This window comes from Rugamonas violacea (assembly GCF_016461825.1).
Taxonomy (GTDB): Bacteria; Pseudomonadota; Gammaproteobacteria; order Burkholderiales; family Burkholderiaceae_D; genus Rugamonas.
Genome location: NZ_JAEMNU010000079.1, coordinates 1 through 112,876 on the forward strand (window position 1 = coordinate 1; position 112,876 = coordinate 112,876).

A 112,876-nucleotide genomic window follows, 5' to 3' on the forward strand; every position below is an offset into this window, starting at 1 on the left:
CTGCGCAAGCAAGGCCACAGCATGCTCGACGTGCTGTACCGTGCATTTATTGGCGATCCGATCATGCCTGCTGCATAGCGGCTGAACAGTTACGAAAAAACGTCATTCCGCATCGGCGGACCGCCGCGCAGGCGGGAATCCATGCTGCGCTGGACAGGATGCGGCGTATGGGTTCCCGCGTACGCGGGAACGACGAGTTTTAGAGGTGCCTTAAGGGCACTTCGAAAAACCACCAAATTGTCGTTCCCGCGTAGGCGGGAACCCATGCTGCGCCAATGGATATGCGGGGTATAGATTCCCGCCTGTGCGGCGGTCCGCCGATGCGGAATGACGGTTTTTCGAGGTGCCCTTAAGTTAAGCAGCACCGCGCGGCCCGATCCCGATTTGTCAGGCGATGATGTCCCCGCTGAGCTTTGCGTGCAGCATGCGCATCAACGCGTCGATGGAGATTGAACGCTGGCTCGACGTCAACATACCAAGATGAATGTCCAGCGCCGCTTCCAGCCGGCTGAAGATCTGTTCCCAGTCGCGGGTATCCAATGCCACCTCATCGAGCGCCACGATATCCTTGGGCTCCTCGCCGGTGACATTACAAATCGTGTGGATGATGAGTTGGCGCAGGAAGTTGGGCGTCATGACAGTGCTCGCTTTGGGAATAATATGCCGGCGGCAGAGCGATGCGGCACGCGCGAGACACTCGCCTGCCCCCTCGCCTCGTCAACGATCCGGCGAGCGATTCTCAAGGCATTGGCTTGGATCGTCAGGGTGGGATTTAGCCCGCCGGGATAAGGCATGTAACTACCGTCCACGACGTGGACGTTGTCCAGCGAATGCAGTTTGCCATCCCGATCCACCACCGAGGTCTGCGGGTCTTCGCCCGCGCGGCAGGTGCCATGCAGATGCGTGCTGCCCATGGTGAAGTTCGAGGCTTCGTGTTGAATATCGCGCGCGCCAGCGGCCTTCAGCCAGTCGGCTGAACGTTCCACCATGTAGCTCAGGCGCGCCAGATCCCGTGGGTCGGTGGTGTAATCGAGCATAATCTGCGGCAAGCCCCAACCGTCCGTGCGGCTGGACAGGCGGACCCGATTGCCAAGCGACGGATGATCCGCAAGAATAGTTTCGACGCGTAGCACCAGACCGTCGACCTGCAAGGGCGGCCAGTCGTCGTGCTTGGCTTCGTAGATCAGTCCGCCGACACCGGTCGGACAGCGCTCATCCAGATAGTGGTCGAGCACGCACACCGTCGAGAACGGCCCGCGATAACCAATTGGGTGGGCCTCGATTTGTTGCCGGTCCGCTTTCACCAGGCCCTGCGAATATTCGCTCAGCTTCATGCACAGCCCCCGGCCGACCAGATCATGCTCATTGCCCAGGCCATGTGGCGCAAAGGGCGTGACCGAGCGCAGCAGCAAGGCGGCCGTCTGCACCGCATTGCAGGCCAGCACGAAGCGCTGCCCCCGGATGGAGCGCACCTTGCCGGTCGCGGCATCCATACATTGCACCGCCTGCACACCATTGCGCGTTTCCTGCGTCAGCGCCACGGCCTTCACGCCAGTCAGTAGCAACAAGTTGGGGGCATCGGCCAACGGACCCAGCATGGCGTTCACCACATCGCGCTTGGCGCCGCGCGTGCACTGCGCCGAGATGCATAGCGAGCAGCAGTCGCACAGGCCGCGATCGACCGCCAACGGGGTTGGGCGGGGCGACAAACCCAGCCGGCGCGCACCTTCCCAAAGATGTTCCGCCGGCAGGCTCAAGGACTTCGGTGCCGGTCCCGCGCACGTGAAGCCCGAATAGTCGATGGACAGCCTTGACTCCATCTCCTGGTAAAAGGGCGCGAGGTCGGCGGCATTGATGGGCCATTTCACCGACAGGCCGTCGACCCGAATGCGCTCGCTGGGATCGAAGTCGAAGTCGGTGTAGCGGAACGACGCGGCGCCATAGAACACGGTGCCGCCGCCGAGATTGCGCGTGCTCCACGGCCATCCCCGCTCGCTCCATCCCTGCGCATCATTGCCGGCCAAGGCGGGAACGGCGGCGGCATCGACGGCGGCGTTCTCCGCACCGGCCTTGAGCCGGGCCCCCTCCTCCAACAACAGCGTGCGAAGCCCGGCACGAACGAAGGTTTCCGCCGCAACGGCACCACTGGCGCCGCTGCCAATGACGACCACGTCGAATGCGTCCTCGAACAGGATTTCCGATTGCAGTCCGTGCACGTGCGAGCTACCCAGGGCGCGCTGCTCAACGAATGGCGCAAATGAAGAGGAAGAAATCATGCTGTTGGATCGTCCTTTGGCGTTGTTGCATGGAGGAGCAAAGAGCTGAGGTGCCTATGCATGATGGCATCAAAAACAATGTGCTGAAAATAAAACAAGCTCACTTGACAAATCTTATGAAAACTCGCGCGGCCCATTGGCGACGTGCCGGATGGTGGCAAGCGGCCCCATCCTGCATGGCGCCGGCCCGCCCGCGACCGAGCCCACTTCAATCAAATTCGGCTTCCCGCAAGAAGGACTTCCGGTCCTCGTTTTGCTCCGCCTTCAGCATCCACTCAGCGCCCATGAGTTTGCCGGCTTGCCCCCGTCCCAGCACCGTCAATGGATCCTCGAATCCGTTGACGTAGCCCAAGGCGAATGCGCCGCACTGGTAGCCCATCAGGCGCAGCAATTCGTCCGGCAGGGTGCGGGCGATCTCCGGCGGGCAGGAAAGAAACTGGTTCTCCTCCTGCCGCAGCCAGCCGAGCGCGTAGGTCAAGTTGAGCGCCGAGCGGACTCGGTCGGAGCGATTGTCGCCGCCGCCATGGTAGACCTTGCCGTCATACACCAGCACCGAGCCCTTTTCCATCTCTGCGGGAAAACTGGCGGCGATCTCGAATTCAACGCTGCGCCCTGCCCGGTGGCTGCCGGGCACGACGCGCGTGGCGCCCATCTCCTCGGTGTAATCGGTCATGGCCCACAAGGTGTTGCACTGCACGTGATAGTCGAGGGGGAAGGGGAACATGTCCCAGGCCACCTCGTCCTGATGCAGCGTCTGTGCCTTGGCGCCGGGATGAATCGACACGACTTGCGTGCAATGGATCTGAAAGGTCGTGGCGTGGGACAGAAGGCGGCGGCTTGTCTCCAGAATGGTCGGGTTGAGGATCAGCTCGCGCGCGCCCGGCGAGCGGGCGATCAAGCCGCCGGTGCGTTTGGTCCGTCTGCCGAGAATGCCGTCCGGCCCGAAGGGGGTGAGCGCCGTGTAGGGTTCGAGTTCGTCGGCGATGCGATCCATGCAGGCGCCGGGCACGAGCTTGTCGATGATGGCGTAGCCGTGCTGGCGCAGGCAGTGCTCCACTTCCGATGCGGAAGCGGTGTTGGCAAGATGAATTAGCGACATGCTGGGTTCCTTTGTGGCCGGCTGTTTTTTTGGTAGTCCCCTTGCCGGCGCCGCGCGACCGAGGACGACCCGGCGGCGCTCACGCCTTGGCCGGTTTGGTGGAGTTCATTTGCGCCGACCGGTAAAGCTCCAAGGTTCGGGCGACCATCGCCGATGGGGTGTAGCGCTGTTCGATATAGGCCCGCAGCCGAGCCGGATCGGTGATCTCCGCATGCAGGCCGGCCAGCACCTCCTTGACCCGTGCGATCATGGCGGCCGTGTCTTCCGGTGCGATGAGTAGATCCGGCGTGACCCCGCCCAGAATTTCCTGCAGACCGCCAACGGCAAAGGCCACCACCGGCACGCCGGTGGCCAAGGCCTCGATGCTGGCGCCGCCGAACTCCTCATACAGCGACGGCATCACGATCAGACGGCAGGCCGCCATCGCCAGCGGCACCTCATGATTGGGGATGAAACCGGTAACCGTCACCCAGTCTTGCAGCCCCGCCCTGTCGACGGCGTCGCGCAAACGATCGCCTTGCGTTCCATCGCCGACGATCAACAGCTCGCAGCCTTCTTCGCGAAGGGCGGCGGCGAGAGGGATGAGATGCGGCCATCCCTTTTCCTTCGCGATCCGGCCGACAAAGCCCACCGTTCGTCGCCGCAGACCATGGCGTTGGCGGAATTGGGCCACCTCCTGAAGCGGCGGCGGCGCGAACTGTGTGGTGTCGACCACATCGGGAACGATCTCGACGCGGCGGGCACTCTGCGCCAGCACCGTGGCGGTTCGTTGGGTCAAGGCCATCACCGCGAAGGCCGCGCCGACGGCTCGCTGCTCCAGCCACCGGGCCAGCCGGTGTTGCAGCATGTCGAGCCAGGAATGCGGGGTGTAGACCGCGAGACGGGAGCAGTGCACCGTCAGTATCAATGGCCGTCGCAGCAGGCGAGGCGCGAGCCAGGCCACCAGTAGCGCGGGAATTTGCCCGTCGAGGTGGGCATGGAGGACATCGAAGTCCTGCCGGCGCGCTCGCCGAAGCAGAGCATACAGCGTGGCGACGGCCCACGACTGGGTCAGGCCGACCAGGCCGCTGAACTCGGAGCGGATGCGCGGCATGGGCAGCATCATCAGCTCCACCCACAGAAACGGTTGCAACTGACGTCGCTTGGGCAGCCCGGGGAAACCAATTGTCATCACATGTTGATGAATCCCGGCTTGCGCCAGCCAGACCGCCTGCCGCCAGGTCTGCACCTGCATGCCGCCGACCGAATCGTAGGCACTTGGCCATGCTTCGGCGTCCGGGTGATGGAAAAAGGGTGTCAGCTTGAGGATTTTCATACGCATCAAGCTTTCGCCAACGGCTGGGGGCGTTCCTGCGCAAGCGTCGACCAGGAGTCGACCGTCGTCCAGTCAATGCCTCGTTCCAGTTCGAACCGGTAAGCCGGCCCATGCGTCGAGATGTGTGCCTGGATGGCCCGCTCCGTGGCGACGCTATGGCCCCACGGTATCGTGTCCATGCCCTGCAGCAGACGCCCCAACACGGCCGGATCGATGCGCTCACCGCAGTGAGCGACCAGCAGGTGTTTCGCGCGCCGGAAGCGAACCCCGGTGTCGGCCAATTGCTGGGCCAGGGGCACCGCGCCACAAGCCGCCAGCGCGATTTCGGGCGCGTGCCGCACGATCAGCGCCGGCACGCCGGACAGCGCCGAGCCGCCCGCGGCCGCGACCCGCCGCAGTTCATCCGCCAAGTCCGCGCGCTTGAACAGGCAAGCCGCGATCAGGTCGTGACCGACATGAAAGACCTCGCGCCGGGCGAGTCCGGCAAGCGCCTCGCTTGGCCACCTGGCGGCCAGGAAGAGACTGGCCTGGCGCAGATACTCGTAGCGAGCGGGCCAGCGGCCGGCGTCGCCGGCGCAACCGTCCAGCCAGTGCGCGTAACTGTCGATCAGCGCCCAGCAGCGTTCGAAACCGCCGCGCAGACAGCGCAGAATCAGGCCACGCACCACGCCGCTCTGCGCGATCGCGCTGACCGCCGAGGACAGCGGCGCGGTGTGCAAGGCGACGTATTGCGAGGTATCCTCAAGCACTGCCCGATAGTCGACCAGCGTCGTGATCGCCGACTCCCAAGCCGCGCCGTGCAGGCGCTCGGCAAAGCCGTCGACGGCGTCGTTGTCGACGTACGAGAAATCGTACGAGGCGTCGAAGAGGAAGCGCGTGGCGACCACAAAGCGCCTGAGATCCTCATGCCGCCAGACGCCTGAAGCCGGCACGCCGAGGCGGATGAACAAAGTCCAGGTGCCCAGCACCTGCTCGCGCCGCACCGTCAACGTCGGGAACAGCCAGCTGCGCAACCGCTCCAGGAACACCTCGAACGCCAGGATTCGCGCGATCTCGTCGCTCGGGCAATCGGGCGGCTCGGTCCATTCCACCGTGATCTGCTGGGGCGTGAACACATAGCTGGCCTTGTGCGTTCCCATCGGGATCTGGATCTCCAGCAGCTCCCGTTCGAAACGCAGAACCTTGGTCGCACGACTGCTGAACGTCGAGCAGAAGTGTTCGAGCGCCCGCACCCGTTGCGGCAGCCGCCGCGTGTCCAGTCGCAGCCCCGCCAGGGACCACTGGTGCAGCAGATTGTGCAGAACGTGCGGGTTCTCGTAGCGCGGCGCGGCCTCGCCGGCAGCCAGGATGGCGTCAAACTCGAACCGCCAGTTGCGATCCTGTATTTCGAACGACGCGGGAAGCGCTTCATCGTGCCACTGCCGCAGCCAGCTCTGAAAGCGCCGGAGCACCACCGCATCACGCTCGGACAGCGTCCCAACGCTCAGGAAGGCGAGCCATTTTTGCATCACCACGAGGTAGCGTTGGTAGCCTGCCGTATCGCCCTGCTCCACGGTACGGGCCAGCAGTCCCTTCAACGAGGCGTCATAGGTCTCGATCAGCGATCCCCTGATCTGCTCGGCGACGCTCTCCAGATCGACCTCGCGCAGCACCCCGCGCAGGCTGGAATAGGCGGTATTGAGCTGCTGTGAAATCTGCGCCACCGCGTCGCCGCCCGACACAATGCCCCGGAACGATGCCGCCGCCTTCAGGAACGCCTCGACCGGCGCGAGCACCGGGGGATGATCCAGCACCTGCCGGGCCAGCAGGACCATACTGTGGATCGGCAATCCCAATGAACGGATGGACGCCATCGACCTGGCCGACAAACCGCCTTTGAAGGCGAGCGCCAGCGCCGCCAGGTAGGCAAGCTTCTCGTCCGTCACATACACCGGCAGCCGGGCGCATTCCGCGCTGACCAGCGCCACGCTATCCAGGATGAGCAAGGCGTTGTCGTGCTGCCGCGCGGTCAATTGCCCGGCGGCCGAATCGAGCAAGCTGCCCAGCGTCTCCGGCGGGACCCAGGACGCCGCCGCTTCGCATTCCAGCAAGGCCATCACGATCCGCAAATCGGCGCTATCGACGAGCGGGCCGGTGCCGGACGACAGCGCGGACAGCGCCGGCAGCGCGCGCCACGGCTGGTCCCGCGACAGCTCGACGGCGCGGGCATAGGCCTGGGCGAATTCGCTCAGCGCGGACAGCCCGCCGGCATAGCCCGCATGGCGCGAGCGCCCGATCTGCGCCAGCAGCGACGGCGACTCCACCACGCCGTCGGCGCGCTGCAGCCACAACGCCGCGCTCGGCTGTTCGCTGCGCGCCAGCAGGCGTTCCTTGACCTCCCTGGCCAATGCCAGACGGCGCAGCCCGGACAAGGCCGCGCTGCATTGCCGCGCCAGTTCGCCACCGGCCGTCAGCACCTCGTCCGTGAAGACGAGGGCACAGTCGTCGGGCAACACCAGCTCCCTGCGCACCTCGCTGCGGATCGATCGCAGCATCGTCAAGTCGCCCAGCAGGCAGGTGCCGCGATCGAACACAACGCAGTTCGCGCCGCTCGGCACGCGCCGCGTGTCGATTCTGACGCAGCTGACCTTCTGCTGCCGAAACATGATGCCCGCATGTTCCTCGGCGCTGCCTTCGTCCACCATCACCACCGCCACGTCGGCCTGCTCCCGCGCATCCAGGGCGAGATACTGACGCCAGGCGCTCATCAGGTCCGGCGCCACCAGCCCACGGCCGAAGGCTGTCGCGCCCAGCATCAATAGGCCGGCTTCCACCACGTCGTAGTGGCGGGCCAGCTCGTCGTAGCATTCGTCGGTCAGCGCGGCCCGCTCGCGGAAGGCGGTGTCGGCATGCGCCGGCCGCGCCTGCAGCAGACGCATGCGGCGCACCGCCGTCTCGCGCAAATGTCGCCCGCGCCAGAGCCTGAGGTCGGTGGCGGCGGGACGCAAGGCCAGGGTGGTCGCCCGTGCGCCGGTGTTCTGCGCGCTGGCAAAGCCGAAGCCGAGCGTATGGGCGACGTTCATCAACTGCCGGTTTCGCGGCATGATGGTGGTGACGGAAACGAAGCCCAGCGCCGTCTCCAGGCCCCATTCGCAATCGATCGCCGCGAAGTCGAAAATCTCCATCAGCTCGGCACATACCGCCTCCATGCGGTCGAGCACCGCCGCTTCCAGATACGGCGAGTGGGCGGGCCCGACGTCATCGGCCACATCGATCTTCAGCAGCGGCTGCACAAAGCAGGCGATGGCGTCGACATCAAGGCATCGGCCCGCAAGCGCCTGTTGACGCCGGGCATGCTCGGTCGATCCGCTCAGCGCCACGGTGGCAACGCATTGCATCAGCTCTTCCGGCCTCAGGCAGATCAGGCTGTCGTAGCCGCCGGCATTGACGTGCTCCGTCATGTCCTCGATACCCGCACTGCGCACGATCCAGGGCGCCGGCCCGCAGACTTGCGCCACCCTCTGCGGCAGGCCAGGAAACGCCTGCTCCAATGAGGCGATGTAGGCCGCCAGCGCCGCCGCCCCCTGCGCCTGGCCAGCCGCCGCCGCGACCGCTAGCGCAGCGATCGGGAAGATGGGCAAGACCAGATCGCCCAATGCTTCGATCTCGCGGATGCGCAGAAGCCGCTCAAGCTTGGGTTGGTAGTACTGTTCTTCGACTGTAGTCATAGTATGGGTTCGCAAACTCTGATGATTCGGTTCGGGGCCGTCAATGGACGGCGCACTCCGGCTCGGGATTGCCCAGGAAGCCACCGCTCTGGTGGGCCCACAAGCGCGCATACAGGCCGCCTTGCGCCAGCAGCGTCTTGTGGTCGCCTTGTTCGACCACCCGGCCTTCGTCGAGCACGATCAGCCGGTCCATCGCCGCGATGGTGGACAGCCGGTGCGCGATCGCGATCACCGTCTTGCCTTCCATCAGCCGGTAGAGGCTTTGCTGGATGACGCTTTCGACTTCGGAGTCGAGCGCGCTGGTGGCCTCGTCGAGCAGCAGGATCGGCGCGTCCTTCAACATCACCCGCGCAATCGCGATACGCTGGCGCTGTCCGCCCGAAAGCTTGACGCCGCGCTCGCCCACATGTGCCTGGTAACCATGGCGGCCACCGGCGTCGCTCAGAGTGTGGATGAAATCGTGCGCCTCGGCGCGCCGGGCGGCCGCCTCGATCTGCGCCGGCGTGGCGTCGGGCCGGCCGTAGGCCAGGTTGTCGGCCACCGAGCGGTGCAGCAGCGAAATGTCCTGCGTGACCATGCCGATATGGCTGCGCAGCGAATCCTGCGTGACGTAAGCGATGTCCTGCCCGTCGATCAGAATGCGGCCCCGCTCCAGGTCATGAAAGCGCAGCAGCAAGTTCACCAGCGTCGACTTGCCGGCGCCCGAGCGGCCGACCAGGCCGATCTTCTCGCCGGGCTTGATGGTCAGGCCCAGGTCGTCGATCACCCGGCGTCCCGCATCGGCGTAGCGGAAGCTCACATGCTCGAAGCGCACCTCGCCACGCGGCACGTCGAGCGCGGCGGCGTTGGGCGCGTCAAGCACGATGCGCGGGCTGGACAAGGTCTTCATGCCGTCCTGCACCGTGCCGACGTTCTCGAACAGGCTGGTCATCTCCCACATGATCCAGTGCGACATGCCCTGCAGCCGCAAGGCCATCGCGGTGCCCGCGGCGACGGCGCCGACGCCGACCACGCCCTGCGACCACAGCCATAACGCGGTCCCCGTCATACCGATCGTCAGTCCCATGCTCAGCAGGTGATTGACGATCTCGAAGGCGCTCACCAGCCGCATCTCGCTGTAGCCGGTGTGCATGAACTCGCGCATCGCCTCGCGCGCGAAGCCGGCCTCGGACTGCGTGTGCGAGAACAGCTTGACGGTGGCGATGTTGGTGTAGGCGTCAGTCACGCGGCCGGTCATCAGCGCGCGCGCGTCGGCCTGCACCTTGCCGAGCTTGCCCAGGCGCGGCACGAAATACAGCAGCGCCGCGATGTAGAGGCCGAGCCAGATGACGAAGGGCCAGACCAGTTGCGCGTCGAGCACGCCCACCATGATGATCATGGTGGCCACGTAGACGCCCATGGCGACCAGCACATCGGCCAGGACGAAAATGGTTTCGCGCACCGCCAGCGCGGTTTGCATCACCTTGGCCGTGATGCGGCCGGCGAACTCGTCCTGGTAGAAGGCCATGCTCTGCCCCAGCATCAGCCGGTGGAAGTTCCAGCGCAGCCGCATCGGCAGGTTCACCGTGAGCGTCTGGTGCTTGACGACGGTCTGCAACGCCACCACCACGGTGCTGATGACCATGAAGGCGGCCAGCCACAGCAGGGTGTCGCCGCGCTCGGCCCACAGGCGCGACGGCACTTGGGTGCCGAGCCAGTCGACGATGCGCCCGAGCATGGCAAACAGCAGCGCCTCGAACGCCGACATGATCGTGGTCAGCAGCGCCATGGTGGCGATCTTGCCGCGCACGCCCTGTGTGCAGGCCCACAGGAAGGCGAAAAATCCTGCGGGCGGCGGCGGCGGCTCGGCGATGGGAAACGGATAAAGTAGTTTTTCGAAAAATCCGAACACGGTATTAGCCTCTCAGAGAGTGCGCGGCTGTTGCCACAAGCGCATCCAGATTGCGGAAACGGACGAGACATGCAAAAACCATGCAGTGGACGGGCAGCTTCCGCGTCCGCTCAAGCACAACGCAAGTCGCTCGACTTGGCCACCTTCGCGAAGGCGGCGGCCACATGCTCCATCGCGGCCGTATTTGCCAACAGCATGCGATGCGGCAGTGCGATGCAGGAGCGGGAGAATGCTTGCGCCACGGGCAAGTGGAAACGGGACGGATCGATCTCCTCGGTGTATCCCCGGCCCAGCTTGAAGCGCTTGCGCGAGGCCGGTTGGTACAGCCGATTCTGGTTCAGCGCGCTGTACATCGTCTTGCACGGCAAGCCGATCTCGGCGGCCAGCGCGGCGGCGAACCGCTCGACGCCCTGCGTCTCGACGATCAACTGCGGCAGGCGGACCACGTAGGTGTAATGCGCCCGCGCCGTGGTGCCGGCGGCGCTCGCTTGCGGCGAGAAACCGAGGGAAAGCAGCAGACCATCCAACACAGCGGCATTGCGACGGCGCAGCGCCAGTTGCTCGTCGAGCATCTCCAATTGGGCCACCAGGATGGCCGCGTGAAACTCCGAGAGACAGTAGTTGTTGCCCATGATTTCCGCCGTCTCGACCAGCGCCATCTCGTCGAGCCCCGGCGGCTGCGCGGACAGTGTGCGGCCGTCGGCGCGCAGATGCGCCAGGCGGCGCGCCAGGCGCGCGTCGTCGGTGATCACCGAACCGCCCTCCCCGCTCGTCAGCAACTTGCTATGCTGCATGGAGAAGGCCGCCGCGCTGCCGAAGCGGCCGACATGCCGATCCGCATAGCGGGCGCCGTGCGCCTGGGCGCAATCTTCGATCAGCGGGATCGCGTGCGCATGGGCGATCGCCACCAGGCGATCCAGGTCGGCCACCGCCGATCCCAGATGCACCACGGTGATGGCCCGCGTGCGCGGCGTAATGGCGCGTTCGAGCGCCGCCGGATCCAGGCAGCCGGTGTCCGGCTCGACGTCGGTCAAGACGGGGATGGCATTGATCCCCAGCACCGCCGAGGCCGAAGCGACCCAGCTCACCCCCGGTACGATCACCTCGTCGTGCGCGCCGACCTCGCAGGCCTCCAGCGCCATGCTCAAGGCGGCGCTGCCGGTCGAGGACGGCACACAAAACCCGGCGCCGGTGTACGCCGCGAAGGCCTGGCCGAAGCGCTCTTCCCACGACGCCTGCCCACGGTACTGGCCGCTGATGGACCAGCGATGGCTGTTCAGCACCTCGTCGAGGTTGCGCCGCGTGCTTTCGGTGCTCTGCGGCCAATTCGGCCAATTTCCTTCAAACACAGCGGTCCCGCCGTGAATTGCCAGCTTGTCCAACATGGATACCTCCATTCATCATGGTTGATGCGGTCTGCGGTGGGGATTCAATTGACGCGGCACCACAGGCGCTCCGCGTAGCGCGCGCCGCCCTTGCCGACCCGGCCGGCATGCAGCAGCATCTCGGCAATGGTCGCCTCGCTCGTCTGGGAACGGTAGCCCCACATGTCCGCGCACTTGCCTTCCAAAACGATCTCGATGTCGGCCGTCACCTTGGGCACCAGGCCTTGCGCGCTCAGTTGCCTGTCGAGCTCGGCCAACGGCAGGCCGGCGCTGTAGGGCAGGTCCTCGTAGTAGAGAACTTCGACCCGTTCCAGCGCGTCGGCGGCGAGCCGCACGATTTGATGATCGACATGTCCGCCCAGGCCGCACGGCGCCAGCACGATATGCGGCAGCAGACGCGCCACGGCGTCGCCGATCAGCTTCACGATGTCGGCGGTGCGCGGGTCATCGGCGGCGGCGGCGGCGCTCAGTTCCGTCGCTTCGTCGTAGCCCATCAAGAAGCTGTCCGGACAGGGCAACAGGGCGTAATCGATGCGCCGCCGCGCGCAGTAAGCCCGATCCTCCTGCTCCCGCACGGCCGATACCGCATCCGCCGACTCGGCACAGAGCGCCTGTGGCAGCGCCCAGCCACTGCGGCCGAAAACCGTCATCAGCAGAATGTCCGCCTGCGTGGCCAGGCGCGCCACGATGCCGCCGATCGAATAGGCGACATCGTCGGCGTGCGGCGACAGCAGCAGGATCCGGCGGCCCTTCAACGCTTCCAGGGAGGGCGGGTTCATCGCTCTTCCTCGATCCATTGCATGGCCTGGGCGGCGGCAACGATGTCGCTGGCCCCGTCCATCATGCAGAAGGCGGCCTGGAAGCGTCGCCGCGGGCTGACCGGCGCCAGCTCGCCCACCGCCGCCTGGCGCCTGGTGGCCGCCAGCGCGGTCTCGAAACGCTGCAGCAATTCGTCCAGCACATCGGCGGTGGCCAGCGAGACCGCCTGATTGTCGCCTTCGTATAGCAGCAGACCGGCCGCCGCGCAATTCGCGTACACGACTTGGTCCATGGCCTCCGTTGCGGCCACAATCTGCAGCATCGGGCCGTCACCATAGATCTCGATCGGCAGCTCGCTCTGCCGCACGCGCTGGCGCATCCCGGCGGCCAGCGCGGCGCCGCATTGAACCAGCCGCTGGTAACCGTCGTGCCGCGCCATGTAGTCCAACGTGGCCAACGCGGCGACGATCGGGACCGTGTCGAAGTAGGCGGTGTAGGTGAATTCCTGCGCCGAGGCCATCACGTCGGAGCGGCCGACCAGGCACGACAGCCGGTGGCCGTTCGCCAGTCCCTTGGCGAAGGTGTACAGATCGGCATGGAAGCCGACCGCCTGGCGGAATGGCGACGCCGGCATCGAGCGATAGCCTTGTTTGACATCATCGCAGCACAGCAGGACGCCCTCGCGCACGGCGATCTGCGCCAGCCGGCACAGTGTCTCCGCCCGCAGGTGGACATAGTCCGGCGACAGGATCACCAGGGCCACCTGGCCACGGTGGCGCTTGAGCAGTTGTTCGAGCAGTTCCGGCACGAAGTAAAAATCCACCACGCCGCTGGCATTCGGCGCCAGCAGCTCGTCGGCGCCGACCCAATAGTCGCCCCAGCCGTGATAGCCGGCGCTGGCGACCAGATGCCGGCCGGTGAACAGCCGCGCGACCTGGACGGCGGCCCGGCAGGCCTCCGTGCCGGTGCTGAACAAGGCCATGCTGGCGTCGTCCATGCCGACGTCGTCGATGATCCGCTGGCTCAGTTCCTCGTGCTGATTGCTCCAGCAGGTGGCCGATGCCTGGCCGCTCTGCAGATGATGCGTGATCGCCGCATTCACCGCCGGGTGGTGGTGCCCGAGGGTGACGCAGCCCTTGCCGTTCATCAAGTCGATGTATTGCTTGCCGTCCGAGAGGGTCACCTTGGCGCCACTGGAACTGAGGGCGCGCAGCCGGGGCTGTGCGGTGTAGATGTTAGTGACGATGCGATGCGGTTTGTCCATGTCATTTCCATGAAGAGGGTGTGTCGAGCCCAGCCAATTCCAAGCTTGTCTTGATTAACTGCTGGAAGTCCTGGCACAGGGCGCCGCGGCCGGCGTCGCTGAGCGTTCTCACGCTTCGCACCCTGGCTTCGGCGATCATCAGCGCCGCCAACGATAAGCTTTCCTGGACGCTCGAATAGGCCAGGTTGCACAGCGAGGCGAGATGCCGGGCATCGGCCAGCGCCAGGCGGTTCTCCAAGGCGAAAGCGGCCAGCTCCAACTCGGGAAAGCTGACGTCGCCCCAATTCGCTTCCTGTTGAAAGCGGTGCAGCCGCCCTTGCCGGTCGACCTGCCAATGCCAGTCGCCACAGGAATAGCGCAGCGATGAACGAATCGCCTTGCCCGTCCGCCCGGGCCACGGCGCCGGCTGCGCCAGCAAGGCGTTCAATGGCTCCGGCACCTGTAGCAGGGGATTGCCGCCGCATCGTTCCCGCATGAGCTCGACGATGGCCGTCCAGCGGGAGCCGAGCGCCATCAGCATCGGGCTGTAGGGCGCGTGCGCGACGACTTGCCGTGCCTGCGCGGTCAGGCAATTCGCCGCCTGCACCAGCAAGTCGCCCCGCGCCGATGGGCTGGCGGCGTGAAACTGCTCGCGGAACGGCCGTGCGGCGCCGATATCGAGCGTGACCGCATAGCCATCGACGAACCAGGCCGGCGGCGCACCGTCCATCTGCCGCACCCGCTGGAACTCGGCCCGACCGAACACCCCCGCACCGACGAAACGCAGGTGCAACAAGACCTTGCCGTCAGCGCCGCAGATCTCCAGCGGCGTCTTGCGCGGGTTCACCAACGAGCGGCGGCCGTTCAGAACCCCTGGGGCATTCCACGGCAGCCAGGCGCGCCCCAAGCCGTAGCGCGCCTCGCCTTGCGGGCAGCGCAATTGCAATCGCAGTTGGGCCGGGAGCGCGGGCAGGCCAGGCGTGTCCCGCAGTCGGGCGATGAATCCAGGATGCTCCGCCGGCAGCAGGCATTGCCACAGCCGTGGCGGGCGACCGTCGCGCACGATCACGGCAGGCGGGTTTGCCGGCCCCGGCCGCGCCGCCGCACCGCGCCAGAGCTTGCCGACGCTGGAGAAGTACAGCTCGACGCCGGGCGCGCGCAACAGTGCCGCCACCCCGTCCATCGTCGCGCCGCTATCCGGCTGGTCGTCCACCACCACCACCACCGGCATGCGGCGGCGGCCGAGCCAGGCCTGGGCGGTCGGCAAGCCGTCCACGGCCGCGCCGCCGACCTGCGGGCGCACCGTGCACCAATGCACATCGGCGACACCCAGTCCGCCCAGCACGGCCTTCCAGAGCGGCGCGAGATAACTCCCGCCGGTGCGGATGCCGACGATCAGGACGGGCCGCTCAAGCCCCACCTGCCCGCTCAAGCGCCGGCCGTCGCCGGCAATCAATTCAAGATCCGCCAGGTCGTAACCGCAGCACTCGGGCATCGGCAGGTGCAGTAGCTTGCCGAGGGCATCGGGCCCTGCGTCCCCGCGCAGCGCGACATGGACCGACGCGGGCTCATCTGCGGGCTCATCTGCAAGCGCGGGCGTTGCCGCCGCCTTCCCCAGCAGCGCCTGTGCGGCGTGATCGGCCTCGCCTTCGGCGCGGCGCAACTGCCGCTGGATTTCCTCGCTCGTCGTCAGCATGAGCGCGCCCTCCGATGTGCCGACCGCCAGCAGGTCGGCCCAGAATTGCACGGCGGCGCAGGCCACCAGATAGCGGTCCATGGGACCCTGGCCGGCGGCGCGCAAGCGGCCCAGCACCTGTCCGACATCGATGTGTATCAATCCCGCCAGGCCGGCGCGTGCCAGGTGGGGCATGAGAAGGTCGTTCATGCTTGCCCGCCACGGCTGGGCCGTTCGCTGAACGTCCGAGGCGACTGGCAGCGATCCGGCGGGCGCGCAAGGGGCTGCGCCGTGGCGCGCCGCGAGGCGAGGAGCGCGGCTGTCACAGCCCCTCCTCCTCTAATGCGACATTGACGACCTCCGTCAAGCAGTCCTCAATACAGGACTGAATCAGCGAGGCGTCGACCAGCACCAAAGGCCGCTCGGCCGGTCCGGCCGGAACGCCCAGCCCCTGCAGCAAGATCATGGCCACTTGGTCGGGGCGAGCGGACAGGTAGCCGCGCTTGTTGTCGGTGCGCAGCAGTGCCATCACCGCCGCGATGGTGACCCCGGCCGGCAAGCGTATCGTCAGTCCGTTGCGCTTCAGCAGCCGATGGTGCAGCTGCAAATCGGCCTCGCTCAGCAGCCCGAGCCGGCTGGCCACCTCCGCCGCCACGACCATGCCGAGGCCGACCGCTTCTCCATGCGGCACGCGGCCGTGCGCCGCCAGCTCGATGGCGTGACCGACCGTGTGGCCGTACTCGAACACCAGCGCCTGCTTGCGCTCGTATTTGTCGAGCAACATGACCTTCTGTTTGGCCAGCAGTCCCGCTTCGACAATCAGCATGAACTCCGCATTGGTATAGCTCGCGTTCGACTTCAAGCCACTTTCAAGCATGGCGATGTTCTCGGTCGCCACGGTCAAGGCGTTCTTGATGATCTCGCACATGCCGGAGCGGATTTGCGCCGCCGGCAAGGTCTGCAAAAAGTGCAGATCGATCAGTACCGCCGTCGGCTTGTGAAAACAACCCAGCAGGTTTTTACCCTGGGACAAATTCACCGCCTGCTTGAGCGAGGCCACCGAATCGGCCGCGGCGATCAAGGTGGTCGGCACATGCACCAGGCGCAGGCCGCGAAACAGCAAAGCCGCCGTCAATCCGGCCAGGTTGCCGATCAGCCCGCCACCAACGGCGACGATCACACTGCGCCGGTCGATGCCGGCCCGCACCATGTCCTGCGCCAGATGCTCAACGGTTCTCACCGACTTCGTCGCTTCGCCATCCTCGACCACCCAGAGGCTGGCCGGCGCTTCCGCCGCGAGCTGATCGAACAATGCGGTCGCATGCAACTCGCTGACGGTATTGTCGGTGACCAGGTGATAGCTCGACGCTTCAAGTTCGCACAGATTAAATATGATCTCGTCGACACAGCGAGCCCCGATCCATATGGGATAGCGCTCGTTTTCGAATTGGAGTTGCAGCTTACGCATAGGACCCTTTCATCTTTTCAAGGACGCGGCTTCTTGGCCGAATTCGGCGCGGCTGGCGGCATGAAGCGGTACATCAAAATGCCGATGCATGATGGCAGAAAAAGCAACACGCTTTGAGCAAAGGAAGGGAACTTGACAAATCTTATGAAACGCTTCGCCGCCGTCGCCGGCCCGCCCCCATGAACAATTTCCGCTTGTGTTTGAAGTGTGCGCAAAAACAAGTTACACTTAAAGTAATATTATTCTAAATATAATTTTATATTTATTGCAATACCGCGTTGGAGGAAGGCACTGATGAATTCCCACCAAATGTTGACGCACTCCAAGGATGGCGTGCCGCCCGCCGATAGCCGTAGCGCGATCGCCTCGGTGCTCCTGGTCGACGACGACATCGGCCTGGGGCAGATGCTGATCGAGTACCTGGCCGGCGAAATGATCCAGTTACAGACGGTGCAGGACGGCTGGATGGCCCATGAGTTGTTGCGCGCGCCGGATCACGGCTTCGAGCTGCTCTTGCTCGACGTCACGCTGCCGGGCCAAAGCGGCTTCGACATCCTGCGCCGGCTGCGGCAGAACTCGGCGCTTCCGGTCATCATGATGACCGCCCGCGCCAGCGAAGCCGATCGCATCGCCGGACTCGAACTCGGCGCCGACGACTACCTGCCGAAACCATTCAGCCCGCGCGAACTGCTGGCGCGCATGCGTGCCGTGTTGCGCAGAAACGGCGGAGCGGCGATCCGGCAAGCGCCCATGCCCTCCGCCGGCGCCGCACCGGCGCCTGAGCTGTTGCAGGTGGGCGCGTTGAGCTACCCCGCGCATGGTTTGGAGGTGCGCGTCGACAGCGGCGTCGTGCGCCTGACCAGCGTCGAGGCGCGCCTGCTGAAAATATTGATGCGCTCGGCCGGCCACATGATCGGCCGCGAGCAACTGACGCTGTGGGCGCTCGGGCGAAAATTGCAACCGCAGGACCGCAGCCTCGACACCCACGTCAGCAACCTGCGGCGCAAGCTCGGGCTGACGGCGAATGCCCAGGGACTGCCGGAGCTGCGCAGCGTGCGCGGGCTCGGCTACCTGCTCACCGCGACCTGCGGCGCAGCGGCGTGAGAGCGCTGGCCGGCTTGTTTGAGAAGTCGCTTTTTCTGCGCATCCTGGCTTGTTTCTGGCTCGCGATGGGGCTCATCACCTTGCTCGGCATCGCCATCACCAACCTGGTCGCCTCGGCGCGCCACGACTCGCTCGACGACGTCGAACCCGCCACCTTGGCGTTGCAGGCGGACGCGCTGCTGCGTCAGGGCGGGCTGCCGGCGCTGCGCCGCTGGGCCAAAGACATCCACGACAAGCATGCCACGCTGAGGGTCTACGTGGTCGACCACGACTGCATCGATATTGCGCAACGGCGGACGCAAACCCGCATCTGCTACCGCATCACGGCGCATGCCAAGAAGCGCGATTTCACGCTTGAAAACGGCGGCACGCCAACCACGACGACGCCGGCCGGCCACCCCTCATCGTGGTGGGACGTGCATGACCTGAGCGCGCCGGACGGCAGCCGCTATATGCTCACCTTCCTGCCGTTCGACTCGCCGCACGTGGATGCCTTGCGCGACTCCGGCCTGCTGCCCTTCCTGCTGCTGGGCGCGTTCGCCATGAGCCTGCCGCTCTGCTGGCTGCTGGCGCGATACATCGACCATCCGGTGCGGCAGTTGGCCTTGGGCGCGCGGGCCTTGGGCGACGGCCATGCGCCGGCGCGCATCGACGTTCGCCTTCTCAAACGCAACGACGGCCTGGGCTCCCTGGCGCGCGCCTTCGGGCACATGGCGGAAAACCTGGCCGACCATCTGCACTCAAGGGAGCGCCTGCTGGGCAATGTGTCGCACGAACTGCGCTCGCCGTTGGCGCGCCTGCGACTGGCGCTTGAACTGGCGCGGCGCAAAACGCCGCACGCCGACGCCCAACTCGATCGCATCGAGCAGGAGTGCGCGCACATGGATAGGATGGTCGGCCAACTGCTGCTGCTGGTCCGCTTGCGCCACGCCCCCGCCGACCTGCCGGAGCCGTTGGACTTGCGCGACGTGGTGCAGCAGGTGGTGGCCGACGCGCGCTTCGAAGCCGGCGCCCGGGGACACAACATCGACTGGCGGCGGCCGGAGCATGCGCTACCGGTATTGGGGGTGCCGCTGCTGTTGCGCAGCGTGCTGGAAAACGTCATGCGCAACGCGCTGCGCCACGGGCCGGCCGGCTCGACGATTGCGGTCGCGGCATGGCGCGACGCCGCCGGCGTCGTGGTCGAGATCGGCGACGAAGGCCCGGGGGTGGCCGAAGCCGACCTGGCACGGCTGTTTCAGTCGTTCTTCCGCGCCGACCGGACGGACGTGCTGGGCCAGACCGGCAGCGGCCTGGGCCTGGCCATCGCCGCCACCGTGATACGCCAACACGGCGGCGGCATCCAGGCCCGCAACCGCGCGGAACGGAGCGGATTGATTGTCCGCACCGCATTGCCGGCGCTGAGCACCGACCACGCGCCGTCGGTATCCGGCTAAACCTGTGACTGGGTAGCAAATAGCTAGGGCCGCGCGCGGAACTGCGCCCACTCTCGGCTGGCCGACACGAACCGGTGGATATCTGCGCTCCGCCACACATAAGCCCCTCTAGTTGTGCGCTATCCGGCCGGCGATTTAGCCGCGCAGCGCCACTCACACGGCGACGCCAACGGTGCGGCGATTTTTAGCGCGTCGGCGTAGTCGAATCCTGTTATATTGAATCTATACCTCCTCCTTGCCACCGGCCTGTTCGTCATCCAGTCCTGTTCGGCGCCAATCTGCGAGTCCGCTCAGCGGCATGCATCACGTCACCCATCACGCTGAGTTGCTGTCTTTGGAAAGCGCACATGCATACCAGCGGATTTGGCGAGGGCGGTAACGACCGCCCGGGGCTTTCGAGCGGGCACACCGAATACGCGCGGCAGGCCAGCCTGCTCAAGACAGGCGCCTTGCAAGACGCGATCTTCAATAGCGCCTACTTCTCCAGCATCGCCACCGACGAACGGGGGGTGATTCAGATTTTCAACGTCGGCGCGGAACGCATGCTGGGTTACAAGGCGTTGGACGTGCTGAATCAGATCACGCCGGCGGATATTTCGGATCCACTCGAACTGATCGCCCGCGCCGCCGCGCTGAGCGAGGAGCTGGACACGCCGATCTCACCGGGCTTCGATGCGCTGGTGTTCAAGGCCTCGCGCGGCATCGAGGATATCTACGAACTCACGTATATCCGCCAGGACGGCAGCCGCTTTCCCGCCATCGTATCGGTGACGGCGCTACGCAACGTCCACGACGACATCATCGGCTACCTGCTGATCGGCACCGACAACACGACCCGCAAACGTTTTGAGCGGGCGCTGGAGGATAAAAACATCGAGCTGGAGCACGCCAGCCGCATGAAATCCGAATTCCTGGCCACGATGTCGCACGAACTACGCACGCCGCTCAACGCGATCATCGGTTTTTCCGAGGCGCTCAAGGACGGCCTGATGGGGGAAACCTCGGCGCTGCAACACGAATCGATCGACGATATTTTCACCAGCGGCCAGCATCTGCTGTCACTCATCAACGATATCCTGGACCTCTCCAAAGTCGAAGCCGGCATGATGGCGGTGGAACTAGAGGCGGTCGACCTGCAAAGCCTGCTGCAGAACAGCCTGACCATCGTCCGCGAAAAAGCGGCGGCCCAGCATATCGGGCTCGAACTCGACATGGGGGCGGACCTCGGCATGGTGCAACTCGATGTGCGCAAGACCAAGCAGATCGTCTACAACCTCCTGAGCAACGCCGTCAAATTCAGCGCCGGCGGCGGGCCGGTGCAATTGCGGGCGCGCCACGTCGCGCGCGACGCGGTCGGCATACTGGAAGGCGATTGGCCGACGCATCGTTTCCCCCAGGCCGACAATGAATACAACGACTTCGTGGAAATTTGCGTCAGCGACCACGGCATCGGCATCTCGCAAGACAACATGGGGCGACTGTTCCAGGCCTTCAGCCAGATCGATAGCAGTTTGGCCCGCAAGTTCGAAGGCACCGGCCTTGGCCTGGCCATGGTCAAGCAGTTGGCCGAGCTGCAGGGAGGCGCCGTGGCGGTGGCCAGCGCGGAGCGCAAGGGTTCGCGCTTTGCGGTATGGCTGCCGCTGCGGGCCGCGCCACACGCCGCCGATCCGGCCTGACGGGAGAGCGCCTGATGGCCAAGGTATTGGTGATAGAGGACAACGCGGCGAACATGAAGCTGGCGTCGCTGCTGCTGCGCAACGCCCGGCACAGCGTGCTGTGCGCGGTGGACGCCGAAGCCGGGCTGATGGTGGCCCGCAGCGAACTGCCGGACCTGATTCTGATGGATATCCAGCTGCCCGGCATGGACGGCCTGGCGGCCACCGCCATCTTGAAGCACGACTTGCTGACGGCGGATATCCCGGTGATCGCTTTGACGGCCATGGCGATGAAGGAAGACCAGGAAAAAAGCCGCCAGGCGGGGTGCGACGCCTATATCGCCAAACCGCTGGGCTACCGTCAGCTCTACGCGATGATTGACGCCTTGCTACTCGGGGCAAGAAGATCATGAGTGTCGCTACCCCCACCATCCTGATTGTCGACGACGAGGCGCAAAACCGCCGCTTGCTGGCGGTGCTGCTGCGCCCCGAAGGCTACCAGACCGAAAGCGCCGCCAGCGGCGAAGAGGCGCTCAGCGTGGTGGCCCATTCGGCGCCCGATCTGATCCTGCTCGACATCATGATGCCCGGCCTCGACGGCTACCAGATCGCCAGCATCCTGAAGGCCAACCCGGCCACCGCCAACATTCCCATCATCATGGTGACCGCCCATGGCGAGCGCAGCGCCCGTCTCGCCGGGCTGGAGGCGGGCGCCGAGGAGTTCCTGACCAAGCCGGTCGACCGCACCGAATTGTGGCTGCGTGTGCGCAACCTGTTGCGGCTGAAGGCCTTCGGCGACCTGCAGGAACACAGTTTCGTGCTGGAGCAACAGGTGGCGGCGCGCACCGCCGATCTGCAACGCTTCCGCACCGCGATGGACGCCACCGCCGACGCCATCATGCTGGTGAGCCGCGCCACGATGCGCTTCCTGGAGGTGAACGCCAGCAGTTGCAAGATGCTCGGCTATACCCGCGCCGAGATGCTGGCGTTGGGGCCGGTGGCGGTCGGCGCGATCACCGGCGAGACACTGGAGCAAGTGTATGACACGGTGATCGCCGGCCAGACCGGCAAGACACTGAGCGAAGCGTGCTTGCATTGCAAGGACGGCTCGCTGATACAAGTGGAGGTGAGCCGCCAGGCCATGCCGTCCGGGAGCGACTGGATCATCGTCAGCGTGGTGCGCGACATCACCGAGCGAAAGCAGGCACAGCAAAGGCTACAACACCAGGCCAACCACGACGCCTTGAGCGGCCTGCCGAACCGCACCTTCTTCTACGAGACGCTGCGCAAGACCATCGCGCTGGCCGGCCAACAAGGCTGGAAGGTGGCGGTGATGTTCATCGACCTCGATCACTTCAAGAATGTCAACGACACGCTGGGCCACGCCATCGGCGACGAACTGCTGATCCATTTCAGCAACCGTTTGACGACCTGCGTGCGCGCGCGCGACACCGTCGGGCGGCTCGGCGGCGACGAGTTCGGCTTGATCCTGGTGATGCAACAGGGCCACCAGGGGGCGGCCAACGTGGCGACCAAAATCCGCGACGCGCTGCATCCGCCGTTCGACTTGCAGGGATACGAGGTGATCATGACCGCCAGCATCGGCATCACCATCTACCCCGACGACGGCAGCGATCCCGACGCATTGATCAAATACGCCGACACCGCCATGTACCAGGCCAAGCACACGGGCCGCAACAGCTACCGCTTCTTCACCGCCCAAATGAATGTTGACGTGCTGCAGCGCCAGGACTTGGAGAGCGCGCTACGCAAGGCCATCGAGAACGAGGAGTTCGAACTGCACTATCAGCCCAAAGTGTCGCTGACCAGCGGCGCGCTGGTCGGACTGGAAGCGCTGCTGCGCTGGGCCCGGCCCGGCCACGGGCTGGTGGGGCCGGCGCAGTTCATCCCCGTGCTGGAAGAGAGCGGCCTGATCGTCCGGGTCGGCGCTTGGGTCATCAAGGCCGCCTGCCGCCAGATCAAGGAATGGCAATTGACCGCGGTGGGGCCGGTGCAAGTGTCGGTCAATGTGGCGGGCCGCCAGTTCATCGAGGGCGATCTGGAGGCCGATGTCGCCCGCGCCCTGGCCGACCACGATCTGCCGCCCGGCCTGCTTGAACTGGAGCTGACGGAGACGTCGCTCATGCTGAACACGGAACGCACCATCGCCTGCCTGCGCAACCTGCGCCAGCTCGGCGTGAAGGTGTCCATCGACGATTTCGGCACCGGCTACTCCAGCCTGGCCTACCTGCGCCGTTTCCCGATCGACAAGCTGAAGATCGACATCGCCTTTATCCGCGACGTCACCAGCAACCCGGACGATGCGGCGATTGTGCGCGCCATCATCACCATGGCACACAGCCTGAACCTGGAGGTCATCGCCGAGGGTGTCGAGACGCCGGCCCAGCAGGCCTACTTGCTGCGCCACCAGTGCGACCAGATTCAGGGTTACTTGCTTAGCCCCCCCTTGCCGGCCGCCCTGATCAGCGATCTGATCGTGCAGCGCAAGACGCTGGACCGGCCGGCGGCCCCGGACATGCCGCGGCAAACCTTGTTGATCGTCGACGACGACCCGTTTATGCGGGAACTGCTGGCAAGCGAACTCGGCGGCGAGCAATACCGCGTGCTGCTGGCGCAATCCGGCGCCCAGGCGTTCGAAACACTGGCGCAGAACGAAGTCCAGGTCATCCTGTGCGACCAGAGCATGCCGGAAATGGAGGGCACGGTGTTCTTGAGCAAGGTGAAAGCCATGTATCCGGACACGTTCAGGATAGTCTTGTCCGGCGAGACCAACCTGGAAGACATGATGGCGGCCGTCAACAGGGGGACGGTCGACCGTTTCTATACCAAGCCGTGGGACCGCGAGGCGCTGCTGAGTAGCATACGCCAGGCGTTCCTGCACCCGCGCCTCGGCTCCGCGACAGCGAGCCCGGACGTCATCGAGGTCTGAGCGCAGCCCCATGACATGGGCGGGCATGCGCATTTTCGGCATACGCCGCAGCCTTGAATGACCCTCAATGCCATCAATGACGCGGTGATCGGCGCGGATCTGGCAGGCAATATCGATGACCTCAACGCTAGCCATGTCAACGTCAGGGGAACTGAAGATCGGCCTGTGAATCGCCGGCTTCGGCGTCGTGCGCGCCATCGCCGCGCCGCTCCGGCCGGCCGGTGCGGCGCGTGTGCACGGCCTCGCGCTCCAGCCAGCGTTGTTGGATGCCGGCATCGGCGCGATGGCGCGGCGCCATCAGCCGGTCCGATTCACGTCTGAGCGCGCGGTGGCATTCGCACACCATGGCTTCCAGTCCCGTGCGGGACAGCACCCGCACATGGCCGCGCCGGTAGCTGATCAGTCCCGTCATTTGCAGCCGGCCGGCCGCCTCGGTGATGCCTTCGCGCCGCACGCCCAGTATCGCCCCCAGCGCCTCCTGGGTGATCGCCACCTCGCTGGAGTGCGTGTGATCGAGCATCTGCAGCAGCCAGCGGCACAGGCGCTGCTGCGTCGAATGATGGGCGTTGCAGACCGCCGTTTGCGCCATCTCCGTCATCAAGACCTGGGTGTAGCGCAACAACAAGCCGAACAGAGGGCCCCGGCGGTGGAACTCTTCCACCAGGCGCGCCGCGCTCAGACGATAAGCGTAACCGTCGTTCTGCACCACCGCGCGGCTGGGCGTGGTGCGCCCGCCCATGAACAGCGACACGCCCAACAGCCCGCCGTGGCCGACGCTGGCGATCTCGCAGGAACCGCCGTTCTCCAGCTCGTATTGAATCGAGACGACGGCGGTGATAGGAAAATAGACGTACATCAGCTTGCCGCCGGATTGGTACAACACGTCGCCCGGCAACAACCTGAGCAACTCCAGGTGCGGCGCCAGACGAGCTGACTCGGCCGGCTCAAGCGCGGCCAACAGTCGATTCTGGTCGGGGCGGTACAGCGTGGGCATCGGACTCTCCTGACGGTCTGGCGCGGCGGTCGGCGCCGGATATCGGCTTCATCATTGTCAGCTTGTCAGCAGGAAGCGGGACGGTCTGTGTGATAGCGAACATTCGGTCCGGCCGCCGCCATGGCGACGAAACAACATCACCGCCGTCCTTAAGCGCGCAAACACACAGAGCGGCGCGACAAACTCGGCCACGATGGCAGCAAGCTCACCCGACGGAGACTCAGATGAACACAGACAGGCAGTTGCAGCGGGCCGTGGTGGCACAGCTCGATTGGGAGCCATCGATCAACGCCTGCCAGATCGGCGTGGAAGTCAAGGACGGCATCGTCACGCTGGCCGGCCACGTCGCCAACTTCGGCGAGAAATGGGCGGCCGAGCAATTGGTGCGGCGCATCCCGGGCGTACAGGCGCTGGTGGTGGAGCTGGAAGTGAACTTGCCCGAAGAAAGCCGCCGCGGCGATGCCGAGATTGCGCGGGCCGCCGAAAATGCGCTCGAATGGCTGAGCGCGCTGCCGCTGACGCGCGTGCAGGTGATGGTGGAGAACGGCTGGGTCAGCTTGTCGGGTGCCGTTGCTTGGCAGTACCAGCGCCAGGCCGCCAAGCGCGCCGTCCGCACGCTGAGCGGGGTGCGCGGCGTCAGCGACAGCATCGCCATCCGGCCGGCCGTGTCGCTGACGGCGCTGCGGCAAGATATCGTGGACGCGCTGTTGCGCAACGACAAACAGGGCGCCCGGCGCATCGTGGTGCAGGTCGACGGTGCACAAGTGACGCTGTCGGGCAGCGTCGCGAGCTGGGACGACCGCGAACTGGCCAAACAGTCGGCCTGGGGCACGCCGGGAGTGTGCAGTGTGATCGATCAAATGCAAATGCAGTATTAAACGGCTTCACTTCCGGCGCCGTGCTGCCGGCGTCGGCGGTTGGGGTCGGGTGTGCCGGAGCCGGAGCCGGAAACGTTGGCGATGTGGTTGACAGGCCGGGGCTTGCCGGCTGTGGCGGCAAGACGAAAACCCACGGCGCAATAGACTTTCCGCCAGCACCATGGCCGCTCAAACGAGCGGTTTTGTTGTTACTGCCGAGGACAAATTCATGCCTTTTCCAGATAGCCATATAAATGAAAAGAGAACTGTTCTATATTCAATTTACCAATAGACTGATGGTGGTGGCGCTTGCCCATACGTCGCCGACGCACTCCACAGACGCCCGCCGATTTTGATGGAACGGACACATGACAGTTGATGCTTACTACCCGCATGCCGTGCTGGCCTGGTTGGAGACGAACAGGTCGCGCTTGTCGGCTCAGCGCTCGGCGCAACTATGGCGCGCCATCACGGATGAGCTGGCGCCCATTATCGGCAAGGAGGGTTTTGCCATCCTGTATGTCCGCTGCCTGCATCTCAACAGCACAGCGTTTCCGTGGATGGCGGCGGGACCCGGCATGGCGCTCGAGAGCGGGAATTTCGAGGCGCTGGCCGGCAGTCTGGCCGACCGTCTGGCCGGCCGTCCGGCGGCGGAGGCCGTGGCGGGCAGCGCCGCCTTGTTTCGTATCTTTTATGATTTGTTGCTGGTGCTGGTAGGCGAACAGCTGACCGCCGGCGTGCTCGATGCCAGTTGGCGCGATCAGCCCTACCGCAACGTGGAGCCGATGGCGCTGCAATCCGTTCCATGTCAGTCCCGATAAAGGCCCTCCATGACGAGCAATAACGGTATGCCGTTTCCCACAGAGCGCGGCTTCGGCGAGCGCAACGATATCGCCGACCGGCGCGTCGACGCCTTGGCGCGCGACACGATATTGCTGGTGCGTGAACGGCAGATGTCGACGCGAGAGTCGCTGGTGCGGTCCCGCGAGGAAACCATGGACAAGCGCGACAACCTGGCGCAGGAGCGCGAGCACACCCTGGGCACACGCGAAAGCGGCGTCGGCGATCACGAGCGCGGCATGCGCGAGGCGGAACGCCTGAAGCGCGTGCTGGAAAGCCATATCGTCAAGCTGCGCCAGGCCAACGAGCATCTGGTCATCACGACGGTGCGGACCCAGGCCATGGCCGAACAGATCCAGCAGGCCCGCGACCGCATGGGGCATATGGCGCACCACGACTTCCTAACCGATTTGCCGAACCGTTTATTGCTCAAGGAACGCTTGGCGCAGGCGATCGCGCTGGCCCAACGCAAGGGCCACCGGCTGGCCGTGCTGTTTATCGACCTGGACCGCTTCAAGGTGATCAACGACTCACTTGGCCATGCGGTGGGCGATCAACTGTTGCAGGAGGTGGGGCAGCGCCTGCTGGCGGCGGTGCGCGGCAGCGACACGGCGGGCCGCCAGGGCGGTGATGAATTCGTCGTGCTGCTGACGGAGGTGGCCAACGAGCGGGCGGTGTCCGAGCTGACCGACAAGATGTGCAAGGCGATCGCCGAACCCTACCAGTTGGCGGGACAAGTGGTCCACATCGGCGCGACGATCGGCATCAGCATCTATCCCGACGACGGCGACGACGCCGACACGCTGATACGCAATGCCGACGTGGCGATGTATCACGGCAAGCTCGACGGCCGCGACCGCTGCAGTTTTTACCGTCCCGAGATGAATCTGCGCGCGGTCGAACGCCAGCGCACGGAGGCCGACCTGCACCGGGCGCTCGACCGTGGTGAATTCGAACTGTACTACCAACCCAAGGTCAATTTGCACACCGGCGCCATCACCGGCTCGGAGGCGCTGCTGCGCTGGACCCACCCGGAACAGGGCGCGGTGGCGCCGGCGCGCTTTATTCCCGTGGCGGAGGAATGCGGCTTGATCGTGCCGATCGGGCGCTGGGTGCTGCGCGAGGCGTGTTTGCAGGCGCAGCGCTGGAACCTGGCCGGCCTGCGGCCCGGTTCGGTCGCGGTCAACATCTCGGCATTGGAATTCCGTCACACCGATTTCGTCGCCGGACTGCGCGCCGTGCTGGCCGAGAGCGGCCTGGCACCGTCCAGCCTGGAGCTGGAAATCACCGAGGGCGTGCTGATGCGCGACGTCAACGCCAGCGCCGCGATCCTGCATGAGTTGAAGGCGATCGGCGTCATGCTGGCCATCGACGATTTCGGCACCGGCTATTCCAGCCTCAGTTATCTGAACCAGTTTCCCATCGACGTGTTGAAGATCGACCAGTCGTTCGTGCGCGAGATCGGCGCCTCCGGCGGCGACGGCGTGATTGTCGGCGCGGTGATCGCCATGGGCAGCAGCCTGGGGCAGCGGGTGGTGGCCGAGGGGGTGGAGGAGCGCGAGCAGTTGCAATTTCTGTGCGCGCGCCAGTGCCAGGAAGGGCAGGGCTATTTGTTCAGTCGGCCGTTGTCGGCGCACGGCTTCGCCGCGTTCCTGACACGGCCCGGTGCGGCGTGCCTGCATTGTTAGGACGGGCGGCCAGGCGCGTTATATTTCCCCCGTCATGACCAATACAGAGTATTGTAGTGGTGTAGACGATACGGCAATATGGCTGTTTCGGCGATATTGATATCAGTGCGATAGCGTACTTTCTTGACGAGTTTTTTATGTCGCTGTTCCCTCATCATGACTGACCCTGCGGCGCCCGTGCTACCAGGCATACCGGTCACTGCCACCGGCGATATGGCGGCGTTTGAGCTGCAGCAGTTGCATAGCCGGGAAATTGAACGGATGCGCGCGCTGATCGCGCAATTGCTGCAACAGGTCGAGTTTTTGCGCCAGCAAAAAGACCAATCCCAGGTGTTGCAAAGCCATGTGCTGCAATTACGCGAAGCCAATGAAAACCTGGTGCTGGCCACGTTCGGCGCGCAGGACATGCAGGCCGGCGCCGAAGCGTCCATGCAACGCCAAACCGAGTTCCTGTCCATGCTGGCGCACGAGTTGCGCAATCCCTTGCAGCCGATCGTCTCGGCCAATGAACTGCTCGGCAAGCTGCTCGACAGTCACAGCAGCCTGCCCAGGCTGCACGCCATCATCGGCCGCCAGATCAACCATCTGGCGCGTCTGGTCGACGACTTGCTGGACGCCTCACGGGTCAGCAGCGGCAAGATCGGCCTCGATAAATCCATGCTGCTGCTGGCCGACGTGGTGGCGATGGCGGTCGAAAGCAGCCAGGGCATGTTCGACAGTCGGCAGCAGCGGCTCAGCGTCGAACTACCGCAGGGCGACATCCATCTCCGCGGCGACCTGGTGCGCCTGGTGCAGGTATTTTCCAATTTGCTGAACAATGCGGCCAAGTTTTCGCCGGAAAATGAAACCGTCACACTGATTGCGCACGTCCAGGACCAGTGGGTGCGCATCGCCGTGCGCGACCAGGGCATCGGCATCACGGCCGCGCTGCAGCCCTTCATCTTCGATATGTTTACCCAAGGCATGCAATCGAAAGACCGGGCGCAGGGCGGGCTGGGCATCGGCCTGACGCTGGTGCGCGCGCTCGTCGAGTTGCATGGCGGCACGGTGACGGTGAGCAGCGAGGGCATCGGGCTGGGCAGCGAATTCACGGTGACACTGCCCCTGTGTCCGCCGCCGCTGGTCGACAAGGCGCCGGTGGCGGTGGCGGCGCCGGGACGGCGGCGGAAAATCCTACTGGTCGAGGACAACCTGGACGCCAATGAAACGCTCAGCCTGCTGTTGAACCAGGCCGGCCACCAGGTGACCCAGCGTTTCGACGGCATCACCGCCGTGGCCTGCGCCCTGAACCAGCGCCATGACCTGCTGATTTGCGATATCGGTCTGCCGGGGCTCGATGGTTTTAGCGTGGTGGAACGTATCCTCGCCGAGCACAGCGGCACGGCCCCCTACTTTATCGCCACCTCGGGCTATAATTTGGCGGCGGACCGGGAGCGCGCCATCGAAAGCGGTTTCAAGCACTATCTGGTCAAGCCGGTGGCGATCGACATGCTGCTGACCTTGATTGAACGGCATGTCGCCTAACCCCACGCGCCAGCATCTGGACAGGCGCGATTTTTTCGCCCCACTGTGATCAATACCTAATTATGGCGACACAAGACGACGAGCGGCATCAGATCATCGCACGCAATGTGCTGCGCCGCCCCGACATGATCGCGGACGATAGCATCCTGCTGTGGCAACGGCTGGCGCTTGAACTGGCCGCCATCATCGGCCACGGCGGTTTTCATTCGCTGTACGCGCGCAGCGTGCATCTGGCGCGCGCGCACCATCCCTGGCTGGCGGATGCGACGGACCAGCAATTCATCGGCCTCAAGGAATGCCTGGCCCAACAAGAGTCGGCGCAAGCCGGCGCGGCAAGCATCGCCTTGCTGACTATTTTTACCGACACGCTGATCCTGTTGATAGGGGAGCTGCTGACTATGAGCTTACTGCGTTCGGCCTGGGAACATGACACTGTGGATAACGCCGGCAAGGAAGCCCAACAATGAGTAATAAAGTGAACATACAGCGCCTGGCGACAGGCGTGCCGGGGCTGGACGAACTGCTGGGTGGCGGTATCCCCGAGTTTTCGTTCAACCTGGTTGCCGGCACGCCCGGCAGCGGCAAGACCACGATGGCGCACCAGATCATGTTTTCGCTGGCGGGTCCGGATCGGCGCGCGATCTTCTTTACCGTGCTCGGCGAGCCACCGCTGAAGATGCTGCGCTACCAGCAGCAGTTCCCGTTTTTCGACATCGCCAAGGTCAACCAGTCGATCAAGTTCGTCAATCTGGCGGCCGATCTGCTGGAGGGCGACTTCGACCGGGTGCTGGCACGCATCGCCGACGAGGTGCGCGATTTTTCGCCCAGCCTGGTATTTGTCGACTCCTTCCGTTCGGTGGTGCAGTCGGCCCGCAGCATGGAGGCGGGCGGGGCGGGTCTGCAGCACTTTGTGCAACAACTGGGCATGCAGATGACCAGCTGGCTGGCGACCACCTTCCTGATCGGCGAATACCTGGTGCCGGAGGCCGAATCGAGTCCCGTGTTCACCGTCGCCGACGGCGTCGTCTGGATGTCGCAGCAGGTGCACCGCGATGCGCTGGTGCGCAAGATACAGGTGGTCAAGATGCGCGGGCAGGCGCAAAGCCTGGGGGTGCACACCTTCCGCATCGGCGACGACGGCGTGCAGATCTTTCCCCGCGCCATGATGAAGATGGCCATTCCCATCACGATTTCCGGCCAGCAGCGCCTCTCGACCGGGGTGAAGGAATTGGACCAGATGATGGGCGGCGGTGTGCCGGCCAGCTATTCGCTGTTGCTGGTGGGGCCGTCGGGCTCGGGCAAGTCGGTGCTGGCCACACAATTCCTGGCCGAGGGCGTGCGCCAAGGTGAACCGGGGGTGATCGCCGCGTTTGAAAAGAGTCCGAACCAGTTGCTCAGCCACCAGCTCAACGCCATGATAGACAGTGGCCAGGTCGGCATGATCAACACCCGCACGCTGGACTTGTCGATCGACGAGATCCTGCACGATCTGGTGGCCATGATCGGGCGCCTGGGCGCCAAGCGGGTGGTGATCGATTCGCTGTCGGGATTCGAGCTGGCCCTGGCCTCCTCCTTCCGTGACGATTTCCGCGAATCGCTGTACCGCATGGTGGCGGTGCTGACGGCGATGGGCGTGACGGTGTTGATGACGGCCGAATTGGAAGACCAATACACCATGCTGCGCTTCAGCTCCTACGGCAACGCCTTCCTGGCCGACGCCATTGTCATGCAGCGCTACGTCGAGCTGGAGGGGCAGTTCAAGCGTGCGATCTCGGTGGTCAAGGTGCGCGCCAGCGATCACAGCAAGGACATCCGTTTCTACGACATCGCCGACGGCGGCATCCAGATTCGCGAGTCGCTGGCGCATTACCACGGCATCCTGACCGGTAGGCCGAGCAATGGCGGCGGCGGGTGCGAAATCAAGGATTGATGCGCGGCACCTTGAAACACGAATAAAGTCAGCTAGATGGCCGTTTGGCCGCCGCCTCGTCGTTCGGACCGTGAGCGCGATTCTTGATCGCTGTGCGCGCCGCCATGTTCAGGCTTGCGATGGCGTCGGTCGGGTAGCGCTATTTCCCATTCGTCGGGTGCGATGGTGGCTTCCCGCACGAGACACCCCGTCAACCGTCGCCGCCGGCGCTGCCGCACATTTGAGCCGCCTGTGGCGGCTCGAACGGGAGCGCCCGCCGGCCATTTCATCCATCTCCTTGACTTGCATGCGACACATGTCGCACAATAGCGACACCTGTCACCATAGAGAAACCCCACCATGAACAGCTTGCCAAAACTCCGCAACCGCATTGCCTTCGTCCTCGTTTCTTCCGCTTTTCTTCCACTCGGCGGTTGGGCCGCCGACGATTCCACCGCGACCATCCGCGCCTTCGTCGACAAGGAGATCCGTCCCATCATGGCCGAGCACGACGTGCCCGGCATGGCGGTCGCCGTGACGCTCGATGGCCAGGCCTACTTCTTCAACTACGGCCTCGCCTCGCGCGAGGCCAACATCCCCGTCAGCGAGGCGACCTTGTTCGAGCTCGGCTCGATCAGCAAGACGTTCACGGCGACGCTGGCCTCCTACGCGCTGGTGCGCGGCAAGTTGTCGCTCGACGAACACCCCGGCAAATACATGCCACAGTTGAAGGGCAGCGCGATCGACCGGGCCAGCCTGCTCAACCTGGCCACCTACACGGCGGGCGGGCTGCCGCTACAATTTCCCGAAGAACTCGCGCACGACAAGATGCTCGGCTACTTCCAGCAGTGGCAAGCGGAGGCGGCGCCCGGCGTGCTGCGCCGCTACTCCAATCCCAGCATCGGCCTGTTCGGCCATATCACCGCGCTGGCGCTGAAGAGTGATTTTGCCGACCTCATGGAGCACCAGCTGTTTGCGCAACTTGGCCTGACGAGCAGCTATGTTCATGTGCCGAATAGCGCGATGGGCAAGTATGCGTGGGGCTACAACCGGGCCAACAAAGCGGTCCGGGCGAATCCCGACATATTTGCCGACCAAACCTATGGCGTCAAATCGTCGGCCGCCGACATGATCCGTTTCGTGCAGCTGAACATCGAGCCGAGCCGGCTGGAGGGGCCGATGCGGCGCGCGGTCGAGGGCACCCATGTGGGCTACTTCAAGACCGGCGACATGGTGCAGGGGCTGGGATGGGAGCAATATGCCTATCCGCTGAGCCTGCAGCGCCTGCTGGACGGCAACACCTCCACCGAGATCACGGAAGCCCGGCCATTGACCACGCTGACGCCGCCACAGGCGCCGTCCGGCGGCACCCTGTTCAACAAGACCGGCGCCACCGGCGGCTTCAGCAACTATGCGGCCTTCGTGCCGGAGAAGAAAATCGGCATCGTGATGCTGGCGAACAAGAACTACCCGATTCCCGCCCGCATCAAGGCGGCGTATGCGATCCTGCAACAACTGGCGCCGCTGGCGAAATAATTTTCCAGCGCGCGGTCGAAAAAATGCCCGGGGTCAGTGCGAACTGAGCCCGGGCATTTTTCCTTGTGCGCGGCCGCTGTGCCGCCGGGACGGCGCACTCTGTTGCCGCGTGTCATCACACGGACATCTGCGGTCACTACCATCTTGCCAGTGCCTCGGCGCGGCCACCTCGCCGCCGCCCGCGCGCCCCGCTCAACTTACCCGGATGGACCTGCCATGCACCAGCAATCGACAGCAAACACTTCCCGCCACGCCCGCCTGACGGCGCTGGCGGTGCCGGCCGGCCTGGCCCTCGGCCTGCTCCTCGGCGCGGCCGGCTGCGGCTCGTCCGACCAGCCCGCCGCCACGCCAGCCCCGCCGCCGCCGCCGCCGCCCGCCCCGCTCGGCAAGTGGAGCACCGGCGATTTACACAGCCACACCACGCAGTCGGCCGACGCCGGCCAGGAGCAGACCTTGGACCTGTTGCTGAGCAAGGCCTTCGCCAGCTACGGCCTCGACTGGCTGGCGGTCAGCAACCACCTGCGCCCCTCGACCCGCGACAACAACGGCGCCGCCCTGCCCGCGCCGATCGCCATGGCGCAGGGCATCGAGCGCTACGAGCTGCCGCGCATCGCCGCGTTGCAGGCGGCCGGCAACTACGCCGACAAGCTGGCCTTCTCCGGCTTCGAGTGGGATATGCCGAAGCACGACCATATCGGCATCGGCCTGTTCCAGGGCGGCGCCAAGCTGGCCACGGCGAGCCGTGGCGTGGCCGAGTTCGAGTATCTGTTCACCAACCGCGACCCGGCCCTGTTCGCCGCCGCCGACGTCGCCGCCTGGAGCGCCAAGTACGCCGGCCAGCGCTTCTTCAGCACGGCCGACGACGGCCTGAAAGCGCTCGCCTGGCTCAAGGACAACTATCCCGACAACAGCTACGCGGTGATCAACCATCCCTCGCGCAACCGCAGCTACCGCATCGACGACTTCCGCCAGTTCAACGACTTGGCGCCGTCCGTCTTCTTCGCCATCGAGGGCATGGTGGGCAACCAGATGGAGCCGGACCGGGGCGGCTACGGCGCCGCCCGCACGCCGGACAACGCCGCGCTGCGCGTCTACGGCGGGGTCGACGCCGTGGTGGCGCAGGTCGGCGGGGTGTGGGACGCGCTGCTCGGCGAGGGCCGGCGCATCTGGAACGTGGCGGACTCGGACGCCCACTTCAAGACAACCGAGCTGTACAGCAGCGGCTATTTCCCCGGCGAGTACGCCAAGAATTATGTGTGGATGAAGGCCGACGGCATCGCCGGCCTGCTCGACGGCCTGCGCGCGGGCAAGTCGTTCGCCGTCTTCGGCGACCTGATCAACGCGCTCGACTTCCAGCTGAGCAAGGGTGGCGAGCGGCAGGAGATGGGCGGCGAGCTGAAGGCGGCGGCCGGCGAGCAGGTCACCGTCACCATCCGCTTCAAGAGCCCGGCCAAGAACAACTACGAGAAGCCGATCAACAGCGGCGTGGCGGCCGGCGTCAAACCGCTGGTCGACCACGTCGACCTGATCGCCGGCGACGTCGGCGCCAGGGCGGCGCCGGGCACGCCGGCCTACGGCGTGGCGGTCAATCCGAGCACGCGGGTGCTCAAGCGCTTCACCAGCGCCGACTGGACGCTGGGCGCCGACGGCTACGCCAGCGTCAGCTACACCTTCACGGCGGGCAAGAGCCAATACTTCCGCCTGCGCGGCAGCAACCTCGGCGTCGACGTGCCGGGCAAGACGCAGAACGGCGAACCGCTGGCCGACGCCAAAACCGAGACGGCCGACCACCAGCAACGCTTCAACGACATCAACGACCGTAACTACGCCAGCCTGTGGTTCTATTCGAATCCGATCTTCCTGAGCGTGCGCTAACGGGGATTAGCGCACGCTGGGCAGCAGGAAGGAGTCCTGGCCGCAGCTGTGGTTGGAGCGCTTGACCTCGTTGGCCGAGCAGCTCAGCGAGACGCCGTCCTTGCCGTAGCAGGCGTGCAGCTCCTGCAGGAAGCGGCCGCCGCCGCTGCAGAACGGCAGCACGGCGTGCGCGGCCAGGCCGGGGTTGGCCTGCTGGAAGGCGGCGCCGAATTCGGCGTTGTTGACGCGCACCGGCGCGCTCGGCGTCTGGAACTGCGGCGGGATCGCCAACTGCTGCTTGAGCTTGGCGCTCAGCTCGAAATAGGCGGCCGGTTCCAGGCCGGAGCAAGTGCCGTGCTTGGACCACTCGTGGCCGATCAGGCTGGGCGAGGGGTACAGCGCGGCGTACTTGGCGCGCACCTCGGCCGGCAGCGCCTGCGTCGAGCAGTTCTGCGGATAGCCCTTCTGCCACTGCGGCCACAGGCCGTGCAGCACGAAGCCGAGGCGGCGTCCGCTGGCGCACTGGTTCGGATCGTTGTGGCCGGCGCAGAACGACGGCGACCAGCTCAGCGAGACGGCGTAGTAATCGAACTGGCCGGGCCGGCTGCCGACGCCGGCGCCCTGCTGCTCCGGCTTCCTGGCCTCGGCCGCGCCGCCCAGCAGCAGCAGGGCGCACAACAAGAATTTTCCAATACGCGGGATGGGCTGGGCTGTGGACATGGTGTGACTCCTCTTCGAACGGGGCGACGCGGCCGGATGGCGCAGGGGGCGATTTTACCGCGGGGCGCCGGCGCCATGGCGCAGCCTAGGCGGGCGGCAAGCATCGATCCGGCGGCGCAGGCAAAACAGACAGCGGCCGAGCAAGCGGCTACACTGGCGGACACTTCCTTTTTGCGCCGCGCCCATGATCGAGAAGAACCTGCCCGAACTGATCACCCTGAAGCGCCTGATCGACGCCGGCGCCGGACATTTTCAGGTCGACACGCCATGCACCGTGGCCATCGACGGGCGCCAGTTCCCGGTCTACTCGCTGGCCATCGGCAACCCGGACCCGGCGGTGCCGGCGCTGGGCTTCTTCGGCGGCATCCACGGCCTCGAACGCATCGGCAGCCAGATCCTGCTGTCCTTCCTGGAGAGCCTGCTGGCGCGGCTGCGCTGGGACCACACGCTGCACCAGCAGTTGCAGTCGCTGCGGCTGGTCTTCATGCCGCTGGTGAACCCGGGCGGCATGTGGCAGGCCACCCGCTGCAACCCGCAGGGCGTCGACCTGATGCGCAACGCGCCGCTGTCGGCGCTCGAAAAGGTGCCCTTCATGCTGGGCGGCCAGCGCTACAGCCGCCACCTGCCCTGGTATCGCGGCGCCGCCGGCGCGCCGATGGAGGCCGAGAGCCGCGCCGTCTGCCAGTTGGTCGAGCGCGAGCTGCTGCCGCGCCGGTTCAGCATGGCGCTCGACTGCCACTCCGGCTTCGGCCTGCGCGACCGCATCTGGTTCCCGCACGCCCACACCAAGGTGCCGATCCCCCACCTGGCCGAGGTCGGCGCGCTGGAGGAGCTGTTCAGCGAGAGCTACCCCAACCACAACTACGTGTTCGAGCCGCAGAGCCGGCAGTACCGCACCCACGGCGACCTGTGGGACTACCTGTACCTGAACGGCACCAGCCACAACGAGCGCGTGTTCCTGCCGCTGACGCTGGAGATGGGCTCCTGGCTGTGGGTCAAGAAGAACCCGCGCCAGCTGTTCAACCGCATCGCCATCTTCAACCCGACCGCCACCCACCGCCTGCAACGCGTGCTGCGGCGCCACCTGGTGTGGTTCGACTTCCTGATGCGCGCCGCCGCCAGCCACGCCCGCTGGACGCCGCAGGGACTGGCGCGCAAGGACCAGCAGCGCCGCGCGCTGGCGCGCTGGTACGGCGCATGAGCAGCTGGGTGCTGCTGCGCGGCCTGATGCGCGAACAGCGCCACTGGGGCGGTTTCCCAGACCTGTTGGCGCAGGCGCTGCCGGACGCCGTCGTCGTCACGCCCGACCTGCCCGGCAACGGCACGCGCCACCGCCTGCGCAGCGCGACGCGGGTGGCCGACATGGTCGAGTTCTGCCGCGCCGACCTGGCCGCGCGCGGCCTGGCGCCGCCCCACCACCTGCTGGCGCTGTCGCTGGGCGGCATGGTGGCGGTCGAGTGGGCCGCGCGCCACCCGGGCGAGCTGGCCGCTGGTGTGCTGCTCAACACCAGCATGCGGCCGTTCAGCCCCTTCCACCAGCGGCTGCGCTGGCAGAACTACGGCGCCATCGCCGCCCTGCTGCTGCGCGGCGGCGCGCGCCGCCGGGAGGAGTTGATCCTGCGCCTGACCAGCCGCGACGGCCCGCGCGCCGAGCTGCTGGCGCAGTGGTTGGACTACCAGCGGCAGTATCCGGTGGGCCGCGCCAACGCGCTGCGCCAGTTGCTGTCGGCGGCGCGCTACCGCGCCCCGGCGGCGCGGCCGCAGGTGCCGCTGCTGGTGCTGGCCGGCGCCGGCGACCGCCTGGTCGACCCGCGTTGCTCGCAACGGCTGGCGGCGGCCTGGCGCGCGCCCTACCGCGCGCACCCGGACGCCGGCCACGACCTGCCGCTCGACGCCGGCGCCTGGGTGGCGCGCCAGGTGGCCGACTGGCTGGCGGCGCTGGCGCCAACGTCGGGGCCGGGGCCGGGGCCGGGGCCGGGGCCGGGGTCGGGGCCGGGGCCGGGACCGGGGCCGGGGCCGGCCGGCGAAGCCGGGTAAAATAGTGCCTTGCCCGCCGCGCCGCTGCGGCGTCGCCCGAGTCTGACCATGAACGCTATCCCCGCCCCCCTCGCCTGCCGCCCCAGCTGCGGCGCCTGCTGCACCGCCCCGTCGATCACCAGCCCGATTCCGGGCATGCCCAACGGCAAGCCGGCCGGCGTGCGCTGCATCCAATTGGCGGACGATAATCGCTGCCTGATCTTCGGCCGGCCCGAGCGGCCGGCATTTTGCGGCGGCCTGCAGCCGTCGGCGGAAATGTGCGGAACCAGCCGCGGTGACGCTATTCGGTGGCTAAGCGATTTGGAGCGCGCCACCTGCCCCAAATCACTTATAAACACGGCTGAGTTTGCCCGCGCTGGTGACGAGCTGCTGTAAATTTAAGCACTCGTGTCGAGGACTACTCGGCAATTGCATGAGCGGGTCCAAGCACGGCTGGAGTCCTACAACAGGTCGCGCAAATTGACCTTGACCGTCTCGCCGGTTGGCTCGACCGGCTGGGCCGGCGCCGCCGATGCGCTTGCGGCATCGGCATCGGCGGCGCTCTGCTTCACCAGAATCTTGTGCAAGTCGGCATCGACCGAGTCGCCGAGCGCCAACAGGGCGAGGTCGCGCTCGGTCTCGTTGGTGCTGGTGAGCTTGTCGAAGAACAGGTGGATCAGCTTGGCCGCCTCCAACTCGCGTTCCCGCACCAGGCGGATGGCGGCCAGCTCGAGCTCTACGCCGGACGTCGAGGCGCTCAGCCGAAGCCGCTCAAGCTCGGCCTGGATCTTTTGATCCTCCCGGCTCAACATGTTGTGTTGATTGGCGCGCTGAAACTGCTGTTCCGTCGCCTGCAGCAGCTCGTTGGCATCGCGTTCCTGCCGCGCCAGCTCGCTCTTGTGCAACTCCTCCGCTTCGCGGAGTTTTTCCTCGTGCAGATGCCGGTCACTCTGCAACTGCGTCTCGAGTTGCGCCCGCTTTTCCAGCCCCATCAGCGTTGTGATGATCGACGCCACCCCGGCCAGCAAGGCGCCGATGATGATCGACCCCGTCCATCCCGGCCCGCCAGCGGGGGCGGCGGCCGGCATGCCGCTCAGCTTGATCTCGTAGGTTTGCGGCGGTGGCAGCGCCGGGCGCGCCGGCGCCGGTTGGGCGGCCGGCGCCTGCGCCTGCACCGGTGCGCCGAGGCCGCCAAGAAGCGCGCCGACGGCAACGAGAATACGCCAATCCCGACGATTGTTATGTCCGCCAAATCGCATACGTCCTCCTAAAAGTTGCAATGAATTTACCTTAGCCCGGCCGCCGCAGCGGCGTCTATCCAGCATATACGATAGTTATTAATTTATCATTGCTAACGTGCGCCGGACGCCGGAACCGGGCGCGCGCCGCCGCCGTCTGCCGCGCTGCGCCGCACAAAAAACCGCTTCCGCCTGAGCCGTATTGATGAATGCGCCGCCCGCTCATGGTAAGCTGCGAACCCGCGCAGCCTGCGGCCACGCGCCCGGCTGTTTCCCGTTCCCAATTAGTACGTGTTAGAACAATAATTCATGGATATCATTCTCGCGCTTAAGGCCCTGGTCATGGGCTTGGTTGAAGGCTTCACCGAGTTCCTGCCCATCTCCTCCACCGGCCACCTGATCCTGGCCGACAGCCTGCTCAACTTCCAGGGCATGGAGGAAAAGATGAAAGTGTTCGAGATCGTCATCCAGGCCGGCGCCATCTTCGCCGTCTGCTGGGAATACCGCGAGCGCATCCGCAGCGTGCTGCGCGGCCTGTTCAGCGACGCCAAGTCGCAACGCTTCGCCGTCAACGTCGCCATCGCCTTCGTGCCGCTGGCCGCCCTCGGCCTGGTGTTCGGCAAGGCCATCAAGGCGGTGCTGTTCAAGCCGCTGCCGGTGGCGCTGGCCTTCATCGTCGGCGGCGTCGTCATCCTGCTGGTCGAGCGCCACGCCAAGGCCAACCCGGTCGCCGTGCGGGTCCACTCGGTCGACGACATGAGCCCGCTCGACGCCCTGAAGATGGGCATCGCCCAGGCCTTCGCCCTGATCCCCGGCACCAGCCGCTCCGGCGCCACCATCATCGGCGGCATGATGTTCGGCCTGTCGCGCAAGGTGGCCACCGAGTTCTCCTTCTTCCTGGCCATTCCGACCCTGCTCGGCGCCACCGTGTATTCGCTGTACAAGGAGCGCGCCCTGCTGTCGGCCGCCGACCTGCCGCTATTCGGCATCGGCACCGTGGCCGCCTTCGCCTCCGCCTTCCTGTGCGTGCGCTGGCTGCTGCGCTACATCAGCAGCCACGACTTCACCATCTTCGCCTGGTACCGCATCGTCTTCGGCCTGGTGGTGATCGTCACCGCGCACTACGGCCTGGTGGTCTGGGTCGACTAACGGTCGACTAACCAAAGTAAAGAGTCAGAAGCATATGAACGAGCAGGACACCTCAGCGCGCGCGCTGCACCAGCTGCAGACCGTCTTCGGCTACCCGGCCTTCCGCGGCCAGCAGGCGCAGATCGTCGAACACGTCAGCAACGGCGGCGACGCCCTGGTGCTGATGCCGACCGGCGCCGGCAAGTCGCTGTGCTACCAGATCCCGGCCCTGCTGCGCGACGGCGTCGGCGTGGTGGTCTCGCCGCTGATCGCGCTGATGCAGGACCAGGTCGACGCGCTGGCCGAAGTCGGCGTGCGCGCCGCCTTCCTCAACTCGACCCAGACCTACGAGGAAGCCAGCCGCATCGAGCGCCTGGTGCGCAGCGGCGAGATCGACCTGGTCTACGTCGCCCCCGAGCGGCTGATGACCGAGCGCTGCCTGAACCTGTTCCAGAACTCGAAGATCGCCCTGTTCGCCATCGACGAGGCGCACTGCGTGTCGCAATGGGGCCACGACTTCCGCCCCGAGTACATCAAGCTGTCGATCCTGCACGAGCAGTTCCCCGACGTGCCGCGCATCGCGCTGACGGCTACCGCCGACCAGCAGACCCGCGCCGAGATCGCCCACCGCCTGCAGCTCGACGACGCGATGCAGTTCGTCTCGTCCTTCGACCGGCCCAACATCCGCTACCAGATCGTCGAGAAGGGCAACGGCCGCAAGCAGCTGCTCGACTTCATCACCAGCGAACACGGTGGCGACTGCGGCATCGTCTACTGCCTGTCGCGCAAGAAGGTCGAGGAGACCGCCGAGTTCCTCAACGAGAACGGCATCCGCGCGCTGGCCTACCACGCCGGCATGGAGCACGCCAAACGCAGCAAGCACCAGGCCCGCTTCCTGCGCGAAGAGAACATCGTGATGGTCGCCACCATCGCCTTCGGCATGGGCATCGACAAGCCGGACGTGCGCTTCGTCTGCCACCTCGACCTACCGAAAAGCATCGAGGGCTACTACCAGGAGACCGGCCGCGCCGGCCGCGACGGCGCCCCGGCCGACGCCTGGATGGCCTACGGCCTGCAGGACGTGGTGCTGCAGCGGCGCATGATCGACGAGTCCGAGGCCGACGAGACCTTCAAGCGCGTGCTCGGCACCAAGCTCGACGCCATGCTCGGCCTGTGCGAGACCTTGAGCTGCCGCCGCGTGCGCCTGCTCGACTACTTCGGCGAGCAGTCCTCGCCCTGCGGCAACTGCGACACCTGTTTGATCCCGCCCGTCTCCTTCGACGGCACGGTGCCGGTGCAGAAGCTGCTGTCGGCCATCTACCGGGTCGACCAGCGCTTCGCCGCCGGCCACACCATCGAGGTGCTGCGCGGCGTCGAGACGGAACGCATCAAGACCTGGCACCACGACTCGCTGTCGGTGTTCGGCATCGGCGCCGACCGCAGCGAGCAGGAATGGCGCGCCATCCTGCGCCAGACCATCGCCCTCGGCCTGGTCACCGTCGACCACGAACAATACAGTTCGCTCAAGCTGACCGACGCGGCGCGCCCGGTGCTCAAGGGCGGCCAGAAGGTGCAACTGCGCCAGTACCAGAAGCCGGTCAAGCAAAAGCGCCCGACCACCGCCTCGAAGGGCTATGCGGAGACCGACCTGTCGAACTCCGAGCAGGCCATCTTCGACAAGCTGCGCTGGTGGCGCGTCGAGACGGCGCGCACCCACAACGTGCCGGCCTATGTGATCTTCGTCGACGCCACGCTGCGCGAGATCGCCAAGGCCAAGCCGACCTCGCTCGACGAGCTGCGCGGCGTGTCCGGCGTCGGCGAGAAGAAGCTGGCCTCCTACGGCGACGAGATCGTCGCGATGATCGCCGAGATGCTCTGAGCGTCGGTTGGGCGCCGCTAAATGAAGGCGCCGGCGACTGCAAAACCACCCAAAGGCAGAAAGCCGGGGTCAGACCCCGCGGGTCCGACCCCAGATTTACGCCTGTGGGTTTAGCGCTTTAGCTTTGGGGTGCCGCCGCGACGCCGACGATGCTGCGGTAGCGGCTGGGCGGCACGCCGACGCCGTCGCGGAAGCGGTGGCTGAAATGACTCAGGTCGGCGTAGCCGCAGGCGTCGGCCACCTGCTGCAGCGGCAGCTCGCCGCCCTTCAACAGCGCACGCGCACGGTCCAGCCGGCGCGCCGCGATCCACGCCGACGGCGGCATGCCGAAGGAGATGCGGAACATGCGCGCCAGGTGGAACTCCGACAGATTGGCCTGCTGCGCCAGCATGCCCAGCGTGATGCCACTTCCCAGATTGTCCTCGATGTAGTCGGCCAACCGGCGCCGCACCAACGGTGCCAGGCCGCCGCGCAGGCGGCCGTCCTGGCGCTTCTGCGCCGACTGCGACTGCAGCAGCTCGCTCAGCGTGGCGTGCGCCAGCTCGTTGGCGCGCAGCTGCTGGTCGGCGCCGTCCCAGGGCAGGCGCACCAGCGCCTCGCACAGGCGGTCGATGCGGCCGTCCTCGAAGTAGGTGCGGTCGGCCAGGGTCAGCTCGCGCGGCTCGCGGTCCAGCTCCACCACGGCGCGGCGGGTGAAGTGCTCCGGCATGAAGTACAGGTGCAGGAAGCGCAGCGGGCCGCGCACCATCCAGCTCGACTCGTGCCAGTCCGGCATGGTGCACAGCAGGCGCGGCGCGCCATACAGGCCGGGCCGCTCGCCGCGCGAAGTGTGGTAGCCGCCACCCATGTAGTAGGACAGCGTGTGGTGGCCGGGTTGCTTGTAGGTGGTCTGCGCCTCGCGCGTGTCACGCTGCCAGATCGCCACCGCCAAGCCATCGCCCAGCACGGCGAAACGCTCCAGCGTCGCCTCGGTCGAGGCCATGGTGTTGAACACGGCGTGAGCCACCGCGCCCGCCGCGCCGGGCTGGCCGACGGGGCGGGCTGCCGCCGCCTTGGCGGTGGCGGCGGTAGTGAGGGAGGAGGCGCGTGGCATGGCTGGGCGAAGGGACAAGGGAATGGCCGCAAGTGGCAAAAAGATAAGGCCAAGTCTAGCATGACGCTAGCCGCCCCCGCCCGCGCCGGCGGCAAAAAGCGCAAGCCCAGACAAGTGCCGCGATACTGCGCAAGCCCAGACAACTGACACCCGCCGCAGCGTTCCACACTGGTCGCTCCGCTGTCATGCAGCCCGCCCAAGGTGTCAACCCAATGAACGTTTTCCTCTACCTGCTCACCGTGCTAATCTGGGGCACCACCTGGATCGCCATCACCTTCCAGCTCGGCGTGGTGCCGGCCCCGGTGTCGATCGCCTACCGCTTCTGGCTCGCCAGCGCCATGCTGATGGCCTTCCTGCTGCTGCGCCGCCAACCCGTCTGGCCGCCGCGCCAGGCCTGGCGCTATCTGCTGGCGCAGGGCCTGTCCCTGTTCTGCTGTAACTTCCTGTGCTTCTACTACGCCAGCCAGTGGGTGCCCAGCGGCTTGGTCGCCGTGGTGTTCTCCACCGCGCCGCTGTGGAACGCCATCAACGGCCGGCTCTTTCTCGGCCGCGCCATCCGGCCGCAGGTGATGCTGGGCGCCCTGCTGGGATTGGCCGGCATCGTCCTGCTGTTCCTGCCGCAGATGCGCGGCCATTGGCACGACAGCGCCATGCTGCTCGGCCTGGCCCTGGCCCTGCTCGGCACGCTGTGCTTCTCCTGCGGGAATTTGCTGTCGAGCCGCATGCAGGCGCTCGGCCTGACGCCATGGCTGACCAACAGCTGGGCCATGCTGATCGGCGCCAGCATCCTCGGCGTCGCCGCGCTGGCGCTCGGCATGCCGTTCGCGCTGGCGCCGGACACGCGCTATCTGGCCTCGCTGCTGTACCTGGCGATGATCGGATCGGTGGTGGGATTCACTGCGTACTTGATATTGGTGGGACGGATCGGGCCGGACCGGGCGGCCTACTCGACGGTGCTGTTCCCCGTCGTCGCGCTGACCTTGTCGACCATCTACGAGGGCTACCACTGGACGGCGCCGGCCTTCGCCGGCCTGGGCCTGGTGTTGGCGGGGAACCTGCTGGCCTTCCTGCCGCTGGGCGGACGCGCCGCACTCAAACCGGCCACCGCCTGACGCAGTGGTCACGCTGGCGGGGGGCCAGCGTGGAGCAGGCTTACTTCTTGAGGAAGACCAAATCCCAGACGCCGTGGCCCAGCTTGATGCCACGGTTTTCGAACTTGGTCAGCGGACGGTAGGCCGGCTGCGGCGCGTAGCCCTCGACGCTGTTCCGCAGGCCGGCTTCGCCGCCCAGCACTTCCAGCATCTGCTCGGCGTACTCCTGCCAGTCGGTGGCGCAGTGCAGATAGCCGCCCGGCGCCAGCTTCTCGGTCAGCAGCTTGACCAGCGGCGGCTGGATCAGCCGCCGCTTGTTGTGGCGCGCCTTGTGCCACGGGTCGGGGAAGTAGATGTGCACGCCGTCCAGCGAAGCGTCCGGGATCATGTTGTTCAACACCTCGACGGCGTCGTGCTGGATCAGGCGCAGGTTGCTGATGTCCTGCTCGCCGATCTGCTTGAGCAGGCTGCCCACACCCGGCGTGTGCACCTCGACGCCGATGAAGTCCTTCTCCGGCATCGCCTTGGCGATGTGCGAAGTGGTCGCGCCCATGCCGAAGCCGATCTCGAAGATCACCGGCGCCTTGCGGCCGAAGGCCAGCTCGTAGTCGAGCGGCGCCTTCACGTAAGGCAGCATGAACTTCGGCCCCAGCTCCTCCAGCGCGCGCGCCTGGGCGATCGACAGACGGCCGGCGCGCGTGACGAAGCTGCGGATGCGGTGTTCGCTCGGGTCGTATAACATCGGCCGCGCTGGGCCGTTGGCAGGGGTATCAGAAGACATGGGAATATGAGGGGAAACAGACTTGGGACGCTATTATACGTTATGCCGTTTTGCCCGGCCCGGGCGGCCACTTGCGCTAAGATAGCGTCCTTTCGACCTAGCGGACCTGCCATGACCCACCTGATTTCCCTCGCCATCATCGTGCTGACCGGACTGGCGGTGTACGCGATCGTCAGGAGCGGCCCGGCGCGGCCGGCCGCGCCGCCGCCGCGCGCCGGCGGCCCCTACCTGCCGGCCCTGCCCGACACCGCGCCGGCGCGGCACTGGTCCGACGGCCGCCGTTTCCTGGTCGAGGTGAGCAGCGAATCGCGCTACCAGGCGACCATCGGCGAACTGGCCGGCGAACACGGCACGCAGGCCGCCAACGCGCCCCACCAGGCGGTGCTGCTGCCGGACGATCACAACCACTACGAGGACAAGGCGGTGGCGGTGTTCCTGGCCGGCCGCATGGTCGGCTATCTGGCGCCCAAGGACGCGCTGCGCTTCCGCCAGCGCCTGGCCGCCGCCGAGTTGAGCGGCCAGCCGACCAGCTGCGACGCCATGGTGCGCGGCGGCGGCGACTGGCAGGGCAAGCGGCTGGCGTATGTGGTGGTGCTGGATGTGGAGCCGTTCGAATAATCGCAAAAAAGTCACCCACCGTATAATGGGGCGACACCCGCTCCTACCTCCGCGAGGCGCATCATGACAGCCGCATCAACGAAACCCATCGGTATCCAAATCGACCAGGAAACGCACGACCGCGTCAAGCGCTTGGCTCAATTACGCCAGCGCACGCCGCACTGCTTGTTACAAGAAGCGATCGCTCAATACCTCGATCGTGAGGAGCGGCGCGAAGCGGTGCGACAGCAGGCGGTCGGCGCCTGGACGGAATATCAAACGAGCGGCATGCATGTCGACGCAAGCGAGGTGACGGCGTGGCTTGAAACCTGGGGCGAGGAGAATGAACTGCCCGCCCCGACATGTCACAAATAAGATTTGCACCCGCCGCCCTGCGCGATCTTGAGCGGCTGCGCGAATTTCTGCGTGTGAAAAATCCAGCGGCGGCAAAGCGCGGCGGCCGCCATCATCAAAGCGATCCACCTACTCGGCCAGCAGCCACAAATCGGCAGGCCAGTGAAGGAAATGGGCAGCGCATACCGGGAACTCGCCATCGAATTCGGCGGCACCGGCTACATTGCCCTGTATCGCTATGAAGATGACCACGTCACGGTACTCTCGCTGCGCCATCAAAAGGAAGCCGGATACTGAGCTGCTAACGGTCTACCGCGCCGGGCGTGCTAACTCTTTGATTTGATTGGAGCGGGTGAAGGGAATCGAACCCTCGTCGTTACCGATGCGATGTACGCCGCTGTGTACGCACAGGCCAGTGCGCCCCTGCGCAATGGATCTCGCCTACCTCACTGGACAGCGGCCCGCTGATACGCTGCGGATGACCGAGCACGACATCATCGAAGGACACCTCATCGTTACCCAGGCAAAAACGCAGCAGCCTCTGCGGATCGTCATCGCCGGCAAGCTCGCCGAGCTTGTCGAGCGCATCCGCGCGAGGAAGGCGACACACAAGATCGTTACCGGCGCACTGTTGACGAACACGAACGGAAAGCGATTGACGGCGCCGGTGCTGCGCAACCACTTCGACGCGGCCCGCAAGGCTGCTGTCAAGGCGGCGCCATCGTTGAAGGAGGCGATAGAGGGATTCCACTTTTACGACCTACGCGCCAAGGCCGCGGACGACACGAGCGATTTGCGCGGCGATCAGGCGGCGAGCGATCTTCTGGGTCACGACAGCGTCAAGACGACGCAACGCCATTATTTGAGACGTGGCAAGAAGGTAGCGCCCACAAAATAACATAGGGCAAGTTCAGCAGTCTTGCAATGCTATTGTAGAATCATGAACATGGGAGATATACATGCAAATCGAAGCAATTGACTTATTTTGTGGCGCAGGCGGGTTGAGCTACGGCCTAAAGAAGGCAGGCATCAAGGTCAAAGGTGGTGTTGATTTTGATGCACACTGTAAGTACCCGTTCGAAAAGAACATCAAGGGCCAGTTTATCCTCGCTGACATCACTACCGTGACCGCAGCGGACTTGGAAAGAATGTACACTCCGGGCGCATTGCGCCTCTTGGCTGGCTGCGCACCATGCCAGCCATTTTCCACATTGGCTCACGGCAAGGACAATAGCGAAGACGCAAAATGGTCGTTACTTGACGAGTTTTCGCGGCTGATCCGAGAAATTCATCCAGAGTTCGTTTCCATGGAGAATGTACCCCGCGTCGCGAACCATCAGCCATTTAGGGACTTCATCACGACACTGGCAGAGCTGGGCTACCACGTTGACTGGCGCCGTATCCGGTGTGCAGATTTTGGCGTGCCGCAAGAGCGTCGACGTTTTGTACTGGTAGCTTCTCGTTTGGGCGAAATCAAACTGCCGAATTCAAAGCAAAAAGAAATTGATGTTCGTAAGGCAATAGGTCACCTGCCAAAATTGAAGGCCGGAGAAGCTGATGCGGAAGATCCGTTGCATAAGGCTCGCGCCCTCAACGAAATTAATCTAAAGCGGATTCAAGCCTCGACGCAGGGGGGCACTTGGATGGATTGGCCAGAAGAATTGAGGGCGAAATGCCACTCTACAAAGAGCGGCGCTTCTTTTAAGAGTGTATATGCGCGGATGAGCTGGGACAAACCTGCTCCAACCATAACTACGCAATGCTTCAACTTCGGAACGGGTCGCTTTGGCCATCCTGAACAGAATCGAGGAATCACCTTGCGCGAAGCTGCTATTTTGCAGTCTTTTCCAGATAAATATGAATTTATTGAACCCGGTCGCGATGTTCCGTTTAGTATTGTCGGTCGCTTAATAGGTAATGCAGTACCTCCAAAGCTAGGCCAAATGGTTGGCAACGTCTTTAAAGAACATATAAATATAATAGGAGTATGACTGTGGCTGAACTTAAATTCCGCATTGAACTTAATGTCTTAAACCATCTTGGAATTGGACTGTATAGTTCGACCCCAGCAGTTGTTACGGAAATAATATCCAATGCTTGGGATGCGGATGCAAAGGAAGTCAAAATTAAGCTCGAACCAGACAATGACATCATTGAAGTTGAGGATGATGGGCATGGTATGTCTGAAGCTGACGTTATCAACAAGTTTTTAAAAGTGGGTTATAGCCGCCGTACTCGAGAACCAAACGGCCCAATGAGTCGCAGCAATAATCGCCGCGTAATGGGTCGCAAGGGAATCGGTAAACTCGCCATGTTTTCCTTAGCAAACACCATCCAGGTTGTAACCAAGGCCGCAGATAGCCCAGCGGTTGCGTTCAAAATTGATGTTGCAAGGCTGAAGGCGCTGGCGAGCGGCACCGAAGAAGTGCTGGACTATCCAGTTGAGACTATCGCGGTTCCCGCAGACTTTCTCTATGCGCACGGAACTCGCATAACACTCACTCAGCTGAACAGTCGAATCAATAAAACTGAGGCGTTTTTACGCCCTAGACTTGTGAGACGATTTGGCGTTTTTGACGATCAATTTAAGGTGCACCTCAATGGCACGGTGATTGTACGTGGAGATGCTAACTTCTATCCCGACGTGCAGTTCCTATGGTATTTCGACACCACGATGAAAGATATCGTGTCGGCACTCGCAACGAACATCGCAGAAGGCCCAGGGCCAGATGGCAAGCCGGCAAAATATATGCAACCGATCACTTCGCTGATTCCGTCTGACATCCCGGATCTCACGCTTCGAGGTTTTATTGCGACTGTTGACACACCGTCGAAGCTTGGAAGGGGCGATGAGAGTCTGAACAGGATCTCTATATTCGCCAACGGTCGACTTTTTCAAGAAGACATATTGGCAGAGCTGGGCGACGCACGATATTTCAATAGCTATATTGTCGGGGAAGTCTACGCTGACTTTTTGGACAACGACGGAATTGACAGGGCCACAGCCAGCAGAGAATCCATTAAGCACGATGATGAGCGATTCCAAGCATTACGGGTTCATCTGAGCAACTCGTTAAGGCAAATTCGTGACCAGTGGGATGAATGGCGTCGTGCATTGGGATATGTCAAGACAGATTCCCCTAATCCAGCTGTCATTGCTTGGATTGACTCCTTCCGCGATCCTCGCGATAGGAGCGCTGCAAACCGAATAATGACGTCAATCGGCAATCTAGTTGTCTCTAATGATGATACGAAGAACGCCGAAGCGAAGAAAATGCTCTACAAGAGCGCGATCGTAGGGTTCGAGAAACTGCGCAGCCGTCATCAACTAGATGCATTAGAAAAAATTACTGACGTCCTTAGTCCTGAGTTTCAGGCAATATTTAGCAGTTTAGATGATATCGAGGAAAGCTATTATCTCGACATAACTCGGCAACGGCTGGAAATCATCCGAAAATTTTCTGAAGAAATCGTTGATGAAGGCAAGCTAGAAAAAGTTGCCCACCGCTATCTTTTTGATCACCTGTGGTTGCTTGATCCGTCTTGGGATCGAGTCTCTGGTTCTGAGGAGATGGAGCGCACCATGACTACAGAATTAAAGAAAGCTTGCCCAGACACACTGGTTGGCGCTCGCTTGGATATCGCGTACAGAACAACCAGTGGCCGCCATGTAATCATCGAACTGAAGCGTCCAGGCCTGACTGTCCGTGCTGATGAATTGGAGACACAAGGACGAAAGTATGTCGAGGCGATGGAGCAGTTCTACAGAGACCATCCGGACTTCATGAAGTACGGCGGCAGAGTACCGCCGATCGATGTATTTTTCTTAATTTCTACAAATCCGCCAATGTCCGAACGACAGCTTCAGGCTTTCGCCCTGTACAACATGAAAGTGCTGACCTACAAAGGCTTGATTGACTCAGCCAGAGCTACATATCAGAACTACTTCGATGTAAAAGCACAGGTTGGGAAGATTGAAGCAGTTCTCTCGGCGATCTAATTTGCACTTTTAATAAGTGGTCTTTGTGGAGCGCTGCCGACTTTGTTGAGCAGCGCTTTTTCATATCCGCTACATAACTCTTTGATTTGATTGGAGCGGGTGAAGGGAATCGAACCCTCGTCGTAAGCTTGGGAAGCTTCTGCTCTACCATTGAGCTACACCCGCGTGCCTCGCATTCTACGCGGATTTGCACGTTGTTGACAACGTTGCAAAGCGGTTGCGGTGATCGAAAACGTGATACCTTCGTCCGTCCTCCATGGGTGGCGATAGTGGCAGGCCCACAAGGCTCGCTGCTTACGGTATGGCATACAACTACCAGAGTTGGCCGCTATCCGGACGCCATGCCCTTAATCATACTGGTGCATGCCAGACTAGGAAAAAATTTGAACATCGCCATTCTTGGTGCCGGCATCGCCGGCATGAGCTGTGCCATCGCCCTGACCCAGGCCGGACATACCGTCACCGTCTACGAACGCAACACGGACGAGCACGCCGGCGGCGGCATGGTGCTGTGGCCCAATGCCAGCTTCGTGCTCGACCAGCTCGGCCTGTTGCCCGCCGTGGCGGCGGCCGGCGCCTCGCCGCGCGCGATGCGGCGCCTGAGCCGGAACGGCGCCGCGCTCCAGCATCTCGACATCGGCCAGCTGGACCGCGAGATGGGCCATGCCAGTCATGCGATCTTGCGGCGCGATCTGGTCGCCATCCTGGCCGACTGGCTGGCGCGCCACGGCGTGCCGATCCACTACGGCGTCGCCGGGCTGGCGCTGACCACCGGCGCGGACGGCCGCGCCAGCCTGGAGTGCGCCGACCGCGCGCCCATCAGTGCCGATCTGCTGATCGGCGCGGACGGGCGCAACCGCTCCGTGGCCCGGCAATACGTGCTGGGAGAAAACCACCCGCGCTTCCAGGGCTTCGTCAACTGGGTCGGCGCCGTCGAAGTCGACGAGGATCTGGTCGAACAGCCGGGGGTGCAGGACTTCTGGGGCAAGGCCGAGCGCTTTGGCGTGGTGTCCATCACCCCGCGCAAAATATATTGGGCGGCGGCCGTGGCCGCGCCGGCATTGGACCGCCTGCCCGCCTTCGACGAGTTGTACCAGCGCTTCGCCGACTGGCCGGCGCCCATCCCGGCGCTGCTGCGCCAGACCCCGAGGGAGCAGTTGCGCCTGATCGCGGTGCACGACGTCGACCCGGTCGAGCGCTGGCACCGCGCCAATGTCTTGATGCTGGGCGATGCCGCGCACGCCTCGCTCCCCACCTCCGGCCAAGGCGCCTCGCAGGCGCTGGAAGACGCCTGGCATCTGCCGCGCTGCCTGGCGGCCCATGCCGACAATCTCGACCAGGCGCTGGCCGCGTTTACCGCCCTGCGCTCGCCCAAGACCAAGGGACAGACAATGGGCGCGCGGCAATTTGCCAACGATTTGTTCCTCACCGACGAGGCCGAGTGCCAACAGCGCGACGCGCGCGCCGCCCAGGTCGATCCGGCGCAGCAGATCGCAGCCATGGCCAAGGGCTGGGCAAGCGGGCTGCCGATGCGGGACTCGGCAACGCCGGCCTAAGCTAAAAGCTGTCTATTTTCCTTACAGAGTGGGCTCGCCCGATACGTTCATCAGGGCCCGTCAAGACGCATCGATCTCTGTATAGCTTTTGACTGAATCATAAGCATGCTCGGAAATCATTCTGAGAATTTGTGGACTCTCTTTATATTTTTCCGTCAACAGGGGAAGCTGCTGCTTGGCGGGGGCGCAATATTTTTTTATCGCCCTCGTTATTTCCCTGCGCTGACTTTTAGGCAGCTCACTATCCCACTCGCCGGCCATGTGCTCGCACGCCTCGGCATTTTTCACGAAGGTCCGCACGTCTTTTGGCAGCGGGCCAGCCGCTGAAATACTCTGCACGGCAACTACACCAAGCAGAAAAATGGCTTGCCTGATCATGTTCCACTCCTCCTCTAACGGCCGGTTGCAGACCAGTGCGGTTTGTCCTTCGCTCCGCCGATAAATTTCTTCACGCCGTAGCCGGCACCAACGGCTTTTAGCTGGCTGTTCATGCCAGAGCGTGGCGCTGTCTTCACTTCGACGACCTTACCGTCAGCATCCTTGACGGTGACAGTACCCTCCCATGAAATCGACATATCGATTGCCCGTCCCTCATTGTGCAACGAGTGCAAGGCTGGCGCAGTGTTCAAATCGCTCATGTCAAAGGCATCTACCATTTGCTTGGCCGCTTCCCAGGAAGCGATGGGCGTAGGATGAACCCAATTGATATCGACGCCGGGTATGGCAGGCACATTTTCAGGTTTGACGTATTTGTACTTGATTTGCCAGCACCAATGCATCAAATAAGAGCGCTGAACCGGCCGATAGGTGGCGGAAATTCGAACCTTGATACCGGCCTCGCTCATCGCATCGATAAAAGTGTCAACGGCTTGGCGAAATGGGGATGCCAAGTCCTTTGTATTCTTGCTGCCTTTAAACCGTTGCGCCCACTTTGCACCACTTAGTTCGTAGTTACTCTGATCGTCGGTGCGTCTCGTCGCGAGCTTTGCTGTACTCGATTTCTCAATTGTGGTCGTCATATCAGTGAACCTCCAAGATTGCGCATTTGAACAAAAGCTGAGGAAGTTCAAGAGTACGTCCGACGCCGGAGAACGTCATTGATCTAGCATGAGATTGTCGGGCCACAACCTGGCGCGCCATCCGGCGCGAGGTGCCAACAAACCACAGTAAACTATTACTCTCAGTTAACATCTTGTACAATGGATGGTATTCGGCGCCGCCGGCATACAGCCGGCCCCAACCACACCCCGCGTCACGCGCATCCATGCTGAGCCTGCACACCAACACCGCCTCGCTGTCGGCACAATCCTCGCTCAGGCGCACCGAGGGTAGGATGGCGATCGTCATGACGCGGCTGGGCACCGGCTTCCGCGTCAACTCGGCGACCGACGACGCCGCCGGCCTGCAGATCGCCACCCGCCTGCTGGCCCAAAGCCACGGCATGGCGGCGGCGATGGGCAATATCCAAAAATCGCTGTCCATGTTGCAAACCGCCGAGGGCGCGTTGAGCGAAAGCGGCAATATTTTGATCCGCATGAAGGACTTGGCCATCCAGGCCGCCGACGGCTCCGCCACCGACGTCGACCGTGGCGCGCTGCAAGCCGAGTTCACCGCGCTGAGCCACGAGCTGAGCCATGTTTCCAGCGGCACCACCTTCGGCGGCGCCCGCCTGCTGCTGGGCGACACCACGAACGAGAAGGCCAACGTCGTCGCGGCCAACGCGGCGGCGGCGGCCGCCAACGGCGCCGCCGCCGCAGCGCTGGCCACCGCCCAGGCCAACCACGGCGCCGCGCTCGCCGCCGACCAGGCCGGCTCCACCCCGGCGACCCGGGCGGCGCTGGGCGCCGCCGCCGGCGCCGTCACCAACGCCACAGCCAACGCCGCTGTCGCCAGCACGGCCGCCCAGGACGCCCAACAATACGCCACGGCGGTGGCGGCCGTGACGGCGATCGACGGGGTTTTCTCGAAGGCGGTCAATTTCCAGATCGGCGCGTCGGCCGGCGAGGTCATGAACGTCCAGCTGACGGCGCAGTTGGACGGCATGCACACCGCCCTGCACGCCGCCGCCAGCACCTACGACACCTTCGGCATCGATCGGCCGGGCAGCGGCACCGACCTGGTGATCGCCAGCGCGGCCTCGGCCACCATCGGCAAGCTGCAAAGCGCGATCGACGCCGTCGCCGGCGTGCGCGCCGGCGTGGGCGCCATCGCCAACCGCCTGAACCACACCGACAACAATCTGGCCAACATGCGCGCCAACACCACCGTGGCCAGGGGACGCATCATGGACACCGACTTCGCCCAGGAGAGCGCCAACATGATTTCCAACCAGATGTTGATGCAGGCCGGCGGCTCGGTGCTGCGCCAGTCCAACAGCATCTCGTCGATGGTGATGTCGCTGCTCGCCTAGGGCGCCGGCGCCGCCCTCAAGTATTTTTCCGCACGCCGGCCATATCGCCGGCCGCCGGCGCCGGCAACTCCACCGCCGCCAGCGGCAGGCCGGCGGCCCGGTTGAAGTTGTCCAGCGCCGCCAGCAGCTGGGCGAAGGCGTCGCCGCCCCAGGCCTGCTCCATGCGCGCGTACTGCCGGTCGATCAGCGGCCCCATCTGCCCGAGCAGGGCGGCGCCGGCCGGCGCCAGCCGCACCATGACGCGGCGCTGGTCGAGCTCCATGCGCTGGCGCGCCACCATGCCGACCTCCTCCATCCGCGCCAGCACGCCCGACAAGCTGGGCGCCAGCATCTGGCACAGCTCGGCGATCTCGCGCGGCTCCAGCTCGCTATGTTCGTCGAGCACGCGCAGGATGCGGTACTGCTGCTCGGTCACGCCGTAGTGGTGCAGGATGGGGCGGAACTGCGCCATCAAGTTGTCACGCGCCTTCAACAGGCGCTGGGGCAGGTTCGGATAGTGGATCTGGTGCGGCACGCCGCTCTCCCGGTGGCGCCTGTGGGGCCAGGCTGGACCGATTATAAGGCTTGACTCGTTAATATATTAATGATTTAATCGTTCACATATTAACGAATTCCTTGAGGTAAATCATGGTGGGCTCGGTATGATTGTGCGCGACCGCCCGTCAGGCCTACGGCTGTTCCTGCTGCTGCGCGGCTCGGTGCTGCCGCGCATCCTGCCCAGCCTGATCCTCAACACCCTGCTGGCCACCCTGGTCACGCTCAGCCACGGCGACCTGTTCAAGCTGAAGATCACCCTGACCACCATCCCCTTCAGCATGATCGGCCTGCCGCTGGCGATCTTCCTCGGCTTCCGCAACAACGCCGCCTACGAGCGCTACTGGGAGGCGCGCAAGCTGTGGGGCGAGCTGGTGCTGCGCGGACGCAACCTGTCGCGCCAATGCCAAAGCCTGATCGCGGGCGGCCCGCCGGCCCACGCAACGCTCGGCCTGGACGACGTGCGGGTGCGCATGGTCTACCGCAGCATCGCCTACGTCTGCGCGCTGCGCGACCTGCTGCGCGGGCAGGACCGCAGCCACGAGTACCGCGCCTACCTGCGGCCCGCCGAGGCGCTCGCGCTGGCCGGCGCCAGCAACAAGCCGGAGCGCATGATGCAGGCCATGGGCGCCGACCTGCGCCACTGCCTGGAGCAGGGCCGCCTCGATCCCTGCATCGCGCCGGCCATCGACGCCACCCTCTCGGCGATGGTGGCCTCGGCCGCCTCCTGCGAGCGGATCAAGCACACGCCCATCCCCTTCTCCTACACCCTGCTGCTGCACCGCACCGCCTACCTGTACTGCTTCCTGCTGCCGTTCGGCCTGGTCGACAGCATCGGCTTCATGACGCCCTTCGTGGTGGCCATCGTCGCCTACACCTTCTTCGGCCTGGACGCGGTCGGCGACGAGATCGAGGAACCCTTCGGCACCGAGGACAACGACCTGGCGCTCGACGCCATCTGCCGCTCGATCGAGATCGGCCTGCGCGAGAGCCTGGGCGAGACCGAGCTGCCGCCGCAGCTACAGCCGCGCAACTACTGCCTGAGCTGACCGTCCCGCGCGGCGGGATCGTCGCTGCGATATTTTGCGCTGGTCGCGGCGGCCCGGCGGCGCTATCGTCACGCTCTCGATTCCATCTGGGGGCAACCATGATCGCCATGCAATACAGCTTCGTCCTGCCGGCCGACTACGACATGCGGCGCATCGACGCGCGCATCGCCGACAAGGGCCATCTGCTCGACGGCTTTCCCGGCCTGCGGTTCAAGGCCTACCTGAGCGCCGAGCGGGACGACGCCGCGCTGGCCTCGGCCGACAACCTGTACGCGCCGTTCTACCTGTGGGACGGCAGCGAGGGCATGAACGCCTTCCTCGGCGGCGCCGGCTTCGCCGCCGTGACGCAGGCCTTCGGCCGGCCCAGCGTGGCCACCTGGTCGGTCTGGACGGCGGCGCTGGGCGACGACCTGGCGCGGGCCAGCCACGCCACCCGCGAGCTGCTGCCGATCGCCCCGCACACGCCGCTCGATCAGCTGCGCCAACAGGAGGAGGCGGCGGCGCAACAGGCGCTGCAAGGCGCCGACGGCGCCGTGGCCGCGCTGGCCTGCTTCGACCCGAGCAACTGGACGCTGCTGCGCCTGCGCCTGTGGCGCGGGCCGCGCGGCGACGCGGTGGCCGGCCGCCAGCAGTACCGCGTCGGCTATGTCGCGCTGCCACGGCGTCCGGCGGCGGCGGCCGGCGGCGGGGACTAGCGCAGCAGCTGCAAGGCCTGGTTCGGCAGCACGTTGGCCTGGGCCAGCATCGAGGCGCCGGCCTGCTGCAGGATCTGGGCGCGGGTCAGCTGCGCCATCTCGCTGGCGTAGTCGGTGTCGAGGATGCGCGAGCGCGCCGCCGACAGGTTCTCCACCCGGTCGAGCGCGCCGGCGTGCGCCGCGTCCAGGCGGTTCTGCATCGCCCCCAGGCCGGAACGGACCACGCCGATCTCGTCGAGCTTGCCGTCGATGTAGTCCAGCGCGGCGGTGGCGCCGGCGAAGCTGCTCAAGTCGATCGCCGGCTCGCCGCTGGAAGAGGTCGCCTCGATATGCACGGTGGCGCCGTTCGGCGTGGCGCGGACGCTGCCCAGCGCCAGCCCGACCAGGCCGGGATTGCTGCCGCCCACGCTGAGCGAGTGCTGCGCGGTGTCGGCCGTGTCGAGGATGGTGATGCTGCCGCGCGCGGTGCCGGGCGCCACGCCAAGCAGGCCCCAGCCGGCGCCGACCAGGTCGACGTCGCGGCCGTCGGCCGCCGTCAGCGTCAGCGTGCCGCCGTTGACGCCGGCCGTGACCCCGGCGCCGGCGCCGTTGATGGCGTTGGCCGCGCTGAGCGCCAGCGCGCCGGCGTTGGCGCCGTTGATGGCGCCCAGCGCGACGCCGTTGATACTGAGCGTGGCGTTGCCGATGGCGCCGCCGCCGCCGGCCACGCCGACCACGCTGGTGCTGGCGCTGGCGCTGACGCCGGCCACGTTGGCGGCGTTGATGGCGTTCGCCGCCGCGTAGGCGCTGGCCGCCGTCTGGCCCGGCGCCGCGCCGGCCACGGCGGCACCGACCGCCACGCCGTTGAGCAGCAGCGCGCCGGCGCCAAGCGCGCCGGCCACCAGCCCGCTCAGATTCACCTGCAGCAGCGGCACGTCGGCCATGCCGCGGCCGCTGTGGCGCTGCCGCAGCGCGCTGCCGACGTTCAGTTGGATGATGTCGCCGACGTTGGCGCCCACCTGCAACTGGGTGTTCAGGCTGCCGTCGATCAGGTTCATCTGGTTGAAACTGGTGCTGTCATTGATCTGGTAATTGGTCGCCACCAGGGCGTCCACCTCGGTCTGGATCGAGGCGCGGTCCAAGGCGTTATTGCTGCCGTTGGCCGCCTGCACGGCCAGCTCGCGGATACGCTGGAAGTTGTTGATGATCTGGCCCAGCGCGCCCTCGGCCACCTGCACCAGCGAGATGCCGTCGTTGATGTTCCGCGCCGCCTGGTTGCCGCCGCGCACGGCGGCGGTGAAGCGCTCGCTGATCGCCAGGCCGGCCGCATCGTCGCGCGCAGAGTTGATCCGCAGCCCGCTCGATAGCCGCCGCAAACTAACGCTGAGCTCATCACCCGAGCGCTGGTAATGGCGCTGCGCGTTCAGAGACGGGAGATTGGTGTTGATCTGCATGCGGCGGTCGGGTCTGGCACGCTTCCTGTTTGGTCCGGCACGACGGGCGAACGGATGCCCGCTCGTCGTATCTGTAACGGCAGAAAACGGCCAATTCTTTAACCACGGCAACAGAAACGCCGGGCGAACGAGGCATAGTGAGCGCCCACTCCCAACCCAAAGACAGAGGGCCGGGGTCAGCCCCCCGCCTTGGCGCGCGGGGTCCGACCCCAGATTTGTGCCTGTGGGTTTGCTTGATTTGGCGGCATGCGGGGACTTACTCGGCCGGCAGGACCAGGGCCAGGCGGGCGCGCGCCAGCGCCAACGCGCCGGCGTCGAGGCGGGCGGCGGCTTGGCGCAGGTATTTGCCGGCGGCCGGACCGGCGCCGTTGCGCTCGGCCGTGGCCAGCCACAGATAGGCTTGGCCGGCGTCGGCCGGCGCGCCCTGCCCGCTCAGGTACATCAGGCCCAGGTTGAACTGGGCGCGGCCGTGGCCCTGGCGCGCCGCCTGCAAATACCAGCCGTGCGCCAGCGCGTAGTCGCGCGCCAGCCCCTGGCCGTTATCGTGGCGCAGGCCGAGGGCGAACTGGGCCTGGGCGTGACCCTGCTCGGCGGCCTTGCGATACCAGGCGTTGGCCTGCAGCGGATCGGGCGCCGGGCCGTCGTCGAGGTCGTGCAGCAGGCCCAGTTTGAATTGGGCGGCGGCGTAGCCTTGCTCGGCGGCGCGGCGGAACCAGGCCAGCGCGGCCCGCTCGTCTCGCGTCACGCCCTGCGCCGTCTCGTAGCGAAGGCCGAGGTCGAACTGGGCGCGCAGATGGCCCTGCTCGGCCGCCTTGCGCAGCCAGTCGACCGCCGCCGCGCCGTCCTGCGCCACGCCGTAACCGGCCTCGCACAACAGCGCCAGGTGGTATTGCGCCGCCGGGAAGCCCTGCCCGGCCGCCTTCAGGTACCAGCGCGCCGCCTCGGCGTGGTCCGCCGCCACGCCCTGGCCGTGCTCATGCCGCAGGCCGACGTTGTGCTGCGCCGCCGCGTGGCCCTGCTCGGCCGCCTTGCGGTAGCAGGCCAACGCCTTGGCGTCGTCGCGCGGCACGCCCTGGCCGTTGTCGTAGATCAGACCGAGGTTGAACTGCGAGCTGGCGTGGCCCTGCTCGGCGGCGCGGCGGTACCACAGGATGGCCTTCTGGCTGTCCTGGGCGATGCCCTCGCCCTTGTCGAAGCGCAGCGCCAGGTTGAACTGGGCCGGCGCATAGCCCTGCTCGGCCGCCTTGCGGAACCAGGAGATCGCCTGGCCGGAGTCCTGCGGCACACCCTGGCCGTTGTCGTAGCGCAGACCGAGGTTGAACTGGGCGCGCGCATAACCCTGCTCGGCCGCCTTGCGGTACCAGGCGATGGCCTGCTTGAAGTCCTGCGGCACGCCCTTGCCGGTGTCGTACATCATGCCCAGGTTGTTCTGCGCGCCGGCGTCGCCCTGTTCGGCGGCCTTGCTGAACCAGCGCATGGCCTGCTCGCTGTCCTGGGCGATGCCCTGGCCCTTGGCGTACAGCCAGCCCAGGTTGTACTGGGCGGCGGCATAACCCTGCTCGGCGGCCAGCTGGTACCAGCGCGCCGCCTCGGGGAAGTCCTGCGCCACGCCCTGGCCCTTCTGGTACATCACGCCGAGGTTGTACTGGGCATGCTCCAGGCCGGCGGTGGCGGCCTGGCGATACCAGTCCAGCGCCAGCGCGTAGTCCTGGCCGATGCCCTGGCCGTTGAAGTACATGAAGCCCAGGCTGTGCTGGGCGTTGGCGACGCCGCGCTCGGCCAGCGCCTTCACCCGCAGGAATTCGGCGGTGAAGGTGGCCGCGTCGGCCACTGTGGCCACTGCGGCCACCGCGGCCGGCAAGGCGTTGGCGCTGGCGTTGGCGTTCGGCATGGGCTCAGGCCTGGATGGCGATCGCGGCCAGCTGCGGCGCCGGCGCATGCGGCGGCGCCACGCTGTCGCCGGCCTGCTGCTGCAGCACGCCGATGAAGTTCGACAGCGAAATCGGCCGGTGGTAGAAATAGCCCTGCATGGTGGTGCAGCCGTGCGACTGCAGATAACGCGCCTGCAGCGCCGTCTCGACGCCCTCGGCCACCAGGTGCAGGCCGAGGCCGCGGGCGATCGAGATGATCGCCAAAATCACCGGATAGTGGCCGTGCTCGTCGTGGATCTCCTTGACGAAGGACTGGTCGATCTTGATGGTGTGGATGGGGAAGCGGTGCAGATACGACAGCGACGAGTAGCCGGTGCCGAAGTCGTCGATCGCCACCGACACGCCCAGCTGGCACAGCTTGTTGAGCTGCTCGATGGCGTACTGCGGATTGCGGATGCAGATGTTCTCGGTGATCTCCACCTCGATCTGCGCCGGCGAAATGCCGTAGCGGGTCAGCGCGCCGCGCATCTTCTCGAAGAAGTCGCCGCGGTCGAGGTATTGCGGCGACAGGTTCAGCGACAGGCGGATGGCGTCGCCGCCGGCGGCGTTCCACAGCAGCAGGTCGCGGCACAGCGCGCCCAGCATCCAGTCGGAGATCGGCAGCATCAAGCCGTTTTCCTCGGCGAAGGGGAGGAACTCGCCGGCCGACAGCAGGCCGCGCTGCGGATGGTTCCAGCGCATCAGGCCCTCGGCGCCGATGATGCGGCCGGTCGCCACGTCGACCTGCGGCTGGTAGTACATTTCCAGCTCGTTCTGTTCCAGCGCCTTGCGCAGGCTCTGTTCCAGCGCGATCTTCTGGTGCGACACGTCGAGCATCGAGTTGTGATAGAAGCTGTGGCCGTTCTTGCCCAGCGCCTTGACCTGGTACATGGCGATGTCGGCGTGGCGCAGCAGTTCGTCGATGCTCTCGCCGTCGCCCGGGTAGATGGCGATGCCGATGCTGGCCGAGATGTGCACCTCGTGGCCGTCCAGGTCGAACGGTTGCTGCAGGCTTTCGAGGAACTTGTCGGCGATGGCCTTGGCGTCCTGCCGGTCGCGCAGCTCGGGCAGCACGATGGTGAACTCGTCGCCGCCCTGGCGCGCCAGCGTGTCGCCACGGCGCAGGCATTCCTTCAGGCGCAGCGCCACCTGCTGCAGCAGCTCGTCGCCCTTGACGTGGCCCAGCGTGTCGTTGACCAGCTTGAAGCGGTCGAGGTCGACGAACATCACAGCCAGCTCGGTCAGCTTGCGCTTGGCCTGGATCACCGCCAGGCCGAGGCGGTCCTTGAACAGCATGCGGTTGGGCAGGTCGGTCAGGATGTCGTGGTAGGCCTGGTAGGAGATCACCTCCTCGGCGCGCTTGCGGTCGGTGATGTCGCGCGCCACGCCGTAGATGCCGAAGTACTCGCGCTGGCGCGGTTCCTGGTCGGGCTGGTGCACGCCGATGGCGTTCAGCGCGATGGTCATCAAGGTGTTGCTGAAGGTGCGCTCGACGCCGCCGCCCTTGGCGTCGCCGTTGCACTTCAGGCGCAGCTCGACGTTGCGCGAGGCGCGCGCGTCGCCGCGCCGCTCGCTGAAGACGTAGCGGGCGCGTTCCTGGTCCTCGTCGTGCACCAGCATCGAGTAGTGCTTGCCGATCAGCTCCTCGCGCGAGAAGCCGAGCAACTGCTGGACGCGGTCGTTGACGAAGGTGAAGCGGCCCTCGTGGTTCAGGGTGTAGATGATGTCGGGCGAGCTGTCGACCAGGTAGCGGTACATCTTCTCCGAGTTTTCCAGCTGCGAGGCGATGCGCGCGTTGTCCTGCGCCAGGCGGCGCTGCTGCAGCGCGTTCTGCACCGTCTTGAGCAGCTCCTCGCGGCTGTAGGGCTTGCGCAGGTAATCGTAGGCGCCGCGCTTGAGGGCGCCGATGGCCGCCTCGATGCCGACGTCGCCGCTCATCACGATGACGTCGCCCTCGATGCCGCGCTCGTTGATGAAGTCCATGATCTGGTGGCCGCTCATGTCGGGCAGACGCAGGTCGAGCAGGATCAGGTCGAACTTCAGCCGGCTCAACTGGGCCAGCGCCTCGCTGCCGCAGGTGGCGGTGACCAGCTGGTAGTCGCGGTCGCGCAGCAGCTCGTAAAGCGAGGACAGCAGGCGCGGCTCGTCGTCCACCAGCAGCAGGCGCGGGCCTTCGCTGGCGTGGCAAGCCGGCGCGCCGGCCGGGGTCATGTCCATCCGCGGGGTGTCGGCGGTTGGCGCGTTGGCAGCGGGGCTGCCGGGGTTCAGGTTCATCATGGCCTTAGACGGAGTCCATCGCCCGCGCTTGCACGCCGACGACTTGGCTGGTGCTGCCCCGGGCGGGCAGCAAAATTTCAAAGCTGGTGCCGGCGCGGCCGGAACGGCAGGTGATCAGGCCCTGCATCTTCTTGACCAGGTTGTGCACGATGGACAGGCCGATGCCGTGGTGCGGCCCGGCCTTGTTGCTGCGCACCGGCGCGAACAGATTGGCCAGCACCTCGGCCGACAGGCCGGGGCCGTTGTCGCTGACCACCAGCTCCAGGTACAGCCGGCGCTCGCGGTTGACGTGGCCGCGGTTGGCGATGTCGATGCGGCCGCCGTCGGGCATCGCCTCGACGGCGTTCTTGACCAGGTTGACCAGGATCTGCTTGAGGATGTCGGCGTCGCCGTCGATCTCGGCCGGCTCCTCCTGCATGCGCACGACGATCTGCAGCGAGGCCGGCACGAAGTCGGTGGCGCGGAACAGGCGCAGCACGTCGTCGACCACGCGGGCGACGTCGGTGTGGCGCGCCGTCTCGCTCGGCTGCAAATCGGCCAGGCCGTTGATCAACTGGCCGACGCGGTCGATCTCCTCGTTGAGGATCGACATCTCGCCGACCACCGGCTCGCGCCGCGCCAGCTTGCTGTCGAGGACGGACAGGTAGTTCTTGATGATCGACAGCGGGTTGTTGACCTCGTGGACGACGCGGCGCGAGGCCTCGCGGTACTCCTCGGCGACGTGGTCCAGCTGGCGGCGGGCGTGGCCGCGTTCGCTCAGCGTGGTCTCCAGCGCGCTGGCGGCCTGGGTGGCGAAGGACTGCAGGAAGCGTTCGCGCTTCTGCAGGCCGGCCAGCTGCCAGGCGGCGGCGGCGCCGAGCAGCACGCCCAGGCAGCGCTGGTTGGCCACCAGCGGCAGGCAGACCAGGGCCTCGCTGCCGAGGATGCGGAACAGCTGCTCCTCGGCCAGGGTCAGCGCGGCGTCGCCGCGCGTCAGATAGGCCGGCTTGCGCTGCCGCGCCGCGTCGGCGATGGCGCCGCCCTTGGCCAGCGGGATGGCGAATTCGGCCAGCCGTTGCTGCTGCTCGCCGCCGGCGCAGCCGACCAGGGCCTGGCCGGTGGGGTTCTCCAGCAGCGCGACGGTGCTGCCCAGGTCGAACAGGATGCGCGCCGAACGGGTCATCGATTCGAGCAGGCCGCTCTCGCCCTGCTGGCGGGCGAAGGTCTGGCCCATCTCGGACACCAGCACCATGTTGCGCACCTCCTCGGACAGGCGCTGCTGCACCGGGTCGAGCGGCGGCGGCGGGGCGTAGGCCGGCGGCGCCACGATGTCGTCGGCGCCGGCCAGCTCGATGCCCAGGTAGGCGGCCGACTTGTCGACCTGGCGCGCGGCGGCGTTGCGCACGGCGGCCAAGGTGTCCGCTTCCAGGCCGCACAGGCGGCTGGCCTCGACGATGTCGTCCTGGTAATGCTCCTCGTCGCCGTGGCAGCACAGCAGGTGCGACAGGCGGACGATGCGGATCAGCGGGTGCGCGGCCTCCAGCCGGGCGGCCGGCTCGTGGTGGTACAACACGCTGTCGGCCAGGAAGGAGTCGAGGTTCCAGCGCTCGATCAGCCAGGCGCCCGCCTCCGAATGGGTGATCTGCAGGGTGCGCTGCTCGACGGCGCAGAGGTCCTCGTCGTCGCGCGCCATGAAGTTCAGCGCGTATTCCTTGGGCGCGGTGGCCAGCAGGGCGAGCCGGCCGACGTTGTGCAACAGGCCGGCCAGATAAGCCTCCTCGGCCTGCGGGTAGTCCATGCACTTGGCGATGTCGCGCGCCAGCACGGCGGCGGTCAGCGAATTTTTCCAGAAGCCGCGCAGGTCGGTGCTGCCGGAATGGGGGAAGCTGTTGAAGGTCTGGAACACCGATTCGCTGATCACCAGCGTCTTGATCATGTCGGTGCCGAGCGACACCAGCGACTGCTCCAGGCTGACGCTGCGGCTGTGGCGGTGATAGGCCGAGCTGTTGGCCACCGTCAGGATCTTGCTGGTCATGCCGGCGTCCTTGGCGATCAAGGCGGCCAGCTCGGGCATGCCGGCGTCGTCGGCCTGCAAGTGCTCGATCAATTTGATCAGGATCTGCGGCATGGCCGGCAGGCGGGCAATCAACAAGCGATTGCGGATATCGTGTTCTGATTGCTGCATCGTATCAAGCATTGCCGCCAAGGGACATTGAATGGAAAGCGGCACTCAAGGTCGAAGGGCCACCACGGTGTTATTGATTGACTGTTGTAACAAGCAACGCGTAGCTGCGACGGCCTCGTGGACCGTCTAACCGTGCCTAAAAATCGATATTAGCATAAACAAAGGGGTGACTAATCCGCAAGAAACATTTCCTGCTAAACTTTTTTTACTTTCCTGCCGTTAATGAATTAGCGATCCGGATGGCGTAGTAGCATGCTCCGGTAAGCGCGCGACGTCAACCACAAAACGAGAGCAGAGGCACTAAAGCCCAGCTGTCCGGCGGCTAACCACAATACCGAATGTGATAGAAACGGCGCGATCACGCCCGCCACCAGGGCCGCCAGCAGGGTCGAGACGAACGATTGGCAAGACGCCACCGTGCCCCGGATGTGCGGGAACAAATCCATCGCCAGCAAGGTCGCGCCGGGCGCCACCATCGACATGCCGAAGGTGTAGACGAATATCGGCGCCACCGTCCAGGGCAGCGCCGGCGGCAGCCAGAGGTGGTAGCAAACGTTAAATATCGCGGCCGACAGCAGGAAACAGAAGCCAATACCAATTTGTCGCGAAAATGTCATTTTGCCGGCGATCCGGTTGGCCGCCAGGGCGCCGAGGAAGATGCCGCCGACGGCGGGAATGAACAACCAGGCGAACTGGTCGGGGCCGAGGCCCAGGTGCACCGGCAGCAATACCGGCGCCGCCGTGATGTAGACGAACAGGCCGGCGAAGTTCAAGGCCACCACGCCGGACTTGAGGTGGAACAGCGGCGAACGGAACACCTGGCCGTAGTTGTGCATCAGGTAGTGCGGGTTGAAGGGCTGGCGCTTGTGCGGCGGCAGCGTTTCGGGCAGGCGGCGGTAGCACAGCACGAACAGCAGCACCGTGTAGCCGAACAGGAACAGGAAGATGGCGCGCCAGTCGAGCAGCTTGACGATCCAGCCGCCGGCCACCGGCGCGATGGCCGGGGCGATCGAAAAGATCATCGTCACCATCGACAGCAGCCGCGCCGCCGCCGCGTCGGCGTACAGGTCGCGGATGATGGCGCGGCCGACCACCACGCCGGCGCCGGCCGAAACGCCCTGCAGCGCGCGGAAAGCCCACAGGTAGTGCACCGTGTGCGCGGCGGCGCAGCCCAGCGTGCCGATGGCGAACATCACCAACGAGACCAGCACCACGTTGCGCCGGCCGAAGGCGTCCGACAGCGCGCCGTGCCACAGCACCATCACCGAGAACGACAGCATGTAGAAGGTCAGGCTTTGCTGCACCTCCAGCGGGCTGGCCTGCAGCGAGGCCTGGATCGCCGGGAAGGCTGGCAGGTAGGCGTCGATCGAGAACGGGCCGAGCATCGACATGAGGGCCAGCATGACGGCCAGCAGGCCGGCGGCGAGCGGACGGCGATGGCTGGGTGGTGGCGGCGGAATGGCGGCGACGGGGTCGGGCGGCAGATTGGCGGGCGGATTGGGGAACATGGCGTATCGAGTGAAAGCCCGTCGTTCCCGCGCAGGCGGGAACCCATGCTGAGCCTGGATTCCCGCCATGTTAAGCAAAAGATCGCTGCGGTCTATGCGGGGAACGCATACGGGGGATGGGGGGAGGCCATACGGGGTATGGATTCCCGCCTGCGCGGGAACGACGGCGGCTAGCTTAGACGGTCTTCGGCTTGGCTTCTTCGCGGCGGTTGTAGCCGGCCACCATGTCGAAGCGGAACAGACGGCATTCCAGCGCGCCGTTGAAGAACGGCGTCTTGCGCGCCTCTTTCAAGCGCAGCAGGCGCGGCAGGCCGAGGTCGGCGGTGAACAGGAACACGGTCCAGCCGGCGAAGCGCTGCTTGAGCGTGGTGCCCAGCGCCGAGTAGAAGGTGGTGGCCAGCTCGTCCTCGGGCACGGTGCTGTCGCCGCGCACGCCGATCCGCTCGCCGTACGGCGGGTTGGTCAGCAGGATGCCGGGCGCCTCGGTCGGCGCCTTGACCTCTTGCGCCTCGATCTGCTTGAGCGGCACCTCGAACAGGATGCCGGCGCAACGCAGGTTGTGGCGGGTCATTTCCACCATGTCGCCGGAGATGTCGCTGCCGAAGATGGTCGGCGACTCGGGCAGCGGATTGACCTTGACGGCGGCCTTCATGGCCTGCCATGGCGCCGCGTCGAAGCCGTTGAAATTCTCGAAGGCGAAACGGCGCCGCGCGCCCGGCGGAATGCCCTGCACCATCTGCGCCGCTTCGCACAGGATGGTGCCGGAGCCGCACATCGGATCGAACAGCGGCGTGCCCGGCTTCCAGCCCGAGACACGCAGCAGGCCGGCGGCCAGGTTCTCGCGCAGCGGCGCGTCGCCGGTCTCCTCGCGCCAGCCGCGCTTGAACAGCGCCTCGCCCGAGGTGTCCAGATAGATGGTGAACTGGCGCGCGTCGAGGAAGCCGACGATGCGCATGTCCGGCGCCTTGGTGTCGACCGAAGGACGCTTGTTGAACTGGTCGCGGAAGCGGTCGCAGACGGCGTCCTTGATCTTCAGCGTGGTGAACTCCAGGCTGCGCAGCGGCGATTTGACGGCGGTGACGTCGACGCGGATGGTGTGGTCGACGTCGAACCAGTCTTCCCACGGCTGGGCCAGGACCAGGTCATAGATGTCGTTCTCGTTCTGGTAGCCGGTGACGGCCATGCGCATCAGCACGCGCGAGGCGATGCGCGAATGCAGGTTGATGCGGTAGGCGTCGTGCAGGTCGCCCGAGCAGTGGACGCCGCCGGGCACCTGGTTGTGCACCTTCAGGCTGTTGCTGTCCTGGGCGATCTCGCCCAGCTCTTCGGCCAGCGCCGCTTCCATGCCGCGCGGGCATGGGCAAAAATATGAAGCCATGGTGTACCTTTTATCCGTTAAAAAACAAACACTTAGAAAAACAAAACCGCAAAAATCAAAAACGAAAACGCAAAAACAAATCTTGCTAAAACACTAGCGGGCCAAGGCCCGTTCCAGGAAGTCGAGACGATCCTGGCCCCAGAAGCTCTCGCCCTGGTAGACGTACCACGGCGCGCCGAACACGCTGGCGGCGCTGGCGTCGTCGGTGTTGCGATCATACTCCGCCTGCACGCTGGCGGTTTCGACCGACTTGAGCAGCATGCGCCCTTCGAGGCCGAGGCCGTTGGCGATCTGCGCCAGCGTCTCCTCGTCGCCGATGTTCTTCTCCTCGGCCCACAGGCCGCGCATGATGGCGCCGCTCAGTTCCAGCGCGGTGTCGACGCCCAGCGCCAGCCGGGTGGCGATGATCAGCCGCGCCGCCAGGTCGGGCGAGACGGGGAAGAACTTCGGCTGCACGTTGAGCGGCAACTGCAGGTGTTCCGACCAGCGCGCCAGCTCGGTCAGGCGGTAGGCCTGGCGCTGCGGCGCGCGCTTGGCCAGCGGCAGGCCGCCGGACTGGCCGAACACCTTGCCCAGGTCGAGCGGGCGCAGGTCGATCTGCACGCCGTGCTGGCGCGCCATGGCGACGAAGCGCGCGTGGCCCAGATAGCTCCACGGCGAGTGGGGCGCGAAATAATATTGGCAAACTTTAGGCATACGGCCCCGCTCAGAAAGGTTTGACGACGACCAGCACGACGATCGCCAGCAGCATGAACACCGGCACCTCGTTGAACACGCGGAACCACTTGTGGCTGCGCTTGTTGGCGCCGTTCTCGAACTTGCGCAGCAGCGAACCGCAGGCGTGGTGGTAGCCGATCACCAGCAGCACGAAGAACAGCTTGGCGTGCATCCAGCCGGGCATCTTGAAGCCGTCCGCGCCGCCGTACTGCAACCACAGCAGGGCGAAGCCGAGCAGCACGGCCGGCACCGACAACAAGGTCGTGAAGCGGTACAGCTTGCGCGCCATCAGCAGCAGCCGTTCGGTGGTCACCGTCTGGTTCTCCATCGCCAGGTTGACGAACAGCCGTGGCAGGTAGAACAGTCCGGCGAACCAGGACGTGATGAAGAGGATGTGCAGCGCTTTAATCCAGAGCATGAAGGTCCCGAGAATGAGAGGATGGCGGGCGGCGGCCGGCGCCGCCCGATGGAATAGGAAGATGGATCAGTTGCGCACTTCGCCGTGGCCGAACACCACGTACTTGAGCGAGGTCAGTCCCTCCAGGCCGACCGGGCCGCGGGCGTGCAGCTTGTCGTTGGAGATGCCGATCTCGGCGCCCAGGCCGTATTCGAAGCCGTCGGCGAAGCGGGTCGAGGCGTTGACCATCACCGACGCCGAGTCGACCTCGCGCAGGAAGCGCATGGCGTCGCTGTGGTTCTCGGTGACGATGGACTCGGTGTGCTTGGACGAGTAGCGGTTGATGTGGTCCATCGCCTCGTCCATGTCGGCCACCACCTTCACCGCCAGGACGGGCGCCAGGTACTCGGTGGCCCAGTCCTCTTCGGTGGCGGCAAGCAGTTGCGGGTAGCCGGCCAGGATGGCCTGCGCTTCGGCGTCGGCGCGCAGCTCGACCTGCTGGCCGGCGTACAACTTGGCCAGCTCGGGCAGCACGGTGGGCGCGATGGCGCGCGCCACCAGCAGCGTTTCCATGGTGTTGCAGGTGCCGTAGCGGTGGCACTTGGCGTTGAAGCCGATGTCGACCGCCTTCTTCAGGTCGGCCTGGGCGTCGATGTAGACGTGGCAGATGCCGTCCAGGTGTTTGATCATCGGCACGGTGGCCTCTTCCATCAGGCGGGCGATCAGGCCCTTGCCGCCGCGCGGCACGATGACGTCGACATACTGCGGCATGGTGATCAGGGCGCCGACGGCGGCGCGGTCGGTGGTGTCGACCACCTGCACCGCGTCGGCCGGCAGGCCGGCCCCCAGCAGGCCTTCCTGGACCAGCTTGGCCAGGGCGCGGTTGCAGTGGATCGCCTCCGAGCCGCCGCGCAGGATGGTGGCGTTGCCGCTCTTGATGCACAGGCCGGCGGCGTCCACCGTCACGTTGGGACGCGACTCGTAGATGATGCCGATGACGCCCAACGGCACGCGCATCTGGCCGACCTGGATGCCGGACGGGCGGAATTTCAAACCGGAGATCTCGCCGATCGGATCGGCCAGCGCGACGATCTGGCGCAGGCCCTCGACCATGGTGGCGATCGCCTTGTCGGACAGGGCCAGGCGGTCGAGCATGGCCGGCGCCAGGCCGGCGGCGGCGGCGGCGTCCATGTCGCGCTGGTTGGCGGCGCGCAGCTGGGCGCTGTCGCGCACGATCGCGTCGGCGATCAGCAGCAGCGCGCGGTTGCGCGTGGCGCTGTCGGCCCGTGCCATGGCGCGCGAGGCGACGCGGGCCCGCTGGCCCACTTGTTCCATGTACTGCTTGATATCCATCGTCATTGCCTGTCCCTGTCCAGAGTGTTCGTGTCGGCCGCTCGCGCGCTTGGCCGGCCGCCTAGCCGCGCGCCACTTTCAGCGCCAGTTGCAGCATGGCGTCCCAGGCGTCGCCGGCGAAGGCCTTGGCGCGCAGGCCCTTGATCATCTTGTCGACCTGGGCCGCGTCCTTCATGGCCGCCTCCAGCGTGGCCAGCGAAATGCGGCGCAGCGCCGGGTCCATCATGCGCTCGCGCGGCCCCCAGATGCGGTATTCCTTCAGCAGCGCGCCCAGCGGGCGGCCCTGGGCCATCGCGGCCTTCAATTTTAACAGCGTGCGGATTTCCTCCGCCACCGCCCACAGCACCAGCGGCAGCGCCTCGCCCTCGCCCTTCAGGCCTTCGAGCATGCGCACCAGCCGCGCCGGATCGCCCGACAGCATCGCCTCGCTCAGCTTGAACACGTCGTAGCGCGCCACGTTGAGCACGGCGTCGTGCACCTGCTCGTAGGCCAGCTTGCCCGGCTCGTGCAACAGCGCCAGCTTCTGGATCTCCTGGTGCGCCGCCAGCAGGTTGCCCTCGACACGCTCGGCGATGAAGTCGATGCTCTGCCGGTCGGCGCTCTGGCCCTGGGCGGCCAGGCGCTGGCCGATCCAGTTGGGCAGTTGGCTCCGCTCGATCTGCGGGATGTCGATGTAGACGGCGGCCTGCTGCAGCGCCGCCACCCAGGCCGCCTTCTGCGTCTGCCAGTCCAGCTTGGGCAGGGTGATCAGCGTCAGGTTGTCGGGACTCAGGTCCTTGACGTAGGCCTGCAGCGCCGCGCCGCCGTCCTTGCCCGGCTTGCCGGTGGGGATGCGCAGTTCGATCAGCTTCTTGTCGCCGAACAGCGACAGCGCCTGATTGGCCGCCAGCAGTTCGCCCCATTTGAAGCTGCGCTCGACGGTCAGCACGTCGCGCTCCGAATAGCCCTGCGCGCGCGCGGCGCGGCGGATCTTGTCGGCCGCCTCCAGCGCCAGCAGATGCTCGTCGCTGGTGATCACGTACAGCTGCGCCAGCGGTTTGCCCACATGGCCGTCCAGCGCTTCAAGCCGCAATTGCATGCTTCGTCCTTGCCCTGGTTACCGCTGCGGCGCGGACGCCGCCGGCGCCTGCGCCGGCACGGCCGGCGCCAGCGACATCGCCGCCACCGGCTTGATCGCCGCCATGCGGCGCATCATCTGCTGCACCAGGTCGGACTGCATGTCCTTGTACAGCAGCGCCTCTTCCTGCTCCTTGGCCAGCAACTGGGTCTCGTTGAAGTCCAGCGCGCGGACCAGATTGATCGGCGTCGGGCCGAGCAGCAGGTTGCCCTGCTGGTCGCGCACCTGGAACACGATGGCGTAGGACAGCAGGTACTGGCGCACCCGGCCGCTGGCGTTGAGCGACAGGATGGACTTGCTGCGCGTCTTCTCCGGATCGCTCAACACCTCGATGACGCCGTCGGCCTCCTTCGGCGTGGCGACGATGGTGGTGCCGCCGTAAGCGCGCACGGTGCGTTTCAGGTCGATCGCCAGCGGCGACGTCTCCGGCAGGCCGACGTACAGGGTCGGGAAGGGCAGCAGGTACTGGCTGCCCTGGCCGCGCAGGTGGAAGCCGCAGGCCGACAGCAGCAGCGCCAGCGCCAGCAGGGCGCCGCCCAGGCGGCCGCGGCGGATCAGGACGGAGGTGGTCGTCATCGTCTTAGACCACGATGCTGATCAACTTGCCCGGCACGACGATGATCTTCTTCGGCGGCGTCTCGATGTACTTCTGCACCGCCTCGCAGGCCAGCGCGGCGGCCTCGATCGAGGCCTTGTCGGCGCCCTTGGCGACGGTGATGCTGCCGCGCAGTTTGCCGTTCACCTGGATCATCATCTCGATCTCGGCCTGTTCCAGCGCGGCCGGGTCGACTTGCGGCCAGACGGCGTTGAGCAGGTCGCCGAACACGCCGGCGTAGCCCAGCTCCTGCCACAGCACGTGGGTGATGTGCGGCGCCACCGGGTTGAGCAGGCGCAGGAAGATCGAGAAGCCCTCGGCGACCAGCGCGTTCGATTCGGCGCTGTCGTCCAGCTTGGCCGACTCCATCGTGTTGAGCATCTTCATGCAGGCCGACACCACGGTGTTGTACTGGATGCGTTTCAGGTCGTAGTCGGCCTGCTGCAGGATCTTGTGCAGTTCGCGGCGCAGGGTTTTCTGCGGCTCGGTGGCGACCGGCGCGGCGGCCGAGGCCAGCGCGCCGCCGATGCGGGCGGCCTGGGCGTAACCGTAGGCCCAAACGCGGCGCAGGAAGCGGTTGGCGCCCTCGACGCCGCTGCCCGACCATTCCAGCGTTTGCTCCGGCGGCGAGGCGAACATGGTGAACAGGCGCGCGGTGTCGGCGCCGTACTGTTCGATCTGCGCGGCCGGGTCGATGCCGTTGTTCTTCGACTTCGACATCTTCTCGGTGCCGCCGATGTGGACCGCCTGGCCGTCGCTCTTGAGCGTGGCGCTTTGCGGACGGCCCTTGTCGTCCAGCGTCAGGTCGATGTCGGCCGGATTGAACCAGGTCTTCTTGCCGGAGGCTTCCTCGCGGTAGTAGGTCTCGTTGAGCACCATGCCCTGGGTCAGCAGGTTGACGAAGGGCTCGTCGAACTTGACCAGGCCGAAATCGCGCATGATCTTGGTCCAGAAGCGGGCGTACAACAAGTGCATGACGGCGTGTTCGATGCCGCCGATGTACTGGTCCATCGGCATCCAGTAGTCGTTGCGCGCGTCGACCATCGCCGCGTTCGAGCCGGCCGAGGTATAGCGCATGTAGTACCACGACGAATCGACGAAGGTGTCCATGGTGTCGGTTTCGCGGCGGGCCGGCTTGCCGCACTGCGGGCAGTCGCACTTGAGGAAGGCCTCGTGCTTGTTCAGCGGATTGCCGCTGCCGTCGGGCACGCAGTCCTCCGGCAGCACCACCGGCAGGTCTTTTTCCGGCACCGGCACGGTGCCGCAGTCGGCGCAGTGGATCATCGGGATCGGCGTGCCCCAGTAGCGCTGGCGCGAGATGCCCCAGTCGCGCAGGCGGAAGGTGATCTTCTTCTCGCCCAGGCCCTTGGCGGCCATTTCGGCGGCGACCGCCTCGACGGCGGCGGCGTAGTTCAAACCGTCGAACTGGGCCGAGTTGCAGACGATGGCCTGCTCCTTGTCGCCGTACCATTCCTGCCAGGCCTCGGTGGAAAACTCCTTGCCCTCGGCGCGGATGACCTGCTTGATCGGCAGAGCATATTTTTTGGCGAAGGCGAAGTCGCGCTCGTCGTGGGCCGGCACGCCCATCACGGCGCCGTCGCCGTAGCTCATCAGGACGTAGTTGCCGACCCAGACCTCGACCTGGGCGCCGGTCAGCGGATGGCTGACGAACAGGCCGGTCGGCATGCCCTTCTTCTCCATCGTCGCCATGTCGGCCTCGATCACCGAGCCGAGCTTGCACTCGGCGTTGAAGGCGGCCAGCGCCGGGTTGCTTTGCGCGGCGTGCACCGCCAGCGGGTGCTCGGCGGCGACGGCGGCGAAGGTCACGCCCATCACAGTGTCCGGACGGGTGGTGAAGACATACATCTTGCCGTCGCCGATCAGCGCGCCGGCGGCGTCCTTGATCTGGTGCGGGAAGGCGAAGCGCACGCCGGTCGACTTGCCGATCCAGTTGGTCTGCATGGTGCGCACGCGCTCGGGCCAGCCGGGCAGCTTGGTGTCGACGTATTCAAGCAGCTCGTCGGCGTAGTCGGTGATGCGGGCGTAGTACATCGGGATTTCGCGCTTTTCGATCAGCGCGCCGGAACGCCAGCCGCGGCCGTCGACCACCTGCTCATTGGCCAGCACAGTCTGGTCGACCGGGTCCCAGTTGACGGTGCCGGTCTTCTTGTAGATGATGCCTTTTTCCAGCATCTTGAGGAACATCCACTGGTTCCACTTGTAGTATTCCGGCTTGCAGGCGGTCATTTCGCGCGACCAGTCGATCGCCAGGCCCATCGATTCCATCTGCTCGCGCATGTGGGCGATGTTGGAATAGGTCCACTGCGCCGGCGGCACGTTGTTGGCCATCGCCGCGTTCTCGGCCGGCATGCCGAAGGCGTCCCAGCCCATCGGCATCAGCACGTTGTAGCCGTTCATCCGCAGGTAGCGGTACATCACATCATTGATCGTATAGTTGCGCACGTGACCCATGTGCAGCTTGCCCGAAGGGTAAGGCAGCATCGAGCAGGCGAAATACTTGCCTTTTGGGAAACGCGGGTCATGCTCGACGGCTTTGTAGGCGTCGATCGCCTTCCAATGGGATTGGGCGGCTTGTTCGACGTCGGCGGGACTATATTTATCTTGCATGATGTGTGCGACCAGCGTGGCCCGGCCAAAAGTGAATATGAACCGGACATTATACTGGCTGATTCAGTTGTGTAGCACGCCGAGGCCGGCAGACTGCTGCATTGCGGCAAAATCGGCCACGGCCGCCGCGCCACCGCCCGCCGCCGCGCAGTAAAATGGCCGCCATGCTCTATCAGGAATATGCCCCCCATCCGGCGCTGGCGCGCCACGTCGACTGCCTGTGGACCTGCCGCGTGCACGGCCGGGCGCAGGCGGTGGCGCACCGCGTGCTGCCGGACAACTGCGTCGACATCCTGTGGCAGAACCAGAAGCCGGCCGGTTTCGCCGTCGGCATGATGAGCAGCGTCATCGAAGTGCTCAGCAGCGGCCTGGTGCAGACGGTGGCGGTGCGCTTCAAGCCGGGCGCGGCCGGCCGCTTCCTCGGCCTGCCCTTGCACGCGCTGACCGACCAGCGCGCCGACCTGGGCGAACTGTGGGGGCGCGGCGAGGCGGCCCGCTTGGCCGACGGCCTGTGGACGCGCGAGCTGGGCGAGCGTGACCGCCTGAACCTGCTTGAAGCGCAGCTGCTGGAACGGCTGCGGCGCGGCGCCGACGCGGCCCGCGCCAACTCCAGCGAGGCGCTGGTGGCCGCCGCCCTGGCCGCCATCGCCGGCGACGGCGGCGCCGGCCGCATCGCCGGCCTGGCCGAGCGGCTGGGCGTGTCGCGCCAACATCTGGCCAGCCTGTTCCGCGCCCGCGTCGGCTTGACGCCCAAGCTGTACGCCCGCATCTGCCGCTTCCGCCGCGCCACCGAGGCGCTGCGCGACGGCGCCGCGCCGGACTGGGCGCAACTGGCGCTGGACTGCGGCTATTTCGACCAGTCGCACCTGATCCACGACTTCCAGGAGTTCGCCGGCAGCGCGCCGGAGCGCTTCCTGGCGGCCCGCTGAGCTTCCATTTTTCCAATCGGCGCCGGCGACGGCGTGCCAAGATGCTGTTTTTCCAACATATCCCCACCACCACTCAGGAGAGCAAGATGATCAAAGGTTTGCGCACGGTAATGTACCCGGTGCCCGACATGGAACAGGGCAAGGCCTGGTACAGCCAGGTGTTCGGCGTGGCGCCCTACTTCAACCAACCGTTCTACATCGGCTTCGCCGTCGGCGGCTTCGAGCTCGGCCTGTTCCCCGACGGCCAGCCCGGCACCAGCGGCAACCGCGCCTACTGGGGCGTCGACAAGATCGAGGACGACGTGGCCCGCATCGTCGCGCTGGGCGCCAGCGTCTTCTCGGCGGTGCAGGACGTCGGCCAGGGCATCAAGGTGGCCGAGCTGCTCGACCCCTACGGCAACGTCCTCGGCCTGATCGAAAATCCGCTGTTCGACGCCAAGGCCGTCGCCTAAGCCCTCGTCTAAGCCGTCGTCTAAGCCGGCGGCACAGGCGGACTGTACTTTGCCCATCTCCTCGTGATAATATACGTTTCATATATAAACCGTATAGAGGAGGCTAGAGATGGGCATAGTGAAAATTTCCGACCAGATGCACGAGAACCTGCGCGTCGCCAGCGGCGCGCTGAGCCGCTCGATGAACGCGCAGGCCGAGCACTGGCTGCGCATCGGCCTGCTGGCCGAGACCAACCCCGACCTGCGCTACAGCGACATCTGCCAACTGCTGCTGCGCGCCGCGCAGGACGGCGGCGTGCACCTGCCGGGCGCCGCCAACGACGCCGCCGGCGTCAATCCGGCCGCCCTGGCCGCCGCCGTGCAAGTACTGGGAGGCGCCCATGAGCAAGCGTAAGAAGGACCTGTCCATCCTCATCAAGAGCGCCGAGCAGATCGAGATGGCACGCGTGGCCGCCGAGCTGGCGGCCGACGTGCTGACCTTCATCGCGCCGCACGTCAAGGCCGGCGTCAGCACCGACCACCTGGACCAGCTGTGCAACGACTACATCGTCAACACGCAGAAGGTGATTCCGGCCAACGTCGGCTACGGCGGCTTCCCCAAGACCATCTGCACCTCGGTCAACCAGGTGGTCTGCCACGGCATCCCGGCGCCCGACCAGATCCTCCAGGATGGCGACATCATCAACATCGACGTCGCCGTCATCAAGGACGGCTGGCACGGCGACACCAGCCGCATGTACGTGGTCGGCCAGGCCAGCAAGGCGGCGCAGAAGCTGATCGACACCACCTTCGAGGCGATGTGGGCCGGCATCCGCGCGGTGCGGCCGGGCGCGACCCTGGGCGACGTCGGCCACGCCATCCAGACGGTGGCCGAGAAGGCCGGCTTCAGCGTGGTGCGCGACTATTGCGGCCATGGCATCGGCATGGTCTACCACGAGGATCCGCAGGTGACCCACTACGGCAAACCGAGCCAGGGCCTGGTGCTGAAAAAAGGCATGTTGTTCACCATCGAGCCGATGATCAACGCCGGCCGCGCCGCCACGGTCGAGCTGGACGACGAGTGGACCGTGGAGACCCGCGACGGCAGCCTGTCGGCGCAATGGGAACACATGGTGACGGTGACCGACACCGGTTACGAGGTGTTGTCGCTGATCGCCGGCGAGCGCAAGACGGCGGCCCAGCCGGCGCCGCAGGTGCAAGTCGAGGCCTGAAACAAGGCCGGCTCATCCGCCTGCGGGTCGGCGCATGAGGCAAACCCCGGCGGCGTGAATCTGGGGTCGGACCCCAGCGGGGTCCGACCCCGGCTCTCGGCCCTTGGGGGGGCCGACCCCGGCTCGCGGCCCCCGGGTGGTGTGGCCGCCGCCGGCGCCCGGACCGCGCCTAGCGCAGCACCAGCTTGAGGGCCGGCTTCTCGCCGTAGTCCTCGTAACGCTCGTTGATGCCGGCCACGCAATAGGTGAGCTCTTCCAGAATATCCGGCACGGCGGTGCGCATCGCCTCGGCGCCGTCGATGACGATCTCCAGCACCTCGTTCGGTTTCAAGCGAAACTTGCTCATGCCGTCCTCGTCGCGCAGATAGCTGAGGCAGTCGACCCAGGCGTCCATGCTGTTGCCGTAGCTGTCGGGGAAGCCCATGGCCGCCTTGCACTGCTCGTGGAAGGTGGTGAAGTCGACGATTGCGGCGCCATTCAATTGTGCGGTAGCCATTATTTTTTCTCTTGTTTGTTGGGGTCGGTGACGAAGCTCAGCTTGCCCAGGCCGCGCCCTTGCGCCGCCGCCATCACCTGCGCGACGACCTCGTAGCGGGTGTCCTTGTCGGCGCGCAGCTGCAGCTCGGGCTGCGGCGTCTGTCGCGCCGCCGCCAGCAGGCGGGCGTCCAGCGCGGCCGGGGCCAGCGCCTCGTCGTTCCAGTAGATTTGTCCCTTGGCGTCGATCGCCAGGGTGATGCTGGCGGCCGGCGCCGCCGGCTGCGCCTGCGCCTGGGCGCGCGGCAGCTCCAGCTTGACGGCGCTGGTGAACATCGGCGCGCCGAGGATGAAGATGACCAGCAGCACCAGCATCACGTCGACCATCGGCGTGACGTTGATGTCGGCCATCGGGCCGGGCTGGCGGTGGTGGTTGAATGCGCCGAAGGCCATTGCGCTCTCCTAGGTTCGCAGCCGCTCGCCGCTGGTCAGGTAGGCGTGCAGGTCGTGCGCGAAGGCGTCCAGCTCGGCCAGCGTGAGCCGGTTGACGCGGTTGAATCCATTGTAGGCCAGCACCGCCGGAATCGCCACCGTCAAGCCGATGGCGGTCATGATCAGCGCTTCGCCGACCGGGCCGGCGACCTTGTCGATCTGCACCGTGCCGGCCGCCGAGACGTTGGCCAGCGCGTGGTAGATGCCCCAGACCGTGCCCAGCAGGCCGATGAAGGGGGCCGTCGCGCCGATCGAGGCGAGCAGGGTCAGCCCCGCCTCCAGCCGCGCCGTGCTGTGGTGGATGGCGGCGCGCAGCACCCGGGTGACCTGCTCGGCATGGCCGAGCTCGCCGCCGATCGAGGGCCGGCCGGCCACCATCAGCTGGGCCGCGCCCCGGCGCGCCAGCGGGGCGTAGATATTTTCCGGGTCGGCCAGGCTCAGGCCGGCGACGCCGTCGTGCATGGTCGGCGCGTCCCAGAAGGCCTGCAGCGCCGGCGCGCTGCGCCGCACGCGCCAGGCCGTCAAGGACTTGGACAGGATGAAGAACCAGCTCAGCAGCGACATCGCCAGCAGCAGGTAGGCGACGGCGTGGCTGATGGCGTCGCCCTGCTGCCAGTAGTTCGCCAGACTGAAGTGGTTGTCGACGGTGGCGCTCATGTCCGGCGGCGGCGCTTAGACGCGCGGGGTGTTGAGCGACAACACGTCGTTCATGTCGAACAGGCCGTTCGGCTTGTCCGCCAGGAAGCGCGCGGCGCGCAGGGCGCCGTGGGCGTAGGTGATGCGGCTGCTGGACTTGTGGCTGATCTCGATGCGCTCGCCGGTGCCGGCGAACAGCACGGTGTGGTCGCCGACGATGTCGCCGCCACGGATGGTGGCGAAGCCGATCGACGACGGGTCGCGCTCGCCGGTGATGCCCTCGCGGCTGTAGACGGCGCAGTCCTTCAAGTCGCGGCCGAGCGCGTCGGCCAGCACTTCGCCCATCTTCAGCGCGGTGCCGGACGGGGCGTCGACCTTGTGGCGGTGGTGCGCCTCGATCACTTCGATGTCGTAGCCGGTGGCCAGGCTCTTGGCGGCCAGTTCCAGCAACTTGAGGGTGACGTTGACGCCGACGCTCATGTTGGGCGACAGCATGATGGCGGTCTTCTTGGCCGCCGCGGCGATGGCGGCCTTGCCGGCCTCGTCGAAGCCGGTGGTGCCGATGATCATCTTGATGCCGTGCTCGGCGCAATAGGCGACGTGCTCCAGGGTGCCTTCGGGACGGGTGAAGTCGATCAGAAAGGCGGCGCCGGCCAAGCCACGGGCCAGCTCGGACTCGATGGCCACGCCGGCCGGCTTGCCGAGGAAGGCGGCGGCGTCGCTGCCGACGCCGGGCGCGGCGGCCACGTCCAGGGCGCCGGCCAGGCGCGCGTCGGGCGCCGCCAGGATGGCTTCGATCAACATGCGGCCCATGCGGCCGCCGGCGCCGGCGACGGCGATGTTCAATTCAGTCATGGCTTATTCCTTGTTCTTGATGACCGGCGTCACCTCGACAGGGCGGGCGGCGGCGTTGTCATTGCCTGCTGGCAACGGCGCGCTGCTCGGCGCCGGCTGCAGTGTTGGCGCGTTCGGGTCTTTTTTCACGACGGGCGCCGGACCGGCGATGCGGGCGATATACTCCTTCTCGGTCGGCAGGTTGCCGCCCTCGAAGCGTTCGACCTTGCCGTCCTTGAAGAAGACCACGACGCGGCTGGTGGTCACCTCGCCGTTGCCCTTGGCCAGGCGGAAGGGGTAGTCCCAGCGCTCGCCGTGGAAGATGTCGGTCAGCAGCGCGGTGCCGAAAATGAATCGGACCTGGTCGCGCGTCATGCCGACCTTCAGCTGGGCCAGCATCTCTTCGGAGACGAAGTTGCCCTGTTGAATGTCCGGCCGGTAGGGCGAGAAGAACCACATGAACTTCTGCAACTGGGTGATGCTGGTGGTCTGCGCGCCGCTGTCCGGGGCGACGCTGGCGCTCTCCTGCTGGGCGGCGGCTGGCTTCTCGCCAAGCACGGTGCGGCTGGCGCAACCCGTGACGGCAACGGCGGCCAACGCGACGCACACGGCGCCCGTCAAACGGGGGGCGCGTTGTGTAAGACGGTGCAACAAAGACTGCGATAAAGCCTGGGTGACGCGCATAAGTGTCCTCAATTGGATTGAGCAGAAGTGCCAAAACGCTATATCATAAAGCACATGAACCAGAATAGAGTAACAAACATGAGTAACAATCCTAGCGACCTGAAGGCCAGCGGCCTGAAAGCCACCCTGCCGCGCCTGAAGATCCTCGACATTTTCCAGAGCAGCCCGGTACGCCATTTAACCGCGGAAGACGTGTATAAGATCCTGTTGTCCGACAATATGGACGTTGGCCTGGCCACCGTCTACCGCGTGCTGACCCAGTTCGAGCAAGCGGGCTTGCTCAACCGCAACCATTTCGAGACGGGCAAGGCGATCTTCGAGCTCAACGAGGGTTCCCACCACGACCATCTGGTGTGCCTGGACTGCGGCAGGGTGGAGGAGTTCTTCGACGACGAAATCGAGCAGCGCCAGCAGATGATCGCCAAGGAGCGCGGCTTCCACATCGCCGAGCACGCGCTGGCGATTTATGGCAATTGTGTCAAGACGGCCTGCCCGCACAAGACTTAAACCAACCCCCTCACGCCGCGGGGCGCCGGCTTGGCCCCAACCCAAGAGCCTAACCCAAGAGCCTAACCCCGGGGTCGGACCCCGCGGGGTCCGACCCCGGCTTTGCGCCTCGGGGGTCGCCCGGCGTTGCCGGCGCCCCACGCCGATTTCCTCAGTGCTGGCTCAGCGCGTTCGACAACAACTTCGCCGTGATGTCGACGATCGGGATCACCCGCTCGTAGGCCATGCGGGTCGGCCCGATCACCCCCAGCGTGCCGACGATCTTGCCGTTGGCGGCGTAGGGCGCCGTCACCACACTCATCTCGTCCATCGGCACCAGGTTGGACTCGCCGCCGATGTAGATCTGCACGCCGCTGGCCTTGCTCGACACGTCGAGCAGCTGCATCAGGCCGGTCTTCTGCTCGAACATGTCGAACATCTGCCGCAGCGACGTCATGTTGGACGACAGGTCACTGACCGACAGCAGGTTGCGCTCGCCGGCGATGACCATGTCGTCGGAGCTGTCGGCCATCGCCTCGCTGCCGGCCTCGACGGCCGCCTGCATCAGCCGGCCCATGTCGTCGCGCAGCTGGCGCAGCTCGGCCTGCATGCGCGCATGCACCTCGTCGAAGGCCAGGCCGCCATAGTTCTGGTTGATGTAGTTGGCCGAGTGCACCAGCTGGGCCGGCGTGTAGTCGACGTCGGTCAACAGCAGGCGGTTCTGCACGTCGCCGGTGGGGCCGACGATGACCAGCAGGATGCGCTTCTCGGACAAACGCAAAAACTCGATCTGCTGGAACACCGATTCGCGCCGCGGACTGAGCACCACGCCGGCGAACTGCGACAGCGACGACAGCATCTGCGCCGCGTTGGCGATCATTTTCTGCGGCTGCGGCGCCTGCAGGCGCATGCGGCCCTCGACGGTGTGCTCGTCGAAGTGCTGCACCGTCAGCAGGGTGTCGACGAAGATGCGGTAGCCGCGCGGCGTCGGCACCCGGCCGGCCGAGGTGTGCGGGCTGGCCACATAACCCATCTCTTCGAGGTCGGCCATGATGTTGCGGATGGTCGCCGGCGACAGGTCGAGGCCGGAGATTTTCGAGAGCGCGCGCGAACCGACCGGCTGGCCGTCGGCGATGTAACGCTCGACCAGGGCTTTGAGCAGGGTTTGGGCACGGGTATCGAGTTGCATGGTTCTATCTGCGGCTGCTTGGTGGGGACGACATGGGATCGGATGTTGCCCTGAGGATTCGGGGGCTGTGCTCTTATTATGCACGCTTGCCGACGGCGCCGGGCATCATTCTTCCAGCTGGCGCTCGATCCAGCGACGAACTTCGTCAAAACTGGCGCAGATGGCGTCCGGCACCACGCCGGCGGCCAAGTGGGCGTCGCCGCCGTGGCGGTTCAGCCAGACGGCGCGCAGGCCGGCGCGCTGGGCGCCGACCACGTCGAGCTGCAGGTCGTCGCCGACATAGACGGCGTGCCGCGGCGCCACGCCCAGCGCGGCGCAGGCGGCCAGGAAGATCGCCGGGTCGGGCTTGCCGTGGCCGACATGGCAGGCCGCCAGGCTCACCTCGAAATGCTGGTCGAGGCCGATCGCCGCCAGGTCGCCGTTGCCGTTGCTGATGGTGCCCAGGCGCAGCTTCTGCTTCAGCCGCAGCAGGCCGGGCAGCACGTCCTCGTACAGCACCACGGCGTTGCGGGCGGCTAGGAAGTGGCGCATCGCCGCCTCGACGTGGACGCTGTCCTCGCCGGCCTCGGCGAAGGCGGCCAGCAGGCCGGCGCGGCGCACCGCGCTCAGGTCGATGGCCAGCTCGGGGCGGCTGCGCAGCAACGCCATGCGGTACTCGCGCAACTGCTCGATGGAGAAGCGCTGCGCCACCTTCGGCGCGTGCTGGCCCAACCAGGCGTGCAAGGTCAGCTCGGCGCGGGCGATGACGGGGCCGATCGGCCACAGCGTGTCGTCGAGGTCGAACAGGACGGCCTGCGGGCGGCTGGACGTGGACGTGGACGGGGAGGTGGACGGGGACGGGGAAGGCGGCGGGGCGGCGGTGGACATGGCGCAGGCGGTGGTGGCGGGAAAGGATATTGTCGCACTTCCGGCGCCGGCGCGGCGCGGGTCTTCGCGGCAATATTTCCCGGATACATGGCGGCGGGCGGCGCCACGGCACGCTTCGCGGCTATCATATGCTCTTGCCCCCAGGAGTGGAATCCATGCCGCACACCCGTCCCGCCGCGCGCGCCGCCGCGCCGCTGCCGCCCACCCTCGCCCTCGCCCTCTTGCTGGCCGGCTGCGCCGGCGTCGCGCCGCCCGCCGCCGAGGACTTCGCCAGCTTCGTCGTGCTGGGGCCGGAGGGCGTCGCCGTGGCCCGCGTGCTGAGCGCCGCGCCGGCCTGCCCGGCCATCGAACTGGACGGCCGCATGCTGCCGATGACCCTGCGCGCGCCGGCCGCCACGCTGGCGCCGCGCCAGGCGGACGCAAAGGCGGACGCCAAGGCCGCGGCCAAAACACCGGCCAAGGCGGCCGCCTTCCCCGTGCTCAGCTGCGAGGCAACACTGCCGGCCGGCACCGGCAGCGCCAGCGTGCTGGGCCGCGCCCTGCCACTGCCGCGCGCCGAACCGCAGCGCATCGTCGTCATCGGCGACACCGGCTGCCGCCTCAAGCAGAGCGACAGCGGCGACAACTACCAGGCCTGCAACGACGCCGAGCAATACCCGTTCGCCACGGTGGCGGCGGCGGCCGCCGCCTGGCGGCCCGATCTGGTGATCCATGTCGGCGACTACCACTACCGCGAACACCCCTGCCCGGCCGGCAACGCCGCCTGCGCCGGCAGCCCCTGGGGCTACGGCTGGGACGCCTGGCAGGCCGACTTCTTCACCCCCGGCGCGGCGCTGCTGCGGGCGGCGCCGTGGGTGCTGGCGCGCGGCAACCACGAGTCCTGCGAGCGCGCCGGCCAGGGTTGGTGGCGCCTGCTCGACCCGCGCCCGCTGCAGCCTGGGCGCGACTGCAACGCGGCGGCCGACGACGCCATCGGCGACTACAGCGAGCCCTACGCCATCCCGCTCGGCCAGGACACCCAGTTGCTGGTGCTCGACACGGCCGCCACCTCGTGGCGCGGACTCAAGCCGGGCTCGCTCGGCTACCGCCGCTACCAGCAGGCCTACCGCCAGCTCGACGCCCTGGCGCGCCGCGCCAGCCGCAACATCGGCGTCAACCACCATCCGCTGCTCGGCTTCGGCGCCGGCCGCGCCGCCGACGGCGGCATCGAACTGCAGCCGGGCGACGCCGGCCTGCAGCAGGCCTTCGGCGCGCTCAATCCGCTGCTGCTGCCCGAGCGCATCCAGACCATGCTGTCGGGCCACGTCCACCTGTGGCAGCAGGTCAGCTTTTCCAGCGCCCACCCGAGCCAGTTCATCGCCGGCTTCTCCGGCACCGCCGAGGACATCGTGCCGCTGCCCGCGCCGATGCCGCCCGGCGCCAGCCCGGCGCCCGGCGCCGTGGTCGAGCAACTCAGCTCGTGGATCGACGGTTTCGGCTTCATGACCATGCAGCGGCAGGGCGCCGAGCGCTGGCTGGTGCGGGTGCACGACCGCCACGGCGCGCTGCGCAACACCTGCCGGATCGACGGCCGCCATTCGCGCTGCGCGCTGGCCCGGGTCGAGTAGCCGGCGGCGGCGAATTCACATGCTGTTACAAGGGTTTGCGGCCAGGCATTAGCAAATGCACTAAAATATGCGCCAATTCCGTGTAGCATACGGTCTCCCGCAGGCGCCGACGCGCGCCGCGCGCGATGGCCGTGTTGCCAGCCGTCCCGGTCCCGATTCGTTTTTGGAGAGAGTGTTCATGAAAAGTATTTACATCCGTCCGGGCCTGGCCCTGCTGTGCGCGGCAACCCTGGCCGCCTGCGGCGGCGGCAACGGCAACATGGTCCTCGGCGGCCGCATCGTCGGCCTGACCCAGCCCGGCCTGATCCTGAAGAACGGCAGCTGGGAAGCCAAGCCAAACGCCGGCGACGCCACCTTCCAGTTCGCCGAGCTGATCGGCGACGACAAGCAATTCGACATCGTGTTCGGTCAACAACCGAACAACTCCAAATGCACGATCATCAACAGCAAGAATAAGGCCAACACCTACACCGTCTCGCAGGCGGTGGTGTCTTGCATCACCGACAGCTACGCGCTCGGCGGCAGCGTCACAGGCCTCGATGCCGGCGACGGTTCGCTGGTGCTGACCAATGGCAAGGAATCGGTCGCCGTGGCTGCGCCGGCCACGGCGGGCGCCGCCGTCAAGTTCAGTTTGCCCATGGTGATGGTTGGCGCGCCCTACGGCGTGACCGTACTGACCAAGCCGCAGGGCGCCAAGAACTGCATCGTCAGCAACGGCAACGGTATCATGGCCACCGCTGCCATCGACAACGTCACCGTCGTCTGCAGCAAATAAGAGCAAGCGATCACCAGAAATATCCAGCAATATCAAGCAATACCAAGCTCGCCCGCAACCTGAACCGGCGCGGCGGCCCGACCGGCCGCGCCCCCCTCCCCCCTTGGAGAATGCAATGAAATTTTCGACCCTGCGCGCCTCTGCGGCGCTGGCACTGATCCTGGCACTGGCCGGCTGCGGCGGCAAAGCCTCGTTCGACGTCAGCGGCACCGTCATCGGCCTGAGCAACCCCGGCCTGGTCCTGACCATGGGCGGCAACGACGACGTCAACGTCGCGCCGGCCGCCGGCACCGTCAACTTCACCTTCGGCCGCCGCCTGTCATATGGCGACGCCTACGAGATCCGCGTCAAGCAAGACCCTGTCCACATGACCTGCAGCGCCTACCGTGGCACCTCGGGCACGGCCGGCCAGACCACCAACATCGCGGCGATCTTCAACTGCACCAAGAACGCCTACATGGTGACCGGCTGGGTCACCGGCCTGACCGCCCAGGTCGCCACCACCGACCCGCAGTTGGTGCTGATTAACGGCAGCACCGGCGGCCAGGTCACCATCGCCGCCGCCACCAACGGCAGCACCAACCCGACCTTCGGTTTCGGCCCGGTCGAACAGGGCGTCGCCTACGGCATCACCGTGCAGACCCAGCCCAAGGGGCAGTTCTGCAGCGTCGTCAATGGCTCCGGCTTGATGGGCGATGCCATCGTCAGCAACGTCCAGGTCAGCTGCAAGGCGCAGTAAGCAATAGTCCGGTCCGCCACGCGGACCGGTGAAGTGGAGATATCAAATTCGATGATATCTGGTATGCGAAATATAAATTGGCGTTATATGCGGCGCCGCAGCATACTAGATCCGTCTCCTCCACTTCTGCAAAGAATTGGATTTCGCCCGCTTTTACCAGCGGGCTTTTTTTTGCCCGCTCGCTTAGTGCGGACGCAAAAAAGGGCAGGCCTGGCGGCGCTGCCCCGGTGCGGACGATGCGGACGGCGTGGCCGACTCAGGCCGGCGCGGCCAGCAGCTCCTCGATGACGGCCACGCTGCGCTGGTCGATCTTGATGAACTGCACCCCGGTCTTGTAGCCCAGCTCCGGGTCGGGGTCGCTGTAGACCACCTGCCCCATCGCCAACACGGTGCGGCGCTCCTCGCCGATGGCGACCTGGAAGCTGACCGCGCAATACTGCGCCAGACGGATCTGGCTGGCGGTCTGCAGGCTGACGCCGCCCTGCGACAGGTCCAGCGTATGGGCGGCGTGGCGCGACTCGTCGATCATCGTCACGGTGGCCGGCAGGCGCAAATCGGCGCGCCGGCTGACACGGGCATTCTTGCTCATCTTCGGCTCTCCCTTGGGTCGCTCAGGCTAGGTCAGGATGGAACGGGCGGCGCCACCGGCGCCTTCAGGCTGTTGGCCAGCGCCACGTACTGCGCCACGCCGACGGTCTCCGGCCGCATCGACGGGTCGATGCCGGCGGCGATGATTTGCTGCTCGGTGAACATGCCGGCCAGGCAGTTGCGGATCACCTTGCGGCGCTGCGAGAAAGCCTTCAACACCACCGCCTCCAAGGTCGGACCGTCGCAGGCCAGCGGCTCGGCCAAGGGGATCATGCGCACGATGGCCGACTCCACCTTGGGCGGCGGATCGAAGGCCTCGGGCGGCACCACGAACAACAGGGTGATCGCGTAGCGCCATTGCAGCATCACCGACAGGCGGCCGTAGGTCTTGCTGCCGGGCGGCGCGGCCATCCGTTCGACCACCTCCTTTTGCAGCATGAAGTGCTGGTCCTGCACCAGCGGGGCGATGTCGGCCAGGTGGAACAGCAGCGGGCTGGAAATATTGTACGGCAGATTACCGACCACGCGCAGCTTTTGCCCGGCCGGCACCGGGATCGTGGTGAAGTCGAACTTCAGCGCGTCGCCGGCGTGGATGGTCAGCTTGGCCGGGTTGAAGGTTTTCTCCAGGCGCGCCACCAGGTCGCGGTCGAGCTCGACGACGTGCATCATCGTCAGGCTGCGCATCAGCTGCTCGGTCATGGCGCCCAGGCCGGGGCCGATCTCGACCATGGCGTCGCCGGCTTGCGGCGCGATGGCTTCGGTGATGGCCGACAGCACGTACTTGTCATGTAAAAAATTCTGGCCGAAGCGTTTGCGGGCGATGTGTTTCATGGTTGTTCTTCTTCTGCGTAAGGGGTTCAGCGGTTCAGCGGGTGTGGCGTGATATGGCGTGGTGTGGCGCGGTGTGGCGGGATGCGGCGCGCCGGCGGCCGCCGCGGCGCCTAGCCGCCGGCGGCGACCATCGCCAGCGCGCTGGTGATGGCCTGCTCCATGCTGGCGCAGTCGGCCAGGCCGAGGCCCCGGGCCGCCAGGTCGAGGGCGGTGCCGTGATCGACCGAGGTGCGGATCAGCGGCAGGCCCAGCGTGATGTTGACGCCGTTGCCGAAGGTGGCGTACTTGAGCACCGGCAGGCCCTGGTCGTGGTACATGGCCAGCACGCAGTCGGCTTCGTGCAGGTGGCGCGGCTGGAACAGGGTGTCGGCCGGATAGGGGCCGCGCGCGTCGATGTCGCGCGCCTGCGCCGCCGCGATGGCCGGCGCGATGATGTCGATCTCCTCGCGCCCCAGGTAGCCGCCCTCGCCGGCGTGCGGGTTCAGCCCGGCCACCAGGATGCGCGGCGCGACGATGCCGAAGCGCCGCCGCAGATCGCGGTCGATGATGTCGAGGGTGACGCCGAGGCCGGCGACGCTGAGCGCGGCCGCCACGTCCTTCAGCGGCAAATGGGTGGTGGCCAGCGCCACGCGCAACTGCGGCAGCTGCGGCGTGTGGCCCAGCGGCTGGCCGGCCAGCATCATCACCACCTGGGCGGTGCCGCTGCGCTCGGCGAAGTATTCGGTGTGGCCGGAAAAGGCCACGCCGGCGTCGTTGATGGTGCTCTTTTGCAGCGGCGCGGTGACCACGGCGGCGAACCAGCCGGCCCGCACGCCTTCGATGGCGGCGTCCAGCGTGGCCAGCACGCTGCGGCCGTTTTCCTTGTCCAGCACACCGGCGCGCACGTGCGCCGCCAGCGGAATGTCGACCACGCTGACGCTGGCCGGGCCGAAATGCGGCAGGCCGCCGTTGCGCAACGCCTGCAGCGACAAGGCCGACAGGCGGATCGCCGGGTCGATCTCGTGGGCGATCATGGCCAGGTAGGCGGCATCGCCCAGCAGCACGCAGTTGACCTCGTGGCGCCGCGCCCAGGCGGCGCGGATCGAGATCTCCGGGCCGATGCCGGCCGGTTCGCCGACGGTGACGGCGATGGCCGGACGCCGGCCGCTGCTGGGACTACTCATGCCTGGCCTCCCATGTTACTTCGCCTCGTCGGTGCGGAACTCGACATAGGCGCGGTCGCGCACCTGGCGCTGCCAATCCTCGGCCGCCTCTTCCATCTTGCGGTCGCGGATGGCGTTGCGCGCGGCGTTGCGCTGGCGTTCCTTGGAGGCGTCGTCGCTCTTGCGCTCCAACACCTCGATCAGGTGGTAGCCGAAGCTGGTCTCGATCGGCGCGCTGACCTCGCCCGGTTTCAGCGCGTTCATCACCGCCTCGAACTCGGGCACGATGTCGCCCGGGTACAACCAACCCAGGTCGCCGCCCTTGGAGGCCGAGCTGTCGGTCGAGAACAGGCGCGCCAGTTCCTCGAACTTGGCGGCCTTGTTGTCCAGGCGCTCCTTCAACTCGGTCAGCTTGCGCTTGGCGTCGTAGGCGCTCATGGTCGGCGTGACCTTGATCAGGATCTGGCGGACGTGGGTCTGCTGCACGGCGGCGGCGGCGGCCGCCTCGGCCAGGCTGCGCTTGTCGACCAGCTTGATGATGTGGAAACCGCCGACGCTCTTCATCACCGGCGTCACCTGGCCCGGTTTGAGCTTGGTCAGCGCCTCGGCGAACATCGGCGGCAGGCGGTCGCCGCTGCGCCAGCCGATCTCGCCGCCCTTCAGCGCGTCGCTGGCGTCCGAATAGGTGCCGGCCATCTTGGCGAAGTCGGCGCCGGTGCGCAGCTGGCGCATCACCTCGTCGGCGCGCGCCTTGCGTTGGGCGATCACCTCGGGCGAGGCGTTCTCCGGAATGCGCACCATGATCTGCGCCAGGTTCATCTCGAACTGCTCGGCGGCGGCGGCCTTCTCGGCCTCCAGGTAGCTGTCCACCTCGGCGTCGGAAATCTGGATCTTGGCGTCGACCTCGTGCTCGCGCAGGCGCTGCATGATGATCTCCTCGCGGATCTCCTCGCGGAAGGCGGCGAAGGCGGTGCCGTCCTTTTCCATCTGGTCGCGCAACGCCTGCACGGTCAGCTTCTGCTGCTCGGCGATGCGGCCGATGGCGCGGTCGAGCATGGTGTCGTCGACCCGCACGCCCATTTCCTTGGCCAGCTGCAGCTGGGCGCGTTCGACGATCATCCGTTCCAGCATCTGCCGTTGCAGGTCGGCCGGCTCGGGCATGGCGACGTTCTGCGCCTTCATGCGGCGGGTCACCGTGCCGACGCGGGCGGCCAGCTCCTGACGCGTGATGACGTCGTCGTTGACCACCACGGCGATCGAATCGATCGGCTTGTTGTTCGACTGCTGGCCGGGCGGCGTGAAGCCCTTGGCGGCGGCCGGCGCGGCCGGCGCGGCGGCGCTGGCCGCCACAGGAGCGGCGGCCGGCTTGGCGTCCTGCGCCCAGGCGGCGCTGACGGTGGTGGCGCACAGCAGGGCTGCGGCGATTTTCAGTTGGTGCATACTGGCATTACGCATAATGTGGAACGCTCATCAGTCAGGTGGTACACAATCAAAAAGCACGCCGGACATAGGACCGCCGCGCGTGCGGAAAGTTCTAGCGGCCGTAGCCCTCATTCAAACGCTGGTAGCCGGGGATGCTGTTCTTCATCGCCTCGAGCGGGTTGCCCACGCCCAGTTTGGACAGGCCGTTCAACTCCAGCTGGAAGAAGATCGGCGTCGACACATTCTTGGCGGTGGCGACGAAGCGCTGGGCCCCCATGCGGAACACCCAGCAATCGGCATTGTATTCAAGACCGATCAGGCTTTCGATGACTTTTTTGTCGAGCTGCGAATACACCACCCGGCCCACGCCGTACCAGCGCTGCGACAGCGGCCACTGGCTCGACAACTCCATATTCTTCAGCGCCTTGTCGATGTAGTGGTAACTCAGGTTGACCACCTTCTTTTGGCCCGGCTGCCAGTGCAGGCCGTAGCTGGCGGCGACCATCCGGCTGTCGCGGTTGTTGTACTGGACCTCGCTCTCGAAGCTCCAGGTGTCGGAGATGCGGCCGGCGGCGGCCAGCAACTGGTCGGAACGGGCATCCTTGACCGGATTGCTGGCGTCGAGCTGGACGCGCTGGTCGCGGAAGTAGAAGCGCTGGCCGAAGGACAGGCGCAGCCGCTCGGCGCCGGAGCTTTCGAGGAAGCGCGAGACCAGCGCGGCGGTCATCTGGTTGGCGTCGCCGATGCGGTCCGAGCCGATGAAGCGGTTCTCGCTGAACAGCTGGGCGAAGTTGAAGCTGGAGGCGTCGGTGTCGAAGTGCGGGAACTTGCTCTGGTCGCGGTACGGCGTGTTGACATAGAACAGGCGCGGCTCCAGCGTCTGCGTGATGGCGCGGCCGAACAGCTTGGCGTCGCGTTCGAACACCAGGCCGGAGTCGAGCGAGAAGGTGGGCACGACGCGGGTCAGCGACTCGGCGCCCTGGGTGCCGAGGGCATCGAGCTGGTAGGCGCTGGCGTTGAGCATCAGCTTGGGCGTGATGTGGAAGCTCGGCCCGATGATCGGATAGCTGACCTGGGGCACCGCCACCAGGCGGCTGCCACGGATCAGGTCGGGGTGCCAGAAGCGCGTCAGCTCGCTGTTGAACGACCAGTCGAAGCCGCCGATGTCGTACTGGGCGGCGTTGAAGCTGACGGCCGGCAGGCGGTCGTAGGGGCGCGAGACGAACAGCGCCGGGTTGGTCACCGAGTCGGGGTCCTGCAGCACCTGGTACTTCTGCACCCGCGCCGTCAGGTTCCACCAACTGCCGTGGTAGTCGGTGCGCAGCTCGCGCAGCAGCTGCCGCTCGGCGCTGCCGGAAACGGTCTTGGAAAAATCGTTCGGATAATTGTCGTCCGAGGCGGCGCGCACGCTCCAGCCGAACGACCAGTCCTTGGCCAGGTCCTGGGTGTGGCTCGACTTCAGGCTCCAGCGCTTGCTGTCGGTCTGCTTGTCGTGCGCCAGGAACTCGACGTCGGTCTCGCCGCCGTACAGGCCGCCGCTGGCGGTCTCGCCGATGTAGCGGCCGTTGGCGCCGAGCTGGAAGCCGCGCCGGGGGATCAGTTTCGGGTACAGCGTCAGGTCGCGGTTGGGCGCGATGTTGACATAGTAGGGCACGGTCAGCTCGGCCGCGCCCTTGGAGCCGAAGCCGGGCATCGGCGGCAGCCAGCCGGAGCGGCGCGCGCCCGACAGCGAGAACGACATCGCCGGCGTGCCGAGGATGGGCACGTCCTTGAAGTAGACGATGGTCTTGCCGGCGGTGCCGACGTCGCGGCCGGAGTCCAGGTTCAAGGTGCTCGACTTCAGATACCAGTCCGGGTTCGGTCCCTGGCAGGTGCTGTAGGTGCCGTCGAGCACCAGCGCCTCGTCCTCGTTGAGGAAGTTGATGCGCTGCGCCTTGCCCTGGGCGTTGTTGAGCTCCATGCGGTAGGTCGGCTTGAGCATATAGCCCTTGCCCGAGTCGAGGTTCAACTTCAGCTCGTCGCCGGTGAAGTAGTCGCCGAAGCGCCAGATGCGCACCTGGCCGTTGGCCTCGACCTCGTCCTCGACCTGGCGGTAGCAGGCCGAATCGGCCTTGACCCGGGTCTGGTCCTTGACGATCTCGACGTCGCCGTCGAGCGTGATCTCACGCTCGGGGCGGCCGCCGATGTCCTCGGCGCGCACGGTGGTGACGGCGTTCTTGTCCTCCACCCGTGGCGGCCGCGGCTTGGTCTGGGCGTGGGCGGGCACCGCCGAGGCGGTGAGCAGGGCAGTCAGGGCATAGGCCCAGCGGTACAGCTTGGGGGGGGCAGTTGGCCGGCGCATACTGCTCATGAAAAGAGGAATCGAAACACCATGACAGGCGATTTTTTGATTTGAATCCCTTATTATATGGGAATCTTCACAATCAACCGGATTCCACAGGCCGCTTTATGTCTTTATTGTCTAATTCACCATCCGACGCGGCGCCCGCCGCGCCCGACACCCGCCTGATCCTGTTGCAAGCCTGGCTCTCCAGCCTGAACCTGGTGCAGGTCGACAGCACCCGTCCGGCCTCGGCCGACGCCAGCTTCCGCCGCTACTTCCGCGTCGACGTGCTGGCCGCCCAGCGCGACGCCCTGGGCGCCAGCCTGATCGTCATGGACGCCCCGCCCGAGCGCGAGAACAGCGCCGCCTTCGTCAAGCTGGACGGCATGCTGGCCGCCGCCGGCGTGTCGGTGCCGGCCATCGTCGCGCAGAATCTCGAACAGGGCTTCCTGCTGCTGTCCGACCTGGGCACCGTCACCTACCTGCAGGTGCTCGACCACGACAACGCCTCGACCCTGTACGCCGAGGCGCTGGAGGCGCTCAGCCGCTTCCAGCTGACCAGCCAGCCCGGCGTGCTGCCCGAATACGACCGCGCCTTCTTCCAGCGCGAGCTGAACCTGTTCCCCGAGTGGTACATCGGCAAACACCTGGGCGCCACGCTGAGCGAGGCGCAAAGCGCGGAGCTGAACAAGGTGTTCGAGGCGATCCAGGCCAACATCCTGGCGCAGCAGCAGGTGTATGTGCACCGCGACTACCACTCGCGCAACCTGATGCGCATGGACGCCGGCAATCCCGGCGTGCTCGACTTCCAGGACGCCGTCCACGGCCCGGTCACCTACGACCTCGGCTCGCTGCTGCGCGACGCCTACGTGCAGTGGGACGAGGAACTGGTGCTCGACTGGGTGATCCGCTACTGGCAGCGGGCCAAGGAGCTGGGCCTGCCGGTCAACAAGGACATCGACGCCTTCTACCGCGACTTCGAATTCATGGCGCTGCAGCGCCACCTGAAGAACCTGGGCCTGTTCTGCCGCCTGGCCTACCGCGACGGCAAGAGCAACTTCCTCGGCGACCTGCCGGTCCTGCTCGACTACGTGCGCAAGACGGCCAACCGCTACCGCGAACTCAAGCCGCTGGTGCGCCTGCTCGACCAGCTCGACGACGTCCAGCCGCAAGTCGGCTACACCTTCTGAGCGGGGCCGCCATGAAAGCCATGATCTTCGCCGCCGGCCGCGGCGAGCGGATGCGTCCGCTGACCGACACCTGCCCGAAACCGCTGCTGCCGGTGCGCGGCCGCCCGCTGATCGTCTGGCACGTGCTCAACCTGGTACGCGCCGGCATCACCGACATCGTCGTCAACCACGCCCACCTGGGCGACCTGATCGAACAGACGCTGGGCGACGGCAGCCAGTTCGGCGCGCGCATCGCCTACTCGCCCGAGCAGACCGCGCTGGAGACGGCCGGCGGCGTGGCCAACGCCCGCCAGTTGCTCGGCGACGCGCCCTTCGTCGCCATCTCCGGCGACATCTACTGCCCCTACTTCGACTTCGAGCAGGTCAAGGACGTGCTGCCCGAGCACGACATGTGGGGCGTGCCCTGGCCCGAGGAGAAGCGCGACCTGGCCTGGCTCTACCTGGTGAAGAACCCGGAGCACCACCCGCTGGGCGACTTCGGCGTCAACCTGTACACGCTGACGAACGACGGCGCGCCCTTGTGGACCTTCGCCAATATCGGCGTCTACCGGCCGGAGATCTTCGACGGCATCGAGGCCGGCAGCCACGCCAAGCTCGGCCCGCTGCTGCGCCGGTTGATCGGCCAGGGCCGCGTCGGCGGCGAAGTCTACGAGGGCGACTGGACCAACGTCGGCACGGTCGAGCAGCTCGAGGCCCTGAACCGCCCCGCCGCGCGATGAGCCAGTACGCCGCGCGCCGCGCCCGCCTGCTGGCGCACATGCAGGCGGGCGGCGTGGCGGTGCTCGCCACCGCGCCCGAGGTGGCGCGCAACAGCGACAGCGACTATCCCTACCGCCACGACAGCTACTTCTACTACCTGAGCGGCTTCGACGAGCCCGACAGCGTGCTGGTGCTGATCGCCGCGCGCGCCGACGCGCCGGCCCGCAGCATCCTGTTCTGCCGCGAGAAGAACCCCGAGCGCGAGATCTGGGACGGCTTCCGCCACGGCCCCGAGGCGGCGCGCGCCGGCTTCGGCTTCGACGCCGCCCACCCGATCGACGAGCTGGACGCCGAAATGGGCCGCCTGCTGGCCAACGCGCCGGCGCTGTACTACGCGCTCGGCCACAGCGCCGCGTTGGACGCCCAGGTCAAAACCTGGCTGGCCGGCGTGCGCCGGCTGGCGCGCAGCGGCGTCACCGCGCCCACCGTGGCCTGCGACCTGCTGCCGCTGCTCGACGAGATGCGCCTGTTCAAGGACCACAGCGAACAGGCGCTGATGCGGCGCGCCGCCGCCATCTCGGCCCAGGCCCACCTGCGCGCCATGCGCGCCACCCGGCCCGGCATGCGCGAATATGAGATCGAAGCCGAGCTGCTCTACGAATTCCGCCGCAACGGCGCCCAGGCGCCGGCCTACACCTCGATCGTCGCCGCCGGCGCCAACGCCTGCGTGCTGCACTACCAGCGCAACAACGCGCTGTGCCAGGACGGCGCGCTGGTGCTGATCGACGCCGGCTGCGAGTTCGACGGTTACGCCGCCGACATCAGCCGCAGCTATCCCGTCAACGGCCGCTTCAGCGCGCCGCAGCGCGCGCTGTACGAGCTGGTGCTGGCGGCGCAGGCGGCGGCGCTGCGGGCGGCCCAGCCGGGCCGCCGCTACACCGACATGCACGACGCCGCGCTGCGCGTGCTGGCCGAGGGCATGCTCGACCTGGGCCTGCTGGCGCGCCAGCACTGCGGCACGGTCGACGACGTCATCGCCAACCGCCAGTACCTGCAGTTCTACATGCACGGCACCGGCCACTGGCTGGGCATGGACGTGCACGACGTCGGCCACTATCGCGACCTGGCCAGCGCCGGCAAGCCCTCGCGCCCGCTGCGCGAGGGCATGGTGCTGACGGTCGAACCGGGCATCTATGTGCGCCCGGCCGAGGGCGTGCCCGAACAATTCTGGAACACCGGCATCCGCATCGAGGACGATGTGCTGCTGACCGCCACCGGCCACGAGGTGCTGAGCGCCGCCGCGCCCAAGACCGTCGCCGAGATCGAACAACTGATGCGCCACACACCATGACCGCCACACCGAACCACACACCGCAGGACACACGGCACGACGCGCAGCACCAGGAGCGGCAGCAGCAGGGCAACACGCAGCACCAAGAGCAGAGCAAGGTGCAGGGCGCGGAACAAGACACGGCACAAAACCCGGCGCGGCGTCCGGCGCCCGGCGCCGCCGTCGACTACGACATCGCCATCTGCGGCGCCGGCCCGGCCGGCATGGCGCTGGCCGCGCTGCTGGCTAAACGCGGCGTGGCGCCGGGCCGCATCGTGCTGGTCGACGCCAAGACGCTGGAACAGGCCAGCCGCGACCCGCGCACCCTGGCGCTGTCGCACGGCAGCCGGCAGATCCTCGAACAGGTCGGCGCCTGGCCGCTGGCCTGCACCGAAATCCACCAGATCCACGTCTCGCGCCGTGGCCAGTTCGGCCGCAGCCTGATCGACCGCAGCGAACACCACGTGCCGGCGCTGGGCTATGTGACCCGCTACGGCGACATCGTCACGGCGCTGGGCGCGGTATGCCAGCGCGCCGGCATCGCCGCGCTGCGCCCGGCCCGCGTGCTCGGCTGCGTCGAACAGGCCGGGCATGTCGAGCTGCGCCTGGCCGGCGACGAGCCCGGCGCCGACGCCGACGGCGCCGGCCGCCCGCTGCGCGCCGCCATCGTGGTGCAGGCCGAGGGCGGCCTGTTCGACGAGCAGGAAAGCCGCAGCCAGCGCCACGACTACCAACAGACCGCGCTGATCGCCGAGGTGCGCAGCAGCGCGCCGATACCGCAACGCGCCTACGAACGCTTCACCGAACAGGGGCCGCTGGCGCTGCTGCCGCAGGACGGCGGCTATTCGCTGGTGTGGTGCGCCCGGCCGGACACGGCGCGAGAATTGCTGGCGTTGGACGATGCCGCCTTCCTGGCGGCGCTGGGCCAGGCCTTCGGCGGCCGCCTCGGCCAATTCACCCACGTCACGCCGCGCCTGGGCTTCCCGCTCGGCCTGAACGCCGGCGAGCGCGGCAGCGCCCGCACTGTCGCCGTCGGCAACGCCGCGCAGACCCTGCACCCGGTGGCCGGCCAGGGCTTGAACCTGGGCCTGCGCGACGTCAGCGTGCTGGCGCGTCTGCTGGCGCAGGGCGCCACGCCGGCCATGCTGGGCCAGTTCAACGGCCTGCGCCGGCAGGACCGCGCGTTGACCGTGCGCCTGACCGACACCATGGCCCGCGTCTTCGCCAACGACTCGCCGCTGCAGGCGCTGCTCGGCCTGTCGCTGGCGGCGATCGACGTGGTCGGCCCGGCGCGCGGCCTGTTGGCCGAGCTGATGCTGTACGGCCGGCGCTAGGCCGGCGCGCCGGCGGCGGCCAAACCACCCAACGCCGCAACGCCGGGGGGGGGGNNGACCCGGCCCATGGCTTGCGAATCGACCCCAGTTCCACGCCGCTGGGTTTTGCCAAGCCAGCCGGCTGGCCGAATGCCGTTTACTCGAGGAAGGTGACCACCGCGCCGACCACCACGTCGGCCGGCTCGGCGCCGCTGGTGCGCACGGCGCTGCGCGCCGGCACCGCGATCGTCGCATAGGCGTAGCGGCCGTCGCGCCGGCGCGCGCTGGCGGCCAGGATGGCGTTCGGGTCGAGCCGCTGGCGGTGGTCCAGCGTGACGTGGCGCTCCTGCTTGAGCGCGGCGTCGACCGCGCGCACGCCGGCGCGCAGACCGGCGCCCTGGGCGTGGGCCTCCGAGCCGAACAGCAGCAGCGAGCCGTCGCGCTTCTCGAAGACATGGCGCACGCTGAAGTCGAACGGTTTGTCGCCCTGGGTGCGCGCCACCACCGCCAGCGTGTCGTCGAGCGTGATCACGCTGCGCGGCAGCGCGTCGTTGTCCGGCACCGAGCCGAACAACTTGAGCGCGCCGCCGTCCTGGCCCTGGATCAGCAGATAGCGGCCGTCGAAGCGGCGGTGGGCGCGCAACTGGCCCTTGGCGTCGAAGCGCAGCACCTCGGTGTCGACGTTGTCGGTGGCCGACACCAGCAGCGCGCCGCCGACGTTGCGCACGATCACGCCCTGGCCGTCCGGCGCGAAGCCCTCGCCCAGCGTCGGCACCGCCTGCTCCCATTTGAAATTGCCCAGCCGGTCGAAGGCCAGCAGCAGATACGAGGCGCGCACGCCGTGGCCGCCGTCGGCGCCGGGCAAGGGGTAGTGCTGCTCGTGGGCGACGATCACCACGCCCTCGCCCCAGGCGATGCACTGGTCGGCGCGGTAGACCATGGCGCCGCTCGAGGCCGGCGTCTCCACCGGTTTTTCGCTGAGCAGCTGGCCCTGGCGGTCGAGCTGGGTGAGGAAGATGTTCGAGGCGCCGGTGCGGTACGGCGTGTTGCCGCATAAAAAAACGCTGCCGTCGGCCATGCTGGCCACGGCGCGGAACTCCGGCGTGGTCGAACTGGCCTCCTGCGCCAGCCGCTCGGCCGGCGGCGACTCGCGGAAATAGATCCACTCGACCTTGTTGGCGGCGTTCAGCCGGGCCGCCCAGGCCTGCCGCGTGGCGGTGGCGCCGCCGGCGACGACCAGGCTGTCGTCGCCGGTGGCGGCCATCGCCAGCGGCTCCATCACGGCGTTGGCCGCGCTGTTGAGCAACACCTCCTGGCGCACCTCGGCCGACTTGACGCCGCCGCTCCAGCCACGGCCGCCGGCCAAGGTCAGGCCGGCCAGCGTCGCCGACAGGACGACGGCGCCGACGACGACGCTGCCGGGCGACAGGCGCAGGCGGCGGAGCGGCGAGGATGGCTGGCGAGGGTTCATACTTTTCGGGGCTGGCGATAGGCGAACAGGGCGCGGTCAATTGCGGGGATACAAAATATGTTGCCATTATCCCCGAGTCGCGGTCTTGCAATCTAACCAATACTATCTGAAGAGTATTATTTTTCGGCGCACGCCAGCGCGGCGCAAAAAAAACCGCGCCGGGCGGGCGCCGGGCGCGGTGGGGATGCGGCGGCGCCACCCGGGCGCCGCCGTGGTGTTGACGCCGGCGCCCGGGCGGCCGCCGGCGCGGCCCTATTCGACCGCCTTGACCATGTCCTCGATGACCTTCTTGGCATCGCCGAAGACCATCATGGTGTTGGCCTGGTAGAACAGGTCGTTGTCCAGGCCGGCGTAACCGGAAGCCATCGAGCGCTTGTTGACGATGATGCTCTTGGCCTTGTAGGCCTCCAGGATCGGCATGCCGGCGATCGGCGATTTCGGGTCCTTGGCCGCCGGGTTGACCACGTCGTTGGCGCCCAGCACCAGCACCACGTCGGTCTGGCCGAACTCGCCGTTGATGTCCTCCATCTCGAACACCTGGTCGTAGGGCACCTCGGCCTCGGCCAGCAGCACGTTCATGTGGCCCGGCATGCGCCCGGCCACCGGATGGATCGCGTACTTCACGCTGACGCCCTTGTGGGTCAGCTTCTCGACCAGTTCCTTCAAGGAGTGCTGGGCGCGCGCCACGGCCAGGCCGTAACCCGGCACGATGATCACGCTCTCGGCGTTGGCCATGATGAAGGCGGCGTCGTCGGCCGAACCGGACTTGACCGGCCGGGCCTCCTGCGCGCCGGCCGGACCGGCCGCCGCCGGGTCGCCGCCGAAGCCGCCCAGGATGACGTTGAAGAAGGAGCGGTTCATCGCCTTGCACATGATGTAGGACAGGATCGCGCCGGACGAACCGACCAGCGAGCCGGCGATGATCAGCATGGCGTTGTTGAGCGAGAAGCCGATGCCGGCCGCCGCCCAGCCCGAGTAGGAGTTCAGCATCGACACCACCACCGGCATGTCGGCGCCGCCGATCGGGATGATGATCAACACGCCGAGGGCGAAGGCGATCGCCGTCATGACGATGAACGGCAGCCACGCCGGCGCGACGCCGTCGGCCAGGCAGAACGCCAGGCCCAGGCCGACCATCACCAGCGCCAGCACCAGGTTGAGCATGTGCTGGCCGGGGAAGCTGACCGGCGCGCCCTGGAACAGGCGGAACTTGTACTTGCCCGACAGCTTGCCGAAGGCGATCACCGAACCGGAGAAGGTGATGGCGCCGACGAAGGTGCCGATGAACAGTTCGATGCGGTTGCCCAGCGGCAGCGCCGCGCCGAGGGCGGCGATGTTGAAGGCGTGCGGCTCGGAGACGGCGGCGACGGCGATGCAGACGGCGGCCAGGCCGATCAGCGAGTGCATCGCCGCGACCAGTTCCGGCATCTTGGTCATCTCGACCTTTTTCGCCAGCAGCGCGCCGATGCCGCCGCCCACCACCACGCCGCCCACCACCAGCAGGAAGCCGACGCCGCCGCCGCTGGCCTGCGCCTTGAGCTTGAGGATCAGCGCCAGCGTGGTGACGGCGGCGATGGCCATGCCGGACATGCCGAAGGCGTTACCCTTGCGCGCGTTGGCCGGCGAGGACAGGCCCTTCAAGGCCTGGATGAAGCAGACGGACGCGATCAGGTACATCATCGTGACCAGGTTCATGCTGATGAAATCCATGCTGAAACTCATGCCTTACCCCCGTCCTTCTTGGCCTTCGGCTCTTTTTTCCTGAACATCTCCAGCATGCGCTGGGTGACCAGGAAGCCGCCGAAGACGTTGACCGCCGCCAGCGCGACGGCGACGGTGCCGGCGACCTGGCCGACCAGGCCCTCGGTCAGACCGGCCGCCAGCATGGCGCCGACGATGATGATCGCCGAAACGGCGTTGGTGACCGCCATCAGCGGCGTGTGCAGCGCCGGCGTGACGTTCCAGACCACGTGGTAGCCGACGTAGATGGCCAGCACGAAGATGATCAGATTGGTGATGGTGTGGGTGACTTCCATATTCTTCTCCTTTATTTGCGCAGCACTTCGCCGCCGGCGCACATCAGCGCGGCCTTGAGGATTTCGTCTTCGCGGTCGATCACCAGCTTGTCTTCCTTGTCGAAGATCAGCTTGAGGAAGTCGAGCACGTTGCGCGCGTACAGCGCCGAGGCGTCGGCCGCCACCAGGGTGGCCAGGTCGGGCTCGCCGACGATGTGCACGCCGTGCTTGACCACGGTCTTGTTCAATTCCGACAGCGGGCAGTTGCCGCCCTGCGAAACGGCCAGGTCGACGATCACCGAGCCGGGCTTCATGGCCTTGACGGTCTCCTCGGAGATCAGCACCGGCGCCGGCCGGCCGGGGATCAGCGCGGTGGTGATGATGATGTCGGCCAGCTTGGCGCGTTCGTGCACCAGCTCGGCCTGGCGGCGCATCCAGTCGGCCGGCATCGAGCGGGCGTAGCCGCCGACGCCCTTGGCGATCTCGCGCTCCTCGTCGGTCAGGAAGGGCACGTCGATGAACTTGGCGCCGAGCGATTCGACCTGCTCCTTGACGGGCGGGCGCACGTCGCAGGCCTCGATCACCGCGCCCAGGCGCTTGGCCGTGGCGATGGCCTGCAGGCCGGCCACGCCGACGCCCATGATCAGCACCCGCGCCGCCTTCACCGTGCCGGCCGCCGTCATCAGCATCGGCATGAAGCGCTGGTAGGTGTTGGCCGCCACCAGCACCGCCTTGTAGCCGGCGATGTTGGCCTGCGAGGACAGCACGTCCATCGACTGGGCGCGGGTGATGCGCGGCACCGCCTCGAGGGCGAAGGCCTGCAAGCCGGCCGCCGCCATGGCGGCGTTGTTGTCGGCGTCGAAGGGATTGAGCATGCCGACCACCACCGTCCCCGGGGTCATCAGCGCGCGTTCGTCAACATTCGGTGCGCGTACCTTGAGCACCACCTCGGCGCCGAAGGCCTCGGCCGCCGTGCCGATCTGCGCGCCGGCGGCGGCATAGGCCTGGTCCGTCACCGAAGCCGTCAGGCCGGCGCCGGACTGCACGATGATCTGGTGTTTGGCTGCGAGCTTTTTGACTGTCTCGGGCGTTGCCGCCACGCGCGTCTCGCCCGACCGCGTCTCGGCCGGTATGCCTATTCTCATAAATGCCTCCAAAGGTTGATAAACTGACTAGAATCTAACACGGAAAACCACGACTCTTACAATTTTGCCCCGGCAACAATTAGGGGCGTCCCACTAGTCCATACCGTGCCGCAAGCGGCTGCGCCGCTGCCGCGAGCCCCACTATACTTGCTATTTATTTATCAATAAATACGCCATTTATCACTACATTTATTACTTTTTGTAATGAATCCGCAACAAAACACGTGCACAAGCGGAAAACCCAACAGTCGACCATAGTTTTTCCGCATCAACTTTGCGTTTTTTCAAGCCAATACCATTTAGCGACGACACGATGAAAGAACGAAGCGCGCGGAACAGGCTAAAATGTCGGCTCTTTCAAGGATGACTCATGCCGCGTATCTGGAAACCCTCTGTTACTGTTGCCGCCATCATCGAACGGGATGGGCGGTTTTTGCTGGTCGAAGAAGAGACCAGCGACGGGATCCGCATCAACCAGCCGGCCGGCCACCTGGACCCGCATGAGTCGCTGGAGCAGGCGGTGGTGCGCGAGACGCTGGAGGAGACGGCGCACGACTTCACGCCGACCGCGCTGGTCGGCATGTACATGTCGCGCTACACCTCGCGCCGCACCGGCGAGGAAGTGACCTATCTGCGCTTCACCTTCTGCGGCGTGCCGGGCCGCGAGTACGACCAGCCGCTCGACGAGGGCATCATCCGCACCCTGTGGATGACGCGCGACGAAATCGCCGCCTGCCCCGAGCGCCACCGCAGCCCGCTGGTGCTGCAATGCGTCGACGAATACCTGTCCGGTCTGCGCGCGCCGCTGGCGCTGCTGCACACCCACGCTTCCGTGTTCAAGGAAGTGGAATCAACATAATTTGGAAATGAAGCAAGATGAGTAAGAAAAAAGTCGTGATCGGTATGTCAGGCGGGGTCGACTCCTCGGTCGCGGCATGGATGCTCAAGGAGCAGGGCTACGAGGTGATCGGCCTGTTCATGAAGAATTGGGAGGACGACGACGACTCCGAGTACTGCTCGACGCGGCAGGACTGGATCGACGCGGCCAGCGTGGCCGACGTGATCGGCGTCGACATCGAGGCCGTCAACTTCGCCGCCGAGTACAAGGACCGCGTGTTCGCCGACTTCCTGCGCGAATACCAGGCCGGCCGCACGCCCAACCCGGACGTGTTGTGCAACGCCGAGATCAAGTTCAAGGCCTTCCTCGACCACGCCATGCACCTGGGCGCCGACCTGATCGCCACCGGCCACTACGCCCGCGTGCGGCAGAACGGCGCCCGCTTCGAACTGCTCAAGGCCATGGACCACACCAAGGACCAGAGCTACTTCCTGCACCGCTTGAACCAGGCGCAGTTGTCCAAGACGCTGTTCCCGCTGGGCGAGATCCCCAAGACCGAGGTGCGTTTGATCGCCGAGAAGCTGGCGCTGCCGAACGCCGCCAAGAAGGACTCGACCGGCATCTGCTTCATCGGCGAGCGGCCGTTCCGCGAGTTCCTCAACCGCTACCTGTCATACAAGCCGGGGCCGATGATGACGCCGGACGGCAAGGTGGTCGGCGAGCACGTGGGCTTGAGCTTCTACACCCTGGGCCAGCGCAAGGGCATCGGCGTCGGCGGCATGAAGGCCTACAAGAACCCGGACGGCAGCAGCGACGCCTGGTACGTGGCGAAGAAGGACGTGGTCAACAACATCCTCTACATCGTGCAGGGTCATGACCACCCGTGGCTGCTGTCGGCCGCGCTGAGCGCCGACCAGGCCAGCTGGATCGCCGGCCACGCCCCCGAGGCGCGCGCCATGGCGGCCAAGACGCGCTACCGCCAGGCCGACGTGGCCTGCGCCATCGCGCCCGAGGGCGACGCCAACTTCGCGCTCAGCTTCACCGATCCGCAGTGGGCGGTCACGCCGGGCCAGTCGGCCGTGCTGTACGACGGCGACGTTTGCCTGGGCGGCGGCATCATCGCCGGCTCCGGCCCGGCCTGAGGCCGGGGCTGCGCGCGCGCGAAGTTAAAAAACCCGACGGCACAATCCGGGGTCGGACCCGCCGGGTCCGACCCCGGCTCTCCGCCCTTGGGTGGTGCTAAGCCGAGCTCAGCTTTCGCCGGCTTCGCCCTCGGCGGCGGCCACGCCGCCGTTCTGCGCGGCCAGCGCGGCGCGCTGCCGCTTGACCATGGCGATGACGGTGTTGCGGATGGTGTTGAGCACCGTGTCGGCCTTGAACGGCTTGACGATGAAGCCGTTGACGCCCATCGAGTGGGCCGCCTGCACGGTGGCGGCGTCGAACTCGCTCGACACCATGAAGATCAGGCTCTTCGGCCAGGTGTTGCGGATTTCGCGCAGCACCTGCGGATCGCTCTCCATCTGCTCGCGCGCGATGCAGATCATCTGCGGATGGTATTTGACCATCAGCGCCATGCCGCTGGCGCAGGTGTGGCCCTGGCCGACGACGTCGTAACCGCCGTCGAGCAAGACCGTGTTGAGCAGGCCGCGCGCCACGGCGCTGGAATCGATAATGACCGCTTTTAACATCGTAAAGAACCTCTAATCACATTTGAGCTGTTGTTGTTCGACGCGCGTCCGGGGCCGCCCCCAGCGCTGTTACTTCTCCCAAGCCAGCATATTCCACGTCACGCCGACCCGCACGTCCGTCTTCAATTCCACTAGTTGTCTTGAAAGATACAGCATTTCCCGCTCTTTTCGTAGTGTTTCTCCGAGGGTATCCTTGAGAATGCCGGCGCCGGCCATGATCGCGTCCAGACTGCCGTAAGTGCGCAACAGTCGCGCCGCCGTCTTGACGCCGACCTTGGACACGCCGGGGATGCTGTCGGTGACGTCGCCCATCAGCGCCAGCAGGTCGGGCAGCTGCTCGGGCGGCACGCCCCATTTGCGCTCGACCCAGGGGGCGTCGTGCCATTCGCTCTTGAAGTGGTCCCAGACCATGGCGCCGTGGGCGATCAGGCCGTGCAGGTCCTTGTCGGTGCTGGCCACGGTGGCCTCGCCACGGCCTTCGGCCAGCCAGCGCAGCACCACGGTGCCGATCACGTCGTCGGCCTCGACCTCGGGCACCGACACGGCGCGCAGGCCGAAGCCGGCCAGCTTGTCGTAGAAGGCCGGCAGGCGCTCGCGCAGCACCTCGGGCATCGGCGCGCGGCCCTCGCGGTAGCGCGCGTACAGGTCGTGGCGCCAGGTGGCGCCGCCGAAGTCGAAGGCCGGCAGCACGTGGCTGGGCGCGTGCTCGGTGATCAGGGTGCGGAAGGACGACAGGGCGTGGCGCAGGGCGGTGTCGGCCTTCTCGGCCGAGTCCGGTTCGGGACTGGCTTCGTAGACGCGGCGCACAATGTTGAGGCCGTCGATGGCGAGTAATCTACCCATGTAGGTGTTCCGGGCTTGTTCAATCGGCCATTTTACTGCAGCCCTGCCTGTCACAGTGACAATCGAACGTTACGGCCGGGCTCACTCTCACCGTTGAAGATGAGCAAGCATCCAGATTTTCCCTTTTTCAGTCAGCCGATAGCGCTGCTGTCTACTGCGTGGCGTGGCGGGGACCGTCATATCCAGGAAGCCCGCCGCCATGGCCGGAACCAGGTACGCCTTACGCAGATGGTCCGCATTTCCCAGTCCCATTGCCTGCTGCAGCATCGCCCTGGACATTTCCCCTTTAACAACCTGTAACAACGCGGCCACCCGCACCGGCACATCCATGGTCACATCCATGGTGTCCCGCCCCACATCCATGGTCACATCCATGGTTGCCCGACCCACATCCATGGTCACATCCATGGTCTCCATTACGCGAGCTTGCGCCAGGTGATGGCGCGGCAGACGAATCACGAATGAGGTGCGATCATCATCGGTTTCAAACAAGGGAGCGGGGGAGCCATTCGCAGCCATCACTTTCAAGATCTTTGGAATGCCGGTAGCCCGCCCCTCGGTCAAGTCCAGCTCTTTCAGGAACTCGCCGATGCGCCGATTTCTGTAGCGCCGACTCACCGCGCGCCCGGCCTGCAAATCTTCCAGACGGATGGACCGATCAGGTCCCGGGAAACTGAGCACGACCAGTTCGTCACGGCTAATGCGCACCTCGATCGGCTCGCGCTCCTCGTAGGAGCGATGATAAACCGCATTCACTACGGCCTCCTCTATTGCAGTAAAAGGAAAGTTCCATAGACGTTGCGCCTCGGCCCGTTGCGGATGTTTAATCACAGTTTCTTGCAAAAAATTTCGCTGGATGTAGTCCAACGCTTCCCGCGTCATGCGGCCCAATGGACCATGGAAAATCTTCTCAACGAAGCGATCCCCGCCCGGACCGTCGGGAAACCACAGGACATCAATCTGCGTTCCAGGAAAGAAACGCTGCGGCGCATCATTAAAAAACAATAATCCCACGTTCTTGGGCCAAGCCAGTTCGAACGGACCGCCAACCACATTCATCTGCCGTCCAAGAGATTCCAGTGAAGCGGAAACATCTTCCGCCAACGCACTGCCCACTTCGAGCAGGAACTCCCGCATCAAGGTACACGATAGATCGCCCACCTGGGCCACTTGCGCAAAACGATCGTCGAAGGGAATCTTGGCAGTCAGGCTCAACAGCTCTTGCTCGATCTCCCCTTTCGCCTCGACCGTGCTGCTATAACGACGGATGTAGTAATGCCAGCTTTTATGCCTGGCAGTGACCGAAGCGGGAACCTTATAGGGCCGGTTTTGCCCGCCTGGCGCCCACAACAGGATCACATAATGTCCATCAACCAGCTCCACACTCAGGACGGGAAAATAGGGTGGCTGAATCAATTGACAGCAGGCCAGCAGCTCACGCTGGATCTTGTCGAGTTGATTCTCAGCTACGCCGACCGGAGGAAATATCGGCTTGCCGTCGCCGTCACTGTGCTGCCCGATCACCACGTAACCGCCGCCCAGATTTTCAAAATCATTGGCGAAGGCGCACAGGGTCCGCATGGTCGTATCGGGATTCCAACCAGCCTTGTACTCGATACGCTCACTTTCGACTGTACGCTGGCGCAACAGTTCGAGCGCGTTAATGGGCAATTTATCGGACATGCGCCAACTCCATCGCAAGGGATCAACGCTGCCACTCTGACGACAAGCGCCGCGCCGCTCAAGCGCCCTGGACAAGGGAAGGCGATTTAGCCAAGCATGCCCGCATCGCGCCGGCCATGGCATGCCGGCGGAAACCGCAGTACACTCGAACCCGTTCTCTTGGGTAAGTTTTTTGCCTGTTCGATTTTTTGCGGAGCGTACATGACCGTGTTTTCCCCCCGTTACCTGGCCTTTGTGCTCTGCCTGCTGGCCGTGCCGCTGTCGCTGTTCCTGCTCGACGGCCTGTGGCTGCCGCTGCTGGCCGGCGCGCTGAGCGTGGTCGGCATCGTCGACCTGCTGCAGAGCAAGCGCGCGCTGCGCCGCAACTACCCGATCCTGGCCCACTTCCGCTTCTTCTTCGAATCGATCCGCCCCGAGATCCGCCAGTACTTCCTCGAAGACGACACGGTGGCCGCGCCGTTCTCGCGCAACCAGCGCAGCATCGTCTACCAGCGCGCCAAGGTCGAGACCGACAAGCGCCCCTTCGGCACCCAGCTCGACGTCTACCAGGCCGGCTACGAGTGGATCAACCACTCGATCCAGCCGGCCGTGGTGGCCGACCACAACTTCCGCATCGAGATCGGCAACCACCCCGACTGTCCGCGTGCCCAGCCCTATTCGGCCAGCGTGTTCAACATCTCGGCGATGAGCTTCGGCGCCCTGTCGGCCAACGCCATCCTGGCGCTGAACGGCGGCGCCAAGCTCGGCGGCTTCATGCACGACACCGGCGAGGGCAGCATCAGCCCCTACCACCGCGAAAACGGCGGCGACCTGGTGTGGGAGATCGGCTCCGGCTACTTCGGCTGCCGCAATCCGGACGGCAGCTTCTCCGAGGCCAACTTCGTCGCCAACGCCACCGCGCCGCAGGTCAAGATGATCGAGCTGAAGCTGTCGCAGGGCGCCAAGCCGGGCCAGGGCGGCATCCTGCCCGGCGCCAAGGTGACCATCGAGATCGCCACCACGCGCGGCGTGACGGCCGGGCGCGACTGCGTCTCGCCGGCCAGCCACTCGGCCTTCGCCACGCCGCTGGAGATGCTGGCCTTCATCGACCGGCTGCGCACCCTGTCGGGCGGCAAGCCGACCGGCTTCAAGCTGTGCATCGGCCACCCGTGGGAATTTTTCGGCATCGTCAAGGCGATGCTGGCGAGCGGCATCACGCCCGACTTCATCGTCGTCGACGGTGGCGAGGGCGGCACCGGCGCGGCGCCGGTCGAGTTCACCGACCACGTCGGCACGCCGTTGCAGGAGGCCCTGCTGCTGGTGCACAACACCCTGGTCGGCGCCAACCTGCGCGAGCGCGTCAAGATCGGCGCCTCGGGCAAGATCATCACCGCCTTCGACATCGCCCGCACCATCGCGTTGGGCGCCGACTGGTGCAACTCGGCGCGCGGCTTCATGTTCGCGCTCGGCTGCATCCAATCGCAGCACTGCCACACCGACCATTGCCCGACCGGCGTGGCGACCCAGGACAAGCTGCGCCAGCGCGCCTTGGTGGTGCCGGACAAGACCCAGCGCGTCGCCCACTTCCACCAGAACACCATGAAGGCGCTGGCCCAGCTGATCGCCGCCGCCGGCCTGAGCCATCCGAGCCAGCTCAAGCCGCACCACATCGTGCGGCGCATCTCGCCCAACCAGGTCAAGCTGGCCTCGGCGCTGCTGCCCTATCTGGAGCCGGGCGAGCTGCTCGACCCTAGCCAGTTGTCGCGCCTGCCGCCGGTGTTCGGCCTGTACTGGCCGATGGCCCAGGCCGAGTCCTTCCACCCGCTGAACTGAGGCGGCCGGCGCGCCGGCCTCAGGGGCTCACTGTCACGTCGTAGGGCACGCTCAGCGGCGTGCCGCCCAGCGGCCGCTGGCACTGGGTGTCCAGGCAGGCGAAGATGCGCAGATTGCCGTTGAAGTGGCCGCTCGTGGTCAGCGGTTTCCCCACCAGGTTCAGGGCATAGCCGTAGTTCGCGCCGTCCGCCTGCACCGTCAGCACGGCCTGGGATTGGAACAGCGAGGCCGGGTCCTCGATCACCACATACACCGGGACGTTGTTCAGGCCGGCGACGTTGCCGCTCAGGCTGCCGCGCAAAACGACATTGTCCATGGTCGCGCCGAGCGGCTTGTTGGCGCCGATGGCGGACGGCGTGGCCGGACCGACGGTGACGTCGGACGAGGTCGCCCCGCCACCCGTGCCGCCGGTGCCGCCGGTGTTACCCGAGCCGCCGTAGCTGCCGCCGCCACCGCATCCAGCCAAGAAAATAGCGGCCACCAAGGTGCCGCATGTCAAACACTGCTTCGCTACGTTTTGGGAATGTTTCATCATTTAGCCTTTCACAATATGGATAAACGCCCGTGCCGGGCGCGCGGTTTGCCCCATACTGCCGATCTGAAATAGGTGGTAATGATATTTCTTATAAGATTTATAATAAGACAATATTATGCTATCAAGATAATAGTGGCAAGCCCTCATTGGCCGTTCCGCGCATGCAGTCGATTTTTCGCAAACCGTAGGGAGGCCAACGTCACCGACCACGCCAATGTAAGCCGGGGGCTCGGCGCGGCGATGCGGCGGCAGGAATGGAAAGGAACAGCGTCGGCTAATATTTGCGATAGAGAATCACCGCCGGCAAGTGTGCGAAATGCGCGTCACAGGTCAACAGCGACGCCTTGTGCAGCCTGGCGGTGGCATAGATGATCGCGTCGGCGGTCGCCAATCCATACTGGCGATGCAATCGGGCGGCCCAAAACGCGATCTTTGAGGTGAGCGGCACGACTTTGCAACGGCCGGTATAGCGCAGCACATTTCTAATCCGTGCCACATCTTGGTTATGCATGCCCCACTTGGCCAATTCCAGCTGGACAATGGTCGGCACCACACAATTGGGCCATGAGGCAAACTGCGGCGCCATTTTTCCGCCGAGCGGGCTGTCAAGCAACCACTCGATCCAGGCAGAGGTATCGATCGCCCACATCAGTAACGATCGTCGCGATCACGATAGCTGGACGGATCGGCGCCGCGCATGGCACCGCGCAGGTCTTCTATAGTCAAATCCGCCTGCGCTTCGTCTTCCTCGTTCAGACCGCCAAATATTTCGTCGAGCTCGGCCTCATCCCCCTGCACCGCAGCGAGCAACTCCGGCGTGGCGGGTTCGATCTGCAGATTAATCCCGTGCACGATGAAAACAAACAACTGTCCAGCCTGCCATCCCATGCGCCGCGCCACTTCCAGCGGAACCGGCAAGGTCATGTCGGCTGTGAGTGCCGATGAGAAGTTCATATCGCCCCCAGAAAGAATCAAGACGTCCTTCAGAAAGTATATACCTGCCGTGCAGACGGCGAACTTGGCACGCTGCAGTGCTGACTATGCTCAACGCTGGGCCGCCAGATTGATCTGGCGCCGGGCGAACCGCTTGCCCCCAGCCAGCTGTCGCGCCTGCCGCCAATGTTCTGCCTGCACTGACCGACGGCCCAGGCCGATTCGCGCCGCGTGGGCATCACGGCATTCGCTTGACTGGCCGCTGAAGCGGCCGCTCCCCAGCGTCCGCTCCGACGTCGTTTTCCCGCACAAAGTCGACCTTTTTATTACTTTTTTCACCCAAGGGATGCGTTTCGGGTTATTTTTTCTATTGTCAATTTATCTTTATTTCCTGACATAAAAACCGCCCACCACGCAAAAAAGGCCATCGATGAAGTTCGTTGCACTACTCTCCTCCCTGCTGTTCGCCGCCGGCGCCCAAGCCGCCCCCACCCTGCTCGGCGACACCGTCGACGCCGGCATGTACCGCACCGTCGACACCGGTCACGGCGTCGGCCGCATCAACGGCTTCGGGCTGGACGCGCCCTTCGTGGTGCAGGCCGGCACGGCCGATCTGCAACACTACAGCGTGGCCTACAGCCTGAACGTCGAAGGCGACAAATTCCTCATCGACTTCCTCCACCCCAGCCAATGGGGTAGCGGCATCGTGTTCCGCCTGAGCGGCCTGGACTTTTCGCCCGCCGGCGGCCACCTGTCGTCGCTGACGGTGGACAGCAACCTGAGCGGCTACACGCTGAAGGTCGGCAAGGATTACGTCGAAATCGGCCTGGCCGGCGTCAAGGGCACGGCGGACTCCTACTTCACCGGCAGCTTCAACGTCAGCGCCGTGCCGGAGCCGTCGTCGTGGGCCATGCTCGCGCTGGGCCTGGGCGCGCTGGGCGCGGCGGCGCGACGCCAGAAGCGGAAAATCGGCACCGTCTAATCTGGCAAGCAGCAACCGTCCCTGCGGCTGGCAAGTTTGCCCGCCGCAAAACTGAAGGCGCGTCCCAGCCGCCCCATGGCGGGGAACTCGATCAATTTGCCCTATGGACTACGCGCTGGCGCCGCCACAGGTGGCGGGCCAGCCGGCTTAGCGCTGCACGCGCAGCATGATGACGCGCTTGCTCGCGTTCGAGGAGGAGGAGGAAGACGACGACGAGTCCGCCGCGCCCGGCTTGGCCGGCGTGTCGCAGGAACCGCAACTGCCGCAGCCGGAGCCGCAGCTCGGGCCGGTCTTGAACAACTTGGCCATCTTGGCCTGGTCGAAGCCGCGCCGCGCCAGGAAGTAGACGATCTGCTGGCGCCAGGCCAGCGGCAGGTACTTGGTGCAGAAGTGCAGCGCGGCGCCGCCGACGATGAGAAAAACGATCAGTTGCTGCCACATATCAGGCTCCGCTCAGGGCGATGGCGATGCGGTAGGTCAGGAAGGACGCCGTGTAGGCCAGCGCGAACATGTAGCCGGCCATCAGCAGCGGATAGCGCCAGCTGTCGGTCTCGCGCTTGACCACGCTGAGCGTCGACATGCACTGCGGCGCGAACACATACCAGGCCAGCAGCGACAAGGCGGTCGGCAACGTCCACGAGTTGGCGATGATCGGCGCCAGCGACTGCGCCAGCTCGTCGCCGGTCTGCGACAGCGCGTACACGGTGCCCAGCGCGCCGACCGCCACTTCGCGCGCGGCCAAGCCGGGCACCAGGGCGATGCAGATCTGCCAGTTGAAACCGATCGGCGCGAAGATGAACTCCAGGCCGCGGCCAAGCAGGCCGGCCAGGCTGTAGTAGATCGGCGGATGGGTGGCGCCCTCGGGCGCGCCGGGGAAGCTGCTGAGGAACCACAGCAAGATCATCAGCGTCAGGATGATCGTGCCGACCCGCGAGACGAAGATCTTGGCGCGCTCCCACAGGCCCATGGCCAGGTTGTGCAAATGCGGCCAGTGGTAGCTGGGCAGTTCGAGCATCAAGGGATGCAGATGCTTCGAGCCCATGGCCCGCTTCATCACCCAGGCCACCGCCATCGCCGAGGCGATGCCGGCGAAGTACAAGGCGAACAGCACCAGGCCCTGCAGGCTCATGAAGCCGGCCACCTCGCGCTCGGGGATAAAGGCGGCGATGATCAGCGCGTACACCGGCAGACGCGCCGAGCAGGTCATCAAGGGCGCGATCATGATCGTCACCAGGCGGTCGCGCGGATTCTGGATGGTGCGCGCGGCCATGATGCCGGGGATGGCGCAGGCAAAACTCGACAGCAGCGGGATGAAGGCGCGGCCCGACAGGCCGACCCCGCCCATCAGGCGGTCGAGCAGGAAGGCGGCGCGCGGCAGATAGCCGCAGTCCTCCAGGATCAGGATGAAGAAGAACAGGATCAAAATCTGCGGCAGGAACACCAGCACGCTGCCGGCGCCGCCGAGGATGCCCTCGACCAGCAGGCTGCGCAGCAAGCCCTCCTGCATATGCGTGGTCAGCAGCTGGCCGATCCAGCCGACGCCGTCCTTGATCAGGTCCATCGGCGTGTTGGCCCAGCTGAACACGGCCTGGAACACCAGGAACATCAGCAGCGCCAGGATGACCGGGCCGAGCACCGGATGCAGCACGACGTCGTCGATCTTCTCGCTCAGGTTGCCGGTGTCGTGGAAGTCGTTGCTGACGGCGGCCAGGATGCGCCGCACCTCGCGCTGGGTCTGCTCGACCGTGACGGCGTCGATCGCCGCCAGCGGCTGCGCCTTGGTCCGCTGCAGCGGCCACATGGCGTCGAGCGCGCGCAGCAGCGACTTCTCGCCGCCGTTTTGCACCGCCACCGTCTCGACCACCGTCATGCCCAGCTCGACGGCCAGCTTGTCGGCGTCGATCTCGATGCCGCGCTTCTTGGCCACGTCGACCATGTTCAGCGCCAGCACCATCGGCAGGCCGAGCCGCTGGATCTCCAGCACCAGGCGCAGGTTCAGGCGCAGGTTGGTGGCGTCGACCACGCAGACCACCAGGTCGGGCGACTGCTCGCCCTCGCGCAGGCCGGCCACCACGTCGCGCGTGATCGCCTCGTCCGGCGTGTGGGCCGACAGGCTGTAGGCGCCCGGCAGGTCGAGCACGCGGAACGGCCGGCCCTCGGGCGAAGTGAACAAACCTTCCTTGCGCTCGATGGTCACGCCGGCGTAGTTGGCGACCTTCTGCCGTGAACCGGTCAGGCGGTTGAACAAGGCGGTCTTGCCGCAGTTGGGGTTGCCCAGCAGGGCGACCATAGGTAATTGCGCCACCCCGGGCGCCTTGTGTTCCACGGCACCCATGCTCACTCCGGCTGCAAGGAGATCAACGCCGCCTCGAAGCGGCGCAGGGCGAAGGTCGAGTTGCCGACCTTGATGGCCAGCGGCTCGCCGCCCGGCATGCCGCGCTTGAGCATGCGGATCTTCTCGCCCGGCACGAAGCCCAGCTCCATCAGCCGGCGCGCCAGGTCGGCGCCGTCACCCGCGTCGCCCGGCGCGACATGCACCACGGTGCCGCTGCTGCCCACCTTCAGGGCGTCTAGTGTGATCAGGGTGGGGGCGAGTGTCATGAGCAAAGTGTCCGGTTATGTATAACAACGACGATACGACGGCAATCCAACAGCACAGCGGAAATACGGTGTCGGCCCACGCCAATAAGGCGTTCCGGCCGGAAAGACCAATACTAGCATTATAAACGGTAATGCGAATAGTTTCTATTTGCGCTTGCAAACTGCTGAAAGATGCGGCAGAATGCGTCAGGTAATGATAATGATTCGCATTAGACAGTCGTCAACATTGCTTTACATTGTTTTAGGCACAGCCGCCGACCCAGCCCCCGTCGTCCCGCGCATGTGTAGACCGCCCTTTGATTGAAGTAGCCTCTTCCGACCTATAGGTGTACCG

Annotated in this window: 100 protein-coding genes, 1 tRNA gene and 1 pseudogene; 45 read left to right on the forward strand and 57 right to left on the reverse strand. The window is 65.9% G+C overall.

Annotated features, from left to right (window positions below):
• Window positions 1-387 precede the first annotated feature (387 nt).
• The 11 genes from H7U20_RS15005 to H7U20_RS15055 form a co-directional block, all read right to left on the reverse strand.
• The gene (locus tag H7U20_RS15005; protein ID WP_199759960.1) at window positions 388-636 is read right to left on the reverse strand and encodes a DUF6137 domain-containing protein; all 249 of its coding nucleotides are present in this window, start codon (window positions 634-636) and stop codon (window positions 388-390) included.
• Window positions 633-2,276: a GMC oxidoreductase gene (locus H7U20_RS15010; RefSeq protein ID WP_199759961.1), complete on the reverse strand. Its 1,644-nt coding sequence runs from the start codon at window positions 2,274-2,276 to the stop codon at window positions 633-635. Before H7U20_RS15010 ends, H7U20_RS15005 begins: the two co-directional genes overlap by 4 nt.
• Window positions 2,277-2,484: 208 nt before the next feature.
• On the reverse strand, window positions 2,485-3,375 hold the full coding sequence (locus H7U20_RS15015; protein WP_199759962.1) for a phytanoyl-CoA dioxygenase family protein: 891 nt from the start codon (window positions 3,373-3,375) through the stop codon (window positions 2,485-2,487).
• A gap of 79 nt (window positions 3,376-3,454) precedes the next feature.
• Window positions 3,455-4,690, reverse strand: coding sequence for a glycosyltransferase (locus tag H7U20_RS15020; RefSeq protein WP_199759963.1), 1,236 nt, complete (start codon window positions 4,688-4,690; stop codon window positions 3,455-3,457).
• Between the two features lie 5 nt (window positions 4,691-4,695).
• Window positions 4,696-8,397 carry a hypothetical protein gene (locus tag H7U20_RS15025; protein WP_199759964.1) on the reverse strand — a complete coding sequence of 1,234 codons (3,702 nt, stop codon included), beginning with the start codon at window positions 8,395-8,397 and terminating at the stop codon, window positions 4,696-4,698.
• 40 nt (window positions 8,398-8,437) lie between these two features.
• Complete coding sequence (locus H7U20_RS15030; protein ID WP_199759965.1) at window positions 8,438-10,288, reverse strand: ABC transporter ATP-binding protein; 1,851 nt, start codon at window positions 10,286-10,288, stop codon at window positions 8,438-8,440.
• A 110-nt stretch (window positions 10,289-10,398) separates the two neighbouring features.
• On the reverse strand, window positions 10,399-11,673 hold the full coding sequence (locus H7U20_RS15035) for a DegT/DnrJ/EryC1/StrS aminotransferase family protein (RefSeq protein ID WP_199759966.1): 1,275 nt from the start codon (window positions 11,671-11,673) through the stop codon (window positions 10,399-10,401).
• A gap of 44 nt (window positions 11,674-11,717) precedes the next feature.
• On the reverse strand, window positions 11,718-12,452 hold the full coding sequence (locus H7U20_RS15040) for a PIG-L deacetylase family protein (protein WP_199759967.1): 735 nt from the start codon (window positions 12,450-12,452) through the stop codon (window positions 11,718-11,720).
• Window positions 12,449-13,696: an aminotransferase class III-fold pyridoxal phosphate-dependent enzyme gene (locus H7U20_RS15045; protein WP_199759968.1), complete on the reverse strand. Its 1,248-nt coding sequence runs from the start codon at window positions 13,694-13,696 to the stop codon at window positions 12,449-12,451. Before H7U20_RS15045 ends, H7U20_RS15040 begins: the two co-directional genes overlap by 4 nt.
• A gap of 1 nt (window position 13,697) precedes the next feature.
• Complete coding sequence (locus tag H7U20_RS15050) at window positions 13,698-15,560, reverse strand: hypothetical protein (RefSeq protein WP_199759969.1); 1,863 nt, start codon at window positions 15,558-15,560, stop codon at window positions 13,698-13,700.
• A 112-nt stretch (window positions 15,561-15,672) separates the two neighbouring features.
• Window positions 15,673-16,818, reverse strand: coding sequence for a 2-deoxy-scyllo-inosose synthase (locus tag H7U20_RS15055; protein ID WP_199759970.1), 1,146 nt, complete (start codon window positions 16,816-16,818; stop codon window positions 15,673-15,675).
• Window positions 16,819-17,112: 294 nt separating this feature from the next.
• Between H7U20_RS15055 and H7U20_RS15060 the strand changes: the two genes are divergently transcribed.
• From H7U20_RS15060 to H7U20_RS15080, 5 genes are all read left to right on the forward strand, one after another.
• Complete coding sequence (locus H7U20_RS15060; RefSeq protein WP_233410778.1) at window positions 17,113-17,922, forward strand: response regulator transcription factor; 810 nt, start codon at window positions 17,113-17,115, stop codon at window positions 17,920-17,922.
• A gap of 65 nt (window positions 17,923-17,987) precedes the next feature.
• Window positions 17,988-19,358: a HAMP domain-containing sensor histidine kinase gene (locus H7U20_RS15065; protein WP_199759971.1), complete on the forward strand. Its 1,371-nt coding sequence runs from the start codon at window positions 17,988-17,990 to the stop codon at window positions 19,356-19,358.
• 347 nt (window positions 19,359-19,705) lie between these two features.
• Window positions 19,706-21,034 carry a sensor histidine kinase gene (locus tag H7U20_RS15070; protein WP_199759972.1) on the forward strand — a complete coding sequence of 443 codons (1,329 nt, stop codon included), beginning with the start codon at window positions 19,706-19,708 and terminating at the stop codon, window positions 21,032-21,034.
• A 14-nt stretch (window positions 21,035-21,048) separates the two neighbouring features.
• Window positions 21,049-21,426, forward strand: coding sequence for a response regulator (locus H7U20_RS15075; protein WP_304621725.1), 378 nt, complete (start codon window positions 21,049-21,051; stop codon window positions 21,424-21,426).
• Entirely contained in the window at window positions 21,423-23,963 is a 2,541-nt protein-coding gene (locus H7U20_RS15080) for an EAL domain-containing protein (protein ID WP_199759973.1), read from the forward strand. The genes H7U20_RS15075 and H7U20_RS15080 overlap by 4 nt, the downstream gene beginning before the upstream one ends.
• Window positions 23,964-24,255: 292 nt before the next feature.
• Here H7U20_RS15080 and H7U20_RS15085 read toward each other — a convergent pair.
• Window positions 24,256-24,957 (reverse strand): annotated as a pseudogene (locus tag H7U20_RS15085) (Crp/Fnr family transcriptional regulator); the annotation flags it as partial.
• Between the two features lie 224 nt (window positions 24,958-25,181).
• On the opposite strand from H7U20_RS15085, the gene H7U20_RS15090 reads away from it, so the two are divergent.
• From H7U20_RS15090 to H7U20_RS15125, 8 genes are all read left to right on the forward strand, one after another.
• Window positions 25,182-25,835: a BON domain-containing protein gene (locus H7U20_RS15090; protein ID WP_199759975.1), complete on the forward strand. Its 654-nt coding sequence runs from the start codon at window positions 25,182-25,184 to the stop codon at window positions 25,833-25,835.
• Between the two features lie 347 nt (window positions 25,836-26,182).
• Window positions 26,183-26,635, forward strand: coding sequence for a hypothetical protein (locus H7U20_RS15095; RefSeq protein WP_199759976.1), 453 nt, complete (start codon window positions 26,183-26,185; stop codon window positions 26,633-26,635).
• Window positions 26,636-26,662: 27 nt separating this feature from the next.
• Entirely contained in the window at window positions 26,663-28,342 is a 1,680-nt protein-coding gene (locus tag H7U20_RS15100) for a putative bifunctional diguanylate cyclase/phosphodiesterase (protein WP_233410779.1), read from the forward strand.
• A 261-nt stretch (window positions 28,343-28,603) separates the two neighbouring features.
• Complete coding sequence (locus tag H7U20_RS15105; RefSeq protein WP_233410780.1) at window positions 28,604-29,866, forward strand: hybrid sensor histidine kinase/response regulator; 1,263 nt, start codon at window positions 28,604-28,606, stop codon at window positions 29,864-29,866.
• Window positions 29,867-29,928: 62 nt separating this feature from the next.
• On the forward strand, window positions 29,929-30,333 hold the full coding sequence (locus H7U20_RS15110) for a hypothetical protein (protein ID WP_199759979.1): 405 nt from the start codon (window positions 29,929-29,931) through the stop codon (window positions 30,331-30,333).
• Complete coding sequence (locus tag H7U20_RS15115; RefSeq protein WP_199759980.1) at window positions 30,330-31,796, forward strand: ATPase domain-containing protein; 1,467 nt, start codon at window positions 30,330-30,332, stop codon at window positions 31,794-31,796. Before H7U20_RS15110 ends, H7U20_RS15115 begins: the two co-directional genes overlap by 4 nt.
• A gap of 339 nt (window positions 31,797-32,135) precedes the next feature.
• Window positions 32,136-33,311: a class C beta-lactamase gene (ampC, locus tag H7U20_RS15120; RefSeq protein ID WP_199759981.1), complete on the forward strand. Its 1,176-nt coding sequence runs from the start codon at window positions 32,136-32,138 to the stop codon at window positions 33,309-33,311.
• A 216-nt stretch (window positions 33,312-33,527) separates the two neighbouring features.
• Window positions 33,528-35,186: a CehA/McbA family metallohydrolase domain-containing protein gene (locus H7U20_RS15125; RefSeq protein WP_233410781.1), complete on the forward strand. Its 1,659-nt coding sequence runs from the start codon at window positions 33,528-33,530 to the stop codon at window positions 35,184-35,186.
• 6 nt (window positions 35,187-35,192) lie between these two features.
• On the opposite strand, the gene H7U20_RS15130 is transcribed toward H7U20_RS15125, so the two are convergent.
• Window positions 35,193-35,885, reverse strand: a complete 693-nt coding sequence (locus H7U20_RS15130; protein WP_199759982.1) for a ribonuclease T2 family protein — start codon at window positions 35,883-35,885, stop codon at window positions 35,193-35,195.
• A 184-nt stretch (window positions 35,886-36,069) separates the two neighbouring features.
• On the opposite strand from H7U20_RS15130, the gene H7U20_RS15135 reads away from it, so the two are divergent.
• Genes H7U20_RS15135 through H7U20_RS15145 form a run of 3 tightly spaced genes read left to right on the forward strand, consistent with a single transcriptional unit; the run spans window position 36,070 to window position 38,297 of the window.
• Window positions 36,070-37,086, forward strand: coding sequence for a M14 family zinc carboxypeptidase (locus H7U20_RS15135; RefSeq protein WP_199759983.1), 1,017 nt, complete (start codon window positions 36,070-36,072; stop codon window positions 37,084-37,086).
• Window positions 37,083-37,922, forward strand: a complete 840-nt coding sequence (locus H7U20_RS15140) for an alpha/beta fold hydrolase (RefSeq protein WP_199759984.1) — start codon at window positions 37,083-37,085, stop codon at window positions 37,920-37,922. Before H7U20_RS15135 ends, H7U20_RS15140 begins: the two co-directional genes overlap by 4 nt.
• 48 nt (window positions 37,923-37,970) lie before the next feature.
• Window positions 37,971-38,297, forward strand: a complete 327-nt coding sequence (locus H7U20_RS15145; RefSeq protein WP_199759985.1) for a YkgJ family cysteine cluster protein — start codon at window positions 37,971-37,973, stop codon at window positions 38,295-38,297.
• 65 nt (window positions 38,298-38,362) lie between these two features.
• Here the strand turns inward: H7U20_RS15145 and H7U20_RS15150 are convergent, their stop codons facing one another.
• On the reverse strand, window positions 38,363-39,160 hold the full coding sequence (locus tag H7U20_RS15150) for a hypothetical protein (protein ID WP_199759986.1): 798 nt from the start codon (window positions 39,158-39,160) through the stop codon (window positions 38,363-38,365).
• A 288-nt stretch (window positions 39,161-39,448) separates the two neighbouring features.
• On the opposite strand from H7U20_RS15150, the gene H7U20_RS15155 reads away from it, so the two are divergent.
• Together H7U20_RS15155 and recQ are read left to right on the forward strand one after the other, a co-directional pair.
• Entirely contained in the window at window positions 39,449-40,288 is an 840-nt protein-coding gene (locus H7U20_RS15155; protein ID WP_199759987.1) for an undecaprenyl-diphosphate phosphatase, read from the forward strand.
• A gap of 34 nt (window positions 40,289-40,322) precedes the next feature.
• Complete coding sequence (recQ, locus tag H7U20_RS15160) at window positions 40,323-42,146, forward strand: DNA helicase RecQ (RefSeq protein ID WP_199759988.1); 1,824 nt, start codon at window positions 40,323-40,325, stop codon at window positions 42,144-42,146.
• A 118-nt stretch (window positions 42,147-42,264) separates the two neighbouring features.
• Here the strand turns inward: recQ and H7U20_RS15165 are convergent, their stop codons facing one another.
• A complete protein-coding gene (locus tag H7U20_RS15165) occupies window positions 42,265-43,239 on the reverse strand; it encodes a helix-turn-helix domain-containing protein (protein ID WP_199760099.1) in 975 nt (324 codons plus the stop codon).
• A gap of 212 nt (window positions 43,240-43,451) precedes the next feature.
• Between H7U20_RS15165 and H7U20_RS15170 the strand changes: the two genes are divergently transcribed.
• Window positions 43,452-44,351: a DMT family transporter gene (locus H7U20_RS15170; RefSeq protein WP_199759989.1), complete on the forward strand. Its 900-nt coding sequence runs from the start codon at window positions 43,452-43,454 to the stop codon at window positions 44,349-44,351.
• A 40-nt stretch (window positions 44,352-44,391) separates the two neighbouring features.
• On the opposite strand, the gene trmB is transcribed toward H7U20_RS15170, so the two are convergent.
• Window positions 44,392-45,072, reverse strand: a complete 681-nt coding sequence (trmB, locus tag H7U20_RS15175) for a tRNA (guanosine(46)-N7)-methyltransferase TrmB (protein ID WP_199759990.1) — start codon at window positions 45,070-45,072, stop codon at window positions 44,392-44,394.
• Window positions 45,073-45,222: 150 nt separating this feature from the next.
• On the opposite strand from trmB, the gene H7U20_RS15180 reads away from it, so the two are divergent.
• The 6 genes from H7U20_RS15180 (at window position 45,223) to H7U20_RS15205 (ending at window position 50,062) form a co-directional block, all read left to right on the forward strand.
• Window positions 45,223-45,729, forward strand: coding sequence for a hypothetical protein (locus H7U20_RS15180; protein WP_199759991.1), 507 nt, complete (start codon window positions 45,223-45,225; stop codon window positions 45,727-45,729).
• Between the two features lie 63 nt (window positions 45,730-45,792).
• Window positions 45,793-46,083 (forward strand): CopG family ribbon-helix-helix protein, encoded by a 291-nt coding sequence (locus tag H7U20_RS15185; RefSeq protein WP_199759992.1) that lies wholly within the window; start codon window positions 45,793-45,795, stop codon window positions 46,081-46,083.
• 129 nt (window positions 46,084-46,212) lie between these two features.
• Complete coding sequence (locus tag H7U20_RS30310; protein ID WP_370593159.1) at window positions 46,213-46,359, forward strand: type II toxin-antitoxin system RelE/ParE family toxin; 147 nt, start codon at window positions 46,213-46,215, stop codon at window positions 46,357-46,359.
• A gap of 133 nt (window positions 46,360-46,492) precedes the next feature.
• Window positions 46,493-46,960, forward strand: coding sequence for a tyrosine-type recombinase/integrase (locus tag H7U20_RS15195; RefSeq protein ID WP_199759993.1), 468 nt, complete (start codon window positions 46,493-46,495; stop codon window positions 46,958-46,960).
• Window positions 46,961-47,021: 61 nt separating this feature from the next.
• Entirely contained in the window at window positions 47,022-48,053 is a 1,032-nt protein-coding gene (locus tag H7U20_RS15200) for a DNA cytosine methyltransferase (protein ID WP_199759994.1), read from the forward strand.
• A gap of 2 nt (window positions 48,054-48,055) precedes the next feature.
• Complete coding sequence (locus H7U20_RS15205; RefSeq protein WP_199759995.1) at window positions 48,056-50,062, forward strand: BbrUII/HgiDII family restriction enzyme; 2,007 nt, start codon at window positions 48,056-48,058, stop codon at window positions 50,060-50,062.
• 91 nt (window positions 50,063-50,153) lie between these two features.
• Here H7U20_RS15205 and H7U20_RS15210 read toward each other — a convergent pair.
• Window positions 50,154-50,227 (reverse strand) — tRNA-Gly (locus H7U20_RS15210).
• Between the two features lie 218 nt (window positions 50,228-50,445).
• On the opposite strand from H7U20_RS15210, the gene H7U20_RS15215 reads away from it, so the two are divergent.
• Complete coding sequence (locus tag H7U20_RS15215; protein WP_199759996.1) at window positions 50,446-51,618, forward strand: FAD-dependent monooxygenase; 1,173 nt, start codon at window positions 50,446-50,448, stop codon at window positions 51,616-51,618.
• 60 nt (window positions 51,619-51,678) lie between these two features.
• Here H7U20_RS15215 and H7U20_RS15220 read toward each other — a convergent pair whose 3' ends face one another.
• Window positions 51,679-51,996: a hypothetical protein gene (locus H7U20_RS15220; RefSeq protein WP_199759997.1), complete on the reverse strand. Its 318-nt coding sequence runs from the start codon at window positions 51,994-51,996 to the stop codon at window positions 51,679-51,681.
• A gap of 14 nt (window positions 51,997-52,010) precedes the next feature.
• Window positions 52,011-52,637, reverse strand: coding sequence for a hypothetical protein (locus H7U20_RS15225; RefSeq protein ID WP_199759998.1), 627 nt, complete (start codon window positions 52,635-52,637; stop codon window positions 52,011-52,013).
• A 245-nt stretch (window positions 52,638-52,882) separates the two neighbouring features.
• Between H7U20_RS15225 and H7U20_RS15230 the strand changes: the two genes are divergently transcribed.
• The gene (locus tag H7U20_RS15230) at window positions 52,883-54,028 is read left to right on the forward strand and encodes a flagellin N-terminal helical domain-containing protein (protein WP_199759999.1); all 1,146 of its coding nucleotides are present in this window, start codon (window positions 52,883-52,885) and stop codon (window positions 54,026-54,028) included.
• Between the two features lie 16 nt (window positions 54,029-54,044).
• On the opposite strand, the gene hpaR is transcribed toward H7U20_RS15230, so the two are convergent.
• Window positions 54,045-54,542: a homoprotocatechuate degradation operon regulator HpaR gene (hpaR, locus tag H7U20_RS15235; RefSeq protein ID WP_199760000.1), complete on the reverse strand. Its 498-nt coding sequence runs from the start codon at window positions 54,540-54,542 to the stop codon at window positions 54,045-54,047.
• A gap of 127 nt (window positions 54,543-54,669) precedes the next feature.
• On the opposite strand from hpaR, the gene H7U20_RS15240 reads away from it, so the two are divergent.
• Window positions 54,670-55,611 (forward strand): bestrophin family protein, encoded by a 942-nt coding sequence (locus H7U20_RS15240; protein WP_199760001.1) that lies wholly within the window; start codon window positions 54,670-54,672, stop codon window positions 55,609-55,611.
• A gap of 98 nt (window positions 55,612-55,709) precedes the next feature.
• On the forward strand, window positions 55,710-56,306 hold the full coding sequence (locus tag H7U20_RS15245) for a DUF4865 family protein (protein ID WP_199760002.1): 597 nt from the start codon (window positions 55,710-55,712) through the stop codon (window positions 56,304-56,306).
• Here H7U20_RS15245 and H7U20_RS15250 read toward each other — a convergent pair.
• From H7U20_RS15250 to leuS, 12 genes are all read right to left on the reverse strand, one after another.
• Complete coding sequence (locus H7U20_RS15250) at window positions 56,303-57,739, reverse strand: flagellin N-terminal helical domain-containing protein (RefSeq protein WP_199760003.1); 1,437 nt, start codon at window positions 57,737-57,739, stop codon at window positions 56,303-56,305. The two genes, H7U20_RS15245 and H7U20_RS15250, sit on opposite strands and share 4 nt — an antisense overlap.
• A 256-nt stretch (window positions 57,740-57,995) precedes the next feature.
• Entirely contained in the window at window positions 57,996-59,630 is a 1,635-nt protein-coding gene (locus tag H7U20_RS15255) for a tetratricopeptide repeat protein (RefSeq protein WP_199760004.1), read from the reverse strand.
• A gap of 4 nt (window positions 59,631-59,634) precedes the next feature.
• Window positions 59,635-61,926, reverse strand: a complete 2,292-nt coding sequence (locus tag H7U20_RS15260) for a putative bifunctional diguanylate cyclase/phosphodiesterase (RefSeq protein WP_199760005.1) — start codon at window positions 61,924-61,926, stop codon at window positions 59,635-59,637.
• A 4-nt stretch (window positions 61,927-61,930) separates the two neighbouring features.
• A complete protein-coding gene (locus tag H7U20_RS15265) occupies window positions 61,931-64,090 on the reverse strand; it encodes an HDOD domain-containing protein (protein ID WP_233410783.1) in 2,160 nt (719 codons plus the stop codon).
• Window positions 64,091-64,317: 227 nt separating this feature from the next.
• A complete protein-coding gene (locus H7U20_RS15270) occupies window positions 64,318-65,598 on the reverse strand; it encodes a multidrug effflux MFS transporter (protein WP_199760007.1) in 1,281 nt (426 codons plus the stop codon).
• 175 nt (window positions 65,599-65,773) lie between these two features.
• Window positions 65,774-66,976, reverse strand: a complete 1,203-nt coding sequence (locus tag H7U20_RS15275) for a THUMP domain-containing class I SAM-dependent RNA methyltransferase (protein ID WP_377102531.1) — start codon at window positions 66,974-66,976, stop codon at window positions 65,774-65,776.
• Window positions 66,977-67,069: 93 nt separating this feature from the next.
• Complete coding sequence (locus tag H7U20_RS15280; RefSeq protein ID WP_199760008.1) at window positions 67,070-67,672, reverse strand: 2-hydroxychromene-2-carboxylate isomerase; 603 nt, start codon at window positions 67,670-67,672, stop codon at window positions 67,070-67,072.
• A gap of 10 nt (window positions 67,673-67,682) precedes the next feature.
• Window positions 67,683-68,111, reverse strand: coding sequence for a CopD family protein (locus H7U20_RS15285; RefSeq protein ID WP_199760009.1), 429 nt, complete (start codon window positions 68,109-68,111; stop codon window positions 67,683-67,685).
• Window positions 68,112-68,177: 66 nt separating this feature from the next.
• Window positions 68,178-69,443 carry a glutamate-5-semialdehyde dehydrogenase gene (locus tag H7U20_RS15290; protein WP_199760101.1) on the reverse strand — a complete coding sequence of 422 codons (1,266 nt, stop codon included), beginning with the start codon at window positions 69,441-69,443 and terminating at the stop codon, window positions 68,178-68,180.
• A gap of 61 nt (window positions 69,444-69,504) precedes the next feature.
• Complete coding sequence (holA, locus tag H7U20_RS15295; RefSeq protein ID WP_199760010.1) at window positions 69,505-70,521, reverse strand: DNA polymerase III subunit delta; 1,017 nt, start codon at window positions 70,519-70,521, stop codon at window positions 69,505-69,507.
• Window positions 70,522-70,539: 18 nt separating this feature from the next.
• Window positions 70,540-71,136 carry an LPS-assembly lipoprotein LptE gene (locus H7U20_RS15300; RefSeq protein ID WP_199760011.1) on the reverse strand — a complete coding sequence of 199 codons (597 nt, stop codon included), beginning with the start codon at window positions 71,134-71,136 and terminating at the stop codon, window positions 70,540-70,542.
• A gap of 4 nt (window positions 71,137-71,140) precedes the next feature.
• Window positions 71,141-73,783 carry a leucine--tRNA ligase gene (gene leuS, locus H7U20_RS15305; RefSeq protein ID WP_199760012.1) on the reverse strand — a complete coding sequence of 881 codons (2,643 nt, stop codon included), beginning with the start codon at window positions 73,781-73,783 and terminating at the stop codon, window positions 71,141-71,143.
• 164 nt (window positions 73,784-73,947) lie between these two features.
• Between leuS and H7U20_RS15310 the strand changes: the two genes are divergently transcribed.
• From H7U20_RS15310 to map, 4 genes are all read left to right on the forward strand, one after another.
• Window positions 73,948-74,712 carry an AraC family transcriptional regulator gene (locus tag H7U20_RS15310; RefSeq protein WP_199760013.1) on the forward strand — a complete coding sequence of 255 codons (765 nt, stop codon included), beginning with the start codon at window positions 73,948-73,950 and terminating at the stop codon, window positions 74,710-74,712.
• Window positions 74,713-74,798: 86 nt separating this feature from the next.
• Complete coding sequence (locus H7U20_RS15315; RefSeq protein WP_199760014.1) at window positions 74,799-75,164, forward strand: VOC family protein; 366 nt, start codon at window positions 74,799-74,801, stop codon at window positions 75,162-75,164.
• Between the two features lie 109 nt (window positions 75,165-75,273).
• Window positions 75,274-75,558, forward strand: coding sequence for a ParD-like family protein (locus H7U20_RS15320; RefSeq protein WP_199760015.1), 285 nt, complete (start codon window positions 75,274-75,276; stop codon window positions 75,556-75,558).
• A gap of 43 nt (window positions 75,559-75,601) precedes the next feature.
• Window positions 75,602-76,375, forward strand: a complete 774-nt coding sequence (map, locus tag H7U20_RS15325) for a type I methionyl aminopeptidase (RefSeq protein ID WP_370593160.1) — start codon at window positions 75,602-75,604, stop codon at window positions 76,373-76,375.
• Window positions 76,376-76,544: 169 nt separating this feature from the next.
• Here map and H7U20_RS15330 read toward each other — a convergent pair whose 3' ends face one another.
• The 5 genes from H7U20_RS15330 to H7U20_RS15350 are packed head-to-tail and all read right to left on the reverse strand — an operon-like array spanning window position 76,545 to window position 79,495.
• Window positions 76,545-76,871: a barstar family protein gene (locus H7U20_RS15330; RefSeq protein WP_199760016.1), complete on the reverse strand. Its 327-nt coding sequence runs from the start codon at window positions 76,869-76,871 to the stop codon at window positions 76,545-76,547.
• Window positions 76,871-77,302: an ExbD/TolR family protein gene (locus tag H7U20_RS15335; RefSeq protein ID WP_199760017.1), complete on the reverse strand. Its 432-nt coding sequence runs from the start codon at window positions 77,300-77,302 to the stop codon at window positions 76,871-76,873. Before H7U20_RS15335 ends, H7U20_RS15330 begins: the two co-directional genes overlap by 1 nt.
• A gap of 9 nt (window positions 77,303-77,311) precedes the next feature.
• The gene (locus tag H7U20_RS15340; protein WP_199760018.1) at window positions 77,312-77,998 is read right to left on the reverse strand and encodes a MotA/TolQ/ExbB proton channel family protein; all 687 of its coding nucleotides are present in this window, start codon (window positions 77,996-77,998) and stop codon (window positions 77,312-77,314) included.
• 15 nt (window positions 77,999-78,013) lie between these two features.
• Window positions 78,014-78,832, reverse strand: coding sequence for a 4-hydroxy-tetrahydrodipicolinate reductase (dapB, locus tag H7U20_RS15345; RefSeq protein ID WP_199760019.1), 819 nt, complete (start codon window positions 78,830-78,832; stop codon window positions 78,014-78,016).
• A gap of 3 nt (window positions 78,833-78,835) precedes the next feature.
• Window positions 78,836-79,495: an outer membrane protein assembly factor BamE gene (locus H7U20_RS15350; RefSeq protein WP_199760020.1), complete on the reverse strand. Its 660-nt coding sequence runs from the start codon at window positions 79,493-79,495 to the stop codon at window positions 78,836-78,838.
• 78 nt (window positions 79,496-79,573) lie between these two features.
• Between H7U20_RS15350 and fur the strand changes: the two genes are divergently transcribed.
• Window positions 79,574-80,002: a ferric iron uptake transcriptional regulator gene (fur, locus tag H7U20_RS15355; RefSeq protein WP_199760021.1), complete on the forward strand. Its 429-nt coding sequence runs from the start codon at window positions 79,574-79,576 to the stop codon at window positions 80,000-80,002.
• A 151-nt stretch (window positions 80,003-80,153) separates the two neighbouring features.
• Here fur and hrcA read toward each other — a convergent pair whose 3' ends face one another.
• Window positions 80,154-81,170, reverse strand: coding sequence for a heat-inducible transcriptional repressor HrcA (hrcA, locus tag H7U20_RS15360; RefSeq protein ID WP_199760022.1), 1,017 nt, complete (start codon window positions 81,168-81,170; stop codon window positions 80,154-80,156).
• A gap of 105 nt (window positions 81,171-81,275) precedes the next feature.
• Window positions 81,276-82,037: an HAD family hydrolase gene (locus tag H7U20_RS15365; protein WP_199760023.1), complete on the reverse strand. Its 762-nt coding sequence runs from the start codon at window positions 82,035-82,037 to the stop codon at window positions 81,276-81,278.
• A 155-nt stretch (window positions 82,038-82,192) separates the two neighbouring features.
• Here H7U20_RS15365 and H7U20_RS15370 point away from each other — a divergent pair, with 155 nt between their 5' ends.
• From H7U20_RS15370 to H7U20_RS15380, 3 genes are all read left to right on the forward strand, one after another.
• Complete coding sequence (locus tag H7U20_RS15370; RefSeq protein WP_199760024.1) at window positions 82,193-83,644, forward strand: metallophosphoesterase family protein; 1,452 nt, start codon at window positions 82,193-82,195, stop codon at window positions 83,642-83,644.
• Window positions 83,645-83,822: 178 nt separating this feature from the next.
• A complete protein-coding gene (locus tag H7U20_RS15375) occupies window positions 83,823-84,419 on the forward strand; it encodes a hypothetical protein (RefSeq protein WP_199760025.1) in 597 nt (198 codons plus the stop codon).
• Between the two features lie 115 nt (window positions 84,420-84,534).
• On the forward strand, window positions 84,535-85,158 hold the full coding sequence (locus tag H7U20_RS15380; RefSeq protein ID WP_199760026.1) for a hypothetical protein: 624 nt from the start codon (window positions 84,535-84,537) through the stop codon (window positions 85,156-85,158).
• 256 nt (window positions 85,159-85,414) lie between these two features.
• Here the strand turns inward: H7U20_RS15380 and H7U20_RS15385 are convergent, their stop codons facing one another.
• The 5 genes from H7U20_RS15385 to H7U20_RS15405 all read right to left on the reverse strand — a co-directional run bounded on the left by H7U20_RS15385 (window position 85,415) and on the right by H7U20_RS15405 (window position 91,482).
• A complete protein-coding gene (locus H7U20_RS15385) occupies window positions 85,415-85,747 on the reverse strand; it encodes a PilZ domain-containing protein (RefSeq protein WP_199760027.1) in 333 nt (110 codons plus the stop codon).
• A gap of 32 nt (window positions 85,748-85,779) precedes the next feature.
• Window positions 85,780-86,577, reverse strand: a complete 798-nt coding sequence (rsmA, locus tag H7U20_RS15390) for a 16S rRNA (adenine(1518)-N(6)/adenine(1519)-N(6))-dimethyltransferase RsmA (RefSeq protein ID WP_199760028.1) — start codon at window positions 86,575-86,577, stop codon at window positions 85,780-85,782.
• A 110-nt stretch (window positions 86,578-86,687) separates the two neighbouring features.
• Window positions 86,688-87,740 carry a 4-hydroxythreonine-4-phosphate dehydrogenase PdxA gene (gene pdxA, locus H7U20_RS15395; protein WP_199760029.1) on the reverse strand — a complete coding sequence of 351 codons (1,053 nt, stop codon included), beginning with the start codon at window positions 87,738-87,740 and terminating at the stop codon, window positions 86,688-86,690.
• Between the two features lie 15 nt (window positions 87,741-87,755).
• The gene (locus H7U20_RS15400) at window positions 87,756-89,159 is read right to left on the reverse strand and encodes a peptidylprolyl isomerase (protein WP_199760030.1); all 1,404 of its coding nucleotides are present in this window, start codon (window positions 89,157-89,159) and stop codon (window positions 87,756-87,758) included.
• A gap of 94 nt (window positions 89,160-89,253) precedes the next feature.
• Complete coding sequence (locus tag H7U20_RS15405; RefSeq protein WP_233410784.1) at window positions 89,254-91,482, reverse strand: LPS-assembly protein LptD; 2,229 nt, start codon at window positions 91,480-91,482, stop codon at window positions 89,254-89,256.
• A 107-nt stretch (window positions 91,483-91,589) separates the two neighbouring features.
• Between H7U20_RS15405 and H7U20_RS15410 the strand changes: the two genes are divergently transcribed.
• The 4 genes from H7U20_RS15410 (at window position 91,590) to H7U20_RS15425 (ending at window position 96,017) form a co-directional block, all read left to right on the forward strand.
• Window positions 91,590-92,654 (forward strand): aminoglycoside phosphotransferase family protein, encoded by a 1,065-nt coding sequence (locus H7U20_RS15410; protein WP_199760032.1) that lies wholly within the window; start codon window positions 91,590-91,592, stop codon window positions 92,652-92,654.
• 11 nt (window positions 92,655-92,665) lie between these two features.
• Window positions 92,666-93,373, forward strand: coding sequence for an N-acetylmuramate alpha-1-phosphate uridylyltransferase MurU (murU, locus tag H7U20_RS15415; protein ID WP_199760033.1), 708 nt, complete (start codon window positions 92,666-92,668; stop codon window positions 93,371-93,373).
• Window positions 93,370-94,704 carry a Xaa-Pro aminopeptidase gene (gene pepP, locus H7U20_RS15420; protein ID WP_199760034.1) on the forward strand — a complete coding sequence of 445 codons (1,335 nt, stop codon included), beginning with the start codon at window positions 93,370-93,372 and terminating at the stop codon, window positions 94,702-94,704. Before murU ends, pepP begins: the two co-directional genes overlap by 4 nt.
• Window positions 94,705-94,907: 203 nt before the next feature.
• The gene (locus tag H7U20_RS15425) at window positions 94,908-96,017 is read left to right on the forward strand and encodes an FAD-dependent monooxygenase (RefSeq protein ID WP_233410792.1); all 1,110 of its coding nucleotides are present in this window, start codon (window positions 94,908-94,910) and stop codon (window positions 96,015-96,017) included.
• 136 nt (window positions 96,018-96,153) lie between these two features.
• Here H7U20_RS15425 and H7U20_RS15430 read toward each other — a convergent pair whose 3' ends face one another.
• The 4 genes from H7U20_RS15430 to H7U20_RS15445 form a co-directional block, all read right to left on the reverse strand.
• On the reverse strand, window positions 96,154-97,467 hold the full coding sequence (locus H7U20_RS15430) for a hypothetical protein (protein ID WP_199760036.1): 1,314 nt from the start codon (window positions 97,465-97,467) through the stop codon (window positions 96,154-96,156).
• 252 nt (window positions 97,468-97,719) lie between these two features.
• On the reverse strand, window positions 97,720-99,177 hold the full coding sequence (locus H7U20_RS15435) for an NAD(P)(+) transhydrogenase (Re/Si-specific) subunit beta (RefSeq protein WP_199760037.1): 1,458 nt from the start codon (window positions 99,175-99,177) through the stop codon (window positions 97,720-97,722).
• A gap of 8 nt (window positions 99,178-99,185) precedes the next feature.
• Window positions 99,186-99,503: an NAD(P) transhydrogenase subunit alpha part 2 gene (locus tag H7U20_RS15440; protein ID WP_199760038.1), complete on the reverse strand. Its 318-nt coding sequence runs from the start codon at window positions 99,501-99,503 to the stop codon at window positions 99,186-99,188.
• 11 nt (window positions 99,504-99,514) lie between these two features.
• A complete protein-coding gene (locus H7U20_RS15445; protein ID WP_199760039.1) occupies window positions 99,515-100,627 on the reverse strand; it encodes a Re/Si-specific NAD(P)(+) transhydrogenase subunit alpha in 1,113 nt (370 codons plus the stop codon).
• A 370-nt stretch (window positions 100,628-100,997) separates the two neighbouring features.
• Between H7U20_RS15445 and H7U20_RS15450 the strand changes: the two genes are divergently transcribed.
• The gene (locus tag H7U20_RS15450) at window positions 100,998-101,486 is read left to right on the forward strand and encodes an NUDIX hydrolase (protein ID WP_199760040.1); all 489 of its coding nucleotides are present in this window, start codon (window positions 100,998-101,000) and stop codon (window positions 101,484-101,486) included.
• A gap of 17 nt (window positions 101,487-101,503) precedes the next feature.
• Window positions 101,504-102,607 (forward strand): tRNA 2-thiouridine(34) synthase MnmA, encoded by a 1,104-nt coding sequence (gene mnmA / locus H7U20_RS15455; protein WP_199760041.1) that lies wholly within the window; start codon window positions 101,504-101,506, stop codon window positions 102,605-102,607.
• A gap of 108 nt (window positions 102,608-102,715) precedes the next feature.
• Here the strand turns inward: mnmA and H7U20_RS15460 are convergent, their stop codons facing one another.
• The 3 genes from H7U20_RS15460 to H7U20_RS15470 all read right to left on the reverse strand — a co-directional run bounded on the left by H7U20_RS15460 (window position 102,716) and on the right by H7U20_RS15470 (window position 105,679).
• Window positions 102,716-103,153 carry a response regulator gene (locus H7U20_RS15460; RefSeq protein WP_199760042.1) on the reverse strand — a complete coding sequence of 146 codons (438 nt, stop codon included), beginning with the start codon at window positions 103,151-103,153 and terminating at the stop codon, window positions 102,716-102,718.
• 69 nt (window positions 103,154-103,222) lie between these two features.
• Window positions 103,223-103,996, reverse strand: a complete 774-nt coding sequence (locus H7U20_RS15465) for a 5'-3' exonuclease (protein WP_199760043.1) — start codon at window positions 103,994-103,996, stop codon at window positions 103,223-103,225.
• Window positions 103,997-104,083: 87 nt separating this feature from the next.
• Window positions 104,084-105,679, reverse strand: coding sequence for a Fic family protein (locus H7U20_RS15470; RefSeq protein ID WP_199760044.1), 1,596 nt, complete (start codon window positions 105,677-105,679; stop codon window positions 104,084-104,086).
• Window positions 105,680-105,880: 201 nt separating this feature from the next.
• Here H7U20_RS15470 and H7U20_RS15475 point away from each other — a divergent pair, with 201 nt between their 5' ends.
• Window positions 105,881-107,491 carry an FMN-binding glutamate synthase family protein gene (locus H7U20_RS15475; RefSeq protein WP_199760045.1) on the forward strand — a complete coding sequence of 537 codons (1,611 nt, stop codon included), beginning with the start codon at window positions 105,881-105,883 and terminating at the stop codon, window positions 107,489-107,491.
• A 19-nt stretch (window positions 107,492-107,510) separates the two neighbouring features.
• On the opposite strand, the gene H7U20_RS15480 is transcribed toward H7U20_RS15475, so the two are convergent.
• The 3 genes from H7U20_RS15480 to H7U20_RS15490 all read right to left on the reverse strand — a co-directional run bounded on the left by H7U20_RS15480 (window position 107,511) and on the right by H7U20_RS15490 (window position 108,980).
• A complete protein-coding gene (locus H7U20_RS15480) occupies window positions 107,511-107,972 on the reverse strand; it encodes a hypothetical protein (RefSeq protein ID WP_199760046.1) in 462 nt (153 codons plus the stop codon).
• Between the two features lie 328 nt (window positions 107,973-108,300).
• On the reverse strand, window positions 108,301-108,675 hold the full coding sequence (locus H7U20_RS15485; protein ID WP_199760047.1) for a type II toxin-antitoxin system VapC family toxin: 375 nt from the start codon (window positions 108,673-108,675) through the stop codon (window positions 108,301-108,303).
• Window positions 108,675-108,980 carry a hypothetical protein gene (locus H7U20_RS15490; protein ID WP_199760048.1) on the reverse strand — a complete coding sequence of 102 codons (306 nt, stop codon included), beginning with the start codon at window positions 108,978-108,980 and terminating at the stop codon, window positions 108,675-108,677. The genes H7U20_RS15485 and H7U20_RS15490 overlap by 1 nt, the downstream gene beginning before the upstream one ends.
• A 409-nt stretch (window positions 108,981-109,389) precedes the next feature.
• Between H7U20_RS15490 and H7U20_RS15495 the strand changes: the two genes are divergently transcribed.
• The gene (locus H7U20_RS15495) at window positions 109,390-109,941 is read left to right on the forward strand and encodes a PEPxxWA-CTERM sorting domain-containing protein (RefSeq protein WP_233410785.1); all 552 of its coding nucleotides are present in this window, start codon (window positions 109,390-109,392) and stop codon (window positions 109,939-109,941) included.
• Window positions 109,942-110,088: 147 nt separating this feature from the next.
• Here the strand turns inward: H7U20_RS15495 and H7U20_RS15500 are convergent, their stop codons facing one another.
• From H7U20_RS15500 to H7U20_RS15510, 3 genes are read right to left on the reverse strand one after another with little or no spacing between them, the layout of a single operon-like run.
• Window positions 110,089-110,382: a DUF6587 family protein gene (locus H7U20_RS15500; protein ID WP_199760049.1), complete on the reverse strand. Its 294-nt coding sequence runs from the start codon at window positions 110,380-110,382 to the stop codon at window positions 110,089-110,091.
• Between the two features lies 1 nt (window position 110,383).
• A complete protein-coding gene (feoB, locus tag H7U20_RS15505; RefSeq protein ID WP_199760050.1) occupies window positions 110,384-112,276 on the reverse strand; it encodes a ferrous iron transporter B in 1,893 nt (630 codons plus the stop codon).
• Between the two features lie 2 nt (window positions 112,277-112,278).
• Window positions 112,279-112,542, reverse strand: coding sequence for a FeoA family protein (locus H7U20_RS15510; RefSeq protein WP_199760051.1), 264 nt, complete (start codon window positions 112,540-112,542; stop codon window positions 112,279-112,281).
• Between the last annotated feature and the right edge of the window lie 334 nt (window positions 112,543-112,876).

Excerpts from the sequence above, each read along its gene's own strand:
- H7U20_RS15005 (WP_199759960.1), bottom strand. The coding sequence starts at position 636 with ATGACGCCCAACTTCCTGCGCCAACTCATCATCCACACGATTTGTAAT.
- H7U20_RS15010 (WP_199759961.1), bottom strand. The coding sequence starts at position 2,276 with ATGATTTCTTCCTCTTCATTTGCGCCATTCGTTGAGCAGCGCGCCCTG.
- H7U20_RS15015 (WP_199759962.1), bottom strand. The coding sequence starts at position 3,375 with ATGTCGCTAATTCATCTTGCCAACACCGCTTCCGCATCGGAAGTGGAG.
- H7U20_RS15020 (WP_199759963.1), bottom strand. The coding sequence starts at position 4,690 with ATGAAAATCCTCAAGCTGACACCCTTTTTCCATCACCCGGACGCCGAA.
- H7U20_RS15025 (WP_199759964.1), bottom strand. The coding sequence starts at position 8,397 with ATGACTACAGTCGAAGAACAGTACTACCAACCCAAGCTTGAGCGGCTT.
- H7U20_RS15035 (WP_199759966.1), bottom strand. The coding sequence starts at position 11,673 with ATGTTGGACAAGCTGGCAATTCACGGCGGGACCGCTGTGTTTGAAGGA.
- H7U20_RS15040 (WP_199759967.1), bottom strand. The coding sequence starts at position 12,452 with ATGAACCCGCCCTCCCTGGAAGCGTTGAAGGGCCGCCGGATCCTGCTG.
- H7U20_RS15045 (WP_199759968.1), bottom strand. The coding sequence starts at position 13,696 with ATGGACAAACCGCATCGCATCGTCACTAACATCTACACCGCACAGCCC.
- H7U20_RS15050 (WP_199759969.1), bottom strand. The coding sequence starts at position 15,560 with ATGAACGACCTTCTCATGCCCCACCTGGCACGCGCCGGCCTGGCGGGA.
- H7U20_RS15055 (WP_199759970.1), bottom strand. The coding sequence starts at position 16,818 with ATGCGTAAGCTGCAACTCCAATTCGAAAACGAGCGCTATCCCATATGG.
- H7U20_RS15060 (WP_233410778.1), top strand. The coding sequence starts at position 17,113 with ATGAATTCCCACCAAATGTTGACGCACTCCAAGGATGGCGTGCCGCCC.
- H7U20_RS15065 (WP_199759971.1), top strand. The coding sequence starts at position 17,988 with ATGGGGCTCATCACCTTGCTCGGCATCGCCATCACCAACCTGGTCGCC.
- H7U20_RS15070 (WP_199759972.1), top strand. The coding sequence starts at position 19,706 with ATGCATACCAGCGGATTTGGCGAGGGCGGTAACGACCGCCCGGGGCTT.
- H7U20_RS15075 (WP_304621725.1), top strand. The coding sequence starts at position 21,049 with ATGGCCAAGGTATTGGTGATAGAGGACAACGCGGCGAACATGAAGCTG.
- H7U20_RS15080 (WP_199759973.1), top strand. The coding sequence starts at position 21,423 with ATGAGTGTCGCTACCCCCACCATCCTGATTGTCGACGACGAGGCGCAA.
- H7U20_RS15090 (WP_199759975.1), top strand. The coding sequence starts at position 25,182 with ATGAACACAGACAGGCAGTTGCAGCGGGCCGTGGTGGCACAGCTCGAT.
- H7U20_RS15095 (WP_199759976.1), top strand. The coding sequence starts at position 26,183 with ATGACAGTTGATGCTTACTACCCGCATGCCGTGCTGGCCTGGTTGGAG.
- H7U20_RS15100 (WP_233410779.1), top strand. The coding sequence starts at position 26,663 with ATGCCGTTTCCCACAGAGCGCGGCTTCGGCGAGCGCAACGATATCGCC.
- H7U20_RS15105 (WP_233410780.1), top strand. The coding sequence starts at position 28,604 with ATGCGCGCGCTGATCGCGCAATTGCTGCAACAGGTCGAGTTTTTGCGC.
- H7U20_RS15110 (WP_199759979.1), top strand. The coding sequence starts at position 29,929 with ATGGCGACACAAGACGACGAGCGGCATCAGATCATCGCACGCAATGTG.
- H7U20_RS15115 (WP_199759980.1), top strand. The coding sequence starts at position 30,330 with ATGAGTAATAAAGTGAACATACAGCGCCTGGCGACAGGCGTGCCGGGG.
- ampC (WP_199759981.1), top strand. The coding sequence starts at position 32,136 with ATGAACAGCTTGCCAAAACTCCGCAACCGCATTGCCTTCGTCCTCGTT.
- H7U20_RS15125 (WP_233410781.1), top strand. The coding sequence starts at position 33,528 with ATGCACCAGCAATCGACAGCAAACACTTCCCGCCACGCCCGCCTGACG.
- H7U20_RS15130 (WP_199759982.1), bottom strand. The coding sequence starts at position 35,885 with ATGTCCACAGCCCAGCCCATCCCGCGTATTGGAAAATTCTTGTTGTGC.
- H7U20_RS15135 (WP_199759983.1), top strand. The coding sequence starts at position 36,070 with ATGATCGAGAAGAACCTGCCCGAACTGATCACCCTGAAGCGCCTGATC.
- H7U20_RS15140 (WP_199759984.1), top strand. The coding sequence starts at position 37,083 with ATGAGCAGCTGGGTGCTGCTGCGCGGCCTGATGCGCGAACAGCGCCAC.
- H7U20_RS15145 (WP_199759985.1), top strand. The coding sequence starts at position 37,971 with ATGAACGCTATCCCCGCCCCCCTCGCCTGCCGCCCCAGCTGCGGCGCC.
- H7U20_RS15150 (WP_199759986.1), bottom strand. The coding sequence starts at position 39,160 with ATGCGATTTGGCGGACATAACAATCGTCGGGATTGGCGTATTCTCGTT.
- H7U20_RS15155 (WP_199759987.1), top strand. The coding sequence starts at position 39,449 with ATGGATATCATTCTCGCGCTTAAGGCCCTGGTCATGGGCTTGGTTGAA.
- recQ (WP_199759988.1), top strand. The coding sequence starts at position 40,323 with ATGAACGAGCAGGACACCTCAGCGCGCGCGCTGCACCAGCTGCAGACC.
- H7U20_RS15165 (WP_199760099.1), bottom strand. The coding sequence starts at position 43,239 with ATGCCACGCGCCTCCTCCCTCACTACCGCCGCCACCGCCAAGGCGGCG.
- H7U20_RS15170 (WP_199759989.1), top strand. The coding sequence starts at position 43,452 with ATGAACGTTTTCCTCTACCTGCTCACCGTGCTAATCTGGGGCACCACC.
- trmB (WP_199759990.1), bottom strand. The coding sequence starts at position 45,072 with ATGTTATACGACCCGAGCGAACACCGCATCCGCAGCTTCGTCACGCGC.
- H7U20_RS15180 (WP_199759991.1), top strand. The coding sequence starts at position 45,223 with ATGACCCACCTGATTTCCCTCGCCATCATCGTGCTGACCGGACTGGCG.
- H7U20_RS15185 (WP_199759992.1), top strand. The coding sequence starts at position 45,793 with ATGACAGCCGCATCAACGAAACCCATCGGTATCCAAATCGACCAGGAA.
- H7U20_RS15195 (WP_199759993.1), top strand. The coding sequence starts at position 46,493 with ATGGATCTCGCCTACCTCACTGGACAGCGGCCCGCTGATACGCTGCGG.
- H7U20_RS15200 (WP_199759994.1), top strand. The coding sequence starts at position 47,022 with ATGCAAATCGAAGCAATTGACTTATTTTGTGGCGCAGGCGGGTTGAGC.
- H7U20_RS15220 (WP_199759997.1), bottom strand. The coding sequence starts at position 51,996 with ATGATCAGGCAAGCCATTTTTCTGCTTGGTGTAGTTGCCGTGCAGAGT.
- H7U20_RS15225 (WP_199759998.1), bottom strand. The coding sequence starts at position 52,637 with ATGACGACCACAATTGAGAAATCGAGTACAGCAAAGCTCGCGACGAGA.
- H7U20_RS15230 (WP_199759999.1), top strand. The coding sequence starts at position 52,883 with ATGCTGAGCCTGCACACCAACACCGCCTCGCTGTCGGCACAATCCTCG.
- H7U20_RS15240 (WP_199760001.1), top strand. The coding sequence starts at position 54,670 with ATGATTGTGCGCGACCGCCCGTCAGGCCTACGGCTGTTCCTGCTGCTG.
- H7U20_RS15245 (WP_199760002.1), top strand. The coding sequence starts at position 55,710 with ATGATCGCCATGCAATACAGCTTCGTCCTGCCGGCCGACTACGACATG.
- H7U20_RS15250 (WP_199760003.1), bottom strand. The coding sequence starts at position 57,739 with ATGCAGATCAACACCAATCTCCCGTCTCTGAACGCGCAGCGCCATTAC.
- H7U20_RS15255 (WP_199760004.1), bottom strand. The coding sequence starts at position 59,630 with ATGCCGAACGCCAACGCCAGCGCCAACGCCTTGCCGGCCGCGGTGGCC.
- H7U20_RS15260 (WP_199760005.1), bottom strand. The coding sequence starts at position 61,926 with ATGATGAACCTGAACCCCGGCAGCCCCGCTGCCAACGCGCCAACCGCC.
- H7U20_RS15265 (WP_233410783.1), bottom strand. The coding sequence starts at position 64,090 with ATGCAGCAATCAGAACACGATATCCGCAATCGCTTGTTGATTGCCCGC.
- H7U20_RS15270 (WP_199760007.1), bottom strand. The coding sequence starts at position 65,598 with ATGTTCCCCAATCCGCCCGCCAATCTGCCGCCCGACCCCGTCGCCGCC.
- H7U20_RS15275 (WP_377102531.1), bottom strand. The coding sequence starts at position 66,976 with ATGGCTTCATATTTTTGCCCATGCCCGCGCGGCATGGAAGCGGCGCTG.
- H7U20_RS15280 (WP_199760008.1), bottom strand. The coding sequence starts at position 67,672 with ATGCCTAAAGTTTGCCAATATTATTTCGCGCCCCACTCGCCGTGGAGC.
- H7U20_RS15285 (WP_199760009.1), bottom strand. The coding sequence starts at position 68,111 with ATGCTCTGGATTAAAGCGCTGCACATCCTCTTCATCACGTCCTGGTTC.
- H7U20_RS15290 (WP_199760101.1), bottom strand. The coding sequence starts at position 69,443 with ATGGATATCAAGCAGTACATGGAACAAGTGGGCCAGCGGGCCCGCGTC.
- holA (WP_199760010.1), bottom strand. The coding sequence starts at position 70,521 with ATGCAATTGCGGCTTGAAGCGCTGGACGGCCATGTGGGCAAACCGCTG.
- H7U20_RS15300 (WP_199760011.1), bottom strand. The coding sequence starts at position 71,136 with ATGACGACCACCTCCGTCCTGATCCGCCGCGGCCGCCTGGGCGGCGCC.
- leuS (WP_199760012.1), bottom strand. The coding sequence starts at position 73,783 with ATGCAAGATAAATATAGTCCCGCCGACGTCGAACAAGCCGCCCAATCC.
- H7U20_RS15310 (WP_199760013.1), top strand. The coding sequence starts at position 73,948 with ATGCTCTATCAGGAATATGCCCCCCATCCGGCGCTGGCGCGCCACGTC.
- H7U20_RS15315 (WP_199760014.1), top strand. The coding sequence starts at position 74,799 with ATGATCAAAGGTTTGCGCACGGTAATGTACCCGGTGCCCGACATGGAA.
- H7U20_RS15320 (WP_199760015.1), top strand. The coding sequence starts at position 75,274 with ATGGGCATAGTGAAAATTTCCGACCAGATGCACGAGAACCTGCGCGTC.
- map (WP_370593160.1), top strand. The coding sequence starts at position 75,602 with ATGGCACGCGTGGCCGCCGAGCTGGCGGCCGACGTGCTGACCTTCATC.
- H7U20_RS15330 (WP_199760016.1), bottom strand. The coding sequence starts at position 76,871 with ATGGCTACCGCACAATTGAATGGCGCCGCAATCGTCGACTTCACCACC.
- H7U20_RS15335 (WP_199760017.1), bottom strand. The coding sequence starts at position 77,302 with ATGGCCTTCGGCGCATTCAACCACCACCGCCAGCCCGGCCCGATGGCC.
- H7U20_RS15340 (WP_199760018.1), bottom strand. The coding sequence starts at position 77,998 with ATGAGCGCCACCGTCGACAACCACTTCAGTCTGGCGAACTACTGGCAG.
- dapB (WP_199760019.1), bottom strand. The coding sequence starts at position 78,832 with ATGACTGAATTGAACATCGCCGTCGCCGGCGCCGGCGGCCGCATGGGC.
- H7U20_RS15350 (WP_199760020.1), bottom strand. The coding sequence starts at position 79,495 with ATGCGCGTCACCCAGGCTTTATCGCAGTCTTTGTTGCACCGTCTTACA.
- fur (WP_199760021.1), top strand. The coding sequence starts at position 79,574 with ATGAGTAACAATCCTAGCGACCTGAAGGCCAGCGGCCTGAAAGCCACC.
- hrcA (WP_199760022.1), bottom strand. The coding sequence starts at position 81,170 with ATGCAACTCGATACCCGTGCCCAAACCCTGCTCAAAGCCCTGGTCGAG.
- H7U20_RS15365 (WP_199760023.1), bottom strand. The coding sequence starts at position 82,037 with ATGTCCACCGCCGCCCCGCCGCCTTCCCCGTCCCCGTCCACCTCCCCG.
- H7U20_RS15370 (WP_199760024.1), top strand. The coding sequence starts at position 82,193 with ATGCCGCACACCCGTCCCGCCGCGCGCGCCGCCGCGCCGCTGCCGCCC.
- H7U20_RS15375 (WP_199760025.1), top strand. The coding sequence starts at position 83,823 with ATGAAAAGTATTTACATCCGTCCGGGCCTGGCCCTGCTGTGCGCGGCA.
- H7U20_RS15380 (WP_199760026.1), top strand. The coding sequence starts at position 84,535 with ATGAAATTTTCGACCCTGCGCGCCTCTGCGGCGCTGGCACTGATCCTG.
- H7U20_RS15385 (WP_199760027.1), bottom strand. The coding sequence starts at position 85,747 with ATGAGCAAGAATGCCCGTGTCAGCCGGCGCGCCGATTTGCGCCTGCCG.
- rsmA (WP_199760028.1), bottom strand. The coding sequence starts at position 86,577 with ATGAAACACATCGCCCGCAAACGCTTCGGCCAGAATTTTTTACATGAC.
- pdxA (WP_199760029.1), bottom strand. The coding sequence starts at position 87,740 with ATGAGTAGTCCCAGCAGCGGCCGGCGTCCGGCCATCGCCGTCACCGTC.
- H7U20_RS15400 (WP_199760030.1), bottom strand. The coding sequence starts at position 89,159 with ATGCACCAACTGAAAATCGCCGCAGCCCTGCTGTGCGCCACCACCGTC.
- H7U20_RS15405 (WP_233410784.1), bottom strand. The coding sequence starts at position 91,482 with ATGCGCCGGCCAACTGCCCCCCCCAAGCTGTACCGCTGGGCCTATGCC.
- H7U20_RS15410 (WP_199760032.1), top strand. The coding sequence starts at position 91,590 with ATGTCTTTATTGTCTAATTCACCATCCGACGCGGCGCCCGCCGCGCCC.
- murU (WP_199760033.1), top strand. The coding sequence starts at position 92,666 with ATGAAAGCCATGATCTTCGCCGCCGGCCGCGGCGAGCGGATGCGTCCG.
- pepP (WP_199760034.1), top strand. The coding sequence starts at position 93,370 with ATGAGCCAGTACGCCGCGCGCCGCGCCCGCCTGCTGGCGCACATGCAG.
- H7U20_RS15425 (WP_233410792.1), top strand. The coding sequence starts at position 94,908 with ATGGCGCTGGCCGCGCTGCTGGCTAAACGCGGCGTGGCGCCGGGCCGC.
- H7U20_RS15430 (WP_199760036.1), bottom strand. The coding sequence starts at position 97,467 with ATGAACCCTCGCCAGCCATCCTCGCCGCTCCGCCGCCTGCGCCTGTCG.
- H7U20_RS15435 (WP_199760037.1), bottom strand. The coding sequence starts at position 99,177 with ATGGATTTCATCAGCATGAACCTGGTCACGATGATGTACCTGATCGCG.
- H7U20_RS15440 (WP_199760038.1), bottom strand. The coding sequence starts at position 99,503 with ATGGAAGTCACCCACACCATCACCAATCTGATCATCTTCGTGCTGGCC.
- H7U20_RS15445 (WP_199760039.1), bottom strand. The coding sequence starts at position 100,627 with ATGAGAATAGGCATACCGGCCGAGACGCGGTCGGGCGAGACGCGCGTG.
- H7U20_RS15450 (WP_199760040.1), top strand. The coding sequence starts at position 100,998 with ATGCCGCGTATCTGGAAACCCTCTGTTACTGTTGCCGCCATCATCGAA.
- mnmA (WP_199760041.1), top strand. The coding sequence starts at position 101,504 with ATGAGTAAGAAAAAAGTCGTGATCGGTATGTCAGGCGGGGTCGACTCC.
- H7U20_RS15460 (WP_199760042.1), bottom strand. The coding sequence starts at position 103,153 with ATGTTAAAAGCGGTCATTATCGATTCCAGCGCCGTGGCGCGCGGCCTG.
- H7U20_RS15465 (WP_199760043.1), bottom strand. The coding sequence starts at position 103,996 with ATGGGTAGATTACTCGCCATCGACGGCCTCAACATTGTGCGCCGCGTC.
- H7U20_RS15470 (WP_199760044.1), bottom strand. The coding sequence starts at position 105,679 with ATGTCCGATAAATTGCCCATTAACGCGCTCGAACTGTTGCGCCAGCGT.
- H7U20_RS15475 (WP_199760045.1), top strand. The coding sequence starts at position 105,881 with ATGACCGTGTTTTCCCCCCGTTACCTGGCCTTTGTGCTCTGCCTGCTG.
- H7U20_RS15485 (WP_199760047.1), bottom strand. The coding sequence starts at position 108,675 with ATGTGGGCGATCGATACCTCTGCCTGGATCGAGTGGTTGCTTGACAGC.
- H7U20_RS15490 (WP_199760048.1), bottom strand. The coding sequence starts at position 108,980 with ATGAACTTCTCATCGGCACTCACAGCCGACATGACCTTGCCGGTTCCG.
- H7U20_RS15495 (WP_233410785.1), top strand. The coding sequence starts at position 109,390 with ATGAAGTTCGTTGCACTACTCTCCTCCCTGCTGTTCGCCGCCGGCGCC.
- H7U20_RS15500 (WP_199760049.1), bottom strand. The coding sequence starts at position 110,382 with ATGTGGCAGCAACTGATCGTTTTTCTCATCGTCGGCGGCGCCGCGCTG.
- feoB (WP_199760050.1), bottom strand. The coding sequence starts at position 112,276 with ATGGGTGCCGTGGAACACAAGGCGCCCGGGGTGGCGCAATTACCTATG.
- H7U20_RS15510 (WP_199760051.1), bottom strand. The coding sequence starts at position 112,542 with ATGACACTCGCCCCCACCCTGATCACACTAGACGCCCTGAAGGTGGGC.